The 112699-nt window shown below is 64.1% G+C and carries 111 protein-coding genes and 2 tRNA genes (2 of these 113 cut by a window edge); 64 read left to right on the top strand and 49 right to left on the bottom strand.

The genetic code is table 11. From position 1 onward, the window contains the following. The 4 genes in view from IE101_RS01910 to IE101_RS01895 are tightly spaced (at most 41 nt apart) and all read left to right on the top strand, a layout consistent with a single transcriptional unit that may run on beyond the window. A protein-coding gene (locus tag IE101_RS01910) for a vWA domain-containing protein (protein WP_189632107.1) crosses the window boundary here: on the top strand, window positions 1-132 show its final stretch. It extends 1050 nt beyond the left edge of the window; the window shows 132 of its 1182 coding nt (coding positions 1051-1182); its start codon lies beyond the left edge, outside the window; its stop codon occupies window positions 130-132. Window positions 133-159: 27 nt separating this feature from the next. Continuing rightward, on the top strand, window positions 160-852 hold the full coding sequence (locus tag IE101_RS01905) for a M48 family metallopeptidase (RefSeq protein ID WP_189632106.1): 693 nt from the start codon (window positions 160-162) through the stop codon (window positions 850-852). A 41-nt stretch (window positions 853-893) separates the two neighbouring features. Beyond that, window positions 894-3689, top strand: coding sequence for a [protein-PII] uridylyltransferase family protein (locus IE101_RS01900; RefSeq protein ID WP_189632105.1), 2796 nt, complete (start codon window positions 894-896; stop codon window positions 3687-3689). Further along, window positions 3679-3948 carry a hypothetical protein gene (locus IE101_RS01895; RefSeq protein WP_189632104.1) on the top strand — a complete coding sequence of 90 codons (270 nt, stop codon included), beginning with the start codon at window positions 3679-3681 and terminating at the stop codon, window positions 3946-3948. The genes IE101_RS01900 and IE101_RS01895 overlap by 11 nt, the downstream gene beginning before the upstream one ends. Window positions 3949-4142: 194 nt before the next feature. Here the strand turns inward: IE101_RS01895 and eda are convergent, their stop codons facing one another. Continuing rightward, window positions 4143-4784, bottom strand: a complete 642-nt coding sequence (gene eda / locus IE101_RS01890; protein ID WP_189632103.1) for a bifunctional 4-hydroxy-2-oxoglutarate aldolase/2-dehydro-3-deoxy-phosphogluconate aldolase — start codon at window positions 4782-4784, stop codon at window positions 4143-4145. 48 nt (window positions 4785-4832) lie between these two features. Further along, window positions 4833-6638: a phosphogluconate dehydratase gene (edd, locus tag IE101_RS01885; RefSeq protein WP_189632102.1), complete on the bottom strand. Its 1806-nt coding sequence runs from the start codon at window positions 6636-6638 to the stop codon at window positions 4833-4835. A gap of 247 nt (window positions 6639-6885) precedes the next feature. Between edd and IE101_RS01880 the strand changes: the two genes are divergently transcribed. The 9 genes from IE101_RS01880 (at window position 6886) to IE101_RS01840 (ending at window position 13021) form a co-directional block, all read left to right on the top strand. After that, entirely contained in the window at window positions 6886-7563 is a 678-nt protein-coding gene (locus IE101_RS01880; RefSeq protein WP_189632101.1) for a DUF6778 family protein, read from the top strand. Between the two features lie 70 nt (window positions 7564-7633). Then, window positions 7634-8827 carry an RSP_2647 family RNA methyltransferase gene (locus IE101_RS01875; protein WP_189632100.1) on the top strand — a complete coding sequence of 398 codons (1194 nt, stop codon included), beginning with the start codon at window positions 7634-7636 and terminating at the stop codon, window positions 8825-8827. Next, on the top strand, window positions 8827-9384 hold the full coding sequence (locus IE101_RS01870; protein WP_189632099.1) for an RSP_2648 family PIN domain-containing protein: 558 nt from the start codon (window positions 8827-8829) through the stop codon (window positions 9382-9384). The genes IE101_RS01875 and IE101_RS01870 overlap by 1 nt, the downstream gene beginning before the upstream one ends. Before the next feature lie 96 nt (window positions 9385-9480). Then, window positions 9481-9948: a YbaK/EbsC family protein gene (locus tag IE101_RS01865; protein WP_189632098.1), complete on the top strand. Its 468-nt coding sequence runs from the start codon at window positions 9481-9483 to the stop codon at window positions 9946-9948. A gap of 76 nt (window positions 9949-10024) precedes the next feature. After that, a complete protein-coding gene (locus IE101_RS01860; RefSeq protein ID WP_189632097.1) occupies window positions 10025-10579 on the top strand; it encodes a TetR/AcrR family transcriptional regulator in 555 nt (184 codons plus the stop codon). Further along, on the top strand, window positions 10579-10932 hold the full coding sequence (locus IE101_RS01855; protein WP_189632715.1) for a DMT family transporter: 354 nt from the start codon (window positions 10579-10581) through the stop codon (window positions 10930-10932). Before IE101_RS01860 ends, IE101_RS01855 begins: the two co-directional genes overlap by 1 nt. A 115-nt stretch (window positions 10933-11047) precedes the next feature. Beyond that, window positions 11048-11509, top strand: coding sequence for a DUF2852 domain-containing protein (locus tag IE101_RS01850; RefSeq protein WP_189632096.1), 462 nt, complete (start codon window positions 11048-11050; stop codon window positions 11507-11509). 80 nt (window positions 11510-11589) lie between these two features. Continuing rightward, window positions 11590-12051, top strand: coding sequence for an RDD family protein (locus IE101_RS01845; protein WP_189632095.1), 462 nt, complete (start codon window positions 11590-11592; stop codon window positions 12049-12051). A 133-nt stretch (window positions 12052-12184) separates the two neighbouring features. Continuing rightward, window positions 12185-13021 (top strand): arginyltransferase, encoded by an 837-nt coding sequence (locus IE101_RS01840; protein ID WP_189632094.1) that lies wholly within the window; start codon window positions 12185-12187, stop codon window positions 13019-13021. 60 nt (window positions 13022-13081) lie between these two features. Here IE101_RS01840 and IE101_RS01835 read toward each other — a convergent pair whose 3' ends face one another. Then, a complete protein-coding gene (locus IE101_RS01835) occupies window positions 13082-13375 on the bottom strand; it encodes a hypothetical protein (protein WP_189632093.1) in 294 nt (97 codons plus the stop codon). A gap of 78 nt (window positions 13376-13453) precedes the next feature. Here IE101_RS01835 and IE101_RS01830 point away from each other — a divergent pair, with 78 nt between their 5' ends. Together IE101_RS01830 and ilvN are read left to right on the top strand one after the other, a co-directional pair. Continuing rightward, entirely contained in the window at window positions 13454-15220 is a 1767-nt protein-coding gene (locus IE101_RS01830) for an acetolactate synthase 3 large subunit (RefSeq protein ID WP_189632092.1), read from the top strand. A gap of 75 nt (window positions 15221-15295) precedes the next feature. Further along, complete coding sequence (ilvN, locus tag IE101_RS01825; protein WP_189632091.1) at window positions 15296-15856, top strand: acetolactate synthase small subunit; 561 nt, start codon at window positions 15296-15298, stop codon at window positions 15854-15856. Window positions 15857-15896: 40 nt separating this feature from the next. On the opposite strand, the gene IE101_RS01820 is transcribed toward ilvN, so the two are convergent. The 4 genes from IE101_RS01820 to IE101_RS01805 form a co-directional block, all read right to left on the bottom strand. Then, complete coding sequence (locus IE101_RS01820) at window positions 15897-16670, bottom strand: enoyl-CoA hydratase-related protein (protein WP_189632090.1); 774 nt, start codon at window positions 16668-16670, stop codon at window positions 15897-15899. Between the two features lie 65 nt (window positions 16671-16735). Then, a complete protein-coding gene (locus IE101_RS01815) occupies window positions 16736-17188 on the bottom strand; it encodes a cytochrome c-type biogenesis protein (protein ID WP_189632089.1) in 453 nt (150 codons plus the stop codon). Between the two features lie 4 nt (window positions 17189-17192). Then, window positions 17193-19163: a heme lyase CcmF/NrfE family subunit gene (locus tag IE101_RS01810; RefSeq protein ID WP_189632088.1), complete on the bottom strand. Its 1971-nt coding sequence runs from the start codon at window positions 19161-19163 to the stop codon at window positions 17193-17195. 205 nt (window positions 19164-19368) lie between these two features. Further along, a complete protein-coding gene (locus IE101_RS01805) occupies window positions 19369-19800 on the bottom strand; it encodes an Lrp/AsnC family transcriptional regulator (RefSeq protein WP_189632087.1) in 432 nt (143 codons plus the stop codon). A 109-nt stretch (window positions 19801-19909) separates the two neighbouring features. Here IE101_RS01805 and rocF point away from each other — a divergent pair, with 109 nt between their 5' ends. Then, complete coding sequence (gene rocF, locus IE101_RS01800; protein ID WP_189632086.1) at window positions 19910-20836, top strand: arginase; 927 nt, start codon at window positions 19910-19912, stop codon at window positions 20834-20836. A gap of 9 nt (window positions 20837-20845) precedes the next feature. Beyond that, complete coding sequence (gene ocd / locus IE101_RS01795) at window positions 20846-21904, top strand: ornithine cyclodeaminase (RefSeq protein ID WP_189632085.1); 1059 nt, start codon at window positions 20846-20848, stop codon at window positions 21902-21904. 46 nt (window positions 21905-21950) lie between these two features. On the opposite strand, the gene IE101_RS01790 is transcribed toward ocd, so the two are convergent. Further along, the gene (locus tag IE101_RS01790; RefSeq protein WP_189632084.1) at window positions 21951-22220 is read right to left on the bottom strand and encodes an usg protein; all 270 of its coding nucleotides are present in this window, start codon (window positions 22218-22220) and stop codon (window positions 21951-21953) included. Window positions 22221-22466: 246 nt separating this feature from the next. Here IE101_RS01790 and gyrA point away from each other — a divergent pair, with 246 nt between their 5' ends. The 12 genes from gyrA (at window position 22467) to IE101_RS01730 (ending at window position 40381) form a co-directional block, all read left to right on the top strand. Next, window positions 22467-25166: a DNA gyrase subunit A gene (gyrA, locus tag IE101_RS01785; protein ID WP_373296039.1), complete on the top strand. Its 2700-nt coding sequence runs from the start codon at window positions 22467-22469 to the stop codon at window positions 25164-25166. 102 nt (window positions 25167-25268) lie between these two features. Beyond that, window positions 25269-26606, top strand: a complete 1338-nt coding sequence (gene trmFO / locus IE101_RS01780; protein WP_189632082.1) for a methylenetetrahydrofolate--tRNA-(uracil(54)-C(5))-methyltransferase (FADH(2)-oxidizing) TrmFO — start codon at window positions 25269-25271, stop codon at window positions 26604-26606. Beyond that, window positions 26588-27427, top strand: a complete 840-nt coding sequence (gene gluQRS, locus IE101_RS01775) for a tRNA glutamyl-Q(34) synthetase GluQRS (RefSeq protein ID WP_189632081.1) — start codon at window positions 26588-26590, stop codon at window positions 27425-27427. The genes trmFO and gluQRS overlap by 19 nt, the downstream gene beginning before the upstream one ends. 117 nt (window positions 27428-27544) lie before the next feature. After that, the gene (locus tag IE101_RS01770; protein WP_189632080.1) at window positions 27545-28726 is read left to right on the top strand and encodes an efflux RND transporter periplasmic adaptor subunit; all 1182 of its coding nucleotides are present in this window, start codon (window positions 27545-27547) and stop codon (window positions 28724-28726) included. A 3-nt stretch (window positions 28727-28729) separates the two neighbouring features. After that, complete coding sequence (locus IE101_RS01765) at window positions 28730-31819, top strand: efflux RND transporter permease subunit (protein WP_189632079.1); 3090 nt, start codon at window positions 28730-28732, stop codon at window positions 31817-31819. 1180 nt (window positions 31820-32999) lie between these two features. Beyond that, window positions 33000-33755 carry a hypothetical protein gene (locus tag IE101_RS01760; RefSeq protein ID WP_189632078.1) on the top strand — a complete coding sequence of 252 codons (756 nt, stop codon included), beginning with the start codon at window positions 33000-33002 and terminating at the stop codon, window positions 33753-33755. A gap of 10 nt (window positions 33756-33765) precedes the next feature. After that, the gene (locus IE101_RS01755) at window positions 33766-34041 is read left to right on the top strand and encodes an acyl carrier protein (protein WP_189632077.1); all 276 of its coding nucleotides are present in this window, start codon (window positions 33766-33768) and stop codon (window positions 34039-34041) included. Continuing rightward, entirely contained in the window at window positions 34038-35696 is a 1659-nt protein-coding gene (locus IE101_RS01750) for a fatty acyl-AMP ligase (RefSeq protein WP_189632076.1), read from the top strand. The genes IE101_RS01755 and IE101_RS01750 overlap by 4 nt, the downstream gene beginning before the upstream one ends. Further along, entirely contained in the window at window positions 35677-36918 is a 1242-nt protein-coding gene (locus tag IE101_RS01745; protein WP_189632075.1) for a cytochrome P450, read from the top strand. Before IE101_RS01750 ends, IE101_RS01745 begins: the two co-directional genes overlap by 20 nt. Then, window positions 36915-37169 (top strand): acyl carrier protein, encoded by a 255-nt coding sequence (locus IE101_RS01740; RefSeq protein ID WP_189632074.1) that lies wholly within the window; start codon window positions 36915-36917, stop codon window positions 37167-37169. Before IE101_RS01745 ends, IE101_RS01740 begins: the two co-directional genes overlap by 4 nt. After that, a complete protein-coding gene (locus IE101_RS01735) occupies window positions 37166-38905 on the top strand; it encodes a TylF/MycF/NovP-related O-methyltransferase (protein WP_189632073.1) in 1740 nt (579 codons plus the stop codon). The genes IE101_RS01740 and IE101_RS01735 overlap by 4 nt, the downstream gene beginning before the upstream one ends. A gap of 18 nt (window positions 38906-38923) precedes the next feature. Further along, a complete protein-coding gene (locus tag IE101_RS01730; protein WP_189632072.1) occupies window positions 38924-40381 on the top strand; it encodes a class I SAM-dependent methyltransferase in 1458 nt (485 codons plus the stop codon). Window positions 40382-40405: 24 nt separating this feature from the next. Here IE101_RS01730 and IE101_RS01725 read toward each other — a convergent pair whose 3' ends face one another. Beyond that, entirely contained in the window at window positions 40406-41533 is a 1128-nt protein-coding gene (locus IE101_RS01725; protein ID WP_189632071.1) for a cytochrome P450, read from the bottom strand. Between the two features lie 5 nt (window positions 41534-41538). Between IE101_RS01725 and IE101_RS01720 the strand changes: the two genes are divergently transcribed. Next, window positions 41539-42585: a hypothetical protein gene (locus IE101_RS01720; RefSeq protein WP_189632070.1), complete on the top strand. Its 1047-nt coding sequence runs from the start codon at window positions 41539-41541 to the stop codon at window positions 42583-42585. 504 nt (window positions 42586-43089) lie between these two features. On the opposite strand, the gene IE101_RS01715 is transcribed toward IE101_RS01720, so the two are convergent. Next, window positions 43090-43179, bottom strand: a tRNA-Ser gene (locus IE101_RS01715). Between the two features lie 96 nt (window positions 43180-43275). Further along, window positions 43276-43539 (bottom strand): hypothetical protein, encoded by a 264-nt coding sequence (locus tag IE101_RS01710; RefSeq protein WP_189632069.1) that lies wholly within the window; start codon window positions 43537-43539, stop codon window positions 43276-43278. Between the two features lie 202 nt (window positions 43540-43741). Here IE101_RS01710 and IE101_RS01705 point away from each other — a divergent pair, with 202 nt between their 5' ends. Next, entirely contained in the window at window positions 43742-44542 is an 801-nt protein-coding gene (locus IE101_RS01705; protein ID WP_189632068.1) for a helix-turn-helix domain-containing protein, read from the top strand. Window positions 44543-44544: 2 nt separating this feature from the next. Here the strand turns inward: IE101_RS01705 and IE101_RS01700 are convergent, their stop codons facing one another. From IE101_RS01700 to epmA, 5 genes are all read right to left on the bottom strand, one after another. Further along, window positions 44545-45273, bottom strand: a complete 729-nt coding sequence (locus IE101_RS01700; protein WP_189632067.1) for an alanyl-tRNA editing protein — start codon at window positions 45271-45273, stop codon at window positions 44545-44547. Then, complete coding sequence (locus IE101_RS01695; protein WP_189632066.1) at window positions 45270-47858, bottom strand: DUF3772 domain-containing protein; 2589 nt, start codon at window positions 47856-47858, stop codon at window positions 45270-45272. Before IE101_RS01695 ends, IE101_RS01700 begins: the two co-directional genes overlap by 4 nt. Then, a complete protein-coding gene (locus IE101_RS01690; protein WP_189632065.1) occupies window positions 47858-48892 on the bottom strand; it encodes a cysteine synthase A in 1035 nt (344 codons plus the stop codon). Before IE101_RS01690 ends, IE101_RS01695 begins: the two co-directional genes overlap by 1 nt. A 204-nt stretch (window positions 48893-49096) precedes the next feature. Next, window positions 49097-50374, bottom strand: a complete 1278-nt coding sequence (locus tag IE101_RS01685) for a hemolysin family protein (protein WP_189632064.1) — start codon at window positions 50372-50374, stop codon at window positions 49097-49099. 108 nt (window positions 50375-50482) lie between these two features. Then, entirely contained in the window at window positions 50483-51544 is a 1062-nt protein-coding gene (epmA, locus tag IE101_RS01680) for an EF-P lysine aminoacylase EpmA (protein ID WP_189632063.1), read from the bottom strand. 111 nt (window positions 51545-51655) lie between these two features. Between epmA and efp the strand changes: the two genes are divergently transcribed. Next, a complete protein-coding gene (gene efp / locus IE101_RS01675) occupies window positions 51656-52225 on the top strand; it encodes an elongation factor P (protein ID WP_189632062.1) in 570 nt (189 codons plus the stop codon). 165 nt (window positions 52226-52390) lie between these two features. Continuing rightward, the gene (locus IE101_RS01670; protein ID WP_189632061.1) at window positions 52391-53338 is read left to right on the top strand and encodes a DMT family transporter; all 948 of its coding nucleotides are present in this window, start codon (window positions 52391-52393) and stop codon (window positions 53336-53338) included. Between the two features lie 87 nt (window positions 53339-53425). On the opposite strand, the gene tig is transcribed toward IE101_RS01670, so the two are convergent. Both tig and IE101_RS01660 read right to left on the bottom strand, forming a co-directional pair. Further along, window positions 53426-54760 carry a trigger factor gene (tig, locus tag IE101_RS01665; protein WP_189632060.1) on the bottom strand — a complete coding sequence of 445 codons (1335 nt, stop codon included), beginning with the start codon at window positions 54758-54760 and terminating at the stop codon, window positions 53426-53428. Between the two features lie 26 nt (window positions 54761-54786). Then, window positions 54787-54871, bottom strand: a tRNA-Leu gene (locus IE101_RS01660). Window positions 54872-55115: 244 nt separating this feature from the next. On the opposite strand from IE101_RS01660, the gene IE101_RS01655 reads away from it, so the two are divergent. Continuing rightward, complete coding sequence (locus IE101_RS01655; RefSeq protein ID WP_189632059.1) at window positions 55116-55595, top strand: Hint domain-containing protein; 480 nt, start codon at window positions 55116-55118, stop codon at window positions 55593-55595. Here the strand turns inward: IE101_RS01655 and IE101_RS01650 are convergent. Continuing rightward, window positions 55544-57097: an NAD(P)H-hydrate dehydratase gene (locus IE101_RS01650; RefSeq protein ID WP_189632058.1), complete on the bottom strand. Its 1554-nt coding sequence runs from the start codon at window positions 57095-57097 to the stop codon at window positions 55544-55546. The genes IE101_RS01655 and IE101_RS01650 overlap by 52 nt on opposite strands. A gap of 176 nt (window positions 57098-57273) precedes the next feature. Between IE101_RS01650 and IE101_RS01645 the strand changes: the two genes are divergently transcribed. The 3 genes from IE101_RS01645 (at window position 57274) to IE101_RS01635 (ending at window position 60206) form a co-directional block, all read left to right on the top strand. Continuing rightward, the gene (locus IE101_RS01645; RefSeq protein WP_189632057.1) at window positions 57274-57612 is read left to right on the top strand and encodes a P-II family nitrogen regulator; all 339 of its coding nucleotides are present in this window, start codon (window positions 57274-57276) and stop codon (window positions 57610-57612) included. A gap of 72 nt (window positions 57613-57684) precedes the next feature. Further along, complete coding sequence (glnA, locus tag IE101_RS01640; protein WP_308429861.1) at window positions 57685-59094, top strand: type I glutamate--ammonia ligase; 1410 nt, start codon at window positions 57685-57687, stop codon at window positions 59092-59094. Window positions 59095-59303: 209 nt separating this feature from the next. Further along, complete coding sequence (locus IE101_RS01635) at window positions 59304-60206, top strand: hypothetical protein (protein ID WP_189632055.1); 903 nt, start codon at window positions 59304-59306, stop codon at window positions 60204-60206. Here IE101_RS01635 and IE101_RS01630 read toward each other — a convergent pair whose 3' ends face one another. Continuing rightward, window positions 60207-60989, bottom strand: a complete 783-nt coding sequence (locus IE101_RS01630; RefSeq protein ID WP_229803992.1) for a heme-dependent oxidative N-demethylase family protein — start codon at window positions 60987-60989, stop codon at window positions 60207-60209. It abuts the gene before it with no gap. Between the two features lie 126 nt (window positions 60990-61115). Between IE101_RS01630 and IE101_RS01625 the strand changes: the two genes are divergently transcribed. The 6 genes from IE101_RS01625 (at window position 61116) to IE101_RS01600 (ending at window position 66029) form a co-directional block, all read left to right on the top strand. Continuing rightward, window positions 61116-61376 carry a putative hemolysin gene (locus IE101_RS01625; RefSeq protein WP_229803991.1) on the top strand — a complete coding sequence of 87 codons (261 nt, stop codon included), beginning with the start codon at window positions 61116-61118 and terminating at the stop codon, window positions 61374-61376. Between the two features lie 112 nt (window positions 61377-61488). Next, window positions 61489-62793, top strand: coding sequence for an adenylosuccinate lyase (gene purB / locus IE101_RS01620; protein ID WP_189632054.1), 1305 nt, complete (start codon window positions 61489-61491; stop codon window positions 62791-62793). Window positions 62794-62881: 88 nt separating this feature from the next. Next, window positions 62882-63046 carry a hypothetical protein gene (locus tag IE101_RS01615; protein WP_189632053.1) on the top strand — a complete coding sequence of 55 codons (165 nt, stop codon included), beginning with the start codon at window positions 62882-62884 and terminating at the stop codon, window positions 63044-63046. Between the two features lie 58 nt (window positions 63047-63104). Further along, complete coding sequence (locus IE101_RS01610) at window positions 63105-64187, top strand: flagellar motor switch protein FliG (protein WP_189632052.1); 1083 nt, start codon at window positions 63105-63107, stop codon at window positions 64185-64187. A 98-nt stretch (window positions 64188-64285) separates the two neighbouring features. Further along, on the top strand, window positions 64286-65146 hold the full coding sequence (locus IE101_RS01605) for a DMT family transporter (protein WP_229803990.1): 861 nt from the start codon (window positions 64286-64288) through the stop codon (window positions 65144-65146). A gap of 4 nt (window positions 65147-65150) precedes the next feature. Further along, window positions 65151-66029 (top strand): lysophospholipid acyltransferase family protein, encoded by an 879-nt coding sequence (locus IE101_RS01600; RefSeq protein WP_189632050.1) that lies wholly within the window; start codon window positions 65151-65153, stop codon window positions 66027-66029. Between the two features lie 7 nt (window positions 66030-66036). Here the strand turns inward: IE101_RS01600 and IE101_RS01595 are convergent, their stop codons facing one another. After that, window positions 66037-66732 carry a DUF1223 domain-containing protein gene (locus tag IE101_RS01595; protein ID WP_189632712.1) on the bottom strand — a complete coding sequence of 232 codons (696 nt, stop codon included), beginning with the start codon at window positions 66730-66732 and terminating at the stop codon, window positions 66037-66039. A gap of 285 nt (window positions 66733-67017) precedes the next feature. Between IE101_RS01595 and acnA the strand changes: the two genes are divergently transcribed. Beyond that, window positions 67018-69705, top strand: a complete 2688-nt coding sequence (acnA, locus tag IE101_RS01590) for an aconitate hydratase AcnA (protein ID WP_189632049.1) — start codon at window positions 67018-67020, stop codon at window positions 69703-69705. Window positions 69706-69910: 205 nt separating this feature from the next. After that, a complete protein-coding gene (locus IE101_RS01585; RefSeq protein WP_189632048.1) occupies window positions 69911-71497 on the top strand; it encodes a calcium-binding protein in 1587 nt (528 codons plus the stop codon). A gap of 202 nt (window positions 71498-71699) precedes the next feature. Here the strand turns inward: IE101_RS01585 and IE101_RS01580 are convergent, their stop codons facing one another. The 9 genes from IE101_RS01580 to yajC form a co-directional block, all read right to left on the bottom strand. Then, window positions 71700-72254 (bottom strand): DsbE family thiol:disulfide interchange protein, encoded by a 555-nt coding sequence (locus IE101_RS01580; RefSeq protein ID WP_189632047.1) that lies wholly within the window; start codon window positions 72252-72254, stop codon window positions 71700-71702. A 1-nt stretch (window position 72255) separates the two neighbouring features. Next, window positions 72256-72414, bottom strand: a complete 159-nt coding sequence (gene ccmD / locus IE101_RS01575; protein WP_189632046.1) for a heme exporter protein CcmD — start codon at window positions 72412-72414, stop codon at window positions 72256-72258. After that, entirely contained in the window at window positions 72411-73145 is a 735-nt protein-coding gene (locus tag IE101_RS01570; RefSeq protein ID WP_189632045.1) for a heme ABC transporter permease, read from the bottom strand. Before IE101_RS01570 ends, ccmD begins: the two co-directional genes overlap by 4 nt. Window positions 73146-73196: 51 nt before the next feature. After that, entirely contained in the window at window positions 73197-73853 is a 657-nt protein-coding gene (gene ccmB / locus IE101_RS01565) for a heme exporter protein CcmB (RefSeq protein ID WP_189632044.1), read from the bottom strand. Continuing rightward, the gene (ccmA, locus tag IE101_RS01560) at window positions 73850-74473 is read right to left on the bottom strand and encodes a heme ABC exporter ATP-binding protein CcmA (RefSeq protein ID WP_189632043.1); all 624 of its coding nucleotides are present in this window, start codon (window positions 74471-74473) and stop codon (window positions 73850-73852) included. Before ccmA ends, ccmB begins: the two co-directional genes overlap by 4 nt. A gap of 102 nt (window positions 74474-74575) precedes the next feature. Further along, window positions 74576-74929 carry an Mth938-like domain-containing protein gene (locus IE101_RS01555; RefSeq protein ID WP_189632042.1) on the bottom strand — a complete coding sequence of 118 codons (354 nt, stop codon included), beginning with the start codon at window positions 74927-74929 and terminating at the stop codon, window positions 74576-74578. A gap of 18 nt (window positions 74930-74947) precedes the next feature. After that, window positions 74948-75928, bottom strand: a complete 981-nt coding sequence (secF, locus tag IE101_RS01550; RefSeq protein WP_189632041.1) for a protein translocase subunit SecF — start codon at window positions 75926-75928, stop codon at window positions 74948-74950. 12 nt (window positions 75929-75940) lie between these two features. Then, window positions 75941-77608, bottom strand: a complete 1668-nt coding sequence (gene secD / locus IE101_RS01545; protein ID WP_189632040.1) for a protein translocase subunit SecD — start codon at window positions 77606-77608, stop codon at window positions 75941-75943. A 71-nt stretch (window positions 77609-77679) separates the two neighbouring features. Beyond that, window positions 77680-78012: a preprotein translocase subunit YajC gene (yajC, locus tag IE101_RS01540; RefSeq protein WP_189632039.1), complete on the bottom strand. Its 333-nt coding sequence runs from the start codon at window positions 78010-78012 to the stop codon at window positions 77680-77682. Between the two features lie 315 nt (window positions 78013-78327). Between yajC and serS the strand changes: the two genes are divergently transcribed. Next, window positions 78328-79620 carry a serine--tRNA ligase gene (gene serS, locus IE101_RS01535; RefSeq protein ID WP_189632038.1) on the top strand — a complete coding sequence of 431 codons (1293 nt, stop codon included), beginning with the start codon at window positions 78328-78330 and terminating at the stop codon, window positions 79618-79620. Between the two features lie 79 nt (window positions 79621-79699). Here serS and IE101_RS01530 read toward each other — a convergent pair whose 3' ends face one another. Beyond that, window positions 79700-80302: a lytic transglycosylase domain-containing protein gene (locus IE101_RS01530; protein WP_189632037.1), complete on the bottom strand. Its 603-nt coding sequence runs from the start codon at window positions 80300-80302 to the stop codon at window positions 79700-79702. A gap of 213 nt (window positions 80303-80515) precedes the next feature. Between IE101_RS01530 and ssb the strand changes: the two genes are divergently transcribed. The 7 genes from ssb (at window position 80516) to IE101_RS01495 (ending at window position 85936) form a co-directional block, all read left to right on the top strand. After that, a complete protein-coding gene (ssb, locus tag IE101_RS01525; RefSeq protein ID WP_189632036.1) occupies window positions 80516-81088 on the top strand; it encodes a single-stranded DNA-binding protein in 573 nt (190 codons plus the stop codon). A 22-nt stretch (window positions 81089-81110) separates the two neighbouring features. Beyond that, on the top strand, window positions 81111-82046 hold the full coding sequence (locus IE101_RS01520; RefSeq protein ID WP_189632035.1) for an acyltransferase family protein: 936 nt from the start codon (window positions 81111-81113) through the stop codon (window positions 82044-82046). A gap of 63 nt (window positions 82047-82109) precedes the next feature. Continuing rightward, a complete protein-coding gene (locus IE101_RS01515; protein WP_189632034.1) occupies window positions 82110-82472 on the top strand; it encodes an SUF system Fe-S cluster assembly protein in 363 nt (120 codons plus the stop codon). A gap of 101 nt (window positions 82473-82573) precedes the next feature. Continuing rightward, a complete protein-coding gene (locus tag IE101_RS01510; RefSeq protein WP_189632033.1) occupies window positions 82574-82933 on the top strand; it encodes a HesB/IscA family protein in 360 nt (119 codons plus the stop codon). A gap of 81 nt (window positions 82934-83014) precedes the next feature. Next, window positions 83015-83758: a triose-phosphate isomerase gene (gene tpiA, locus IE101_RS01505; protein ID WP_189632032.1), complete on the top strand. Its 744-nt coding sequence runs from the start codon at window positions 83015-83017 to the stop codon at window positions 83756-83758. A 79-nt stretch (window positions 83759-83837) separates the two neighbouring features. After that, complete coding sequence (locus IE101_RS01500; RefSeq protein WP_189632031.1) at window positions 83838-84749, top strand: DMT family transporter; 912 nt, start codon at window positions 83838-83840, stop codon at window positions 84747-84749. 2 nt (window positions 84750-84751) lie between these two features. Next, the gene (locus IE101_RS01495) at window positions 84752-85936 is read left to right on the top strand and encodes a cytochrome P450 (RefSeq protein WP_189632711.1); all 1185 of its coding nucleotides are present in this window, start codon (window positions 84752-84754) and stop codon (window positions 85934-85936) included. A gap of 148 nt (window positions 85937-86084) precedes the next feature. Here the strand turns inward: IE101_RS01495 and IE101_RS01490 are convergent, their stop codons facing one another. Beyond that, on the bottom strand, window positions 86085-86546 hold the full coding sequence (locus tag IE101_RS01490) for an Lrp/AsnC family transcriptional regulator (protein ID WP_189632030.1): 462 nt from the start codon (window positions 86544-86546) through the stop codon (window positions 86085-86087). A gap of 162 nt (window positions 86547-86708) precedes the next feature. On the opposite strand from IE101_RS01490, the gene IE101_RS01485 reads away from it, so the two are divergent. The 5 genes from IE101_RS01485 to IE101_RS01465 are packed head-to-tail and all read left to right on the top strand — an operon-like array spanning window position 86709 to window position 90742. Continuing rightward, window positions 86709-87008 (top strand): DUF2849 domain-containing protein, encoded by a 300-nt coding sequence (locus IE101_RS01485; RefSeq protein ID WP_189632029.1) that lies wholly within the window; start codon window positions 86709-86711, stop codon window positions 87006-87008. 20 nt (window positions 87009-87028) lie between these two features. Further along, complete coding sequence (locus IE101_RS01480; protein ID WP_189632028.1) at window positions 87029-88699, top strand: nitrite/sulfite reductase; 1671 nt, start codon at window positions 87029-87031, stop codon at window positions 88697-88699. After that, window positions 88689-89468, top strand: a complete 780-nt coding sequence (locus IE101_RS01475) for a phosphoadenylyl-sulfate reductase (protein WP_189632027.1) — start codon at window positions 88689-88691, stop codon at window positions 89466-89468. The genes IE101_RS01480 and IE101_RS01475 overlap by 11 nt, the downstream gene beginning before the upstream one ends. Further along, window positions 89465-89866, top strand: coding sequence for a DUF934 domain-containing protein (locus IE101_RS01470; protein ID WP_189632026.1), 402 nt, complete (start codon window positions 89465-89467; stop codon window positions 89864-89866). Before IE101_RS01475 ends, IE101_RS01470 begins: the two co-directional genes overlap by 4 nt. A gap of 51 nt (window positions 89867-89917) precedes the next feature. Beyond that, on the top strand, window positions 89918-90742 hold the full coding sequence (locus tag IE101_RS01465) for a ferredoxin--NADP reductase (protein WP_189632025.1): 825 nt from the start codon (window positions 89918-89920) through the stop codon (window positions 90740-90742). Between the two features lie 102 nt (window positions 90743-90844). Here the strand turns inward: IE101_RS01465 and IE101_RS01460 are convergent, their stop codons facing one another. After that, window positions 90845-91588 carry a hypothetical protein gene (locus IE101_RS01460; RefSeq protein WP_189632024.1) on the bottom strand — a complete coding sequence of 248 codons (744 nt, stop codon included), beginning with the start codon at window positions 91586-91588 and terminating at the stop codon, window positions 90845-90847. Between IE101_RS01460 and infC the strand changes: the two genes are divergently transcribed. Beyond that, entirely contained in the window at window positions 91554-92369 is an 816-nt protein-coding gene (gene infC, locus IE101_RS01455) for a translation initiation factor IF-3 (protein WP_444542712.1), read from the top strand. The genes IE101_RS01460 and infC overlap by 35 nt on opposite strands. A gap of 43 nt (window positions 92370-92412) precedes the next feature. On the opposite strand, the gene IE101_RS01450 is transcribed toward infC, so the two are convergent. From IE101_RS01450 to IE101_RS20025, 3 genes are all read right to left on the bottom strand, one after another. Beyond that, window positions 92413-93405 carry a molybdopterin-binding protein gene (locus IE101_RS01450; protein WP_189632023.1) on the bottom strand — a complete coding sequence of 331 codons (993 nt, stop codon included), beginning with the start codon at window positions 93403-93405 and terminating at the stop codon, window positions 92413-92415. Next, the gene (locus IE101_RS01445) at window positions 93402-94412 is read right to left on the bottom strand and encodes an XdhC family protein (RefSeq protein WP_189632022.1); all 1011 of its coding nucleotides are present in this window, start codon (window positions 94410-94412) and stop codon (window positions 93402-93404) included. The genes IE101_RS01450 and IE101_RS01445 overlap by 4 nt, the downstream gene beginning before the upstream one ends. A 277-nt stretch (window positions 94413-94689) precedes the next feature. Then, window positions 94690-96702, bottom strand: coding sequence for an OmpA family protein (locus IE101_RS20025; protein WP_308429859.1), 2013 nt, complete (start codon window positions 96700-96702; stop codon window positions 94690-94692). Between the two features lie 325 nt (window positions 96703-97027). Between IE101_RS20025 and rpsF the strand changes: the two genes are divergently transcribed. The 3 genes from rpsF to rplI are packed head-to-tail and all read left to right on the top strand — an operon-like array spanning window position 97028 to window position 98262. Then, on the top strand, window positions 97028-97429 hold the full coding sequence (gene rpsF, locus IE101_RS01435) for a 30S ribosomal protein S6 (protein ID WP_189632021.1): 402 nt from the start codon (window positions 97028-97030) through the stop codon (window positions 97427-97429). A 23-nt stretch (window positions 97430-97452) separates the two neighbouring features. Continuing rightward, a complete protein-coding gene (rpsR, locus tag IE101_RS01430) occupies window positions 97453-97680 on the top strand; it encodes a 30S ribosomal protein S18 (protein ID WP_023666208.1) in 228 nt (75 codons plus the stop codon). A 12-nt stretch (window positions 97681-97692) separates the two neighbouring features. Then, complete coding sequence (rplI, locus tag IE101_RS01425) at window positions 97693-98262, top strand: 50S ribosomal protein L9 (protein WP_189632020.1); 570 nt, start codon at window positions 97693-97695, stop codon at window positions 98260-98262. 59 nt (window positions 98263-98321) lie between these two features. On the opposite strand, the gene hisI is transcribed toward rplI, so the two are convergent. After that, window positions 98322-98681 (bottom strand): phosphoribosyl-AMP cyclohydrolase, encoded by a 360-nt coding sequence (hisI, locus tag IE101_RS01420; protein WP_189632019.1) that lies wholly within the window; start codon window positions 98679-98681, stop codon window positions 98322-98324. A gap of 66 nt (window positions 98682-98747) precedes the next feature. Between hisI and IE101_RS01415 the strand changes: the two genes are divergently transcribed. After that, window positions 98748-99188: an iron-sulfur cluster assembly scaffold protein gene (locus IE101_RS01415; RefSeq protein ID WP_189632018.1), complete on the top strand. Its 441-nt coding sequence runs from the start codon at window positions 98748-98750 to the stop codon at window positions 99186-99188. Between the two features lie 125 nt (window positions 99189-99313). On the opposite strand, the gene IE101_RS19965 is transcribed toward IE101_RS01415, so the two are convergent. The 5 genes from IE101_RS19965 to sciP all read right to left on the bottom strand — a co-directional run bounded on the left by IE101_RS19965 (window position 99314) and on the right by sciP (window position 104928). Further along, window positions 99314-99439: a hypothetical protein gene (locus IE101_RS19965; protein WP_268247265.1), complete on the bottom strand. Its 126-nt coding sequence runs from the start codon at window positions 99437-99439 to the stop codon at window positions 99314-99316. A gap of 137 nt (window positions 99440-99576) precedes the next feature. Further along, entirely contained in the window at window positions 99577-101664 is a 2088-nt protein-coding gene (gene recG, locus IE101_RS01410; RefSeq protein WP_189632017.1) for an ATP-dependent DNA helicase RecG, read from the bottom strand. Continuing rightward, window positions 101664-103784 carry an NAD-dependent DNA ligase LigA gene (gene ligA, locus IE101_RS01405; RefSeq protein ID WP_189632016.1) on the bottom strand — a complete coding sequence of 707 codons (2121 nt, stop codon included), beginning with the start codon at window positions 103782-103784 and terminating at the stop codon, window positions 101664-101666. The genes recG and ligA overlap by 1 nt, the downstream gene beginning before the upstream one ends. 56 nt (window positions 103785-103840) lie before the next feature. Next, window positions 103841-104554 (bottom strand): response regulator transcription factor CtrA, encoded by a 714-nt coding sequence (gene ctrA, locus IE101_RS01400; protein WP_189632015.1) that lies wholly within the window; start codon window positions 104552-104554, stop codon window positions 103841-103843. 95 nt (window positions 104555-104649) lie between these two features. Continuing rightward, window positions 104650-104928: a CtrA inhibitor SciP gene (gene sciP, locus IE101_RS01395; RefSeq protein WP_189632014.1), complete on the bottom strand. Its 279-nt coding sequence runs from the start codon at window positions 104926-104928 to the stop codon at window positions 104650-104652. A gap of 138 nt (window positions 104929-105066) precedes the next feature. On the opposite strand from sciP, the gene mnmA reads away from it, so the two are divergent. Continuing rightward, window positions 105067-106203: a tRNA 2-thiouridine(34) synthase MnmA gene (gene mnmA / locus IE101_RS01390; protein ID WP_189632013.1), complete on the top strand. Its 1137-nt coding sequence runs from the start codon at window positions 105067-105069 to the stop codon at window positions 106201-106203. Here mnmA and lpxB read toward each other — a convergent pair. The 7 genes from lpxB to IE101_RS01355 all read right to left on the bottom strand — a co-directional run. Beyond that, on the bottom strand, window positions 106200-107327 hold the full coding sequence (gene lpxB / locus IE101_RS01385; RefSeq protein ID WP_189632012.1) for a lipid-A-disaccharide synthase: 1128 nt from the start codon (window positions 107325-107327) through the stop codon (window positions 106200-106202). The genes mnmA and lpxB overlap by 4 nt on opposite strands. Then, complete coding sequence (locus IE101_RS01380; protein ID WP_189632011.1) at window positions 107324-108139, bottom strand: LpxI family protein; 816 nt, start codon at window positions 108137-108139, stop codon at window positions 107324-107326. The genes lpxB and IE101_RS01380 overlap by 4 nt, the downstream gene beginning before the upstream one ends. An 11-nt stretch (window positions 108140-108150) precedes the next feature. Next, window positions 108151-108939 carry an acyl-ACP--UDP-N-acetylglucosamine O-acyltransferase gene (lpxA, locus tag IE101_RS01375; RefSeq protein ID WP_189632010.1) on the bottom strand — a complete coding sequence of 263 codons (789 nt, stop codon included), beginning with the start codon at window positions 108937-108939 and terminating at the stop codon, window positions 108151-108153. Between the two features lie 3 nt (window positions 108940-108942). Then, window positions 108943-109410, bottom strand: a complete 468-nt coding sequence (gene fabZ, locus IE101_RS01370; protein WP_189632009.1) for a 3-hydroxyacyl-ACP dehydratase FabZ — start codon at window positions 109408-109410, stop codon at window positions 108943-108945. Window positions 109411-109450: 40 nt separating this feature from the next. Beyond that, entirely contained in the window at window positions 109451-110014 is a 564-nt protein-coding gene (locus tag IE101_RS01365) for an OmpH/Skp family outer membrane protein (RefSeq protein ID WP_189632008.1), read from the bottom strand. A 37-nt stretch (window positions 110015-110051) separates the two neighbouring features. Beyond that, on the bottom strand, window positions 110052-112448 hold the full coding sequence (gene bamA / locus IE101_RS01360; protein ID WP_189632007.1) for an outer membrane protein assembly factor BamA: 2397 nt from the start codon (window positions 112446-112448) through the stop codon (window positions 110052-110054). Between the two features lie 149 nt (window positions 112449-112597). Beyond that, window positions 112598-112699: the 3' portion of a hypothetical protein gene (locus IE101_RS01355; RefSeq protein ID WP_189632745.1), read on the bottom strand. Its footprint extends 48 nt past the window's final position; 102 of the gene's 150 nt are visible here — the last part of the coding sequence; its start codon lies off the right edge, out of view; its stop codon occupies window positions 112598-112600.

The following is a 112699-nucleotide window of genomic DNA, read 5'->3' as shown; positions in this document are numbered from 1 at the left end:
TGGATCAACCCCGCGCCCGAGGCCTATTGGCCCCATACCCAGTCCACCCGTCTGATCCGCGACATTTTCGGTGGGCAGATGGTGCCCATGACGCTGGAAGGCATCACCCGCGGCATCAAGGCATTGCGCTAGGGACCACCCTGCCCCCATATATCGGGCATGAGCAGCCTCTTCCCCATCCTCCTTGCCGTGGCCTATGCGCTGGTGATGTATCGCTTCTCCGCCTGGCAGACCGCCCGGACGCTGGACCAGAAGTCGCACCCTATGCGCGACCCCGATCTCTTGCGCGCCGTGGACCGGATTGCCGTGGCGCTCGATCTGCCGAAGATCGAGGTCCATGTATTCGAGGTCGATCCGGTGAACGGGCTTGCCGCCCCCGATGGCCGCATCTTCCTGACCGAAGGTTTCCTGCGCCAATATCGGCGGGGCGAGGTCACGGCGGATGAAATGGCGGCCGTCATCGCGCATGAGCTGGGCCATGTGGCGCTTGGCCACACACGACGGCGGATGATCGATTTCACCGGGGCCAATGCGGTTTTCGTGATGCTGACGGCGCTGCTGTCGCGCTTTTTGCCCTTCATCGGCATCTGGATCGCCAATCTGATTTCCTCGGCGGTCATGGCGGGCATTTCGCGCAAGGATGAATTTGAGGCCGACGCCTATGCCTCGGCCCTATTGATCAAGGCCGGGATCGGGACGGCCGCGCAGAAATCGCTTTTCCGCAAACTGGACCGGCTGACCGGCAATCGCGGCACGACGCCCGCCTGGTTGCTCTCGCATCCGTCCTGCGCCGACCGCATCGCCGCGATCGAGGCGAATGAGGCCCGCTGGCAGGCAGCCGTCAGCGCCTGAGGGGCGTTGACGCGGCGCCCGCACGCGGCGAATGTCGGGCCATGACATATGCGCCTTTCGCCTCCCGCCTCACCCGATCCCCCATCGCCTTTGACAAGGCGGCCGGACAGGATGCCGCCCAGCGGTTTGCCGATCTTGCCCCCGAACTGGTGGGCGTCATCTCAGGCACGGCGGGCTGTTCGCCCTATCTGAAAGGGTTGATGGAGCGGGAAGAGGCCTGGCTTCGCGCGGCCCTGGCCCTCGCCCCCGAAGCGGCGATGGCTGAGGTGCTGGACGATCTGGCGGCCGTGCCGCTGGACGGGCTGGGGGCTGCGCTGCGGCAGGCCAAGCGGCGCGTCGCGTTGCTGACGGGGCTTGCCGATGTATCGGGCGTCTGGACGCTGGAATCGGTCACGGGGGCGCTGTCGGATCTGGCGGACCGGGCGGTCGATCTGGCGCTGAAACGGCTGGTCGCCGACGAAATCCGCCGCGGCAAGCTGCCCGGCGCCACGCCGGACGATGCCGAAACCGCGGGCGGCATGTTCGCCCTGTCGATGGGCAAGGGCGGCGCGCGCGAGCTGAACTATTCCTCGGATATCGACCTGATCTGTCTTTTTGATCAGGACCGCTATGTCGATGACTGGCAAGAGGCCCGCGCGGCCTTCATCCGCGTCACCCGCAAGATGGCGGCGCTGCTGTCGGACATCACCGGCGAGGGCTATGTCTTCCGCACCGACCTGCGCCTGCGCCCCGATGCCAGCGTGACACCGGTCTGCATCTCGATGGCGGCGGCCGAAGCCTATTACGAGGCGCAGGGCCGCACCTGGGAACGCGCGGCCTATATCAAGGCGCGCACAGCGGCGGGCGATCTGGCGGCGGGCGCGCGGTTCCTGCAGGCGCTGACGCCTTTCGTCTGGCGCAAGCATCTGGACTTCGCCGCCATTCAGGACGCGCATGACATGCGCCTTCGCATCCGTGACCACCGCGGCCTGCATGGTCCGATCACGCTGGAAGGCCACAATATGAAGCTGGGGGTCGGCGGCATCCGCGAAATCGAATTCTTCACCCAGACCCGCCAACTGATTGCCGGGGGGCGCGATCCGGGTCTGCGCGACCGCACCACCGTGGGGGGCCTTGCGGCGCTGGCCGAAAAGGGCTGGGTGCCACCCGATGTCGCGGCCGAACTGACCGATCTCTACCGTCACCACCGCGAAATCGAACATCGCCTCCAGATGGTCGCCGATGCCCAGACCCACGACCTGCCCGGCAGCGCCGAGGGCATCGCCCGTATCGCGCATTTCTGCGGTGAAGGCGATGTGGACCGCTTCCGCGCCGATCTGCTCGACCGGCTGAAGCACACCGATGCGCTGACCGAGGGATTCTTTGCCCCCGGCGCCGCCGAGGACGGGCCGGAACTTTCCGAAAGCGCCCGCGCGATTGTCGAGGGCTGGCGTGCCTATCCGGCGCTGCGGTCGGAACGCGCAATGCAGATCTTCAAGCGGCTACGGCCTACGCTGCTGAAGGCGCTGCAAAAGGCCGCCAACCCCGATGAGGCGCTGCTGGCGCTGGACGGGTTCCTGTCGGGGCTTCCGGCGGGGGTGCAGCTTTTTTCGCTGTTCGAGGCGAACCCGGTGCTGATCGATCTGATCATTGACATCGCGGGCACGACCCCTGCCCTTGCCCGCTACCTCAGCCGCAATGCAAGCGTGCTGGATGCGGTGATCGGCGGCAGCTTCTGGGCCGCCTGGCCCGGAACGGCGCAGCTGCGCGCCGACCTGACGGCGGTCATGGTCGAAATCCCCGATTATGAGCGCAAGCTGGATATGGCGCGGCGCTGGATGAAGGAATGGCACTTCCGCGTCGGTGTGCATCACCTGCGCGGCCTGATCGATGCCTTCGAGGCCGGGAAAAGCTATGCCGATCTGGCCGAGGCGGTGATCTCGGCGCTTTGGCCCGTGGTCAGTGCAGAGTTTGAACGCAAGCACGGCCCCGCGCCGGGGCGTGGCGCGGTGGTGCTGGGGATGGGCAGCCTCGGGGCCGGGCGGCTCAATGCCGGGTCGGATCTGGATCTGATCGTGATCTATGATGCCGCGGGGGTGGAGCAGAGCGAAGGCGCCAAACCCTTGGCCACGCGCCCCTATTTCGCGCGGCTGACGCAGGCCATGGTGACGGCTGTCACCGCGCAGATGCCCGAAGGGCGGCTTTACGAGGTGGACATGCGGCTGCGCCCGTCCGGGCGGCAGGGGCCGGTTGCGACCTCGATCGACAGTTTCCGCGCCTATCAGATGGATGAGGCCTGGACCTGGGAACATCTGGCGCTGACGCGGGCGCGCGTTCTGGCGGGCGGCGCCGATCTGGCAGCGGATGTCGAGGCGGTGCGGCGTGCGGTGCTGGCCACTAAGGGGCCGGGCGCCAAGGTGATTTCCGACGTGGCCGAGATGCGGACAAGGCTGCAGGCGGCCAAGCCCCCGGCTGGGTCCTGGGAGGCCAAGAATGGCGCGGGCCGTCTGATGGATATCGAGCTTCTGGCCCAGACCGCCTGTCTACGCCAGGCCGATCCCGCGCGGCGCGTGGAACAGCAATTGCGGGCGGGCGTGAAAGGCGGGTTTCTGTCGGTTTCCGACGAGCAGACCCTGCTGGAAGCCTACAGGTTGCTCTGGCGTTTGCAGGCGGGAAGCCGCCTTCTGACCGACCGGACGCTGGATCTGGCGACGGTGGGCGAAGGCGGGCGGGCTTTTCTGGTGCGGGAAACCGGCGCCGAGGATGGTGAGGCCCTGTCGGCGCGGCTCGAGGCGGCGGTGGCCGCGGCGGCATCGGTTATCGATGCCCATCTGGGAGGGGTTGCGGATGCGGCTTGAAGAGGCGGACCCCAAGGGTCTGGTGCGCGAAAGCTATAACATCGAGGGGATCACCGATGGTGAATGCCGCTCGATCTTCATCGACTGGGCGCTGAGCCTGCCGGTCGGGGCCGAGAGCGGCCCGGCGCTGGCGGCGTTGATCGGCCATTACGCGCCGGGGCGGGAGGATCATCCGATGACGGCCGTGCTGCGCGCGGCCCTAGACGCCCCCCCGGTTGCCAAACGGCGCGGCGGGCGCATGGGGCGCGTCGGCGCCTGAACCTGTGCGGGATGGCGGATGTGGACGGGGGCTGTCTGCCCCCGCGCGCCTGCGGCGCCCCCCGAGGATATTTTCAGACAGAAAATAGGGGCGGTCTGGGACCCATTGCGGCGGCTTCGAGAGCGGGGCCGCGGAGTTAGATCACGCTCTCCTTTCGGGGGAGCCTGCTAGGGCTGGGGTCGTTCGGGCCAGGGTCAGCGCGGAAGCGCCGCGGCCTCGGCGGCGAGGCGTTCGATCCCGGCCCAGTCGCCCGCCTGCATCAGCCCTTTGGGGGCGACCCAGGAGCCGCCGCAGCAGGCGACATTGGCGAGTTTCAGGTAGTCAGGAGCCTTGGCAAGTGTGATGCCGCCGGTCGGGCAGAAGGTGACCTGCGGCAGCGGCGCACCGATGGCGGCAAGGGCGGCAGCGCCACCATTCGCCTCGGCCGGGAAGAATTTCTGCACGGTATAGCCGCGTTCCAGCAGGGCCATGATTTCCGAGCAGGTGGCGGCGCCGGCCAGCAGCGGCAGGTCATGGTCTTCGCAGGCGTCGAGCAGCCGGTCGGTAGCGCCGGGCGAGACGCCGAAGGTGGCGCCTGCGGCCTTGGCGGCCTTCACATCGGCCGGGGTCAGCAGCGTACCGGCGCCCACGACGCCGCCCTCGACCTCGGCCATGGCGCGGATCACGTCGAGCGCGACCGGGGTGCGGAGCGTGACCTCGAGGACTGGCAGGCCCCCTTTCACCAAAGCGCGGGCAAGCGGCGCGGCGAAGGCGAGGTCGTCGAGCACGAGGACCGGGATCACCGGGGCAAGACGGCAGATTTCAAGCGATTTGGCAGAGGCTTCGGCGGGGGTCATGGGGGCTCCTATAGGCGGGGGCGGCCGGTGCCGCGCCCCGAAGCGGGATCAGAGGATGACGGCGGCGCCTTCGGTGGCATTGCCGACGTTCTGGCGGAAGGCCTCGAACATTTCGCGCCCGATGCCGTGACGGTTCGCCGACAGATCGGCGACGACGGGGGTGCGGGTTTCAAAATCCACGGCCAGCACGGTCAGCGTGCCAGCCACCGCATCAAGGCGCACCATATCGCCATCCTGCAGGCGGGCCAGCGGGCCGCCCATCGCCGCTTCGGGCGAGACATGGATGGCGGCTGGTACCTTGCCTGAGGCCCCGGACATGCGGCCGTCGGTCACCAGCGCCACTTTCAGCCCGCGTTCCTGCAAGACCGAGAGCGTCGGCGTCAGCGAGTGAAGTTCGGGCATGCCATTGGCGCGCGGGCCCTGGAAGCGCACGACCACCACCACATCCGAGGTGAAGTCCCCCGCCTTGAACGCGGCCTTGACCGAGTCCTGATCATGGAAAATGCGCGCCGGAGCTTCGATCACATGGCGTTCGGGCGCCACGGCCGAAACCTTGATCACCCCGCGGCCAAGATTGCCCGTAAGTTGTTTCAAGCCACCCGTGCGGGCAAAAGGATCGCTTGCCGGGCGCAGGATACGGTCATTCAGCGTGGTTTCGGCGCCAGGCGTCCAGCCCAGCTTGCCGTCGATCAGCTTGGGTTCCTGCCGGTAAAGCGCGAGACCGTCGCCCGCCACGGTCTTGGCATCAGGGTGCAGAAGACCCGCGTCCAGCAGTTGGCCGATCATATAGCCCAGCCCGCCCGCGGCATGGAAATGATTCACATCGGCCAAGCCATTCGGATAGACCTTGGCCATCAGCGGCACGACATCGGAAATTTCCGAAAAATCCTGCAGATCGAGGATCACCCCTGCCGCGCGTGCCATGGCGGGCAGGTGCAGCACAAGGTTCGTGGACCCGCCGGTCGCCATCAGCCCCACAAGGCCGTTCACGAAGGCCCGTTCATCCAGCACCTCGCCCGCGGGGCGGAAGTCATTGCCGAGGGCAGTGATCGCCGCAGCACGTTCGACGGCCGCCAGCGTCAGCGCCTCGCGCAGGGGGGTATTGGGGTTGACGAAGCTTGCGCCCGGCAGGTGCAGGCCCATGAACTCCATCAGCATCTGGTTGGTATTGGCGGTGCCATAGAAGGTGCAGGTGCCGGGGCCGTGGTAGCTGGCCATTTCGGCTTCCATCAGCTTGTCGCGCCCGATTTCCCCGGTCGCATATTGCTGACGCACCTTGGCCTTTTCATCATTGGGCAGGCCGCTGGTCATGGGGCCCGCAGGCACGAAAACTGCCGGGATATGGCCAAAGGTGGCCGCCGCCATGATCAGGCCCGGCACGATCTTGTCGCAAACGCCCAGATAGAGTGCCGCATCAAAGGTATTGTGGCTGAGTGCAACGCCCGCCGCCAGCGCGATCACATCGCGCGAGAACAGCGACAGTTCCATCCCCGGCTGGCCCTGCGTCACGCCATCACACATGGCGGGCACGCCGCCTGCAACTTGTGCGGTGGCCCCGGCACGGCGCGCAGCCTCACGGATCAGGCGGGGGTAATCCTCATAGGGCTGGTGCGCCGACAGCATGTCGTTATAGGCGGTGACGATGCCGATGTTCGGGGCGCGCCCCTCCGCAAGTGCGGCCTTGTCGGCGCCCATGGCGGCATAGGCATGGGCCTGATTTCCGCAGGCCAGATGGCCCCGTGCCGGACCTGCCAGCGCTGCGGCGCGGATCCGGGCGAGGTATTCGCCCCGCGGCCCTTCGGACCGGGCACGAATGCGGTCTGTCACGCGGGCGATGGTGGCGTTGAGCGTCATGGCGGGCTCCGTTTACTGCGGCTTGTCGCTAAGAATAGCAGGAACCGTTAGCGCTAACAACCCTTCCTGCCCCGATGGGCGAAACATGGCACCACCACAGGGGGGAACGGGGCGCCAAGGGCGATGCCAAGGCGGGTCCGCCATACTTATATCATGAAATGCCCAGACCTTTGACGCATATCATCCAATTTGCGTCAAGATTGACGGGCATCCAAGGGGCAGACAACCGGATCCCCCGGAGGATGACATGAAACAGACGATTCGTGCTTTTGCCCTTCTGACGGCAACCCTTGCTGTGGCAGGCTGTGTCAGCCCCACCAGCCGGAACCTGCCGCTTGAAGGCACCTTGTCGGTTGCAACGAAAGGTGCCCCTGGCGTGATTCAGCCGAATTACGATGTGACGGCGGTGAAGGTCAGCGTGCCGGAAACGCTCCGCGTCTCCGAGGCGAACATGTTCTACCCGCTGGCCGATATCGTCTGGCGCGGCGATGCCCCCGGCAATCGCCATGAACAGGTCAAGTCGATCATGGAAGAGGGGCTGAACCGTGGTGTGGCCAGCCTGCACAGCGGGCGCCCCGTGACAGTCGAGGTCGAAATGACGCGCTTCCATTCGCTGACCGAAAAGACCCGCTACACCATTGGCGGCACGCATTCGGTGCATTTCATCCTGACAGTGCGCGACACGGCCACCGGCGCCGTGGTGGATGGACCGCGGCCCGTGGTGGCCGATGTGAAGGGCGCGGGCGGGTCTCGCGCCGTGGCCGAGGAACAGGCCGGCCGCACCATGCGGGTGGTTATCACCGAACATGTGGCGCAGGTCATCCGCCAGGAACTGGCACAACCCGTTCGCATGAAGATGCCCGAAGCCCCGGCCGTGTCGCAGAATGCGGCGCCTGCGACCACCACGGTGGCCCGCGTCAACTGACTGGGGTTTCCGGCGCGACCGGAACAGGCTAGAGGGGGGCATCGCGCGCCCCTTTTCAATAAGTGATCCGATGACCGAAGACCGCCGCACCGTTCGCCTGAAACCCAAGGCCGAAGCCCGCGCCATCCGCCATGGCTTTCCCTGGGTCTATGCAGATGAGCTGGTCACCGATCGGCGCACCCAGGGCCTCGCCCCCGGCGCGCTCGCCGTGCTGGAAGATGGGGAGCGCCGCCCGCTGGGCCTTGTCACCGTCAATGTGAAATCGAAGATCATCGCGCGGATGCTGGACCGCGACCCCGAGGCGGTGATCGATCAGGCCTGGTTCGCTGCCCGCCTGCAGCGCGCGCTGGACCTGCGCGCCCGCCTCTTCGACACCCCCTTCTACCGTCTGGTCCATGCCGAGGCCGATGGCCTGCCGGGCGTGGTGATCGACCGCTTCGGCGATGCGGCGGTGGTGCAACCCAATGCCGCCTGGGCCGAAGATCACATCGACGCCCTTGCCGCTGCCCTGCGTCAGGTGACGGGTGTCAGCACGGTGATCAAGAACGGCACCGGCCGGTCGCGCAGCCTGGAAGGCCTGGCCGAGGAAACCGTGGTCCTCTCGGGCGGTGTGTCCGCCCCGATCCCGGTGCCGATGAATGGCGCGACCTATATGGCCGATCTGATGGGCGGGCAGAAAACTGGCCTCTTCTATGACCAGCGCCCGAACCATGCCTTTGCCGCACGCCTTGCGCGCGGCGCCCGGGTGCTTGACGTCTTTACCCATGTCGGCGGCTTTGCTCTTGCCGCGCTGGCAGGCGGAGCCGATCAGGCGCTGGCCGTCGATGCCTCGGCCGCAGCCCTGACGCTCGCCACCGAAGGCGCACGCGCCTCGGGGATGGGGGATCGCTTCAGCACCCGTCAGGGCGATGCCTTCGATGTGCTGGAAACGCTAGGCCAGGAGGGCGCGCAGTTTGATCTTGTGATCTGCGATCCGCCCGCCTTCGCCCCCGCCAAACCCGCGCTTGAGGCCGGCCTGCGTGCCTATGAACGCATTGCTCGGCTGGCTGCCCCCCTTGTCGCGCCCGGCGGCTATCTCGTGCTCTGCTCCTGCTCGCATGCGGCCGATCTGTCCAGCTTCCGCAATGCCAGCGCGCGCGGCATCGGGCGCGGCGGGCGGCGGGGTCAGCTGATCCACACTGGCTTTGCCGGGCCGGACCACCCGCTGCTGCCGCAGCTTGCCGAAAGCGGCTATCTGAAATCGCTGTTCTTCCGGCTGGATTGATGCGCGTCACCCTCGACGCCTGTGTCCTCTTTCCCAGCGTGCTGCGGGCGATCCTCCTCCGGCTCGCCCGGACGGGGCTTTATGAACCCGTCTGGTCTGATCGCATCTTGGGCGAATGGCAGCGCGCGGTCGTCCGCCTCGGCCCCGAAGCGGTGGATGAGGCCGCCGCGGACGCCGCCCGCATGGCCGAGGTCTTTCCCCGCGCCCGCACCCCGGCCCGCCCTGATATCGAAGCGCGCCATATCCTGCCCGATCCGAACGACCTGCATGTCCTGGCCACCGCCATCGCCTCGGGCTCCGACGCGATCCTGACTTACAATGCCGCAGACTTCCCCGGCCATATCCTGCGCGCCGAAGGCATCGACCGGCGCGAACCCGACGGCTTCCTGTGGGAACTCTGGTCCCGCGCCCCCGAAACCGTCGAAACCGCCCTTCGCGCCACCCATGCCGATGCCGAACGCCTGGCGGGCCATCCGGTCTCGATGAATGCGCTCTTGAAGCGCAACCGGCTGAACCGGCTTGCCAAGGTTATCGACGCCCCGGGCCTTGCCCCCTGATCCCGATCCGGGTTTCATCTTGGCACAAATATCCTCGGGGGGTCCGGGGGGCAGACAGCCCCCCCGGCCGTTCCCGCCCCAAGCCAAGGCCCGATCATGTCCAAATCTCTTGCCCGCGTGATATCCGCCCTCGCCGATGCGGGCTTGCAGATCACACCCTTTGAAATGGGCGATTGCCGCACCGCCGAGGCCGCCGCCACCGCCGCAGGCTGCGCGCTGGACCAGATCGTGAAGTCGATCCTCTTTGCCGGGCAGGACAGCGGGCGGCTTTACCTCTTCCTCACGGCAGGCGGCAATCAGGTGGATACCGCCAAAGCCTCGGCTCTGGCGGGCGAACCCCTTGGCCGTGCCGAGGCGCGGCTGGTGCGCGAGGAGACAGGCTTTGCCATTGGTGGCGTCAGCCCGGTGGGCCATCTCACCCCAAGTCCCGAATTCTTCGACCCGCGCCTGCTGGAGTTTCCGGTGATCTGGGGGGCCGCGGGCACGCCGCGCCATATCTTCCCCATCGCTCCGCAAGATCTGCTGCGGATCACCGGGGCACAGCTTGCGGATTTCACCGCCTGAACATACCCTGCGGTATTTTTCTTGACAGATGCCCCGACAGGGCTTAGCGAAAAAACATACCGCAAGGAATGTTCCCATGTCCGAGGCCCATCGCCGCCCCAAAACCCCCGACCAAACCCGCCTCGCCCTGCTGGATGCGGCGGCCCGTCTGGCTATGGATCATGGCTTTTCAGCCCTGTCGCTGCCCGCCGTCTGTGACAGCGCGGGCGTCACCAAAGGCGCCCTTTTCCATCATTTCGGATCGAAACAGGGGCTGATCGAGGCGCTCTGCGCCGATCTGATCGACCGGATCGACGAGGGCATCGACCACGCCCTTGCCGAAGATGACGGTGGCTTTGGCACCTTCACCCGCGCCTATGTGCGCTGCACCTTCACCCCGGAAGGTGGACTTTCGCCTTGGACCTCACTTTCGATTTCGGCCGTGACCGATCCGGGCATGGCCCGCATCTGGGCGCAATGGATGGCCGGACGGCTGGAACGTCATTGCGAGACCGATGTTCACCCGATGCTGGAAATCGTGCGTCTGGCCACCGACGGGCATTGGCTTGCCACCCTGCAGGGGCAGGTCCGCCCCGAACCCCCGGCGGCGCTCTGCACCCGCCTGATCGCCCTGACCCGGAGCGCTGCGTGATGTTTACCCCCACCACCTCGACCGCCACCTATTCCATCCTCGCCATCGCCATCGCCTTTGAGGTCGCGGGCACCACCCTGCTGGCCCAGACCGCGCAATTCACCCGGTTGCTGCCCACGCTGGGCATGGCCGCCTGCTATGGCGTGGCCTTCTATTGCCTTGCGATCATCACCTCGGTCCTGCCGGTGGGCATCGTCTATGCGCTCTGGAGCGGGCTGGGCATCGTCTTCATCGCCGCGCTGAATTTCGCGGTCTTCCGCCAGACGCTCGACTTCTGGGCCATTGCGGGGCTTGCGCTGATCATCGCGGGGGTCGTGGTCATCAACACGCTGTCGAAAAGCGTGCCGCACTAGGTGCGGCGCTGAATGTAAAAATGTTTTACATCGACCCTTGAAGGCCCCTGCGGGCCATCCCATCTTGCATCATGTGAAAGACATTCACATACGCAACCCCAACGGGAGACCCGCAATGCAGACCGCTTTCCCCGCAGCCGCGACAGGCGGCCCCCTGAACCTCTTGCGCCGGGCCGAGGCTTGGCTGGACGATCGCGGCCGCATGGCCTGGATCGCCACGATGGTCCTGAGCTTTGTGGTGTTCTGGCCCGTCGGGCTGGCGCTTCTGGGCTTCATGATCGTGACCCGCCGGTTCAAGGGGTCAACCTTCCGCAAAGATGGAGATTTCCGCATGTTTTGCCGTCACCGCAACGCCGGCCACCCGTCCTTCAACCGGGCTGCCTTCCGCTCTTCGGGCAACAGCGCCTTTGACGCCTACAAGGCCGAAACGCTGAAACGTCTGGAAGATGAACAGCAGGCCTTTGAGGGCTTCCTGCAGCGTCTGCGCGATGCAAAGGACAAGCAGGAATTCGACAGCTTCATGGATGACCGCGCCCGCCGCGCCGCGCAAGCCCCCGAGGGCGAGCCGCAGGCCTGAGCCGTGCCTTCCGGCGGGGGCCGATCCGGCCCCTGCCCCGCCCAATTCCGCGTCCCCCACCCCAGCATGAGTGCGCCCCGATGTTCGCCCAGACCGACCTGCCCCGCCTGCCCGACCCCTACAGCCAGCCCGAATTCTATGCCGGCGTGACCTTCAAGCGCGGCATGGCCTGGATCTTCGACACCATCCTGATTGCGCTGATCACGGCCGTGATCGTCGTGCTGACCTTGGGGGTGAGCCTTTTTATCCTGCCGGTGGTCTATCTGGGGGTAAGCTTTCTCTACCGTGTCTTCACGCTTGCAGGGCGGTCGGCCACGCCCGGGATGCGGCTGATGAACATCCAGTTCCTGACCCGCTACGGCGAGACTTTTGATCTGGGCCATGCCCTGCTGCATACGCTGGGCTATACGCTCTCGGTGGGAACGCTTCTGGTACAGCTCGGATCGGTCTTTCTGATGATGCTTTCGCCCCGTGGGCAGGGCCTGACCGACCATGTTCTGGGCACTGTGGCCATCAACCGCCCGCGCGCCGGGGCGTTCTAACCGCACCCTCGCCGCGAAAAGGCAGGAAATTGTACCAATTCCCGCCCATCCCCCCCGAATTTCCCCTTCAGGGCGCTTGGCGACAGGCGCCCTGCTTGCTAACCTTCCGGCCAAACAGGCCTGCTGCTCGGACATGAGACACACCCTTCCCATTGCGCCGCAATTCTATGTGACGGCCCCGCAGCCTTGCCCGTATCTGGACGGGCGGATGGAGCGGAAGCTGTTCACGGCCTTGCAGGGCGACCATGCACAGCGGTTGAATGACGCGCTGTCCAAGCAGGGATTCCGGCGCAGCCAGAATGTGCTTTACCGCCCCTCTTGCGCGGAATGTTCGGCCTGTCTTTCGGCACGCATCCGGGTTGCGGATTTTGAACCGAACCGGACCCAGCGCCGCGTCCTGCGCCGCAATGCCGACCTGCGCCGCAACGCCACCAGCCCCTGGGCCACGGAAGATCAATATGCGCTCTTCCGGCGTTACTTGGACCATCGCCATGCCGATGGCGGCATGGCCGATATGGATATCTTCGAATTCGCGGCCATGATCGAGGAAACGCCGATCCGGTCGCGGGTGATCGAATATTCGCGCCCCGCACAAGGCGATGAACAGGGCCGCCCGCTGGCCGCGGTCAGCCTGACCGATGTCTTTGATGACGGGCTGTCGATGGTCTACAGCTTTTATGACCCGGCCCTGCTGGAGCACAGCCTTGGCACCTTCCTGATCCTCGATCATGTGCAGATCGCGCGCGAGGCCGGTCTGCCTTATGTGTATCTCGGCTATTGGGTGCCGGGTAGCCGCAAGATGGGCTACAAGGCCCGGTTCAACGCTTTGGAGATCTACAAGGGCGGCCAGTGGCAGGATCTCGGCAGCCCCGAGGATCACACGGCCGAGCTGCATCCCCTCTCGGTCGATCCGATCGCCGAACAGGTGGCGCGGATCGCCCTTCCCGAAGCGCGCCCCATGACGGACTGATCCCTGTTTTTCCCTGCCGACCCGCCGCGCGAAACCCGCGCGGCGTTTTGCTGTCTGGGGTCATCGCCTGCGGCCCTGATGGGGCAAATAGGGCCGAATCGGCCATTGCATCGCAGAGAAGCGGAGCAGATTTTCCGCTTGTTGCGGGAACGACCCCGCCAGAAGAAATAAAAGTTCAAGTTTTCGGCCAGCTGCGACACTTTTGGCGCCGATTTGCCATTGACCACCCCGACGCGCGCCCATAATGTCCGGCGCACTGGATAAAGCCCAAGGAGACGCGAAATGCCTTCGCTTCTTGTCATCGTAGGGAACAGGCGCATGGGCCGGTAACGGCAGACCATCCGGTTCAACCATGCGCCCCCCGAGTGAAAGCTCCGGGGGCTTTTTCATGACCCGAACGGGCCGCGGCGAGGCGGCGAAAAGGAAGAAATGATGACCAAGGCGAATGCGAGCGCCATGACCGGCGCAAAGATGATCGTGAAGGCGCTGAAGGATCAGGGGGTTGAGGTGGTCTTCGGCTACCCCGGCGGAGCCGTCCTTCCGATCTATGACGAGATCTTCCTTCAGAACGACATCCGCCACGTCCTTGTCCGCCACGAACAGGGCGCCATCCACATGGCCGAGGGCTATGCCCGCTCGACCGGGAAACCCGGGGTGGCGCTGGTGACCTCTGGCCCCGGTGCCACCAATGCGGTGACCGGGCTGACGGATGCGCTGCTCGATTCGATCCCGCTGGTGGTGCTGTCGGGCCAGGTGCCGACCTTCATGATCGGGACCGACGGTTTCCAGGAAGCTGACACCGTGGGCATCACCCGCCCCTGCACCAAGATGAACTGGCTGGTGCGCGATACGGCGCAGCTGGCCGAAACCATCCATACCGCCTTCCATGTGGCGACCTCGGGCCGTCCGGGGCCGGTGCTGATCGACATTCCGAAAGATGTGCAATTCGCCACCTCGGAATATGTGACGAAGGAAAAGATCAAGGTTCCGCATTACCAGCCCAAGGTGAAGGGCGATGTGGAGGCGATCACCCGTCTGGTCGAGCTGTTGGAAACCGCAGAACGTCCGGTGTTCTATACCGGCGGCGGCGTCATCAACTCGGGCCCTGCGGCAAGCCAGCTTCTGCGCGAGCTGGTCGAGGCCACGGGCTTCCCGATCACCTCGACCCTGATGGGGCTGGGTGCCTATCCGGCCAGCGGCAAGAGCTGGCTCGGCATGCTGGGGATGCACGGCCTTTATGAGGCCAACCTCGCCATGCATGGCTGCGACCTGATGATCAACATCGGCGCGCGGTTCGATGACCGCATCACAGGCCGCGTGGCGGATTTCAGCCCCCATTCGGTGAAGGCGCATATCGACATCGACCCGTCCTCGATCAACAAGGTCATTCGCGTCGACGTGCCGATCGTGGGCGATGTGGGCCATGTGCTGGAAGACCTGCTGCGGATCTGGAAATCGCGCGGGCGGAAGGTCAACAAAGAGGGCCTTGCCAAGTGGTGGAAGCAGATCGCCGAATGGAAGGCGGTCAATTGCCTCGACTACAAGCCGAGCGAGAAGACCATCAAGCCGCAATATGCGCTGCAGCGCCTGGAAGCCCTGACCAAGGGCATGGACCGTTACATCACCACCGAGGTGGGCCAGCACCAGATGTGGGCCGCACAATTCCTGGGCTTCGAGGCGCCGAACCGCTGGATGACGAGCGGCGGTCTGGGCACGATGGGCTATGGCCTGCCCGCCTCGATCGGTGTGCAGATCGCCCATCCGGAAGCGCTGGTCATCAATGTTGCCGGGGAAGCCAGCTGGCTGATGAACATGCAGGAAATGGGCACCGCCATGCAGTTCCGCGCGCCCGTGAAGCAGTTCATCCTGAACAACGAACGTCTGGGCATGGTGCGCCAGTGGCAGGAGTTGCTGCATGGCGAGCGCTACAGCCACAGCTGGAGCGAGAGCCTGCCCGATTTCGTGAAGCTTGCCGAGGCCTTTGGCTGCAAGGGCATCAAATGCGAGGATCCGAAGGATCTGGATGACGCGATCATGGAGATGATCCGCTACGACGGCCCGGTGATCTTTGATTGCCTTGTCGAGAAGCATGAGAACTGCTTCCCAATGATCCCCTCGGGCAAGCCGCATAACGAGATGCTGCTGGGCGAGGCGGAGACGCAGGGCGTGATCAAGGCCGGTGGTGCCGTTCTGGTGTAAGTCGTCGCACCGGGGGTTTCACACCCCCGGACCCCCGTGGGATATTTTCAGACAGAAAATGGAAGGGAGGGCCGGATGTCGGCGCTCAACATCAAAAAAGGCTCGACGAGCCATTCTGCCTATGACCTCCGCGATCCTTATGCCGAGGTGATCGAAAGCCATACGCTAGCGGTGATCGTGGCCAATGAAAGCGGCGTTCTGGCGCGGGTGATCGGGCTGTTTTCGGGCCGCGGTTACAACATCGACAGCCTGACCGTGGCGGAGGTGGATCATGCGGGGCATCGGTCGCGCATCACCATCGTGACGCGCGGCACGCCGCAGGTGATCGAGCAGATCAAGGCGCAGCTGGGCCGTCTGGTGCCGGTGCATGAGGTGCATGACCTGACGGTGGAGGGGCCGGCGGTGCAGCGGGAGCTGGCGCTGATCAAGGTCGCGGGCAAGGGCGAGTCGCGCATCGAGGCGCTGCGTCTGGCCGAGATCTTCCGCGCCAATGTGGTGGATTCGACGCTGGAAAGCTTTGTCTTTGAGATGACCGGGACGCCGGACAAGATCGACGCCTTTGCCGATCTGATGCGGCCCCTGGGGCTGCGCGAGGTGGCGCGGACCGGGGTTGCAGCGCTGGCGCGCGGCCTGTGAGACGCGAAAGGCCCCCGGTGCGTCCGGGGGCCTTTTTGATTCAGCGCCCCGTGAATTTGGCAGGCCGCTTTTCGAGGAACGCCGCGACGCCTTCGCGGAAGTCCTGCCTGCGGCCGACCTGGCCCTGAAGCTGGGCTTCGAGGGCGAGTTGGGTGGGCAGATCGTTCGAGAGCGATTGCCGAAGCGCCTGTTTCACCGCGCGATAGGCCGCAGTCGGGCCTTGCGCCAGATGGGCGGCGCGAGCGGCGATATGGGATGCGAATGCGGCATCCGGGACCGTTTCATAGATCATGCCCCAGCTTTCGGCCTGCCGGGCGGTGATCCGGTCGGCGAAGAGGCAGGCGCCCATGGCGCGGGCGGCGCCAATCTGGCGGGGCAGCCACCAGCTGCCCCCGGCATCGGGGATCAGGCCGATGCGGGTGAATGCCTGAACAAAGCTGGCGCTTTCGGCGGCGATCACCACATCGGCGGCGAGCGCGAGATTGGCCCCCGCCCCGGCCGCCGCGCCATTGACGGCGGCGATGGTGGGCAGCGGGCAATCATAGATCGCATTCAGAAGCGGGACATATTCCTCATTCAGCAGCTGCTCGAAGGGCACTTCGGCACCGAAGCCCTGGGCGTCGGCCAGATCCTGACCGGAACAGAAGGCACGTCCGGCACCGGTCAGGACGATCACCCGCGCCTCGGATTCCGCGCGGCGGATCGCCTCCAGAAGCGCGCGCCGCAGAGCGCCCGAGAGGGCGTTCATCACCTCGGGGCGGTTGAGGGTGATCGTCGCCACCCCGGCGGTCAGATCATAGAGGATCGGGTTCATCGCTGTCTCCCATGTGCTGCTGCGACCTTAGCTTTGCCTTCGGTCGCAGCAAGCGGGACGGCACGTCATTCCTTGAGGATTTCGCGCAGGCGGGCCTCTTCCTCGGGCGTCAGGGCAGCAGGGGCGCCGGCGTTGCGGCGGCTGCGAACCCAGAGGAAGGCGATACCGCCGCCGAGGATCAGCATCCCCGGCCCGGCCAGCCAGAGGAGCAGGTTCGCCCCGGTTGCGCGGGGTTCAAAGAGCACGAATTCGCCGTAGCGATCCACGACATAATCCACCACCGCGTCGTTGGAATCGCCTGCAAGCAGCCGTTCGCGCACCATCAGCCGCAGGTCACGGCTGATGTCGGCGTTGGAATCGTCGATGTTTTCGCCCTGGCAGACCGGGCAGCGCAGCAGCTTGGAAATCTCGCGCGCCCTCGCCTCGAGCGCGGGGTCGGGCAAGATTTCATCGGGCTGCACCGCCAGAACCGGCGTGGTCAGAAGCGATAGGCAAAGGGCAATGGTCAAACGGTTCATCGCGTCACTCCGCCGGGGCCATGGACGGGACGCGCCGCGCGCCTGCCGCCACGCGATAGCGGCGGTCAGACAGCGACAGAAGACCGCCCAGTGCCATCAGCCCGGCCCCGAACCAGATCCAGTTGGCAAACGGCTTCCAGTAGCCGCGGATGGCATATCCGCCCGCGGCCTGGGCATCGCCGATGACCAGATAGATGTCACGCAGCAGGCCATAATCCAGCGCGGCCTCGGTCGTCGGCATGGCCTGCACCGGATAGACCCGCTTTTCCGGATAAAGCACCGAGACAAGATCCCCGTTCCGGCGGACCTCCATTGTGGCGGTGGTCGAGAGGTAGTTCGGCCCCTCGACCTCTTCGACCTTGGCAAGGGTCACCTGGTAGCCGTGAAGGTCAAAACTCTCGCCAATCTGGACAACCTTGATGACCTCGGTCGCCCAAGCGGTCATCGCGGCCACGGCAAAGATCGTGACCCCCAGCCCCGCATGGGCCGTGGCCTTGCCCCAATCGGCCCGCGGCAGGCGCCAGAGGCGGGCGAAACGGGTGCCGAAGCCATCACGCCCGGTGCGCCCCCAGAGATCGACCAATGCCCCCAGTACAACCCAGACTGACAGCGCCGCACCCACCGGCCCCAGCGCCGAGCGCCCGGTCTGAACCGACCAGACCAGCGCCGCCACGGCAAAGGCCAGCACAGCCACCGGCATCAGCCGACGCAGGATGCGGCCCGTCTGCGCGCGTTTCCAGGGCAGCATCGCCCCGATCGGCAACAGAAGGGCAAGTGCAATCATGAAGGGCGAAAAGGCCGCGTCAAAGAAGGGGGCCCCGACGCTGAGCTTGCGATCCCAGAGCATTTCGGCCACCAGCGGCCAGATCGTGCCGACAAACACCACGAAAGAGGCCACCGCCAGCAGCAGGTTGTTCGCCACCAACGCGCTTTCACGGCTGACCATGGCGAAGATGCCCTTCGCCTCCATCGTGCCGGCCCGCAGCGCGAAAAGCATGAGCGCCCCGCCCATGAACAGCGCAAGCAGGATCAGGATGAAGACGCCCCGCTCGGGGTCATTGGCAAAGGCATGGACCGAGGTGATCACGCCCGACCGCACAATGAACGTGCCGATCAGCGAAAAGCCGAAGCCGAGGATGGCGAGCAGGATGGTCCAGGCCTTCAGGCTTTCGCGTTTTTCCACCACGATGGCCGAATGCAGCAGCGCCGCCGAGAAAAGCCAGGGCATGAACGAGGCATTTTCGACCGGGTCCCAGAACCAGAAGCCGCCCCAGCCAAGCTCGTAATAGGCCCACCAGGACCCGAGCGCGATGCCGATGGTAAGAAAGACCCAGGCTGCCAGCGTCCAGGGCCGCACCCAGCGCCCCCAGGCCGCATCCACCCGCCCCTCGATCAGCGCGGCAATGGCAAAGCTGAAGGCCATGCTCAGGCCGACATAGCCGAGATAGAGGAACGGCGGATGGAAGGCGAGGCCCGGGTCCTGCAGCAGCGGGTTCAGGTCATCACCGTTGAAGGGCGGCTCGGCCAGACGCAGGAAGGGGTTCGAGGTAAAAAGAAGGAAGGCCAGAAAGGCAAAGCCCACCAACCCCTGTACCCCCAGCACCCGCGCCCGCAGCGTAGCGGGCAACCGCCCCCCGAAGATTGCGGCGCAGGCACCATACAGAGCGAGGATCCAGACCCAGAGCAGAAGCGACCCCTCATGGTTCCCCCAGACCCCCGAAATCTTGTAGAGCATGGGCTTGTCGGTATGGCTGTTCAGCACCACCAGACGCAACGAAAAGTCCGATGTGACAAAGGCATAAGTCAAGGCCCCGAAGGCCACCGTGATCAGCATCAGCTGCACGATCGCCGCCGGTTCCCCGACCGCCATCCAGCCCCCCCAGCGCTTCCAGGCCCCCACCATCGGCAGGCTGGATTGCACAAAGGCCACCGCCAGTGCCAGCACCAGCGCAAAATGCCCCAGTTCCACGATCATGCGCGCATCTCCTGTTTCCGGGCGTGATCATAGGGCAGTTTCGCCCCCGCCGCCATGACCCAAAGGCACCGCCCGCCCCCCTGCGACAATCAGACAGACGACGGACAGCCGGGCGCGCCGGCCTCCCTTTCATCTTGGCAAAAATATCCTGCGGGGGTGAACCGGCCGCAGGCCGGGAGGGGGCGCAAAGCCCCCTTCTTTGCCCCTATCGCCGCCCCGCCTTGCGCGTGGAGAGCAGAAGGTTCGTCTCCGAGGTCATCACCCCCTCGATGTTGCGGATGCGGTGAATCACCTCGTCCAGCTCCAGCAAGGTCTGCGTCGCCAGTTCCACGATCAGATCCCATTTCCCGTTGGTGGAATGCACCGCCATCACCGCAGGCAGGCCCGTCAGCCGGGCCATGATCTTCTCGCCGCCCCGCCCCTCGATCCCGATCATCATCAGCCCCCGCACCGGGGCCGAGGTCACATCCGCCCGCGTGACCACGGTAAATCCCGCGATCTCGCCCTTGGCGGTCAGCCGCTCCAGCCGGGCGCGCACGGTTGCGCGGCTCAGGTCCAGCCGCTCGGCCAATTCCGAAAGCGAGGCCCGCCCATCGCGCCGCAATTCGGCGATCATCCGCTGGTCGATATCATCCATTCCGACAACTCTCTCCGCCGTTTCGGAAAAACCCTGTTACATTCCGATCATAATGCCGCTGGAACCTGCCGCAACCCGGCAAGATGCTTTTCCGGAACAGGAGAGACGAATGACCCAGACCATCCTCATTGGCGCCCCGATCGATTCCGGCCAACGGCGGCCCGGCTGTCTCATGGGGCCTGCGGCCTATCGCGTGGCGGGGCTGGCACAGGCGATTGGCGATCTCGGCCATGGCGTGACCGACTGGGGGGATCTGTCGCTGGGTGATCTGCCCGCGGCGGCCTGCCCGAACCCGGCGGTGGACCAACTGCCCGCCACGCTCGGCTGGACAGAACGGCTGCGCGAAACGGTAGAGGACGCGCTGGCCCAGGGCGGCATGCCGATCATTCTGGGCGGTGACCATTCGCTGGCGCTGGGGTCGGTTGCGGGGGCTGCGGCCCATGCCCGACGCCTTGGTCGGCCGCTGTTCCTGCTCTGGCTTGACGCGCATTCCGATTTCCACACGCCGCTCACCACCACCAGCGGCAATCTTCACGGGACGCCGGTTGCCTATATCGCCGGCCGTGAGGGGTTTGACGCCTTCCCACCCTTCCCGGCGCCGCTGCCCGCAAGCCACATCTGCCTTTACGGCATCCGCTCGGTCGATCCGGCGGAACATGAGGCGCTGCTGCGCCACGACATCGCCATCAATGACATGCGCGTGCTGGATGAACAGGGGATCGTCGCGCCGCTGCGCGCCTTCCTTGCCAAGGTGCGCGAAGCCGGGGGGCTGCTGCATGTCAGCCTCGATGTCGATTTCCTCGACCCCTCCATCGCCCCGGCTGTCGGCACCACCGTTCCCGGCGGCACCACCTTCCGCGAGGCGCATCTGGTGATGGAGCTGCTGCATGAAAGCGGCCTCGTCACCTCGCTCGACCTGGTGGAGCTGAACCCCTTTCTCGACGAACGCGGCCGCACCGCCCGCCTGATGGTCGATCTGGTCGGATCGCTCATGGGCAAGAAGGTGTTCGACCGCCCGACCCGCAGCTTTACCTGAGGATTTGAAATGACCGCCCCCTCCCGCAACGCGCTTGTCCCTTTTGTCAGCGTTGACAATATGATGCGCCTCGTTCTTCACATCGGGGTCGAACGCATGATGGTGGAGCTTGCCGCCGAGATCGAGGCCGATTTCCGCCGCTGGCCGCTGTTCGACAAGACCCCGCGCGTGGCGAGCCACTCCGATATCGGCGTGATCGAGCTTATGCCCACCTCGGATGGGGAAACCTACGGGTTCAAATATGTGAACGGCCATCCGTCGAACATGAAAAAGGGGCTTCAGACCGTTACCGCATTCGGGCTTTTGGCTGACGTGGCAACGGGTTATCCGCTGATGTTGTCAGAGATGACGATCCTGACCGCCCTTCGGACGGCCGCGACCAGCGCGCTGGCGGCAAAATGGCTGGCGCCCAAGGGCGCCACCACCATGGCGATGATCGGCAATGGCGCACAGGCCGAATTCCAGGCGCTGGCCTTCAAGGCCGTCTGCGGCGTCACAGAAGTGCGGCTTTACGACATTGACCCCGCCGCCACCGCGAAATGCGCGCGCAATCTGGCAGGCCGCGGGCTGACCGTGGTGTCCTGCCGCAGCGCCGAAGAGGCCATCCTTGGCGCCCAGATCATCACCACCTGCACCGCTGACAAGCAGTTGGCCACCATCCTGACCGACAACATGGTTGGCAGTGGCGTGCATATCAACGCGGTCGGGGGCGATTGCCCGGGCAAGACCGAACTGCACCGCGACATCCTGCTGCGGTCGGAAATCTTTGTCGAATACCCGCCGCAAACCCGCATCGAGGGCGAGATCCAGCAGCTGACCGCCGATCACCCGGTAACCGAACTTTGGCAGGTGATGACCGGCGCCGCACCGGGCCGCAGCACTGCCAAGGCCATCACGCTGTTTGACAGCGTGGGCTTCGCCATCGAGGACTTCAGCGCCCTGCGCTATGTCCATTCGCGGCTGCGGGCCTCGGGGTTGTTCCAGGACCTCGACATGATCGCCGATCCGGATGATCCGCGCGACCTGTTCGGGATGATCCTGCGCGCCCAGGCGGAACTCGCGGCGTGACGCAACCGGGCGGGGCACCCCCCGCCTGTCCCTGGCAAAGGCCGCGTCAGTGCAGATGGAATTCCCCCTGCACATTGCGCCATTCACCAGGGCTGATCAGCTTGCGATGGGTAAAGCGCACCGAATGCAGCGGGCCTTCGATCTGGGCCTGCCAGAATTCGATGAAGCCGAACAGCCGCGGATAATCGGGCGCCAGATCGTAGTCCTGCCAGATGAAGCTGTTCAGAACATTGCGGAAATCCGGCATACGGTAATAGAACTCGGCCGTGGTGAGACCGTAGCCCTTCAGCATCATCTCCGTCTCGTTGCGCTCCATGGGATACCTCCTGCGTTTCTTCTGTCAGGCTGCCTGTTCCAAAATCGTGCCAAATTCTGATTTTCTGTCAATAAAAACAGTGTGTTGTCAGCCACGTTGCCCGGCTGACAATCCCGCGGACAGAGGCCGGTTGCACCCCCTCTCCGCGATGGTCTATACTGCCGCCAACTAAATCTTGGGGCCACCACGGCCCTGCAAACAAGAAGGCGGCCTTGCGTGTCCGACCAGCCGGAAGATACTGAAAACATGGAAGAAACCCCGCGTTCGTCCTATACGGGCCCGCAGGTCTCCATCGAAAAGGAAATGAAGACGGCCTATCTCGATTACGCCATGAGCGTAATCGTGAGCCGCGCAATCCCCGATCTGCGCGACGGGCTGAAACCGGTGCATCGGCGCATTCTTTATGCGATGTCGGAAACCGGCAACACGCATGACAAATCCTATCGCAAATCGGCGCGCCCGGTGGGCGATGTCATGGGGAAATACCACCCCCACGGCGATGCCGCGATCTATGACGCGCTGGTCCGCATGGCCCAGCCCTTTTCCATGAGCCTGAAGCTGTTGGATGGTCAGGGCAACTTCGGGTCGATGGATGGCGATGGCGCTGCGGCGATGCGCTATACCGAGGTGCGGCTCGACAAGCCCTCGGCCTTCCTGCTGGCGGATATCGACAAGGACACCGTCGATTTCCAGGACAACTATGACGGCAAAGACAAGGAGCCGACGGTCCTTCCGGCGCGCTTCCCGAATATGCTGGTCAATGGCGCGGGCGGGATTGCCGTCGGCATGGCGACCAATATTCCGCCCCACAACCTTTCTGAGGTGATCGACGGCTGTCTGGCCATGATCGAGAACCCCGATGTCTCGACCGAGCGGCTGATGGAGATCATCCCCGCCCCGGATTTCCCGACCGGCGGGCAGATCATGGGGCGCAGCGGCGCGCGCAAGGCCTATCTCGAAGGGCGCGGCTCGGTCATCATCCGCGCCAAGACCCGGGTCGAGGAGATCCGCAAGGATCGCTGGGCCATTGTCGTGGACGAGATCCCCTATCAGGTGAACAAGGCGGCGATGATCGAAAAGATCGCCGATCTGGTGCGCGAGAAGAAGCTGGAAGGCATCGCAAATATCGCTGACGAATCCGACCGCGTCGGCGTGCGCGTGGTGATCGAGCTGAAGCGGGACGCGACGCCGGATGTGGTGCTGAACCAGCTTTACCGGTTCTCGCCCATGCAAACGACCTTCGGCTGCAACATGCTGGCGCTGAACGGCGGGCGGCCCGAACAGCTGACGCTGCGCGATTTCATCAGCCATTTCATCACCTTCCGCGAGGAAGTTGTGGCACGTCGTACCGCCTACGAACTGCGTAAGGCACGCGAGCGCAGCCATATCCTGTGCGGTCTGGCGGTGGCCGTGTCGAATGTGGATGAAGTCGTGGCGACGATCCGGTCTTCGGCCGACCCGGCCGAGGCGCGCGAACGTCTGATGACCCGCCGCTGGCCCGCGCATGACATTGCGGCCTATATCCGGCTGATCGACGATCCGACCCACAAGATGAACGACGACGGCACCTATAACCTGTCGGAAACGCAGGCGCGCGCCATTCTCGACCTGCGTCTGCAGCGTCTGACGGCGATGGGTGTCAAAGAGATCACGGACGAGCTGGAAGAACTGGCCGCCAAGATCAAGGATTACCTCGACATCCTGTCCTCGCGTGAACGGATCATGGCAATCATCTCCTCGGAACTGTCCGAGGTGAAGCAGCAATTCGGCATCCCGCGCCGGACCGAGATTGTCGATTGGGCGGGCGATCTGGATGACGAAGACCTGATCGAACGCGAAGACATGGTCGTGACCATCACCAGCGGCGGCTACATCAAGCGCACGCCGCTGATGGAATTCCGCGCCCAGAACCGTGGTGGCAAGGGGCTCGCCTCGATGGCGACCAAGGAAGATGACGTGGTGACGACGCTCTTTGTCGCCAATACCCATACGCATCTTCTGTTCTTCACCACCGACGGGATGGTCTACAAGCTCAAGTGCTGGCGCCTGCCGCTGGCGGGACGCACCTCGAAGGGCAAGGCCATCGTCAATATCCTGCCAATCGAAACCGGCGTGTCCATCGCGGCGCTGATGCCCGTCGATGTGCCCGAAGAAGAATGGGATAATCTGCAGATCGTCTTTGCCACTTCGGACGGGGACGTGCGCCAAAATGATCTGTCGGATTTCACCAATGTGAAGCGCAACGGCAAGATCGCGATGAACCTGCCCGAAGGCGTGACGCTGGTGAATGCCGCGATTGCCGATGAGAATGACGATGTGATGCTTGTCACCTCGGGCGGCCGCGCGATCCGCTTTGCCACCACGGAAATCCGCGTCTTCAAATCGCGCGGATCGACCGGCGTGCGCGGCATCCGTCTGGCCGAGGGCGACAAGGTCGTGTCGATGTCGATCATCCGCCATTTCGAGGCTGACCCGGCCGAGCGGGCCGCCTATCTCAAGCAGCGCCGTCTGATGGCGGGCAACCTTGAGGATGAAGGGGAGAGCGACGAGGAAGAGGCCGTGGCCGAAGGTCAGCTGAGCCCCGAACGCTATGCCGAAATGTCGGCGGCCGAAGATCTAATCCTGACCGTCACGGCCAAGGGTCTGGGCAAGCTGTCCTCCAGCCATGATTACCCGGTGCGCGGGCGTGGCGGCATGGGCGTGACCGCGTTCGAGAAAACCATGCGCGGCGGGCAGCTTGTCGCCTCGTTCCCGGTGGAGCTGTCGGATCAGATCATGCTGGCCACCTCGACCGGGCAATCGATCCGCGTGCCGGTCGATCAGATCAGCTTCCGCTCGCGCAGCGCAGGCGGGGTCAAGGTCTTCAACACCGGCGGCGATGAAGAGGTCGTCTCGGTCGCCCGCGTGGCCGAACAGACGGATGAGGCCGAGGGCAGCGAAGGCTGACCCCACGGACCGCAGTCGAAACCGAAGGCCGGGGGTCACGCCCCGGCCTTTGCCATTGCGGGTGCCTTGATCTGCCCGGCACATGGGGCTATCTGCGAGGGCATGCGCGATACACTCCACATCCTCGGCGGCGGAATGGCCGGATCGGAAGCAGCCTGGCAGGCGGCCCAGATGGGCGTTCCTGTGGTGCTGCATGAAATGCGGCCCAAGGTCGGCACCTTTGCCCATCGCACCGGCAGTTTTGCCGAGATGGTCTGTTCCAATTCCTTCCGGTCGGATGATGACGAACGCAATGCCGTGGGGCTTTTGCATTGGGAAATGGGCGCGGCCAATGGCCTGATCATGGAAATGGCGCGCAGCCATCGCCTGCCCGCAGGCGGCGCGCTGGCCGTGGACCGTGATCCCTTTGCCGAGGCGGTGACGGCGCGGCTGATGAACCATCCGCTGATTTCGGTGGAATATGGCGAGATCACCGAACTGCCGCAGGACGGCCACTGGATCATCGCGACCGGCCCGCTGACCAGCCCTGCGCTGGCCAATAGCATCCGCGCGGAAACTGGGGCCGAGAGCCTTGCGTTTTTCGACGCCATCGCCCCCATCGTCTATGCCGAAAGCATCGACATGTCGGTCGCCTGGCTGCAAAGCCGCTATGACAAGGGCGAGACCGAGGAAGAGCGCACCGCCTATATCAACTGCCCGATGGACAAGGCCCAGTATGAGGCCTTCATCGATGCGCTGCTTGCGGCCGACAAGACCGAATTCCACGAAGGCGAAACCGCGGGCTATTTCGACGGCTGCCTGCCGATCGAGGTCATGGCCGAACGCGGGCGCGAAACGCTGCGGCACGGGCCGATGAAACCCGTGGGCCTGACCAACGCGCACAAGCCGCAGGAAAAGGCCTATGCCGTGGTGCAGCTCCGCCGCGACAACAAGCTGGGGACGCTCTATAATATCGTGGGCTTCCAGACCAAGATGAAGTACGGCGCACAAACCGCTGTTTTCAAAATGATTCCGGGGCTGGAAAATGCCTCGTTCGCGCGTCTTGGCGGCATTCATCGCAACACCTTCATCAACTCGCCCACGCTGCTGGATGATCAGATGCGCCTGAAAACGCGGCCGAACATCCGCTTTGCCGGTCAGGTGACCGGGGTTGAGGGCTATGTCGAAAGCGCCGCCATGGGCCTTTTGGCGGGCCGCATGGCCGCGGCGGAAATCAAGGGGCAGACCCTGCCGCCGCCGCCGCCCGACACCGCCATGGGGGCGCTGATCACCCATATCACCGGCGGGGCCGAGGCCAGGACCTTCCAGCCGATGAACGTGAACTTCGGGCTTTTCCCGCCGATTGATGCGAAGGGCGGCCGTCGCGGGCGCAAAGACCGCTACAAGGCCTATACCGACCGCGCCAAGGACCGCTTCACGCAATGGCTGGCGGCGCAGTAACGCGCTTTGCGCCATCCCCCACCGGGCCGCTGCATCTGGGCCATGCCTTTTCGGCGCTGACGGCCTGGACCCGGGCAAAGGGCGGCACGTTCCTGCTGCGGATCGAAGATATTGATACCGCCCGCTGCCGCCCCGCCTATGAGGCCGCGATTTATGAGGATCTGCGCTGGCTTGGGCTTTCCTGGCCGCAGCCGGTGATGCGCCAGTCTGACCGCCTGCCCGCCTATGCGGCGGCGCTGGATCGGCTGGCAGCCCTCGGCGTGACCTATGCATGCACCTGCACGCGCGGCGACATCCGCGCCGCCCTGTCGGCCCCGCAGGAAGGCGCCCCGGTGATCGGGCCGGATGGGCCGGTCTATCCCGGCACCTGTCGCGGCAAGGGACATGGCGCGGAAAATGCGGCGATCCGGCTGGATATGCGGACGGCCATGGCGAAGGTCGGCGCGATTGCATTTCACGAGACAGGGCCGGACCGCGCGGGCCACCACAGCCGCAGCGCATCCGAGATGATCGAAACCGTGGGCGATGTGGTGCTGGCCCGGCGCGATATCGGCACCTCATACCACCTTTCGGTTGTGGTCGACGATGCGGCCCAAGGCGTGACCGAGGTCGTGCGCGGCCTTGATCTGTTCGACGCCACGGCCATCCATATCGTGTTGCAGCGCCTGCTGGATCTGCCGACCCCCACCTATCACCACCACCGACTGATCCGCGATGATCAGGGCAAACGGCTGGCCAAGCGGGATGATGCCCGTGCGCTCTCGCTCTTTCGCGCTGAAGGCGCCACCCCCGAGGATATTCGCAAAATCATCGGCTTGTGACGACGGAATTGCCCCGGCCCGGCGTATGACCCCGGCGCAACCGCGGTTGCCGAGGGCCGTTGCCCGCCCTAGCTTGGCGGAGACGGCTGCTTTGGCCCGCAGGAACAGGACGAACCCATGATCGCATCCCTCGCCCCGGCCCGGATGGCCCTTGCCCTGCCGCTGCTTCTTTGCCTTGCCCTGCCGGTGGCGGGTCAGGCCCCGCCGGGGGCCGGGGCGCCGCAGGGCCCCGTCAAGGTGGGGGTCATTGCCCTGCAACCGCAAGAGGTGAAGCGCCGGTCGATCCTGCCGGGGCGTGCGGTGGCCTATCAGGATGCGGCGATCCGGCCACGGGTCACAGGGCTTGTGACGGAAATCCTCTATACCCCCGGCCAGCAGATCGAGGCGGGCAGCCCCATGTTCCGCATCGACAGCGCCACCTATGAGGCCGCGGTGGTGACGGCCCGCGCGACACTGGCGCAGGCGCAGGCGGCGTTGCCGGTGGCCGAATCCGCCGCCGCCCGCGCCAAGACGCTGGAGGGATCGGGTTCCACCCGCGCCACGGTCGAAAGCACCGAGGCCGAGGCCGCCTCGGCCCGCGCGCAGGTGCAAAGCGCCGAGGCCGCGCTGAAGCTTGCGGAACAGGATCTAGCATGGACCACGATCACCAGCCCCATCAGCGGCATCGCGGGCTTTCCGACGGTTTCGGTGGGGGATCTGGTGACGCAAAGCCAGGCTGATGCGCTGGCCACGGTCACCCGGCTCGACCCGATTTATGTCGATCTCTACGAACCCGCGGCGCGGCTTTTGTCGATTCAGGATCAGATCGAAAAGGGCCAGCTCAGACCCGATGAAAAACTGGATGTGACGCTGACGCTGGAAAACGGCACCACGCACAACGGCGGCGGCACGCTGGTCGCGCCTTCGGTCACGGTGTCCACCACCACGGGGACGCAGGACATCCGCTTCCGCTTTGACAACCCCGACCGCCGCCTGCTGCCCGGCATGTTCCTGCGCGGCGAGGTGGTGGTGGGCCGTATCACCGCCTACCGCCTGCCCCAGCGCGCCGCCACCATCGGCCGCAACGGCGAGCTGACCGTCTGGGTGGTCACCCCCGAAGGCAAGGCCGCGAAAAAGACCCTGACCGCCATCGGCAGCGAGGAAAACGACTGGCTGATTGCCGAAGGCCTGACCCCCGGTGAGGCGGTCATCATCGACGGTCTGACCGGCCTGCGCGAAGGGGCCGAACTTACCCCCGTGCCTGTCACCATCGACGCGGCAGGCGTGGTGCGCGATACGGCCCCGGCGGCGGGGAACTGACCCATGGCCGAGTTTTTCATTCACCGCCCGGTCTTTGCCTGGGTGCTGGCGATCATCACCATGCTGGCGGGGGCCTGGGGGCTGACCACCCTGCCCATTTCACAATATCCCGACATCGCGCCGACGACGATCCGCATCTCGGCCACCTACCCCGGCGCCTCTGCGGAAACGGCGGAAAACTCGGTGACGTCGGTCATCGAAGATGGGCTGACCGGGCTTGATGGGCTGCTTTACATGACCTCGTCATCCTCGGCGACGGGGCGGGCCTCGGTCACGCTGGTCTTTGATGACAGCGTCGACGCCGACATGGCGCAGATCCAGGTGCAGAACAAGATCCAGCTGATCCAGAGCGGCCTGCCCCAGACCGTGCAGGACCGAGGCATCAGCGTGACGCGCTCCAGTTCCTCCATCCTCATGGTGGCGGCGCTGGTGTCACAGGATGGCAGTTACACCTCGCTGCAGCTGGGCGACCTGATGGGGCAAATCGTCGAAGGGCCGATCCTGCGCACCCCGGGCGTGGGGTCGATCAACAGCTTCGGGTCGGGCTATGCCATGCGCATCTGGCTCGATCCGCTGAAGATGGCGCAGTATCAAGTGACGACGGCCGATGTCACCTCGGCGGTGGCGGAACAGAACAGCACCGTCACCGTGGGCAGCCTGGGCAGCCAGCCGGTGATCGCGGGCCAGCAGCTGACCGTCGCGCTTTCGGCGCAGGCGCAGCTGGCCTCGGTCGAAGAATTTGAACGCATCATCCTGCGCACCACGGGCGACGGCTCCACCGTTTTTCTGGGCGATGTGGCACGGATCGAGATCGGGCAGGAAAGCTATGGCTCGGCCTCGCGCTTCAATGGCAAACCTGCGGCGGGGTTCGGCATCAACCTTGCGACCGGCGCCAATGCCGTGGAAACCGCCGAGGGCGTGCGCGAGACGCTGACCCGCGTCAGCGCAGCCCTGCCCGCAGGCGTTGAGATCGCCTATCCCTATGACACCTCGCCCTTCGTCGAATCCTCGATCGAGCGGGTCTATCACACGCTGGCCGAGGCGGTGGTGCTGGTCTTTCTGGTGATCCTTGTCTTCCTGCAAAGCTGGCGGGCCACCATCATCCCCACCATCGCGGTGCCGGTGGTGCTGCTGGGCACTTTCGGCGTGCTGGCGGCGGCGGGGCTGACGATCAACACGCTGACCATGTTCGCGCTGGTGCTGGCCATTGGCCTTCTGGTCGATGATGCCATTGTGGTGGTGGAAAACGTCGAACGGGTGATGGAGGAAGAAGGTCTGGATGCCCCCGCCGCCACCTCGAAATCCATGCGTCAGATCACGCCCGCGCTGGTCGGGATCGCGCTGGTCCTGTCTGCGGTGTTTCTGCCGATGGCCTTCATGTCCGGCTCAACCGGAGTGATCTACCGGCAGTTCAGCGTGACGATCATCTCGGCCATGATGCTGTCCTTGGCGGTCGCGCTGATCCTGACGCCCGCGATGTGTGCCAGCCTTCTGCGCCCGCGCTCGCATGAGGGCGGCATGGCGCCTGCGCGCTGGTTCAACCGCGGGCTGGACGCCACGACCCGCGGCTATGCCCGCAGCGCCGGCTGGACCGCGCGGCGGCCGCTGCGCATGGCCCTGCTGCTGCTGGCGATCGGCGGGGCGACGGGCTGGTTCTATCAGCACCTGCCCTCCTCTTTCCTGCCGCAGGAAGATCAGGGCGTGCTGATGGCGCAGGTGCGCCTTTCGGAAGGATCAACCACCGCCCAGACCGAGGCCGTGGTGCAAGAGGTGGAACAATGGCTGCTGCAGGAGCGCGGCGATACGGTCGCCTCGGTCTATGGCGCGCTCGGCTTTTCTTTCGGGTCCAGCGGTCAGAACACCGCCATGCTCTTCGTCAAGCTGCGCGATTTCGCTGACCGCCCCGACACGGCCGCCGCCACCTTCGCGCAAGAGGCCAACCGCCGGTTCGGCGGCCATCGCGCGGGCCGCATCGTCTTTACCCAGCCGCCTGCGATTCAGGGGCTGGGCAATGCCTCGGGCTTCACCATGTATCTGCTCGATCAGGCCGGGAATGGGGCCGAGGCGCTGCAGCAGGCCGCCGTCGATCTGGTCGCCAAGGCCGAGGCCGATGGTCGGACCGGGTCTTTCCGCGGGCATGAGACCACCTTCCGCCCCTCGCTCCGGCTCGACATCGACCAGCAGAAGGCCCGCGCCATGGGCCTCAGCCTTTCCGAGGTGAACGGGATGCTCTCGGTCATCTTCTCGGGGCGCGAGGTCAATGACTTCCCCCTGGGCGCCGAGCTGAAACCCGTGATCGTGCAGGGCGAGGCCGAATGGCGCATGCAGCCCGAAGACATCGACGGCTGGTTCGCCCGCAATTCCAACGGAGAGATGGTGCCCTTCGCCGCCTTCATCACCCAGGTCTGGGATGAAGCCTCGCCCTCGCTCGACCGGTTCGGGGGGGCGCGTGCGCTCGAACTTTCCGGCGCACCGGTCGAGGGGGTCTCGACCGGCGACGCCATGACCGCGATGGAGGAACTGGTGGCCGAACTGCCGGGGGGCTATGGCCTGTCCTGGACGGGGATTTCCTATCAGGAACGCCTTTCGGGCAATCAGGCACCGCTGCTTTATGCACTCTCGGCGCTGGTGGTGTTTCTCTGTCTTGCGGCGCTTTACGAAAGCTGGACCGTGCCCTTCGCCGTCATGCTCTCGGTCCCCGTGGGGGTGCTGGGCGCGCTGCTGGCCGCGCTGGTTTTCGGGCAGTCGAATGACGTCTATTTCAAGGTGGGCCTGCTGACGACCATCGGCCTTGCGGCACGGAACGCAATCCTGATCGTGGAATTCGCGCAAAGCCTGAATGCCGCCGGAACCCCGCTGGTCGAGGCAGCCGTCGAAGCCGCCCGCCAGCGTCTGCGCCCGATCCTGATGACGAGCTTCGCCTTCCTGCTTGGGGTCTTGCCGCTGGCCACCGCAACCGGCGCCGGGGCACTGGCACAGCGCGCCATCGGCACGGGCGTCAGCGGCGGCATGCTCGCGTCAGTCGCCTTCGGCATCTTCCTGGTGCCGGCCTTCTTCGTGGGGGTCCGCAAACTCTTCGCCCGCCAAGCCTGAACCAAGGATGCGGCACCCCGGAGGTGCCGCACCCCAACCCGAGCGTTACCAAATCGGCGTGCATCTTCTTCAGTGTCTGCCGCTCTTTGCGTGGCTTGCTGGCGTTGGTCTTCAACCAGACCGCCAACTTCTCGGCAAAGGGGTCAAGCTTGCTCTGCCGCTCTGGCGTCGCAAACTTCGGCTCCACAGTGTTAGCAGCAAGATGCTTGGTCAAGGTATTGCGCGACAAACCAGTGCGCCTAGCAATCTCGCGGATCTACAGCTTCTGTCGCAAGTGCATACGTGGAATGATGTTCAAAAGTCCCATGTGGATCAATCCGTTACCCCCGCCGCTCGCCGCTCCGGGGGGAAGGTTCACATGGCTCAATTCTCAGTGGAAATTATGCGCCTACCCGGCTCAGGTCCGGGTGGAAATCAACAGACACCAGCCTCTGGGACGCTAACCGAGAACGCCAAACACCAAGACCAACGGCACAATACTCATGGCGCATCGGTCGCGGCCAGCCAGCCAAGAGCTTTTCGTCGGGAAAGGCGGCCGTCAGCTGCGTCAAATCCGTCTCAATCACCTGTTCAGTCAGCTTGCACGCTCGGGCGCGGATTACCTCGTGCAAGCGCATTCGGGGGCAAATCCCGATGGGCCAGGCAGTCGGGTGACGGGCTCGTCAGGCAGGTGGCATATCCCTTACTCGGAGAAGAATTGATGGCGTCTCGACAACACCATAACGTTACCTGCTTCCGAGCATCATAAACTTTTGCGCGCATCTGTCTTTCGCAGCCCAAATCACAGCAATGGCTGATCTGCGCAGCGGTGCAGAGGCATGAAGCCGATTACCCATTGCTCTGTCGGCGCAACCGCGGCAAGCTCTATAAAGAATCCCGGGTTCAACCGGATGAGCATCGGAGATCACGGCAATTTTGGTGCGTTTTGGAAGCTGAACGACTGCTCGCCACACAAGCCCATTTGATGAGCAAGTGGGCTGGGGATCCTTTGGACGAACGTGGTCTTGTCCGCATTCTGAACCCGAACGGACAGCGGCCCCCTTTGATTTGGTGCTTCAACGCAGAACATGAATTTCCCCGCCTCGCCAGCCTCTTGGGAGATGACCAGCCGCTCATAGGAATTCGCTCCTTGCACCTTATCGCAAGACTGGAGCCAGGAAGAAGCGCGCTGGATGTCCGAATGGGTGACCATTACGCTGACATTTTATTGGACTGCCTCGACGGCGGCTTATCCTTCATCGGAGGCAACTGTCAGGGCGTTGGCGTCGCAGCGCAGCTCACGGCGCGCTGGTCGCTGGCAGGACGGACCTGCAAAAGTTTCATCGCACTGGAAGTGGAGCCCTCCTTCCCCCTTCCTTGCCCAGTGGCATTGTTGTTCGGAGCAGAGAGCGAGCTTTTCAATCCGTATCTGCGGGGCGAGGAACACAGCGCCAAACTGCGTTGGGAGCGAATGTTTCCGCGTCCCGCCGCGCACATCGTTCCCGGGGGGCATGGAACCTATTTTACACCCGGCCGTCTGGAAACACTGGTCAGCACTATCAAAAGCATTCGTGCTGCAGCTGAGAACGGCGCACCGCTTGACGCGCCCCGCATCCGCTTGACTGCAAGACCTTCTGAAGCGACCGTCCTCCCGGGTGAGGAGGTCAGCGTCGACCTTCAGATTGACGTACTCTCGGGTCATATGCCAGAGGTATTGCAGGTTGCCTATTTCTGGCGCAGTTCCGAAACGCGAGACCCGTTCCAAGTGTCGGGCCAACCGGTAATGAGGGGCGCGAGCGGTATAATGGTACGAGCCCCTTCCTTTCCCGGGGATTGGGACTTAATCCTCTACCCCGTGGTCTTTCCCTTCGGGCCGCTGTGCTGGAGCGATCACCTTGCGCCTGTCGGCCGCGTGCGTGTATCGGACGCAACGATGCTGACGCCTGAACTTGCTTGAAGAGACCGCAATGCTGCCCGGACCAGAAGCCGAAAATCACTTGCGCGCCTCTGTCGTGCGTCACGTTGCGCAGTTCATTGGGCTTCCAGAGACAGAAATACGGCTGGATCATAGCTTCATCGATCTCGGTGTAACCTCGGCCGAGGCCGTCTACCTTTGCGGCGCGATGGAAGAACAATTCGGTATGCCTGTCGATCCGGTGCTTATCTTCGAGGCAGAGTCCCTCGAAGCCTTCGCCAAACTCCTGCTCGCCTCCTTCACCCTTGGCCCGGACCAAAGATCGTGACTGTAACCGGCATCCACGACCTGCGTGAGGCGCTTGGCTACTGGGCACGTAACACCCCCGACAAGATCGCGTTCGGCTTCATGCCGAGAGGCGAGGATGTGACGGAAAGCTTGACGTTTTCCGAACTCCATGCCCAGGCTGTCGGCCTTGCGTCGGTTATTGCCCAGCGTATTGGCCCGAGGGAGCCAGCGCTGCTGATCTATCCTACGGGTCTGCCGTTCATCGTGACGATATTCGCCTGCTTCCTGGCGGGTGTGATCGCGGTCCCAGCACCGCAACCGCAAACAGATCGAGCGCGCGAGCGGACCGCGAACATCAGGGCAGCCGCCGGGGCTCAGGTCATCCTAACAACCGAGGCCATCGCCCAAGACAAGGCGCTGAGAGAGCGTCTTGGTTCGGATTGCGACTGGATCACGACCGACCTTGCAGTTCCCACGGCGGACTTTCCCGCGCGAGAATGGCGGCCGGAGGATACTGCCCTGATCCAGTTCACTTCTGGGTCCACGGCAATCCCCCGGGGCGTCACCATTTCGTTCGGAAACCTGATGGCAAATCATGCAATGATCGCCCAGATCTTCGGTGCCGATCCGTCCGAGCCGTCGGTGACATGGCTACCGGTATTTCATGACATGGGGCTGATCGGAACAATCCTCTATCCGCTGCAGGCCGGGCGAAGCACATACATCATGCCAACTTTCGCTTTTTTACAAAAGCCGGTTCGGTGGGTGCGGGCCATCAGCAGATTCAGAGCAACAGGCAGCGGCGCACCCAGTTTTGCCTATGACCTTTGCGCCAGAATGGTCAGCGACAAAGACCGTGAGGGTTTGGATCTTTCTTCATGGACCACAGCATTCTGCGGGGCAGAGCCTGTGCGTGTCGCCGCACTGCGGCGCTTTGCCGATGCTTTCGCGGGTGCAGGCTTTTGCGAAGATGCCTTCCTGCCCTGCTATGGGCTAGCCGAAGCAACATTGTTCGTCTCCGGCGGACCTCCTCGATCAGGGCTTAGGACTGTTGCTTTTAACGGAAAGCGAGTTGTTTCTTGTGGAAAGGTTCTCAGCCCGCAAATTGTGCGCATCATTGGACCTGAGGGCGACGTGCTGCCAGACGGAGAGCAAGGGGAAATCTGCGTCTCTGGTCCACATGTGAGCGAGGGATATTGGCGGGACGAAGTTGCGACAGCGGCAACCTTCCATGCGCGGCTTGCCGACGGGACAGACGGTGAGTTCCTGAAAACAGGCGATCTGGGATTTCTCCAATCCGGCGAATTGTTCGTGACAGGCCGCACGAAGGACATCTTTATCATCCGAGGGGTCAAACATCATGGCAATGACCTTGACGACACGATCAGCTCCGTTTCTTCCGACCTCGTCCATGGGGCAGGTGCCGTCTTTGTTGAGGAGGCAGAGACAGATGGTGGTGACCGGATAGTTGCGGTTCACGAAGTCTCGCGCCGCAGCTTTGCAAACTTTGACCCGGATGCCTTGGCGCGCTCAGTCCGGGAGGCCGTGACCCGCGTGCATGGCTTTACCCTGGACCAAGTCTTTTTCGTGCGGGAGGGAAGGTTGCCGCGAACCACAAGCGGGAAAATACAACGTCACTTGTGCCGCGCCTTTGCGCGTTCGGATGCCGCGGCAGATGAACAAACATATCCCTGAACTTCGCGACTTTTCCACACTGAGGCAGAAGGGCCCGGAATTATGCGACCAGCCATGGCCGATGCTGCTGGATGCACCACCTGTTTTTTGGGCCATGCAGGACCGATGCTGGATCGTTCATCGTCATGCCGAGGTGACGTCTGTACTGACTGACCGCAGTTTTCTGGTGGCAGATCTCTCGTCGATCGTCCAGGATCTTTGCACGCGCAGCGGGAAACCCACACCGACCCTGACGGGTCTGCTGTCGGCTTTCTTGCCCTTCATCAATCCGCCTCAACACGAGGATGCAAGGCGCTTTCTCAGGGCGGTCTTGCCCCAAGGCTGCTTGGCCGATCATGCCGCCGTCTTGAACAGGCTTTCCGAAGATCTTCTGGCGGATGTGGCAAAAGATCGCACCTTTGATGCAGCCCTTCGTTACGCAGATGTCCTGCCCTCGCTGTTCATCGCGCATGTCCTAGGCCTGCCGGGTCCGTTGGTTGTGGATTTCGTGCGTGAGACCGCCGAAATCGGCCGGACCTTTGACCGTGGATGCTCGCCACGGTATTATGCGCGGATGGAGACGTTGATCATAGACCAACGCCTTCCGTTTCTGTCGATCGTCTCAGAGCGGCGCAAAAAGCCGGACGACAGTGCTATAAGCCGCATGATCCTGCTGGCCGATGCATCATACCCGTTGTCTGATGTTGATATTGCAAACCATGTGATGTTCCTGATCATGGCTGCATCGGAAAATACGGCCGCCCTGATCGGCAATACCATCGCCGCAGTTGTTGAGGCCGGGCTTGTCGACGCCCTGGTCGATGCCGAGCCGCCCATCCTACGCGCTGCTGTTGAGGAAACGCTCAGATATGCGCCCCCGGTGCGGCAAATGTGGCGTATCGCTCAGACCGATCTGACTCTCGGCGGGGCAAGAATTTCCCGTGGGGAAAGGCTTCTGCTGCTTACAGATGCTGCCTCCCGCGATCCTGCGGTCTATCCGGATCCTGATCGGTTCGACCCATGGCGCAGCAACCGCCGCGGATTTGGCTTTGGCCTTGGGCGGCATTATTGCCTTGGCGCCGAGCTTGCGTTGCTGGAAGCTGAAACAGCCCTGCGCGTGATCCTCCAACGCCTGCCGCGCCGCGTTTCTGATCTGCCGTTCGAATGGCATGACCGTCAGACACTGCGCAGGGCTCTCCACCTTCCCCTCATTCTCTCTCCGCAGAAAGGCCTTGCCCCATGACCAAACTGGATGCCGATCAGGTGATCGCCTGGACAACAAAGTATCTGACAGACTTTCTTGATCTGCCGCCAGAGGCGTTCGATCTCGACGCCGAGTTCGCGGCTCTCGGCCTCGACTCGGTGGACAGTGTGATCATCGGTGGCGCCTTTGAAGAGACGTTCAACTGCGAGATTGATGCCACGCTTTTCCTCCGAAATGCAAATCTCCGTAGCCTGATCGATGATCTGCGGCAGTCCGGGCTCGTCGCATGACCGGAACAGCGGATATCGCTCCCCACCTCAGCGTCGTCGTCGCGTGCTATGAAATGGCGCGTGAATTGCCCCGAACATTGCTGGCACTCTCCCCCAGTTACCAACGGGGCATGGAGGCAATCCCCTATGAAGTCATTGTGGTCGACAACGGCTCTGCATTCCCGCCGCAGGTGGAAGATTTTGCCGGCCTCGGGCTGGACCTGAAAATCCTCTATTGCAACTCCGGCCTGCCGTCTCCGGTTCAGGCGATGAACATGGGACTTGCCGCTGCCCGCGGGAAGCTGATCTGCACAATCATCGATGGCGCCCGGATGCCGTCGCCCGGGCTTCTCGCGGCAAGCGTCGCAGCTACCCGCTGCCATGATCGGGCGATCATATATACCTCGACGCTAGTCCTAGGCTTCTACCCACAATCCGCGGCTGAATTCACCGGCTATTCAGCCGAGGTTGAAGACAGGTTGCTTCAGTCGATCGATTGGCCGAAGGATGGTTATCGACTGTTCGAAATCTCCAGCGGGCTGATCGAACAGCCGAGCATTCTGCAATGGTATGCGCCCGGGTTTGAAAGCAATGCCCTGACCATGTCACGTGACCTTTGGAACGAGGTCGGCGGCTATGACGAGGCGTTCCAGACCGACGGCGGCGGCTACGCAAGCTCCGATGTCTTCTATCGGGCGGCGGAGTTGCCTGGAACGCAGATCATTGCACTTGGAGGCGAAGCGACGTTCCATCAGACGCACACCAAGAGCGCAGCGGCCTCTCACAAAGATTTCCCCGAACAAGCGCGCATCATGACGCGAGAGTTCCAGCGGCTTCGGACGCGCCCGCCGAAAGGCGTGCGCAAGCCCTATTGGGTGTTCCAGACCAACACGCCGCCGCTGCAGGGCAAAATGTTCAAGGCTTCGACGTCAAAGGAGCCGTCCCCGGAAAACCTCTATCTTGATCTTCTGGAGCAGCGGCTTCTCAACACCGGCGCGCGCGAGGCCGAGGCACGGCTTCGCGCCCTGCTTGTCACGCTCAAGTCGGCAGGACGCGAGGATCTGATCGAGGCTTCGAAATCTGCCTATCCGCGCCAGTTGCGGCGCGTCATCGGGGCAGAGACCGAAGGCCTGCTCGTTGGCAACGAGGTTCTGCCAACGGCCCTGACGATGACGGGGAAGAAGCGTCTGAGCTATCTGCGTCGGGCGGTCGAAACCGTGCTGGAGCAAGCCATTCCTGGCGATTTGATCGAATGTGGCGTGTGGCGCGGCGGATCAGCCATGATGATGGCGGGTATTCTAGCGGCAAGGCGCATCAATGACCGCTCGGTCTGGCTCGCGGATTCGTTCGAAGGGCTTCCCGTGATGGATGGTGACCTTGACTGTTCCGGGTTCGTTGAACCTCTCAACAACGCCGGGCTTGCCGTTTCGGAAAACACCGTGCGGGCCAGTTTTGAGGAAATTGGCCTGATGTCGGACCGGATCAGGTTCCTTCCGGGGTGGTTCTGCGACACGCTGCCCCATGCGCCGATCGACCGCATCGCCCTGCTGCGGCTTGACGGGGATCACTACAGTTCCACCATGGACGCTTTGACCGCGCTTTATGACAAGGTTTCGCCCGGTGGGGTCATCATCATCGACGACTACGCGCTGCCCCGGTGTGCCGAGGCTGTCGATGAGTTCCGCGCGACCCGAGGTATCTTTGAACCCGTAGAGCGCATTGATCACACAGGCATCGCCTGGCGCAAACAGGCCTGACAGAGAGGCAGTCAAAAGATGAACATCTTCTGGATACCGATATTGCGCCCGTTGCTGAAGGCGGCAAACGCCAAACGCGTGGCAGAGATCGGGGCCGAGGCTGGCCGAAACAGCACGCGCCTCGCGCAGTGGTGCAAAGCGAACGCTGCCTTTGCCGATATCATCGACCCCGCACCCAAGTTCGATACGGTTGCCTTCGAACAGACCTTTGCTGGCGCTGCGAAGGTGCACATTACGCCAAGCCTCGAGGTCCTGGCCGATTTGCCGCCCGCCGATGTCGTGCTTATTGATGGTGACCACAATTGGTACACCGTCTTCCATGAGATCAATCTGCTTTTGGGGCCTCCGGAGGCTCCTCAACAAAATCCGCCGATCCTTGTGCTTGACGATACGGGCTGGCCTTGGGGGCGGCGGGATTCCTATTACGACCCTGACCGTATCCCCGAGGCGTTCAGGCAAACTTACGCGAAAGGGCAGATCGCGCCAGGCTCATCGGGTTGGGATCCGCGTGGAATAATCTTCGACATACCCTGCGCCACAACCCAAGGAGGCGCGCGCAATGGCGTACTGACGGCCCTGGAAGATGCCCTCGTAGGTCGCGAAGATGATTTCGAGATCGTTTCAGTCGGCGTCTACTCGGGCCTGACGATCGTCGTTCCGAAAACGAAGCTGGGGTCGTCACCAGAGTTGCAGGCTTTTCTGGCTGAGTTTCGCCCGTCCGCAGCCTTGCGGCCCTTGCTTGATCTGCTGGAAAATGCACGAATTGGCGGTGCACTCGCCATCGAGCAGTTCCGCTCCGTCTTTCAGTTTGGCACAAAGGCCTCCCCCCAAGCGCAAGAGGGTGCACGTCCACTCCAGACAGAGCTGCCGACACAAGTCTGGCAAAGTGTACAACGCGGCATGAACGGGCAAAAATACAAGGGGCGGACCATGCTGCTCAGCCCGTTTGACCAGTTCAACTATATGTCGCTGATCGAAACGCTTCGCCCCGGCACCATCTTCGAAATCGGCACCTATGAAGGCGGGCGCGCCCTTTGGATGGCGGATCAGTTGCGCGCGTTTGATATCGAGGGCCGCATTGTTTCGGTGGATATCGCGCCTCCGAAGGGGATCGCGGATCCCAAGGTTGACGTGATCTATGGCAATGCGCTGGATCTCGGAGAAGTTCTGACTGCGGATTTTCTTTCTGCCCTGCCTCGGCCGTGGCTGGTGATTGAAGATGCGGCGCATACGGAACCAATGTGTCTTGCGGTGCTTGAATTCTTTGATGCGCATCTGCAACCGGGCGACCGGATCGTGGTCGAGGATGGTAATACCGGCAGTCTGATCGGTCAGCCCGAAACTTCCGCCCCCCACATGGCCATTCAAACCTTCCTGTCGCGCCGAGGGTCCGATTATCGATTGGATACCGACACATGCGACCGATATGGCCATAATCTTACCGCCTGTCCCAATGGCTGGCTTATTCGGGCGTGATCCTCCCCAATGTCTGGCGGCGTTTCAGCGAGGCGCCAGACGCAAGGGCAGTTTCTTGAACCCAAGAGAGGCAATGTCGGGGAAGGAAACAGGATTCCGTTCATCGAATATGAGCGTGTAACGCTCGACCAGCGCTGAAATGAGGGCAGCCATCTGCAACCGTGCCAACAGTCGCCCGACACACAGATGGCTGCCGCCACCAAAAGACAGGATCGGCGCTGGTCTTGTGGTGTCCAGATACCGTTCCGGCGCAAACCGATTCGGATCAGGATAAACGTCCGGGTCGCGGCCGGCGCTTTCAAAATACAGCCTGATCCGTTCTCCTGGTAGAATGGCATAATCTTCAAGACCGTCTGGCCCCGCGATGCGATCCCGAAACCGCACGGCCCCATACATACGCAACACCTCTTCGACGAACGCGGAGATCCGTGAAGGGTCGCGGCGCAGGCGGTCCTGTTCCGGTTGATCTGCCGCAAGGGTGTAAAGCATGTTTGTGATCGTATGCTTCACCGTCGCGTTCGCAAGACCAAGGATGAACAGCATCACCGGGGCATCGATGTCTAAAAAACCCTCAGTCGACCAAGGACAAGGCTGGAGACGAATCTTGGCCAGAACGCGGTCCATGAGCGCGGCTGTTTTGGCATTGCGCTCCTGATACTTGTTCAGGGCGACAATTTGGCTCCATTCGGTCAGACAGCCTTCAGAACCGTCGATGATATGCCGTGCGTCTTCCAACGACAGCAAAAGGAGGTCACTCCACGGCCCGTCGATATAGTCAGCGGCAAGCCGGGTGCCGTCGATCTTGCCTGCCGCGCCCTGATCATCAAGCAAACGCTCGGCGCGCGCCTTCAGTTTGGCAGCGCTCAAGCTATCCCATGCGTGGCGCACCATGCCTTTGGCACGATCCCGCCCGGCGACGTGTTTGGGGCCATCAAGATGGATCAGGATGCCTTCTGCCCATTTTGACAATGCAGAAAAGCGATCTGGAAAACGTGCATTCAACCGAACCGCAACATCAAGTTCGATGCGTGGCACGGTTACCTTGGGCGAAGCCACGATCGCGGCCACATCCGTGTAACGCGTGATGATGTGCGCCTTCAGACCGGCATCGAAAAATGGGGCGCGGGGCGCGAATGCGATGTCAAGGAACATGCCGGATGGATACGCTCTGGATTTTTTATCTGCTCCGGATCATAGCCCAATCTAGAGAATGGGAAACTGCAATGTCCAAGAGCCTTTTGACTTTCGAGGAACATTTCGCTCTGGCCTTTGACACCGGCGCGGAACCAACTGCGCGGATAGACTCGGCCGTCTTTCTGGCAGGCGAAGGTTTATTTCATGAGGTCAAGCCGGTGGCAGAGGCGCTAAAGGACCACGCAGATACCGCATTGACCGCTGGCAGACTTTTGCTGACCATTCGCCAGTTTGAACGCTGGGGATTGCACGACAGATTGACGCCGTGGGTCGACGAAGGCGTTGATCAGCCTGACCCTGCGATGCTGACCAGAAGCGCGATGTTCTTGCGCAGGTCGGATGCGCAAGATGCCATCATCGTATTTATCGGTACCGCAGATCTTTACTGGGTGACCCTATATCTGCTTGAACGCTTTCTGCCCAAGGATCGTCATATCCTATTCCTGAAAGATCCCTCGAAGCTGCGCTATGCCTTTGGCACGCCGGCTTTCGGCCCCAACCATGGGGACATCACCTCCGGACTCCGCCGTTTTCTTGAAAAACAAAAGGTTCGACGCTTCCACGTGTTGGGCACGTCTTCGGGCGGCTTTGCGGCTTTGCATTTTGCAATCACGGCAAGGGCGCAAGGTGCGCTTGCCCTCTCTCCGGAAACTACGCTTGTTCCATTTGCTGAGCGTAGCCTCACGCAGTTCACAGAAGAGGTGAAGGCTTTGCTGAAGCCACGGATGCCGCTTCCTCTCGATTTGCAGGAACTATTCAAGACGTACCCAGTCCCGGAAGGGGTTCCAATCCTTCTCATGTACGCCGAACTGCATGCTGAAGATGCGGCTATGTGTAAACGAATGGCCGGTTTGGTGGGAGTGCAACTAGAGGCGGTGCCCGACTGTGACCTGCATGATCTCTTGTCCGTTCTTATTGCACAGCGAAGGATTGCCCCTCTTTTTTCAAGAGTTTTCGGAGCGGCTGATCAGATCCCCGGTGCTTTCCCTCCTGAACCGCATTCTTTTTGAGTTTATCGGCAAGACTACACGTAAACCCGGGCGTGTGTGGGTGTCCCATGGTCGTTCCATAAGGCTGCACGATCTATCCGCATCCGGCCGGGCCGGTGCGCTGGGTCGATCGGTGAGGTTCTGGGGTTTGTTGATCCGCGCCTTGCGGATCGGGTCAGGCAGCCAACAGGCGGTCGCGCTGTTCGTGCCAAAGCTGCACATCATCGGGGGTGCAGCCATGGATGGAGCCGACACGGCGGTAGAGGCCCGCCATATCTTAGTTGTTCAGAACGCCGCCCTGGGTGCGGAGTTTCTCGGTCTGGATCATCGAATCCAGCGTTCGAGGATGGGTCCGAGAATGCGTGCCGTCATGCTGCGCCTCGACAAATTTCCCGGCGCTTGGCCGGGCCAGTTTCAGGGAGGAGCCTTGACTATTGTTCCGCCAATGCGATGCACACGACGCAACACATTTAAGCGCACATCAACAAGATTTTTGCCAATGAACAGACGGATAATGTGGGATTTTGGCGGACAGAGAGGGATTCGAACCCTCGAGACGGTTCCCCGCCTACACACTTTCCAGGCGTGCGCCTTCGACCACTCGGCCACCTGTCCGTGGGCCGGGGTTTAACCCGAACCCCGGGGCGATTGCAAGGGGTTAGGCGGAGGATTTGCGCCAAATGGCACGGGCCCCACCCATCCTTTGCAGCGTCAGGCCGCAGCGATGGCCCGGGGGCGTGTGCGGAGGTGATCGGCGATTTCGGGCATATACCCGGCCTCGACCAGCTCCAGCCGGGCGCATCGACGCACGGCACTGCTGCGCATCAGCGTCACATCGACAAGATCGCCCGCCGACACCATGACGGCGCCGGTCATGCTGCCTGCGCCATCGAAATGCGCAAGATCACCATGATCGGCGCACCAGATGATGGCCTTTCCTGTGGTCTGACAGCTCCAGATCACTACGCCCAGCATGATCAACCCCTGCCTGTGTCACGGCTACCGGCCGGAAGCGCCGCTTGTGCAGCAGTTCCGACGCATCCCGTCACTATGATGATTTAAACACAAGCCCAAGTGACGCTGCATATGGTTTTCCGCACCAAGACCGTAGACAAGCCATGAATTTTGTACCAAGTCTGACGCTGATCAGCGTCACCCTGTGCAAGAGGCCCTGGCCATGTCCCGGCCCCCCATGTCCCCGACAGAAATCCGCTCAATCTTTGGGCGAAATCTGCGCGCGCTGTGCGAGGGCGGGCCGCCGATCACCACGCTCTGCCAGGCCATCGGGATCAACCGGACGCAGTTCAACCGCTACCTATCGGGCGATGCCTTCCCGCGGCCCGACGTGCTGGCCCGCATCTGCGCGCATTTCGACGTCGATGCCCGCATCCTGCTGGAACCGCTGGAGGATTTGCGCCGCAAGGTGCCAGACCGCTATATGGAGGAACTGCGCGACAAGATGCTGATCGGCGCCTCGCGGCCCGTCGATCCGCAGGCGGTGCCCGATGCCATGTACCGCTTCTGGCGCAATTCCTTCATGTATCCTGGCAAGATCGTGACCAATCTTGCGATGATCCGCACCAAGGATGAGCTGACGCTGCTCAAGGGTTTTGAGGAAAACCTGCTGGCGCGACAGGAAAATGCCCATGCCCGGCGATTTCCGCGGCTCGCCTATTACGGGCTGGTGCGGCAACATGTCGACGGGATCTCGATCTATTGCCAAGATCGGCAGAACCAGTCGAACATCAACTTCTTCGAATTCGGGCTGGAGGGGAACATGCGCTTCTACCCCGGCTTTTCCCTGCTGATCCGGCGGCGGATCGACGGCATGAACCGCATGTCGGCGGCGGTGCTGGAACGTATCCCGAATACCCCCGCGCTCTGGCGGCAGATCGTGCGGCAAGAGGCGCTGCACGACCTGTCCTATGCGCCGCCGATCGTGCAGCGCGCGCTGGGACGTATCCCAGACGGGCTCTGACCCTAGTCCACGAGGGTGAGGATCACCCGGCGGTTCTGGCGGCCCTTCTTTTCGATCTTGGTGATCTCGACCCGCCCGATTTCCCCGGTGCGGGCGACATGGGTGCCACCGCAGGGTTGCAGATCGATCTGTGCGGCGCCCTGCCCGATCCGCACCAGCCGCACCCGGCCCTGCCCGCTGGGCGGTTTGACAGACATGGTCTTGACCAGACCGGGGTTGGCGGCCAGTTCGGCATCGCTGATCCAGTCATCGGTCACCGGCAGATCGCGGTCGATCAGCGCATTGAGCGCGGTGGTCAGGCCTTCAATATCGGTGGGCGGTTCGGGCATGTCGAAATCAAGCCGCCCGCGTTCCGCCCCGATCTGACCGCCCGTCACCGGCAGCGGAATCACGACCGAGAGCAGATGCAGCGCCGTATGCACGCGCATGTGCCGATGCCGCCGTTCCCAATCGAGGATCTGTGTCACCTCGGCGCCAACCGGCGGCAAGGGCAGCGGTTCGGCGGCAACCAGCGCAACCTGCCCATGATCGGCCTTGACCGCGGTGGCAATGGCAAGCTCTCCGCCCGGCCAGACCAGACGACCACTGTCACCCGGCTGCCCGCCCCCTGTCGGGTAAAAGATCGTCGCATCCAGCAGGATGCCACCTTCGGGCGTGTGGCCGGTCACGCGGGCCGGTGCATCCCGCAGATAGGCGTCGTCACGAAAGGTCAGGCGGGTTGCAGGGGTCATCGTTCAGTCTCATCCTCAGGGCCATCGAAAAGGCCTGGCCTCGGTTCTGACGCGGGCGCGACCGGATCGGCGGCGGGCTCGGCCGTGGCCTCAACAAGCGGAAAGGGCTTGGCGTCGGCCCCGGCATGGGCGAGGAAAATCCCCTCGGCCCGGAAGCGGCGCAGAATTTCAAGATTGACCGCGGTCTTGACCGAAAGCTGGAAGTTCACATCCCGCAGGATCATGCGCAGTTCATATTGCTGGCCATCCATGGTGAAGCCAGTCAGGGCCACGACCGGCGGCGGGTTCAGCACCACCAGCGGCTGCGCCTCGGCAATCTCTTGCAGGATCTGCATGACACGATCCGGGTCCGACCCGTGGACCACCATCAGCGGCACGATCAGACGGCCGTTCAGGTTGAAGCGCGTCCAGTTCGTCACGCGCTGCGTCACCAGATCGGCATTGGGGACGATCACGTCCGAACGGTCAAAGGTCTGGATGCGGGTTGAGCGGACCGAGATATTGCGGACCGTCCCCGAGACCGTGCCCACCTCGATCCAGTCGCCCTCGCTTACCGGACGTTCGATCAGCAGGATCACGCCAGAGACAAAGTTCGACACGATGTTCTGCAGACCAAAACCGATCCCGAGCGAGAGCGCCGAAGCGACGATGGCTAGACCCGACAGATCAATCCCCGCCGAGGAAAAGGCGATCACGCCCGCGATGAAAATGCCGATATAGCCGGTGCCCGACACGATGGCATTGCGCCCGCCCTGATCGAGCTTGGTCTTGGGCAGGATCGAGCTGCGCAGCACCCCCTGGAACATCCGCGTGACAGTAAAGCCGATGCCGAAAAGGATCAGGAAATAGAGGAAGTTCGACGGCGAAATCCGCGTCTCGCCAATCAGGAAGCCCTCGGTAAAGCGGTTCCACAGCTCGCCCAGATCCTCGACCCGCGCACCCCAGATCAGCGCGAAAAGCGGCAATGAGGCCAGCGTCAGCAGAAAGCCCGCCAGCACCGGCAGCAGGCCCTGCCCCTGTTCCTCGGTCTCGGCGCGGATGATGGCGCGATAGATGTCGGAAATAAGCTGCACCAGCACCAAGAGCAGCCCCGCCAGACCCAGGCTGGACGCCGCCGGGAAGATCAGCGCCTGGGCCGCCGTGGTATAGCCGATCACCGCCAGGGAGGGTCCGACCACCGCAAGCGCGATCAGCACCTTGCCGATGATCTGGATCACCCGGTCACGGAAGCTCGGTCCTTCTTCTTCGTCGCCGGCCGCGACATGACGATTGAGCAGATGCCCAACGCGCCACAGCAGCAGGCTCATCACCAGAAGGAAGGGCAGGCCCAGCACGGACACCGCAGCCTCGGGCACATTCGCGGCGGGCAAAAGCGCCATCCGGATCAGTTCAAGCCCCTGCACCAGACCGATCATCGTGGTGTGGAAACGCCCTTCGGCACAATGCTCGGGCTGCAGGCCCAGCGGGCCTGCGGCGCAGTCGGACCTGGGGAAGATGCGCCCGGCCAGCCAATAGGAAAAGAACAGCGTCAGACCCGCGGCCGGAAGGGCAGCCAGAACCGCCTGCCCCACAAAACCCGGCATCTGCGTAAGCGTCAGCGCCACCGAAACCAAAAGAGTGCCCGCGGTAGGCACGATGACCTGCCCCAGCGAGGCCACGAAAGACAGCACGCGGCTCCAGCGCAACGCGCTGGCCGACTGGTTCACCCAATTCGCAAAACGTTCGATCCAGTGCCGCCCCCGAAAGATCAGCACCAGCGAGACAATGAGCAGCAGCGCCGAAACCGGCAGCGTATCGACCATCTCGGCGCGGCGGGTTTCGCGCGCCCAGTTGTTGCGGACTTCGTTCCAGAGCCCGACGAGGCTGTCACGCACCGCCAGCGCCGCATCGGGCCAGTTCGCCGGATTGGCCGGTGAAGGCCAAAGCTTGAGCAGCTGTTCCGTTTGCCGTTCGCGAATTTCCCGGTCGATTTCCGCGATCAGGCCATTGGCGCGGCGATAGGCCTCTTCTGCGGCGCGGCGCGGCGCCTCGACCTTGGTCAGCTGCTCGGTCAGCGTCTTGCGGCGCTCGGCAATCTCGGGCGCCTCAGTTGCACCATCGGCGGGTGCAGCGCCAAGCGCGGCGATCTGTTCGCGCAAACTGGTGATGCGGCTGGCATTGGTATTTTGCGCCGCCTGCAGCTTGCCGCGCCAATCGACCAGCTGGCCGCGCAACAGTTCAAGCCCGTTGGTCGAGGTCTGCGTTTCCGCCGTGGCGCGTTCGGCGCGGGTGGCGATGGCCTCCCATGCGGCATAATCGACGGTCTGCTGATCCGACGGCGTCAGCGAGATGGATTTGGTGCCGCTGCGGGTTCCGGCCGTCTGGGTCTTGGTCAGGCCCGGCGCCGTCGTAACGGCGGAAGACGGGGCTGGCACAACGCCGGTGATCGTTCCGGTCTGGGGCGCGACAGGTGCCGCCCCGTCCGGCGCAGGGGTGGTTGCGGCAGGGGCAGGATCGGCCCCCGCATCCTGGGCGGTCAGGGGGGCGGGCAGCCCTGCCAGCAGCGCCAGCAGGACCAGCGACCGCCATAGGGCTGCGCGGGCCATCATGCGTCTTCGTAGACCTCGGGGATGACACCCGGCGCGCGGTCAAGCCATTCCGGAACCGGAAGGCCTTTTTCCTTCAGGAACATCGGGTTGAACAACTTTGATTGATAGCGCGTGCCATAGTCGCACAGGATGGTCACGATGGTATGGCCCGGCCCCATCTCGCGCGCCATGCGGATCGCGCCCGCAATATTCACGCCCGACGACCCGCCAAGGCACAAGCCTTCCTCCGAGAGCAGGTCAAAGACGATCGGCAGCGCCTCGGCATCGGGGATGCGATAGCTGAAATCGGGGCGGAAGCCTTCGAGGTTCGCGGTGATGCGGCCCTGCCCGATGCCTTCGGTGATCGAGCTGCCCGGCGCATCCAGCGTGCCCTGCGTGTAGTAGGAATGGAGCGAGGCCCCTTCCGGATCGGCCAGACCGATCTTCACGCCCTTGGATTGCAGCGCCATGCCAACCCCCGCCAGCGTGCCACCCGACCCGACGGCGCAGATGAACCCATCCACCTTGCCGCCGGTCTGATCCCAGATCTCCGGCCCTGTGGTTTCGATATGGGCCTGACGGTTGGCGACATTGTCGAACTGGTTGGCCCAGATCGCGCCATTGGGTTCGGTCTTGGCCAGCGCCTCGGCCAGACGGCCGGAATAGCGGACATAGTTGTTGGGGTTCTTGTAGGGCGCGGCCGGAACCTGCACCAGCTCGGCCCCGGCAAGGCGCAGCATGTCCTTCTTTTCTTGGCTCTGCGTCTCGGGGATGACGATGACGGTCTTGAAGCCCATCGAGGCCCCCACCAGCGCAAGCCCGATGCCGGTATTCCCGGCGGTGCCTTCGACAATGGTGCCGCCGGGCTTGAGCAGCCCCTTCGCCACCGCATCCTTGATGATGTACAGCGCCGCGCGGTCCTTGACCGACTGGCCGGGGTTCATGAACTCGGCCTTGCCGAGGATCTCGCAGCCCGTCATCTCGCTGGCTTTTTTCAGGCGGATGAGAGGGGTGTTGCCGATCGAGCTGGCAAGATCGCTATAAACGGGCATGGACGTGATCCTGTTGTTGTCCCGACTAGGTTTAGGGTCAGCGCGGGCGGAACTCAAGAACCCCGTCCGCGTGAAGCGCTATGTTGGCGGAAACAAGTCTGCTTTCCCCAAGGTTCCCGCGGCTTTCGGGGAAAAAATCTTGGAAACCCCGCCGCGATGGGACGAAATCCGATCCAGACCCCGGATTTTCCGACCAATTCCCGATCAGCCCGCCGGGCGGCTGACCAGAAGCTTGTCGATGCGCCGCCCGTCAAGGTCGATCACTTCGATACGCCAGCCGCTGGCGCGGACGACCTCGCCCACCTCGGGCAGCGCCCCCATCAGGTCGATCACGAAGCCCGCCACGGTTTCGAAATCGCGGTCCGGGCGCAGCTCAAGGCCCAGACGGTCAGCGAATTCGTCAACCGGCATCCAGCCCGCCACCAGAAGTGAGCCATCCTCACGTTCCACGATCTTGGGTTCATCCTCGGTCGTGTCGGCGAAACTGCCGGTGATGGCCTCCAGCACATCCATCGGCGTGATCACGCCTTCGAAATGGCCGTATTCATCATAGACCAGCACCATGTGCGAGGGAGAGACGCGCAGCGCCTCGATCACATCCAGCGCCCCCATCCCGTCGCGCACCACTGGCGCCTCGATCACCAGCGCACGCACGTCGACCCCGCGCTGCGCGGTCGAGCCCAGAAAATCGCGCGCATGAAGCACACCGATCACCGTATCGGGTTCGCCCTCGGTCACGGCCAGGCGGGAATGGCGGCCTTCGCGGAAGCGGCGGATGATGGTCTGGGGCGAGTCGGTCACATCGACGGCCTCAACTTCATGCCGCGGGGTCATCAGGCCACGGGCCGACCGGTCGGCGATCCGCATGACCCCGGCAATCATCTCGGTTTCGGCCTTGTCGATCACGCCGGCACTTTCCGCTTCGGAAATCACCATCTTGATTTCCTCATCGCTCATGGTGCTGTCGGAGCTGCCCGATTGCCCCAGAAGCCGCAGGATGAGCTTGCCGGACACATCCAGCAGCCAGACCAGCGGCGCGCCGATCCGCGCAATCCAGAGCATGACAGGCGCCACCCTGACGGCCACCGTTTCCGGCGCGCGCAGAGCGATCTGTTTCGGCACCAGCTCGCCCACGATCAGCGACAGATAGGTGATGGCCACAACGACCGAACCAACACCCAGCGGCTGCGCCAACGCGGGGGCAAGGCCGTAATCCAGCAGCGCCGCCGAAAGCCGCGTGCCCAGCGTCGCGCCCGAAAAGGCGCCCGACAGCACACCAACCAGCGTGATCCCGATCTGCACCGAAGACAGGAACCGCCCCGGATCATCGGCAAGCCGCATGGCGACCGTGGCCCCGCGCGATCCGCGATCCGCCAGCACCTTGAGCCGCGCCGTCCGGGCCGAGACAATGGCGAGCTCGGACATCGCCAGACCTCCGTTCACGAGCGTGAGCAGGAAGACGATCGCGATTTCAAGATACATCGGGCCAACTGGGGGAGACACCGGGCCAAGCCGGCAGGTCGGGCCAAGATAGGCCCAACCCGCGCCCGATACCAGTGCCCTGCGAAAAGAAACGCTGCCCCGCGCGGATCAGCGCGCAACCGGCGTCCAGATCACATCATCGATGCGGGGCGCATGGGTTGCCAGCATCACCAGCCGGTCAAATCCGAGCGCGATTCCGCTGGCGGCGGGCATGTGATGAAGGGCTTCAAGGAAATCCTCATCAATCGGATAGCGTTCGCCGTAGACGCGTTCCTTTTCGTCCATCTCGGCCTGGAACCGGCGGCGTTGTTCTTCGGGATTGGTGAGTTCTCCAAACCCATTGGCCAGCTCTACGCCGCAGGCGTAGACCTCGAACCGCTCGGCCACGCGGGGGTCATCGGGGGTGCGGCGGGCCAGCGCCGCCTCGGCCGCGGGGTAACGGTCCAGGATGGTGATGCGCCCCAACCCCAGATGCGGTTCGACCTTTTCCACCAGAACCCGGCTCAGCATATCGGACCAGGTGTCATCCGCCGCACGCCGCAGGCCCAGCGAATCCATCGCCGCCCCCAGAACAGGGGCGCGGGGCGTGCCATCGGGGTCAAGCGTCGCCAGCAGATCAATCCCCGCATAGCGCTGAAAGGCCTCGGCCACCGACAGCCGTTCCGGCGGGGCGAAGGGGTCGCAGAACCGGTCGCGGAAGCGCAGCTCGGCGCTGCCTGCAGTTTCGGCGGCAAGGCGCAGGAACTCGACGGTATCCTGCATCAGTACGCTGTATTCTTCGCCCGCGCGATACCATTCCAGCATGGTGAATTCGGGGCTGTGCAGCGGCCCTCTTTCGCGGTTGCGCCAGACATGCGCGAAGGAGGCGATGCGCCGCTCCCCCGCCGCCAGCAGCTTTTTCATCGCAAATTCCGGCGAGGTATGCAGATACATCCGCCGGCCCTGCCCCTCATTCCCGATGGCCTCGGTGGCAAAGCCGTGCAGATGCGCCTCATTGCCGGGGCTAACCTGCAGCGCCACGGGATCAACCTCAAGGAAATCGCGCGCAGCGAACCAGCCACGCAAGCCCGCCTGAATGCGGTTGCGCGCCAGAAGCGCCGCCCGGCGCCCTTCATGCACCTCGGGTTTCCACCAGGGCGTATCGGTCGTGGCATGGGGCATCGGGGACATTTTCGGCCTCTTTAGGCTGGAAATCGGGCGCGCAAGGCGATAAGAGCGGCGCGATTGCGCCCGCCATCCCTTTGTGGTCCGGCGGACACACACATAGACAAGGATAGACCCGTGGTCAAAGTCATCGCCTCCAGCCTCCGCAAGGGGAATGTCGTCGAACTCGACGGCCGTCTCTATGCCGTTCTCAAAGCGGAAAACTTCCACCCCGGCAAGGGCACGCCCACGACCTCGGTCGACATGCGCCGCATCTCGGACGGGGTGAAGGTGTCGGAGCGCTGGCGCACCACCGAGATGGTGGAAAAGGCCACCGTCGATGAACGCGAATACGACTTCCTTTATGAGGATGGCGAAGGCTTCCACTTCATGGAGCCGAACACCTATGAACAGCTCGTCGCAAGCAGCGACGTGGTGGGTGAAGACAGCGTCTTCCTGACCGACGGCATCAAGGTGTATCTGCGCACCTTCGAAGGCGTGCCGATCGCCATCGAACTGCCGCAAAAGGTTGTGGTCGAGATCACCGAGACCGAGCCGGTCGTGAAGGGGCAGACCGCCTCCTCCTCGTACAAGCCCGCGATCTGCTCGAACGGGATCCGCGTCATGGTGCCGCCGCATATCGGCGCTGGCACCCGGATCGTGATCAACACCGAAGACCGTTCCTACGTGGAACGTTCCAAAGAGTGATCAGACCCTAAGGTATGACCCGCAAAGGCCCGGCCCTGTGCCGGGCCTTTTGCTTTGCGCGCAGGGGTTGGTTCGTTTGCGGCAATCAATGTCGCGCAGGTGCAAGAATGGCGGCAGGCCGGGCCTAGGCTGCGACAAACGCCCTGATTGTGCCGGAATCCCCTCATGTCCACCACCCGCCCCGCCACCCTGACCGGGATCGTCTGTCTGAGCGGGGGGCTTGCGCTCTTCGGGGTGCAGGATCTGATCCTCAAGCTCTTGTCCGGGGACTATCCGCTGCATCAGGCCATGGTGCTGCGCGGGCTGACGGCGCTGCCGCTGCTCTATCTGATGGTGCGGATGAACTGCGATGGCGCAAGGCTTTTCGCTCCCGGCTGGACGGCGGCGGCGGCGCGCGGGGTGGTCAGCTTCGTGGCCTATACCTCTTACTACCTCGCGCTGGTGGCACTGCCGCTGGCCGATACCATCGCGCTTTATTTCTCGGCCCCGCTGATGATCGTGGCACTTTCCGTCGTGATGCTGGGCGAGCGGGTCAGCCTGCCGCGCTGGATTGCGGTGCTGGTGGGCTTTGGCGGCGTGGTGATCATGGTGCGCCCCGGATCGTCGATGTTCGACGGGGCGGCGCTGCTCGCTGTCGGTTCGGGGCTTGCCTATGCGCTGTCGATGATCCTGGCGCGCATCCAGGGCGGCAGCCGGTCGGCAGCGGTGCTGGCCTTTCACGGCAATGCCGTGTTCCTGATCGGGGCCCTGCTGCTGGCGGCGGTCTTCGGCGGCGGGCAATTCGCGGGCGACGGCCACCCGAGCCTGCAATTCATGACCCGGGCCTGGGTGATGCCCAGCCCGACGGATGCCTTGCTGATGGCCAGCTGCGGTGTCATTGCGGCGCTGGGGCTGACGCTGATCACACAGGCCTATCGCATCGCCCCCTCTGCGGCCGTGGCGCCCTTCGAATATACGCTCATGATCTGGGGCGTAGCCTATGGCTGGATCTTCCTCGGCGACTGGCCCGATCGCACCGGCTGGACCGGGATTGCCGTGATCACCGGCGCGGGGCTTTTTGTGCTGCTGCGCGAGGGGCAGGAACGCCGCAGCGCACAGATTCCCGCTGAATAACAAAGGGTTATCGGCCGGCCTTCACCCAAAACGCGAAGGGCCGCACCTTTCGGTGCGGCCCCATCCTCATCCCCGAAGGGCCAAGGATCAGATCTCGTCCAGAGCTTCGATGGCCTTCTGCAGGTCGTCCTTCGAGACTTCCTTGTCGGTCACTTTGGCACCGGCCACGATGAAATCGACAACCTTGTCTTCGAAGATCGGCGCGCGCAGCTGCTGTTGCATCTGGGCGTTTTTCTGCACGAATTCAAAGAAGGCGCGCTCTTGACCAGGGTATTGACGGGCGGCGTTCAGCACGGCCTGGGTCATCTCGGCGTCGGTGACCTGCACGTCAGCCTTGCGGCCGACCTCGGCCAGCAGCAGACCCAGACGCACGCGGCGCTCGGCCAGCTTCTTGTGCTCATCGGTCGGCTCGACATGGCCGTGGTTGTGGTCGTGGACTTCCGGGTTTTCCTCGTGCCACAGCTGGTGGGCAATCTGGGCGGCCTCGGCGTCAACCAGCTTCGAGGGCAGGTCGAATTTCACCAGGGCATCCAGCTGGTCCAGCAGGGCGCGCTTCAGAACGGCGCGCGAGGCACCTTTGTATTCGGCTTCCAGACGCTCGGCGATCTGGCCCTTCAGCGCAGCGAGATCCTCGGCGCCGAACTTCTTGGCCAGCTCGTCATCCAGCTCGGCCGCTTTCGGGGCCTTCACCGCATGGACCTTGCACTTGAAGGTGGCTTCCTTGCCGGCCAGATGCTCGGCACCATAGGCTTCCGGGAAGGTCACTTTGACTTCAACTTCGTCATCGGCCTTGGCGCCGACCAGCTGGTCTTCAAAGCCCGGGATGAAGGAGTTCGAGCCGAGCACGAGCGGGTATTCCTCGCCCTTGCCGCCTTCGAACGCTTCGTCACCGATGAAGCCTTCAAAGTCGATCACGACCTGATCGCCTTCCTTGGCTTTCGAACCCTTGCGGCGGTCTTCGAACGACTTGGCGGTTTCGGCCAGGTTGTTCAGCGCCTCTTCAATGGCCGAATCCTCGGCCTTGACGATCAGACGTTCCAGCGTGACGACGGAAGCATCGACATCCGGGATCGGCGGCAGGGCTTCGTAGGTCATTTCGACCACAACGTCCTGACCTTCTTTCCAGTCTTCGCCGCCGACCATCTTCACTTCGGGCTGCAGAGCCGGACGGTCACCCGATTTTTCGAAGTGGTCCTTCATGGCGCCATCGATGGCGTCCTGCATGGCTTCGCCCAGAATGCGCGGGCCGAACTGCTTTTTCAGCATCGCCAGCGGCACCTTGCCCTTGCGGAAGCCCTTCATCTCGATCTCGGGCTGCGCCTCGACCAGCTTTTCCTGGACTTTCGCGTCCAGCTCGGCCGCGGTCACCGTGATGGTGTAGCCGCGCTTCAGACCTTCGTTCAGGGTCTCGGTGACCTGCATATGAGTTCCGTCCTTCTCATCATCTCTGGTGCGGGTGGAGGGACTTGAACCCCCACGCCTTGCGGCGCCAGAACCTAAATCTGGTGCGTCTACCAATTTCGCCACACCCGCATTTTTTCAAACCGAAACCCGCCCGGCCCTATCAGGCCAGGGCAGACCGCGCCCTGAAAATCCGCGCCCTTCTAACAAAGCCCCGCGCAGGATGCGAGGGAAAAATCAACGCCCCCGGGCTGCGGCAATTCGGGCACGGCGGGCGCAATCCGCGAGCGACCTTCGTGGAATGGCCTCGCCTTGGGCACATTCCTGCCATAATCTCGGAAAAAAAGAGCAGAAGCAGACAATCACAGGTATAGCCATGTCCCTTGCGACCTTGGCGTCAACCGCGGACCTCTCCGCGGCGGCGCATGACGTGCGCTCCGGCCTTGCGGCCGGAACTCCGGTTCTGACCCTGGCAGGCCCCGTCGTGGTGGAGCGGCTGGCCGCGGGCGACCGCATCGTGACCCGTGATGGCGTGCGGCGGCTGGCTGGTGTGCAGCGCGTGGATGCGGCGGTGCGGTTGGTGCGGGTTTCGGAATCGGCCATTGGCGTCGATCAGCCCGAGGCTGACATGCTGATGACGGCCGATATGCAGATCCTGATCCGCGACTGGCGCGCCAAGGCGCTGCGCGGCTGCGATCAGGCGGTGATTGCCGCCGACCGCCTGATTGACGGCGAATATATCCGCCGTGAACCCGAGGCCCGCGCCGTATTGTTCCAGTTGGAATTTGATGCCCCGGTGGTGATTTACGCGGGCGGGTTGGAGCTTGCGCTGACCCCCGCCCCGGCTTCGGCCTGAAACAGTCCCCGCAGCACGGCGGGCAAGGCTTCGGTCAGATCCTCGGCGATCAGGCCGGGGCCAAAGTTTCGTGCCGCAGATACATGCAGCCAGGCGCCCATGGCCGCTGCCCGGTCGGGCCTAAAGCCCCGCGCCAGAAGCCCCGCGATGATCCCGGCCAGCACATCACCTGCCCCGGCGGTCGCAAGCCAGGGCGCGGCCCGATCCCCCAGCGCGGCATGAACCTGCACCTGCCCCCCCGGCGTTGCGATCACCGTGTCCGGCCCCTTGAGCAGCACCACTACCCCAAGCCGGGCTGCCGCCGCGCGCACGGCATCCACCTTGGAAAACGCAGGCCCGCGGCCCGGCGGATTGGCCATCTGCGCCGCCAGATCCGGCACCAGCCGCGCAAACTCGCCGCCATGGGGCGTCAGCACCAGCTGGTCATGCAACAGTGCCCGCACCTCCGGATCGCGGGACAGGAGTGTCAGCGCATCGGCATCCAGCACCGCAGGTTTGCGCGCGCGCAGCGTCGCCGCCAGCTTGGCGGCCTGCCCCGCGCCCAGTCCGAACCCCGGCCCAAGGCACAGGGCCGTCAGGCGTGCATCCGCCAGCAGCGACACCATATCCCCGGCATGGGCCAGCGGCGTCAGCATCACCGCATCCATCCGCGTGGCATTTTCCGCCATCGCCGCAGGCGGACACCCCAGCGTCACCAGCCCTGCCCCGATCCGCAAGCCCGCCCGCGCCGCAAGCCGCGCCGCGCCGCCCTTGCCCGGCCCGCCCGACAGGACCAGCAGGTGCCCATGGCTGAACTTGTGGCCCTGCGCCTTGTCCAGCTCCGCGCCCGGTGCAGTTACCAGCCGAACCACCCCGTCAGGATGCGGCTCCTCGCTCAGGCCGATGGGCACCACGCGGAAGGCCCCCCGGCGCTGTCCGCCTTCGGCCAGAACATGACCCAGCTTGGCCCATTCGAAGCTGACCGTCAGATCGGCCGGACCGTCCAGATATCCGCCCAGGCTACGCACCTGCCCACTGTCGGCGCAAAGACCAGAGAGGATGTCCACCGCAACAATCCGCGCCCCGGCCCGACGGGCAAGCGCCAGCGGTTGCCAGACCTCGGGGCCGATGGGGCGCTGCAATCCGGTGCCAAAAAGCGCATCGATGCATAATGCTGCGCCCTGCAGATCGGCCGCCGCCAGATCGGCCAGCGGGCGCGACGGCCCCTCCCATGCGGCAGCCATGGCAATGGCATCGGGGGTTGCGGGCGGGGCCAGCGCGAAAATCGCTACCTGCCACCCCTGCGCCTGCAACAGCCGCGCAATGACATAGCCGTCGCCGCCATTGTTGCCCGGCCCGCAAAAGACGACCGCGCGCCCGCACAGCCCCGGCCAGGTCGTCTGGATCGCGTCAACCACGCCTTGTCCTGCACGCTCCATCAGCGCCAGACCCGTCACCCTGCCCGCCGAAATCGCTGCGGTTTCGATGGCGCGCATTTGGGCAGAAGTCAGCAGTTCGGTCATGTTTTCGGCCTTTTGCGATTCAAAAACCGCACAGGATAAGTGCAATTTGCACAATTTTTGTGCATAAACCCGATTTTCCTAGGGTCAATCGTGATGCGGAAAGCCTAGCCGATTGTTCGCGCCGCGGGGAAGTGGTGATTGACCTTCGACAGTCAATCCAGCGGGGGAGTCGGCAGGTGAAGAAGATCGAAGCGATCATCAAACCCTTCAAACTCGATGAAGTGAAAGAGGCCCTGCAAGAAGCAGGAATACAGGGCCTTTCCGTCACCGAGGTCAAGGGCTTCGGGCGTCAGAAGGGCCATACGGAGCTCTATCGCGGCGCCGAATATGTCGTCGATTTCCTGCCCAAGGTGAAGATCGAGGTCGTCCTTGCCGATGACATGGTCGACGCCGCCGTCGAGGCGATCATCTCGGCCGCGCGCACCGACAAGATCGGCGATGGCAAGATCTTCATTTCGCCCGTTGAACAGGCGATCCGCATCCGCACCGGTGAAACCGGCGACGACGCCGTCTGATCCGCACAAGGAACACCGGGCCGCTTCGCCAGAAACGGCCTGTCCCGAAACACCCTAACGAAAGGCAGCATGATGAGCGCGATTGCGAAAGCTCTGAAACTGATCAAGGACGAGGAGATCGAATACGTCGATGTCCGGTTCACCGACCCCAAGGGCAAGCTCCAGCACGTCACGCTGGTGTCGGACCTTGTGGATGAAGACTTCTTCGAAGAAGGCTTCATGTTCGACGGATCTTCGATTGCCGGCTGGAAGTCGATCGACCAGTCCGACATGAAGCTGATCCCGGACGCGACCTCGGTCTATATCGACCCCTTCTACGCCGAGAAAACCCTCTGCGTGCATTGCGACGTGGTCGAGCCCGACACCGGCGAAGCCTATGATCGCTGCCCGCGTCAGATCGCCAAAAAGGCCGAGGCTTACATGAAGTCCTCGGGCATCGGCGATGCCGCCTACTTCGGCCCCGAAGCCGAATTCTTCATCTTCGACGACGTGCGCTACTCGATCGCGCCGAACAAGGTGTCGTTCCAGCTGGACGCGGAAGCCGCGGCTTGGAACACCGATGCCACCATCGAAGGCGGCAACCTGGCGCACCGCGCTGGCTACAAGGGCGGCTACTTCCCGGTCAACCCGATCGACGAAGCGCAAGACCTGCGTGGCGAGATGCTGTCCACCATGAAGCGCATGGGCATCAAGGTCGACAAGCACCACCACGAAGTGGCGACCTGCCAGCACGAGCTGGGCATGATCTTCGGCGGTCTGGTCGAACAGGCCGACAACATGCAGAAGTACAAATACGTCATCCACAACGTTGCGGCCGCCTATGGCAAGACCGTGACCTTCATGCCGAAGCCCATGAAGGGCGACAACGGCTCGGGGATGCACGTGAACATGTCGATCTGGAAGGACGGCAAGCCGCTCTTCGCAGGTGACAAATATGCGGACCTGTCGCAGGAAGCCCTGTGGTTCATCGGCGGCATCCTGAAGCATGCCAAGGCCCTGAACGCGCTGACCAACCCCTCGACCAACAGCTACAAGCGCCTGATCCCGGGCTTTGAAGCGCCGGTTCTGCGCGCCTATTCGGCCCGCAACCGCTCGGGTTGCGTCCGTATTCCGTGGACCGAATCGCCGAAAGCCAAGCGCGTGGAAGCCCGCTTCCCCGATCCGGCCGCGAACCCCTACATGGCGTTTGCCGCCCTGCTGATGGCCGGTCTCGACGGCATCCGCAACAAGATCGATCCGGGCCCGGCTTCGGACAAGGACCTCTACGATCTGCCGCCGGAAGAACTGGCCGAAATCCCGACCGTCTGCGGCTCGCTGCGCGAAGCGCTCGAAGAGCTGGAGAAGGACATGGACTTCCTGCTGGCCGGTGACGTGTTCACCAAGTCGCAGCTGGAAGCCTATATCGCCCTGAAATGGGAAGAGGTGTACGCCTACGAGCATACCCCCCACCCGATCGAATACGCGATGTACTACTCCTGCTGATCCGGTTCCGGATCAGATGCAAAGGCCGCCCTTCGGGGCGGCCTTTCGCATTTCGGCGCAACCCTGAGGTGTTGCCCCAGACCCGCCGCAATTCCCGCGCTTGTGACCAGATTGGCCACAATCCACCGCCAATTAACCTTGATTGATGCAAAGTCGCGGCACAATTCACGGTCAGCTTGCCCCCATCACTGACTGCTGGAGGCTTCGCCATGCGCACTTCGACGGACAGTACGATTGCCCTGCTTGTGTATCCGACCGAACCCGACCTGAACTTTGCCCGCCTCGTCCGCGAGATTGATCGCCATATCGCGCGGCATTGCCCCGGCGGGCATCGGCTCAGCTGGGATTGCAATGATGTCGCAAGCTTTGACGTGGGCAGCCATCGCCTGCTGCTGGGCCGCAGCGATACGCCGCCGGGGGGGCATGCCTCCTGCATTGCCCTGGCAGCCGGGCCGCATCCGGATTCGTTGGCGCTCGGTCTGGAGGGCACCTGCGACGAACCGGATTCGCGCCGGATTTGTGCGCGGCTGGTCGAAGGGGTGCTGAAACTCTGTCCCACGCAGACGGTGCTTTGGCAGCAAAGCAACGCTCCGCTGGATGCGACCTTGATCGATGATCTGATCGAGGCCCTGCCCAGCCGCAGTGTGCTGGAAGATGCCACCGCAAAGGTCGCCGCTGCGGCCGAAGAGCAAGCCGCCCGGGCCGAGCGCGAAGCCCGGATCCGGGCCGCCGTGGCCGCGAAAATGGCCGAGGCAGACAGTCAGCGCCCGGCGGCACAGCCCGATCCGGCATCCGGCATGGCTGCTGATGCCGCCGCCGCCGTGAACGACCGTCCGGACCTGCCTGCCCCGGATCTGGTGGCACTGCGCCGGGTGCGTGCGGCCCTGTATGAAACGCCGGACGCGCCGCGCCCCACAGTTCAGGCGCGCCTGACGGCCCATGCGTTCAACTGCACCTTGATGGCCGTGTCCCTGCCCATCGGGGCGGCATTGTTCACCTACAGCCTGCTGCGGGGCGAGGATCTAAAGCTTTCGTCCCGCGCGATGGCGGTGACGGGCATTGCCGTCGCGGCCCTCAAGGCAAAAGGGATGGCCGCAGGGCTACTGAGCTGATCAGAGCCCGGCGGCGGCCATCCCTGCCCGCGCCGCCGGGTCAAGGTCTTCCAGCCGCACCAGATAGGTGTGGATCGTGAAGACCACCGCCCCTGTCCGGGGCAGCCGCAGCAGGCATTGGCGTTCGCAGCGCATGTAGCGGCGTTCGACCGGCGGCGGGCGCTGCGCCCCTTCCGGGCGCGGCTGGAACAGCGCCGGGTCGTCATAGACCAGCGCATTCATCCGCCAGAGCGCCTGTTCCGGCCGGATCGCATCGAACAGCCGCTGGACCCGGCGTGCGATATCCTCGGTATAGTGATGCACCGGGCGATGGATCACCGTCATCGGCCGCCCGATCTTTTCCGCCAGCGTCCAGCTGGCCGGAAAGCAGAGAACCGCCCCGGTCAGCCGATGCTCGCCCCCGTCGGGCTGCAGAAGGCACAGATCCTCTTGCACCAGCCGCCCGGCGGTTTTCAGCGGATTGTCCACCCCCAGCGCCACCTGCACCCCGTCGGGGCGCAGCACGGCATCCGCCCCCACGGCAAACCCCGGCGTCCGGGTAAGCTTTTGCAGGATCAGGTCGAGGAGCTCTGCCGCAGGTTCCGCCGCCTCGGGCAGCAGGGCGTGGACCGCGTCCTCTTGCGCGGCAAGGCGGGCATCGCGTTCGGCCATCTGCCCGGCATAGGCATCATCCTGAAGGATCCAGTCATCGCCCTCAACCGGCAGGATGCCGGGCAGGCGCGCGGTGCGCGGGTCCATCCAGGGAGCAAATGGCAGGCGGGCTTGCAAAACAGGCTGTTTCATGGCGGGCAGCCTAGACGAAGGGCGGTTGCCGGAAAAGCCCGCGCACAGCCCATCGACATGCTTGCAACCGCGCCCGCGATGGCGGAAAAGTCGCGCCATGTTCTTGCACTGCCAGTGGACCCGGCCATGCACCAAGCTCTCTATACCCTGCTGCTGCTTTGCATCCTGACCACCCTTTCGGCCTGCGGCGGGGGCACGCGCGCCGCCGCACCCGAGATGGGCAGCCGTTGGCAACAGTCCGGCAGCGCCGCCGCGCGCTATTGCGCCGAGGCGGGCGGGCGGCTGGAAATCCGGCAGGAACCGGCGGGGGATGCGGGCTATTGCCATCTGCCCGACGGATCGGTGCTTGAGGAATGGCAACTTCACCGCGGGCGCAACGCGCTCTGACCCGACAGGGGCCGGTTTTCGGCCCCGTTTCCCGATCTGCGGGTTGAAAGCCGGGGGCGTTGCGTCTAAGGGGGCCATGCCTGTTTCCTGCCGCAACGAAAGGCCGCATTGCATGATCCCGCGCTATTCCCGTCCTGAAATGGTTGCCATCTGGTCGCCTGAGGCCCGCTTCAAGATCTGGTATGAGATCGAGGCCCATGCCTGCGACGCGCAAGCCGCGCTGGGGGTGATCCCGAAGGAAAACGCCGCCGCCGTGTGGCGCGCCAAGGATGTGCAGTTCGATGTCGCGCGGATCGATGAAATCGAGGCCGTGACCAAGCATGACGTGATCGCCTTCCTGACCCATCTGGCCGAACATATCGGGTCGGAAGATGCGCGCTTCGTGCATCAGGGCATGACCTCGTCCGACGTGCTGGACACCACGCTGAACGTGCAGCTGACCCGCGCCGCCGATCTGCTGCTGGTGGCGATGGACCGCGTGCTGGCCGCGCTGAAAACCCGCGCCTATGAACACAAGGACACCGTCCGCATCGGCCGCAGCCACGGCATCCATGCCGAACCGACCACGATGGGCCTGACCTTCGCCCGTTTCTACGCCGAGATGCACCGCAACCGCGCCCGTCTGGTCGCCGCGCGTGAGGAAGTGGCCACGGGCGCGATTTCGGGCGCGGTCGGCACCTTCGCCAATATCGACCCGGCCGTCGAAGAGCATGTCTGCAAGATGATGGGCCTCCAGCCCGAGCCGATCAGCACGCAGGTCATTCCGCGCGACCGTCACGCCATGTTCTTTGCCACGCTGGGTGTCATCGCCTCGTCGATCGAGAACATCGCCATCGAAATCCGCCACATGCAGCGCACCGAGGTGCTCGAGGCCGAAGAATTCTTCAGCCCCGGCCAGAAGGGCTCGTCGGCCATGCCGCACAAGCGGAACCCGGTTCTGACCGAAAACCTCACTGGCCTTGCGCGTCTGGTGCGGATGTCGGTGATCCCGGCGCTGGAAAACGTGGCGCTCTGGCATGAGCGGGACATCAGCCATTCCTCGGTGGAGCGCGCGATTGGCCCCGATACCACCATCACGCTCGATTTCGCGCTGCACCGTCTGGCGGGCGTGGTCGAAAAGCTGGTGATCTATCCGGAGAACATGCTGAAGAACATGAACAAGTTCAAAGGGCTTGTCATGTCGCAGCGCGTGCTTCTGGCCCTGACGCAGGCGGGTGTGTCGCGCGAAGACAGCTATCGTCTGGTGCAGCGCAACGCCATGAAGGTCTGGGAACAGGGCGCTGATTTCAAGACCGAGCTTCTGGCCGACCCGGAAGTGACCGCCGCCCTTTCGCCCGCCGAGATCGAGGAGAAGTTCGATCTGGGCTATCACACCAAACATGTGGACACGATCTTCGCCCGCGTTTTCGGCGCCTGATCGCAGCTCACGCATCCGTGATCGGCCCCCTGCCTCGCAGGGGGCCTTTTTCATGGCACCATCGGGCTTTCATGACAGGAGAGTCCGCATGCCACAGCGTCTTGTTCTTGCCCTGTTTCTGGGGCTGCTGCCGCCCTCGGCCGTGCCTTCCGCCGTGATGGCCCAGACGCAATCCTGCGAAGATCGACACGGTTGCCCGGAAGGCACCGTCTGGGACGACCAGGCGGGAAAATGTCTGGCGGTGTCCAGCTAAGCCGCTGTTAACCCGCAGGATGCCAACCTGACCCCGGGACGGGAATCAGGAGAATGGCATGGCACAATCGCAATCAGTGGCCCTGGCACGGATCACGCCCCGGCGCATGCCGGTGGCTGCGGGGGAAGCGCCGCGGATGCCGCTTTCGCGTCGGCAAAAGGCGGCGGTGATCGTGCGGCTGCTGCTGGCGGAAGGGGCGCCTCTGCCGCTCTCGGCGCTGCCAGAGGCCCTTCAGGCCGAACTTGCCGAACAGATGGGGGAAATGCGGCTGGTCGACCGGTCCACCGTGGAACAGGTCGCAAGCGAATTCCTTTCAGAGCTGGAAGAGGTTGGTCTCACCTTCCCGGCGGGGCTCGACGGGGCGCTTTCACTCATGGATGGACATATCTCGCAGGCGACGGCATCCCGCCTGCGGCGACAGGTAGGCATTCGCCCCGATGCTGATCCCTGGGACCGGATCGCCGCGCTCGCGCCGGAACAGGTGGCCCCCTTGCTTGACGCCGAAAGTCCCGAGGTCGCGGCCATTCTGCTGTCGAAACTGCCGGTGGCAAAATCTGCACGCCTGCTGTCGCAGCTGCCGGGCGAACGGGCGCGACGCGTGGCCTTTGCCATGTCGCGGACCGGGAATGTCGATCCAAGGACGGTGCGCCGCATCGGCCTGTCGCTCCTGATGCAGCTTGACAGCCAGCCCCCCCGCGCCTTCGACACCCCGCCACAGGCCCGCGTCGGCGCCATTCTGAACGTGGCGCCCGAAATCACGCGCGAGGATGTGTTGCGCGGGCTTGCGGAAGAGGATGCAGGTTTCGCCGAAGAGGTGCGCAAGGCGATCTTCACCTATGCCCATCTGCCGCAGCGCCTGTCTGCCCGCGATGTGCCGAAACTGCTGCGCGTGGTGGATCAGCCGACACTGATCACCGCGCTCTCCGCCGCGCAGGGCAACCCCGAGCGTGAGGCCGCCACCGCCTTCATCCTTGAAAACATCTCACCGCGCATGGCCCAGCAGCTTCGTGAGGAAATGGCCAAACGTGGCAAGATCCCCGCCAAGGAAGGCGAGGCCGCCAGGACCCTGCTGATCGAGGAATTGCGTGGTCTTGAGGCCGCGGGGGAGCTGCGCCTGCGACAGCCCGAGGAGGAGGAATGACGCCCCGCGCCTCGCTTGGTCCAATGGCAGCAAGATCGCGGCGCTTGCCCTTCGGGCCTGCGCCCCCTAGGGTCCGCCGCAGCTGCCCCGGAGAGATGATGACCCAGACCGACACCCGCCGTGGGATCCTGCTGATGCTTGCGGCCATCGCCACCTTCACCAGCATGGATGCCATGGCAAAGCATCTGGTGCAAAGCTACCCTGCACTGCAGGTGATCTGGGCGCGCTACGCTGGCCAGACGGTCATTGTGACGTTGATCTTCCTGCCGCGCCTGACCGAGGTGCTGCGCACCAGCCGACCCGGTCTTCAGGGGTTGCGGTCGCTCTTTCAATTCGGGGCAACGGCTTTCTTCTTTCTCAGCCTCGGTCATGTCGGTCTGGCCGAGGCGACGGCCATTGCCGATATCAACCCGGTGCTCATCACACTGGGCGCGGCGCTGTTTCTGAACGAGAAGCTGGGGCCGCGGCGTCTCTTCGGTGTGGGGGCAGCCATGATCGGGGCGCTGATCATCATCCGGCCCGGTGCGGGTGTGTTTCAGCCGGCGGCGCTGCTGCCGCTGGCCTGCGCGCTCTGCTATGCAGGCTTTGCCATCGCAACCCGCTGGGCGGGGGCCACGGAACGGCCCTCGACCTCGCTCATGTATTCGGCCTTGTTCGGAACGGTTCTCACCTCGCTGGCGCTGCCGACCTTCTTTGTCCAGATCGCGCCGGGTGATCTGTGGAAATTTGCCCTGATCGGCGCGCAAGGGGCCTTGGCGCAGATGTTCCTGATCCGGGCTTTCACCGTGGCAGAGGCCGCGGCCATCGCCCCCTTCGGCTATGTCGGCATCATTTTTGCGACCGGCTGGGGCATCCTGCTGTTTGACGAATGGCCCGATGTCTGGACGCTGGTCGGCGCCCTTGTGATCGCGGGGGCGGGTCTTTATGTCTGGCACCGCGAAACCCGCGTTGCACGCTGAGGCCATGGCAAGACCCGACCCGACCTTCCTGCAAAAGGCCAGTCTCTGGCTGCAGAACCTTGTGCTGCAGGGCCTGATCCGGTCCCTGCTGCTGCTGCCCTACGCTTGGCGCGTGCCGCTCTGCGGGTGGATCTTCGCGCGCGTCATCGCCCCGCTGGCAGGATATCAGCGCCGCATCCGCGACAACCTGGCCTTGATCTTCCCCGAGATGCCTGAAGCCGAGCGCAGGCGCCTTTTGCGGGCGGTGCCCGACAATGTGGGCCGCACGGTGATCGAGCTTTATTCGGGCGCAGAGTTTGTGGCCCGCGTGGCGAAGGCCCCGATCGAGGGCCCAGGCCTTGCCGTGCTGGAGGAGGCGCGCGCCAGCGGTCGTCCCGTGGTGCTGGTGACCGGGCATTTCGGCAATTATGATGCAAGCCGCGCCGCGCTGATTGCTCGGGGATTTCCGGTGGGCGGGCTTTACCGCCCCATGACGAACCCTTGGTTCAATGCCCATTACGTCGCCGCGATCTCGCGTATCGGCACGCCACTTTTCGCGCGCGGCCGGCAGGGCATGGCCGAGATGATCCGCTTTCTGCGCAAGGGCGGTATGCTGGGCATCGTGCAGGACCAGCACATGAAACACGCCCCCGTGCTGGAATTTTTCGGCAAGCCCGCAAAGACGGCGCTTTCGGCGGCGGAACTGGCGCTGAAATATGACGCGCTGCTGGTTCCGACCTATGCCACCCGCCGCCCCGACGGGCTGAGTTTCGAAATCCTTGTCGATGCGCCGATCCCGCGCGGCACGGCCGAGGAAATGACCCAAGCGCTGAATGATCATCTTGAGGCGCATGTGCGCCAGCATGTGGCGCAGTGGTTCTGGATTCACAAACGCTGGAAATAGCGTCCGGTCAGGGCAGGCTTGCCGCCGCAACGATGACGCCCGGCCCTTCGCGCTGTAACAAGACGGCCGCCGGATCGTCGCCTTCGAGCGGAGCCAGAAGGTCCAGCGCCGGTTCCCCGGTCCAGTCGGCCAGAGCCTGCCATTCGGTGACAATATTATGGTAGGTCACCGTCCGACCCGCATTTTCGCCATGTTCGATGGTCACGGTTTCCGATGGGTTGTAACGGACAAGCTGCACCCGGACCGGGGCCATACCCTCCGGGCCGGTTGCCCGGATCCGCAGCCCGCCCGGTTCGCGTGTCAGCGTCAGCGCCACGTCAGACCCCTGCCCGCGCTGCACCGTCATGGCGCCCGCCACGGCCTCGGGGTCGTTGCCCTCAACGCGGACCATGCCATTCACGATCATCTGCGGGGTGTAGATGGTGCGGCTCCCGGCGGCGCGGGCGTAGGCCTTTTGCCGCTCGGTATTGCGCGGGCTGCCGAAACTGTCGGTCCAGCCGATGTAATCCCAATAGTCGACATGCAGTGCAAGGGCGAGCACATCCGGCTGTTTCGCCAGATCCGCAAAGATCACATCCGCACCGGGACAGGACGAACACCCCTGCGAGGTGAACAGTTCCACCACCACAGGATGCTCTTCTGCCGCCAGGGTCGTGGCAAAACAGAGCCAGAGGCCGCAGGCGGCACCAAATGCGCGTTGCATCATGCTGGAATTTCCCCTCGTCTATGCCTGCTTTCTAGCCAAGCGCCCGTGCTGGCGCCAATCAAGGTTTTGCGAGAGATCGGCCTCCGTGGCATGTCGGCCACGGCGCGCGTTGCTTGCCGTTCGGCCAATCACCGCCGCCAGCCGAAATCTGGGCTGGATTTTCGGCATACAATTGCATACAACACCAGCAGATTCCCTTGCGCCACGCGCCGCGATGCGGCATGACGATGGGGAACGCAGACCCCGAGCCCGAATTTCCGAGCCACAGCCAGGAGGCGACAGATGACCGTCACCGTCGGACACGACAGCAGCAAAACGAGAAAGACCCTGAGCGCCGGCGGCGCAAAGGTTGCCTATTACTCGATCCCCGCCGCCGAAGCCGCCGGTCTGGGGGAATTCTCGAAACTTCCCGCCGCGCTGAAGGTGGTGCTGGAAAACATGCTGCGCTTCGAGGACGGCAAGACCGTCACCGTTGACGACATCAAGGCCTTCTCGGACTGGGGCAAGATGGGCGGCAAGAACCCGCGCGAAATCGCCTACCGTCCGGCCCGCGTGCTGATGCAGGATTTCACCGGCGTTCCTGCCGTGGTGGACCTCGCCGCGATGCGCGACGGCATTCTGGGTCTGGGCGGCAATGCCCAGAAGATCAACCCGCTGAACCCCGTCGATCTGGTGATCGACCATTCGGTGATGATCGACGAATTCGGCCATCCCCGCGCCTTCCAGATGAACGTCGACCGCGAATATGAGCGGAACATGGAACGCTACACCTTCCTGAAATGGGGTCAGAAGGCGTTCAACAACTTCCGCGTGGTGCCGCCCGGCACTGGCATCTGCCACCAGGTGAACCTCGAATACCTCGCGCAGACCGTCTGGACCGACACCGACCAGAACGGTGAGGAAGTGGCCTACCCGGATACGCTGGTCGGCACCGACAGCCACACCACCATGGTCAACGGTTTGGCCGTGCTGGGCTGGGGCGTGGGCGGGATCGAGGCCGAGGCCGCGATGCTGGGCCAACCCGTCTCGATGCTGATCCCCGAGGTTGTCGGCTTCAAGCTGACCGGCCAGATGATGGAAGGCACCACGGCGACCGACCTCGTGCTGAAGGTCGTGCAGATGCTGCGCAAGCATGGCGTGGTCAACAAGTTCGTGGAATTCTACGGCGAAGGCCTGGATCACCTGCCGCTCGCCGACCGCGCGACCATCGCCAACATGGCGCCGGAATATGGCGCGACCTGTGGCTTCTTCCCGATCGATGACGAAACGCTGCGCTACCTGCGCCAGACCGGCCGCGACGAGGCCCGAATTGCGCTGGTCGAAGCCTATGCCAAGGAAAACGGCATGTGGCGCGGCAAGGATTACGATCCGGTCTATACCTCGACGCTGCATCTCGACATGGGGACCATCGTTCCGGCAATCTCGGGTCCGAAGCGCCCGCAGGACTATCTGCCGCTGACCGATGCCAAGGCCTCGTTCGCGAAAGAAATGGAAGCCTCGTTCAAGCGCCCGATGGGCACCGAAGTGGCGGTCGACGGTCAGGACTACACCCTGTCGTCGGGCAAGGTCGTGATCGCCTCGATCACCTCCTGCACCAATACCTCGAACCCCTATGTGCTGATCGGCGCAGGTCTGGTGGCCCGCAAGGCGCGCGCGCTCGGCCTGACGCGCAAGCCCTGGGTGAAGACCTCGCTCGCGCCCGGGTCGCAGGTGGTGTCGGAATATCTGAACGCCGCTGGCCTGCAGGAAGATCTGGACGCCGTGGGCTTCAACCTGGTGGGCTATGGCTGCACCACCTGCATCGGCAACTCGGGTCCGCTGCAGCCGGAAATCTCGAAGGCGATTGCCGAGGGTGATCTGGTCGCAACCGCCGTGCTGTCGGGCAACCGCAACTTCGAAGGCCGGATCTCGCCGGACGTGCGGGCGAACTATCTCGCCTCGCCACCGCTCGTCGTGGCCTATGCGCTGGCCGGCGACATGAACATCGACCTGACGACCGAGCCGCTGGGCACCGGGTCGAACGGGCAGCCGGTTTACCTGAAAGACATCTGGCCGACCAACAAGGAAATCGCCGATCTGGTGCATGAAGTTGTCACCCGTGAGGCCTTCCTCAAGAAATACGCCGATGTCTTCAAGGGCGACGAAAAGTGGCAGGCGGTGGAAACCACCGACAGCGAAACCTACGACTGGCCGGCAAGCTCGACCTACATCCAGAACCCGCCCTACTTCAAAGGCATGTCCAAGACGCCGGGCGTGATCAGCAATATCACCGGCGCGCGCGTTCTGGCGCTGCTGGGCGACATGATCACCACCGACCACATCAGCCCGGCAGGGTCGTTCAAGGCGACCACCCCGGCGGGCAAATACCTGACCGACCGTCAGGTGCCGGTGTCGGAGTTCAACTCCTACGGCGCGCGTCGCGGCAACCACGAAGTGATGATGCGCGGCACCTTCGCCAATATCCGCATCAAGAACGAGATGCTGGACGGCGTCGAGGGCGGCTATACCAAAGGCCCCGATGGCGTGCAGACCTCGATCTTTGACGCCTCGATGGCCTATCAGGCCGCTGGCACCCCGCTGGTGATCTTCGGCGGCATCGAATACGGTGCCGGTTCGTCGCGGGACTGGGCGGCCAAGGGCACGGCGCTTCTGGGCGTCAAGGCCGTGATCGCCGAGTCGTTCGAGCGTATCCACCGTTCGAACCTGGTCGGCATGGGCGTGATCCCGTTCGAGTTCACCGGCGGCGACACCCGCAAGACCCTGGGTCTGAAGGGCGATGAGGTCGTGTCGATCGAAGGTCTTGATGGCGATCTGAAGCCGCTCTCGCTGGTGCCGTGCCACATCACCTATGCGGATGGGTCCACCAAGACGATCCAGATCAAGTGCCGCATCGATACGGAAATCGAGATCGAATACGTCGAACATGGCGGCGTGCTGCATTACGTGCTGCGTGATCTCGCCTCGGCCTGATCCGGGATCGCAAAAACGACAAAGGGCACCCTCCGGGGTGCCCTTTTTGTTGTGCGCGGCAGTGGAATGCGCTTGTTTTCAAGGCAGGGTTGCGGCAGGAATTTGCCGCTCAAAAGTCAAATCTTACCTATCCTTTCGGTCATTATATTGACATTCGTGCATCTGTGGCGCATTTCTTCTGACAGTAATGAGGGAAGTATTTGCCATGGGAGTCCCAGAAGTGGCGCATCTCAGTCTGTCTCGCGACTTTGGTCGTGTCTTTGACAGCATCTGGATGCTGCCGTTCGGATTTGCCCCGCGCGTGACGGCAACGGACAACGGCGACGGGCGCACGGCAACCATCAGCATCCGCCTGCTGCAGGAATCGTCCTCTTTCTCGATGAATACAACCTGCGACTTGGTGGGGACCGGGCTGCGGATGACTGAGGCAGGTCGCCTTGAAGGACGCCTCACTGAAATTACCCTGCGCGATCAAGAGGGTCGCGCCTTTCACCTGACCGGACTGGACGTCTCGGCGCAAAGCTTCCTGCGCGTCGCACAGGCGCTGTCGCGGGGCGACGGGATTTCGAACACCACCTTCGTGGAATGGTTCTGGCATCAGGTAGAGGTGCTTGAGGGGGGGAATGATGACGATGTCACCACGCTCAACCTCTTCCGGATGCACGAGCTCAAGTCCGTCAACATGGGCGGCGGCGCTGACTTTCTGCACGTCGATTCGTCCACCGTGGCCCTGACGGTTGACGGTGGCGTCGGCAATGACACGCTGCAGATGCATGATGAAGGCTCATACACGCTTGACTGGTCGGGCGTCACCGGCACCGGGCCGCGGCAGGTAGGCGGCATGACGGTGCGCGGTTTTGAAACCGTCAGCGTGATTTCGGACGAGTTTCATTTCATCGGCAGTCGCGGCGCAGACGTGATCAACACCGGTGCCTATCAGGCAACGCTGGAAGGCGGTCTTGGGAATGATACCCTTTCGGTGACCTCGGGCGATGCCACGCTTTATGGCGGTGACGGCAATGATGTGCTGATCATCGAGAATGACTGTGGCGCCTGCTACGGTGGTGCCGGCAATGATCTGGTCGACCTCAGCCTCTATATGTCGGGTCGCGTTGTTGATCTGGCCGCGCAGCGCATGTGGGCGATCGGGCACGAAGCTCAGACTGATCACCCGATCATGGGGATTGAGAATGTTCTGGGCAGCCATCGGGCCGACAGCATCACGGGCGACGGGGTGGCGAACCGCCTTTATGGCAACGCCGGGGATGATCGCATCGAAGGCGGGCTGGGGAATGACAATCTGGGCGGCGGTATCGGCAACGATGCCCTGTTCGGGGGTGGCGGGAATGACTCGATCACCGGTGGCGTCGGCAATGATCGCCTCTCCGGTGGCTTTGGCAGCGACCTTCTGCAGGGCAATGCCGGGAATGATGCGCTGAATGCACGGCATGGCCACGACACGCTTCAGGGCGGCGCGGGCGATGACCGTCTGGTGGCGACATCCGGTCGTGCGTCCCTGACGGGTGGTACCGGCGCCGACACGTTCGAAATTCATCCCGTCACCGCAGATGATGATTGGGGCCGCGCCGATATTAACGATTTCTCGGTGGCTGAAGGGGATCGTCTTGTGTTCGCCGGGATTGACGGGCTCTCGTCGCGTGCGGATGTGCTGGCGCATAGCCTGTTCATCGGCAATGGCATGCTGACCGTTATGACGGATTCTGGGGCAACGCTGACGCTTCAGGGGCTGACAGCGGCCGAGTTCGACCGGGCCGAGATCGCGTTCATCTGATCCTTCGGACGGACAAACTGTTTCGTCCACGAGCCAGCCGCTTCAGAAGTTCTTCATCTGTTCCACGCAATCTGTCCACCAATCCCCCTTGGCGGAGCGTTGCATGACACCGATCACCACCTTCATTCGTGCCGGGCTGGCCAGCTTGCCGCTGCCCGAGCTGCCTTGGTTGTTTTTGTCGGCCCTGCTGCTGACAGGCTGATCAGTCGCCTTGGGCCAGCGCCTGCGCGATGGCAGGGCGGATCACACGCTCCAGCTCTTGCTTGGTGATCGGGCCTGCGAAACGGGTGACAACCTGGCCCTTCCCGTCGATGACATAGGTTTCGGGCACGCCGTAGACGCCCCAATCCAGGGCGTTGCGCCCGGCATCGGTGCCCAGCGTCGCGTAGGGATTGCCAAGCTCGGTCAGGAAGGCCTCGGCGTTCTCGGGCTTGTCCTTGTAATTGATGCCGTGGATCACGATGCCCTCGCTTTGCAGCTGCTTCAGCATCGGATGTTCGGCCCGGCACGGAGCGCACCAGCTTGCCCAGAAATTCACCAGCTTCACCCCCGGCGCGCGCAGCGCGGCATCGGTCAGCGCAGGGTGGCTGCCCAGCGGCTCTACCTGCAAGACCGGCGCAGGACGCCCGACCAGCGTCGAGGGCAGCGCCTCGGCCGAGGCCGGATCTTCGGCGTTCTGCACCAGTTTCGGCAGGGCAATGGCGCCCAGAAAGCCCAGCACCACCACCAGCGGCAGGAACATCAGAATGCGGTTCATCTTACCCCTCCCGCCCGGTGCGGGCTTCGGCCTGTTGCAACGCGCGGCGCACGCGCTGATGGCGCGCCCAAGACAGGGCCACCAGCCCTGCCAGCAGAACCAGCGTCACCCCGTAGGACGACAACACCGTAACGGCATATTTCCCCAGATCGGGCATCATGATCCCAGTCTCTCTCGTGCTTCGATGACCGCAAGGCGGCGCAGGCGGATTTCCGTGATCGTCCGCAGCAGCACCAGCGCCACGAACAACAGGATGAACCCTGCAATGCAGACCGCCAGCGGCCAATAATAGGCGGGGTCGAGCGGATCTTTTTCCCCCACTTTCAGAATGGTCGAATCTTGATGAAGGCCCTGGTTCCAGAACTTCACTGCGTAGCGCGACAGCACCGCAAAGACAGACCCGACCATGCAAAGGACGGCGGTCAGATCAGCGGCGGTATCGGGATTTTCGACCGCCTCCCACAAGGCGACATAGCCCAGATAGAACAGGAACAGGATCAGGAACGAGGTCAGCCGCGGGTCCCATTCCCACCAGGTGCCCCACATCGGCTGGCCCCAGAAGGCGCCGGTCGCCAGCGCGATCAGCGTGAAGGTCATGCCCACGGGGGCTGCGGCACGGGCGGCCAGCGCGCTGACATGGTGGCGGCGTACCAGCCAGACCAGACTGGTCACCAGCATCATCACCCAGGCATTGATCGCCATCATCGCGGCGGGCACATGCAGGAAGATGATCTTGACGGTCGATCCCTGCTTGTAGTCATCCGGGGTGAAGAAAAAGCCCCAGATCAGCCCCATGATCAGCGCGACAGCCGCACCGGTGGCGACCCAGGGCAGCACCCTCTGCGCCGTGGCGATGAACTTTTTCGGATTGGCATATTCCCAGATCGACATGGGCTCTCGCTAGATCGTTGAGGGGAGTGCGACAAGGGGCATCCGCGCCCCTCACCTGAGATTGATACGCAGCGCCAGCGCCGAAGCAAAGGGCAAGGCCGCCGCCGCCCCCAGCGTGATACCGGCAAGCAGCAGGAGCGGCACCTCGACCGCCATGCCTGCCGCCCCGCGCTTGATGATTTCGGCGCCAAAGATCAGCGTCGGCACATAGAGAGGCAGCACCAGCAGGCTGAGAAGCAGCCCGCCGCGCTTGAGCCCCACGGTCAGCGCCGCGCCAAAGGCCCCGATGGAGGAGAGCGCGGGCGTCCCGACGGCGAGCGAGGCCACCAGCCAGACCTGCCCGCTGTCCGGCAGGTGCAGCAGCACCCCCAAAAGCGGCGCGGCCAGCGTCAGCGGCAGGCCCGTCACCAGCCAATGTGCCAGCGCCTTGATGGCCACCACGCCCTCCAGCGGGATGGGCGCGGTGGCCAGCAAGTCAAGCGACCCATCCTCATGATCCAGCGCAAAGAGCCGGTCGAGGCTGAGGAGGCAGGCCAGCAGCGCCCCGACCCACAGGATGCCCGGCGCGATCCGGGCCAGAACCCCGCCCTCGGGTCCAACCCCCAGCGGCACCAGCACCGCCACCAGCAGGAAGAAGGCGAGGCCCAGGCCGAAGCCCCCCCCGGCCCGCATGGCCAACCGCAGATCGCGCAGCAAAAGGGCGATCATGCGAAAGCCTCATCAAACCCATGGGCCGCCTGCACCCGGCCCTGCGCGCGGAAGGCCGCAAGGTCCAGCACCGCGGCCTCGGACAGGCCCAGGTCGATATGGGTGGCCATAAGGGCGGAGCCGCCCTGCCCCAGATGGTCACGCACCACCCCGGCAAAGAGCGCGACCGAGGCGACATCGAGGCTCACGGTCGGTTCATCCAGCATCCAGATCGGGCGGCCGCTGACCAGAAGCCGCGCCAGCCCCAGACGGCGCTTTTGCCCGGCCGAAAGGTTCGCCGCGCGGCGGTCGCGCAAGTCGCGCAGGTTCATACGGTCAAGCGCGTGATCAATGCCCCGCGTGCCATGCACCGCCGCCCAGAATTCGAGGTTTTCGGTCACGCTGAGCGTGCCCTTCAGGCCATCGGCATGGGCGGCATAGGCAATCGCCTCGGGCGGGGCAGAGATCTGCCCTTCCAGCGGTGGCTGCAGGCCCGCAAGGGTCCGCAGAAGCGTGGTCTTGCCCACCCCGTTCGGCCCGCGCAAGACCAGCGCAGCACCGGGGCGCAGGGTGAAGTTCACCCCTTCGAGGACGCAGATCCCTCCACGCGCAACCGCAAGATCAGACACGACAAAATCCATGCCCCCATGCCTAGCCGATTGTGCGCCCGCAGGCAAAGCGAAAGGCCCCGCCTGCGACAAACCGGCAGACGGGGCCTTGCAAGGCGTCAACAGGAAGGCGGGTCAGACCGGCAGCAGCGCCAGCGCGACGCGCCGCCCCTCTGACAGCAGCACGTTATAGGTGCGGCAGGCCGCGGGAGAGGACATGACCTCAAGCCCCAGACCCAGCGCCTCGACCCTGGTCCGCAGATCGGCGGGGGCATGGGCGATATCCGCACCCATGCCAAGGAACAAGACGTCGATCCGGTCGGCCAGCGCCAGCAGCGGATCCAGATCTGCAAGCCCGCCCCAGGACCCGGCATCCCAGGGCGTGATGATGACCGGGCCTTGCAGCACCTTGCCACCGATGCGGAAGAAACCGGGGCCATAGCCCTCGACCGGCTGCGCCTCGCTATAGGTGATTTCGGTCAGTCGCATGGCCCTGCCCCCTTTGCCTCAGGCGTCGATATTGGCGAATTCATGATCGCCCTTTGCCCGTTCCTTCTTTTGCTTCTCGCTGCGGTCCACGCCCAGCATCAGCACGATGTTCTTGGCCACATAGAGCGTCGAATAGGTGCCGATCACCACGCCGAACAGCATGGCAAAGACGAAGCCGCGGATCACGTCGCCGCCAAAGATGAACAGCGCGAGCAACGCGAGGAAGGTCGTCGTCGCCGTCATGATCGTGCGCGAGAGCGTCTCGTTCGTGGTGAGGTTCATCATGTCGCGCAGCGGCATGGTCTTGTATTTGGCAAGGTTTTCGCGAAGCCGGTCAAAGATCACGACGGTATCGTTGACCGAATAGCCAAGGATGGTAAGCAGCGCCGCCACGATGGTCAGGTCGAACTTCAACTGGAAGATCGAGAAGACCCCCACCGTGACGATCACGTCATGGATCAGGGCCGCCACGCAGCCCACGGCGAATTGCCATTCGAACCGCAGCCAGACGTAGATCCAGATCCCCGCCGACCCGGCCGCGACCGAAAGAAGCGCCTTCCAGATCAGTTCGCTCGATACCTTGGGGCCCACGGATTCGACCGAGGGGAAGGTGATCGCCGGATCGACGGCCTTCAGCGCCTCTTCGACCTCGGTGATGACCTCGGGGGTGACGGCCTCATAGCCATCTTGCGGGGCGACGCGCAGCATCTTGACGAATTGGTCGGCCCGGAACGAGGGGTCGAAAACCTCGGTGATCGAGACTTCCCCGAGGCCCAGCTTGTCCAGCGCCTCGCGGTAGACGGCGATTTCGACATTCTGGTTGCTTTCGGTGCGGATGGTGGTGCCGCCCTTGAAGTCGACACCGAAGTTCAGCCCGATCACTGCAACCGAGATCAGCGAAACGACCACCGCCAACACCGAAATGCCGAAGGTGATCCACTGCCAGCGGAAGAAATCGATGTTGGTTGTCGTGGGAACCAGTTTCAGACGGAAAGCCATGGGTTCCGCTCCTTAAACGATGATCGTTTTCGGGCGACGCCACCCGAGATAGATGGCGATGATCGCCCGCGTCACATAGACGGCGGTGAACATGGCGGTGAAGATGCCGATGACCGAGGTCACGGCAAAGCCCCGCACCGGACCCGAGCCGATGAAGAACATGATCAACGCGGTGATCAGGCCCGTTACGTTCGAATCCATGATCGCCGACAGTGCCTTGCTAAAGCCGATGTCCATGGCGGCGGCGGGGGATTTGCCTTCGCGCAGTTCCTCGCGCACGCGTTCATAGATCAGCACGTTGGCATCGACCGACATGCCCATGGTCAGCACGATCCCCGCGATGCCCGGCAGGGTCAGCGTGGCCCCGATCAGGGAGAGAACCGCGAAGATGATGGCGATGTTGATCGCCAGCGCCATGATGGTCATGGTGCCGAAGATGCCGTAGGAGGCAATCATATAGGCCGCCACAAGCGAGGCGCCGACCAGCGCGGCCGTCTGACCGGCTGCGATGCTGTCCGCGCCGAGTTCCGGGCCGATGGTCCGTTCTTCAAGGAAGGTCATCTCGGCCGGCAGGGCGCCGGCGCGCAGCAGCACTGCAAGTTCGGTGCTTTCCTCCACGGTGAAGCTGCCCGTGATGATGCCGCGCCCGCCGGGGATATGGCTCTGGATCACCGGGGCCGAAATCACCTCATCGTCGAGGACGATGGCGAAAGGCTTGCCGATATTGTTGGCGGTATAGTCGCCAAATTTGCGCGCGCCGGTCGGGTCGAACTGGAATTCGACGGCGGGCTTGCCGTTCTGGTCAAAGGCGGGCTGGGCATTGGTCAGCTCTTCGCCGGTGACGACGGGGGTCTTTTCCACCACGTAATAGGTGCCGGGCTGGTCCATCGCGGGCAGCAGCGCCTCGCGCGGGCCGGGGTTGGTGGCGGCGTCCTGGGTGATGCGCACGACCGGCTGGAAGGTCAGCTTGGCGGTGGTGCCGATCAGCGATTTCAGCTCGGCCGCCGATCCGATGCCAGGCACCTGGATCAGGATGCGGTCTTCACCCTGACGCTGGATCGTGGGTTCGCGGGTGCCAACCTCATCGACGCGGCGACGGATGATTTCAAGGCTTTGCTGGATGGTGCGCTGATCCGTGGCGATACGCTCGGCCTCGGAAAGCTGCACGATGATCTCGGTGCCCTCGGCGCTGACCTCGATGTCGTTCTGGCCGATGCCGGTGAGGCTGACGACCGGCGTGGCAAGCGCCTTCACCTTCTCCAGCGCGACGGCCATGCCCTCGGGGTTCGAGATGGCGACCCGCAGCACGCCTTCGACCGAAGGCTGCCTGCGCACATTGCCGACCTGATCACGCACGTCGCGCAGCGCATCGCGCACGTCGGGCCACATGGCATCAATGCGGGCGGCATAGACATCCGCGACCTGCACCTCGGCCAGCAGATGCGCCCCGCCCCGCAGATCAAGCCCAAGCGGCACGATGGCCGAAGGCGCCCAATCCGGCCACAGCGCGCGCGCGGCCTCTTGGTCAGGGGTTGCGATCCCGTTGGCAGCCTCGATGGCGGCGACGGCGTCATTATGCTTTTCAACCCGGTCATAGAACAGGTTGGGGGCTGCAAAGGCGAGGCCAAGGAGCACGAGCCCCCAGACCAATGCACTTTTCCAGAAGGGGGTCTCGCTCATCTCGGACTTCCGTTAGGCGGATATGCGGCGGCGCGGGGACACCCGCGCCACGGAGGGTTCAGGGCCGGGGCTTACTTGGCCACGGCCGGTTCGGTCTTGTTCATCACCTGGGCGATGGTCTGGCGCGGGGTGCGCACGATCACGCCCTGGGCGATCTCGACTTCCAGAATGCCGTCGTCATGCACCTTCACGACCTTGGCGATCAGGCCGCCCTGGGTCAGCACCTGATCCCCGCGGCGCAGCGCATCGACCATGGTCTTGTGGTCTTTCATCTTCTTCTGCTGCGGACGGATCAGCAGGAAATACATGATCCCGAAGATCAGGATCAGCGGCACGAAGCTGGTGAAAGCGGCGGCACCGCCAGAGGCACCGGCGGCCTGGGCGAAAGCGGGGGTCACGAACATGAAGCGTCCTCGTCTTGTCTTTGTGTCACGCCGGGGCCCCCGGCATTTTGGTGGCGCACCCTAGCCCTGCCCTTGTTACTTGGCAAGGCAGGGGGCCCGTCGATCAAATGGGGGTGATCGGCACCGGGGCCAAGCCCCCCAGCCCCGCCTGTCGATACCTTCGGCCGGATGGGCGGGCCCGGCCAAAGGTCCAGAAGGTGCCAAGCATCCGCGCCCCCACCGCGCGGGCCGGGGTCGTGACGGGGTCCGGTTTCCCCTTCACCCGGCCGCGCCGATGTTGCATATGAAGATCACCTGCAAGGAAAGGTGACAGATATGCATGACATCCGCGCGATCCGCGAAAACCCCGCTGCCTTTGACGCCGCCCTGGCGCGCCGGGGGCTGTCGCCGATGTCATCCGAGGTGCTGGCCATCGACGAGGCCCGCCGCAGTAAGATCCTGGCCGCCGAGACCGCGCAGGCCGCGCAGAACGCCGCCTCGAAAGAGGTGGGGGCCGCCAAAGGCCGCGGCGATGATGCGGAATTCGAACGTCTGCGCGCATTGGTGGCCGAGAAGAAGGCCGAGGTTGCCCGCATGAGCGCCGAGGCCGAGGCCGAGGACCAGCGCCTGCGCGACCTGCTGCTGCGCATCCCAAACAGCCCGCTTGCGGAAGTGCCCGAGGGCGCGGATGAAACCGGGAATGTGGAAATCCGTCGCTGGGGCACCCCCCGCGCCTTCGATTTCGCACCGAAAGAGCATTTCGACATTGAAGGCGTGAAGCCGGGCATGGACTTCGCCACGGCGGCCAAGCTTTCCGGTTCGCGCTTCGTGGTGCTGCGCGGCGCCGTGATCCGTGTGCATCGCGCGCTCGCGCAGTTCATGCTGGATACCCATGTGTCGGACCATGGCCTGACCGAAACCTGGACCCCGGTCCTGGTGAAGGAAGAGGCGATGTATGGCACCAACCAGCTGCCGAAATTCGCCGAGGACAGCTATCAGACCACCAATGGCTGGTGGCTCGTCCCGACCTCGGAAGTCACGCTGACCAATACGGTCGCGGGTGACATTCTGGAGGAAGGCAGCCTGCCGATCCGCATGACCGCCCATACCCAATGCTTCCGGTCGGAAGCGGGTTCGGCGGGCAAGGACACCACCGGGATGCTGCGCCAGCACCAGTTCGAGAAGGTCGAGATGGTGTCGATCACCACGCCCGAGACGAGCCTTGCGGAACATGACCGCATGACGCGCTGCGCCGAAAACATTCTGGAAAAGTTGGGCCTGCCCTATCGCACCATCGTGCTCTGCACCGGGGACATGGGCTTTGGCGCGCAGAAGACCCATGACCTCGAGGTCTGGCTGCCGGGGCAGAACACCTATCGCGAGATCAGCTCGGTCTCGGTCTGCGGTGATTTCCAGGCGCGTCGGATGAATGCCCGCTTCCGCCCGGCGGCGGGGGGCAAGCCCGAATTCGTGCATACGCTCAATGGCTCGGGTCTGGCGGTCGGGCGCTGCCTAATTGCGGTGCTGGAGAACGGTCAGCAGGCGGATGGTTCGGTTGAGCTGCCCGCGGCGCTGCATCCCTATCTGGGGGGCAAGACCCGGATTTCGGCTGCCGGCGCGCTGGAGTGAAGCGGAAAGGGGGCGCTCGCGCCCCCTCTTGCCTGCGGCAATTCACCCCCTGAGGATATTTTGGGACAGAAAATGGGGGTCAGCTGCCGAGGATGACCTTCACGTAGTTTTGCGTTTCGGCATAGGGCGGGATGCCGCCGTGCTGTTCAACGGCCTTGGGACCTGCGTTATAGGCAGCAAGGGCGAGGCGCCAGCTGCCGAATTTGGAATACATCATCGACAGATAGCGCGCGCCGCCTTCGAGGTTTTCATGCGGGTCGTTGATGTCGACGCGCAGGAGGCGGGCGGTATCGGGCATGAGTTGGGCCAAGCCTGTCGCGCCCTTGGGGGAGACAGCACCGGCGTTCCAGCCGCTTTCCTGCTGCACGAGACGGAGGAAGATATCTTCCGGCACGCCATGGCGGCGGGCCATGTTCTTGGCAACTTCGAGATATTCCCCCTTGTAGCGGCCCGAGAAGCGGGGAACCGAAACGGCGCTGGCCTGTTCCAGAAGCGGGGGTTTCGGGGTGAGACGGACGGAGCCTTCGTATTGTTTGGCGAGGCGACCATCCAGCAGCGCGGTCTGCGACTGAAAGAGGGTTGCGCGAGATTTGGTCGATCCGGAGAGGCGGAGACCTTCGGCACTTGCGGGAACGGCCGCAAGGGCGGCCACGACCACGATCAACGCGGAAACACGACGCATCCAACACCTTCTCAAAAGCTCTGCGCGGCAAACTATAGCGATTCCCTGCCGTGCTGCCAGATGGAATGGCGGGGTGTCGGCGGGAAGGTGCCTGCGGGTGCTGCGGCGTTGCCCTTGGGCCCGCCCCCTGCTAGACGATCTGCAACCGTCGAAAGACATTGGTAACCAGAAGCAGGCCAGACTTGGCAGGCGCAGCGATTCGAGGAAGCGGACATGGCAGGTTCGGTCAACAAGGTCATCATCGTGGGCAATCTCGGGCGCGATCCCGAGGTGCGGAGCTTCCAGAACGGCGGCAAGGTGGTGAACCTGCGGATCGCGACCTCGGAGACCTGGCGCGACCGCAACAGCGGTGAGCGCAAGGAGCGCACCGAATGGCATTCGGTCGCGATTTTCAGTGAACCGCTGGCCAAGATTGCCGAGCAGTATCTGCGCAAGGGCAGCAAGGTCTACATCGAAGGCGCGCTGGAAACCCGCAAATGGCAGGACCAGTCGGGCCAGGACCGCTACACCACCGAGATCGTGCTGCGCCCCTATCGCGGGGAGCTGACGCTGCTGGATGGCCGGGATGGGGGCGGCAGCGGCGGTGGCGCAGCTTCGGGCGGCTATGACGACCAGGGCGGCGGCTATGGTGGCGGCGATTACGAAGGCGGCTCGGGCGGCGGCTATGGTGGCGGGCGGTCCGGCGGAAGCAGCTTTGGCGGCGGATCGCGCGGCGGCGCGGGCGGCCAGAGCGGCGGTGGCTTCGGCGGCGGCCGCAGCGACATGGACGACGAAATTCCGTTCTGAGCCCGGATGACGGCAGGGCCGGATGAGCATGGTTGCGCGCAGCCGCGCCCTTGACCTGTTGAAGATCGCGATGGCGGTCATGGTGGTGGGGATCCATTCCAATCCCTTCCACCCCTTTGGTCGCACGGCCATTCTGTTGACCGGGGAGGGCATCTATCGCCTGGCCGTGCCGGTTTTCTTTGTCATCAATGGCTATTTCTTCTATTCGACGGCCCAGTCAGGTCGTGTCATCGGCTATCTGCGGCGCACGGCCACGCTGTTTGCGCTGTGGATGGTGATCTACCTGCCGATTTCCTGGGTGTATTATGCCGCGCAAACGCCCCTTGGATTCTGGCGCGAGCTGCTCCTCGGCTATTGGCACCTGTGGTATCTGTCCGGGCTGACGCTTGCTGCGGCTTTGGCGGGGCTGACGCGATATTGGTCAACCGCGGCTCTGCTGACCTTGGGCGGCATCTGCTATCTGATCGGGGCGGCGATTACCTGGGGCGTCGCCTGGGACCAGATCGACCCTTGGGTCAGCCCGCATTTCCACCGCAATGGTCTGACGCTGGGCCTGCCGTTCCTGTTGCTGGGCTATATGATCCGGCGCCATGACCTTGTCGGCCGGTGTGACCTGCGGGCATTGGCGATTGCGGCAACGGGTGCCGTGGCGCTGGTTCTGGCCGAGTCGCTGGGGCTTGCCCGGATCGCGCCGCTGGGGGTGGGGCATGACAATCTTCTGTCGCTTCTGCTGGCCGCGCCGTTGCTGGTCATGCTGGCGCTGAAGCTGCCGGGCAGTTCGGGGCCGTCGCTGGGCCTCTGGTCCTCGGGGCTCTATTTCACCCATATCATCCCCTGCGCCCTGCTGTTCCGGCTGACAGATCTGTCTCATCCGGTGATCTTCGGTCTGACCCTTGTCACGGCGCTGGCCATGACCGGGCTGCTAATCCGCACAGGGCTTGCGCGACGGTTGTTCTGACGGGCACTGGACCTTCGCCGGGGGAAATCCTATATATTCCCTCAAGAAATCCATGAGACTGATATGACCGATCAAACGCCCCCCCTCGAAGGCGCCCCGCTGATCAAGCCTTCGACCACGGATCACCCGCTCTACGAGAGCGTGGTTGATGCCTGCCGCACCGTTTTTGACCCTGAAATTCCGGTCAATATCTATGACCTGGGATTGGTCTATACCGTTGAAATCAACGGCGAAGGTGATGTGAACATCGTGATGACGCTGACCGCCCCCGGCTGCCCCGTCGCAGGCGAAATGCCGGGCTGGGTCACCGATGCAGTCGAGGCGCTGCCCGGTGTGAAATCGGTGCAGGTGCAGATGACCTTTGATCCGCCCTGGGGGATGAACATGATGTCGGACGAGGCGCGGCTCGAACTCGGTTTCATGTAAGATCAAAGCCCCCTCGGGGGCTTTTTTCGCAGCCGCCGTCCGCGGTCTTGAGAACGGCCGCGAGAAAACCTATGTTCAGGACATAGCGAAAGGATCTTCCGATGTTCGGCATTCCCGGCAAACAGGCCGTGACCTTGACCCCGATGGCTGCAAAGCAGATTGCGCGTCTGATGGAAAAGCAGGCGGCGCAGGGGCTTCGCATCGGTGTGAAGAAGGGCGGCTGCGCGGGGATGGAATATACCATGGACTATGTGTCCGAGGTGAACCCCCATGATGAAATCGTCGAACAGGATGGGGCGCGCGTCTTCATCGCGCCCATGGCGCAGATGTTCCTGATCGGGACCGAGATCGACTATCAGATCTCGGCGCTTGAGGCCGGGTTCCGCTTCAACAATCCCAATGTGGCCGAGGCCTGCGGTTGCGGTGAATCCATCAAATTCAAGGATCAACCGGCAGCCTGATCCTTTGGCTGTTACCGCAAACTCTTTCCCCCCGTGTCAGAGAGTGGCATAAGGCCGCTGGTGATTTGACGGGAGGATCTCATGCAGAAACTTGCAGCCGGTAACTGGAAGATGAATGGCACTGCCGCCGCCTTGGCCGAGGTCAAGGCGCTTATCGCAGCCCACCCTGCCCCCGGATGCGAGATGCTGCTTTGCCCGCCGGCAACGCTCTTGGGCCAGATGGCCGATCTGGCTGCAGGCACTGCGCTGCGGGTGGGTGGCCAGGATTGCCACACCAAGACCGCGGGCGCGCATACCGGCGACATTTCGGCCGCCATGCTGGCCGATGCCGGGGCAAGCCATGTGATCCTCGGCCATTCCGAACGCCGCGCCGATCATGGTGAAACTGATGCGCTGGTGCGTGCCAAGACCGAGGCCGCCTGGGCCGCCGGTCTTATTGCCGTAGTCTGCGTGGGCGAAACCGAGGCCGAACGGGATGCCGGTCGTACGCTCGACGTGGTCGGCACCCAACTCGCCGGGTCCGTTCCCGAAGGCGCGTCCGCCGAAAACACCGTCATCGCCTATGAACCGGTCTGGGCCATCGGCACGGGCCGCACGCCCACGCTGGACGAGATCGCCGACGTGCATGCCTTCATGCGCCGCGAACTGACCGCGCGCTTTGGCGAAACCGCCCGCGGGATGCGCCTTCTCTATGGCGGCTCGGTCAAACCTTCGAATGCGACCGAGATTTTCGCTGTCGGCGATGTCGACGGGGCTCTGGTCGGAGGGGCGAGCCTGAAGGCCGCCGATTTCGGCGCAATCGTAACGGCGCTTTCCGCAGCGTGAATTCACCGTTTGCGGCGGGAAACGTCGCTTTGAGGACAGCCGCAAGCCAAGGACCGGGGCAATCTGCCCCGGTCTTTTCATGACCGAGGCCATTGTGACCCCTTTACAAGCCAATGCGCTCTGCCTGCTGTCGATGCTTGTCTGGGCCATGGGCCTGCCTGCCGCCGATATGCTGATCGGGTCAGTGCCGCCCTTGCTGCTGACGGCGGCACGCATGGCGGTGGCGGCTACGGTCATGTTGCCGGTTTGGTTCCTCTTGGACGGGCGGGCCGCCGTTCGCGGGGCGGCCTGGGGCCGCGGGATCCTGATCGGCGGTGGCACTTTGGGCTTGGGCGCCTTTCTGCTGGTGCTGGCGCAGCGCGAAACCGACGCCGTGACCGTGGCGGTCGTTTCAGCGGCCATGCCCCTGGTCGGCATCGGCATCGAATGCGTTGCGGATGGCCGTCGGCTCAGCCTTGCGATGGTTCTGGGGCTCGCGCTCTCGATCGTCGGCGGGCTGATGGCCTATGGCGCAGCAGTCGGCAGCCTCGATATGGGCCTTGGGGCCTTTTGCGCCCTGGCCTCGATCATCGCTTATACCCTGGGCTCTCGCATGACCGTGACGTCTTTCCCGGCGCTGACCCCTCTCGGGCGGACAGCGCTGACCCTTGCCGGGGCGGCCATCGCGACCGCGATCGCGGCGGCGGTCTCGTTGGTCCTGGGGGCGCCGGGGCCTGACTGGGCCGCCCTTGGTCTGCCCGAACTTGGCGCACTGCTGGTTTACGGCCTGCTGGCAATGGCCTTTTCGCAAATTCTCTGGATCGCCTCGATCGGCCATATCGGCATTGGCCTTGGATCGATGCACATCAACGCCGCCCCCTTCTATGTGATGTTCTTCCTGTTCCTGCTTGGCGATCCCTGGAACTGGACCCAGGCGCTTGGCGCCGCCGTTGTTGGCGCCGGTGTGCTGCTGGCGCAATCCGGCCCCGCCCGGCAAGTGACCACAGGATAATGATGCAAAGCCTCTCGCAATCCCCGCTCGACCCCGCTTTCGTGCAAAACCCCTACCCGTTTTACGAACGCGCGCGCGCGGCGGGCCCGTTCTTCCTGTGGGAGGACTATGGCTGCATCTCGACCGGCAATTACGCAGTGGTGAATGCGCTTTTCCGCGACCGCCGTCTGGGGCGCGAAGTGCCACCGGAAAAGCGCATGTCCATCCCCGAACACCTCGCCCCCTTCTATGCGGTCGAGGCACATTCGATGCTTGAGCTGGAGCCGCCCCGCCATACCCGGCTCAGAAGCCTCGTGCTGCGCGCCTTCACCTCACGCCGGATCACGGCGCTCGCGCCAGAGATCGAGACCCTGACCCATCAACTGATCGACGCTCTCCCAGAGGGCGAGTTCGACCTGCTCACACATTTCGGCCAGCGCCTGCCCGTAATCATCATCGCCCGCCTGCTGGGTGTCCCCGAAGAGATGGGGGACGACCTGCTCCGCTGGTCCAACGCAATGGTCGGCATGTATCAAGCCGGACGCGACCGCGCGCGTGAAGACGCCGCTGTCGCCGCGACAGAGGCCTTTGTGGGCTTCATGCGCGCCTATGTGGACGTGCGCCGCAAATCCCCCGGCGACGACCTGATCACTGCCCTGATCGCGGCGGAACAGGCGGGCGAAAAGCTCAACACGGAGGAGCTGATCACCACCTGCATCTTGCTCTTGAACGCTGGCCATGAAGCCACGGTCCACAGCTTCGGCAATGGCGTGAAAACCCTGCTCGAAACCCGCACCCCGCCCACGGCCCTCACCCCCGAGAGCATCGAAGGTACGGTGGAAGAGATCCTGCGCTACGACCCACCCCTCCATATCTTCACACGGCAAGTCTATGAAGAGGTGGAGGTCATGGGCACAACACTGCCGAAAGGCAGTGAAATCCAACTCTTGCTCGCTGCCGCGAACCGCGACCCGGCCGCCTTCGACACCCCGTCAAAGTTCCAGCCGAACCGCCCGCAAAAACCCAATACCAGCTTCGGCGCCGGCATCCATTTCTGCGTCGGTGCCCCTCTGGCCCGGCTTGAACTGCAGATCGCCCTGCCCTTGCTGTTCCAGCGCCTGCCCGGCTTGCGCCTCGCAGCCCCGCCGCGCTACGGAAATGTCTACCACTTCCATGGTCTTGAACAGCTGATGGTCCGCCGCGACTGAACAGAAAGGGGGCGCTCGCGCCCCCTCTGGCCTAACGGCCATTCACCCCCTGAGGATATTTTGAGACAGAAAATGAAGGCAGAGCCCGCGCCCTCATTTTCTGTCTGAAAATATCCTGGGGGTCCGGGGGCAAAGCCCCCGGCCTTGGTCAGAGTGGCAAGGCTGTGGTAGCCTTGATCTCTTCCATGCTCAGAAGTGCTGTCACGTTATGGATCTTCACCTGGCTGATCAGCGCCTGATAGAAGGTGTCATAGGCGCGGGCGTTTTTCACGCGGACTTTCAGGATATAGTCGATGTCGCCCGCAAGGCGGTGGGCTTCCAGAACCTCAGGGCGTTCGCGCAAGGTTTGCAGGAATTTCCTCTGCCAGTCGGCTTCATGTTCGCTGGTGCGGATGAGGACGAAGAAGCAGGCCTCGAGCCCCAAGGCCTCGGGGTCGAGAAGTGCAGTCTGGCGGGTGATGACGCCGGTCTCGCGCATGCGCTTGATCCGATTCCAGACCGGGGTCTTGCTGGAGCCGACCTTGCGGGCAATTTCGTCCAGCGACTGGCTGGAATCCTCCTGCAGGAGGCCAAGGATTTTCCGATCCATCTCGTCCAGCCGGGCCGACATTCTGCAAATCTCCCCTTGGGCGGAACCACGTTCCAGTTGCCCCGCATTTTGATGCAGATTTCCTTATCTGCAAGGGCATCTGGCGCAAAAGCAGGAAAATCTTCTATATACAGAACAGAATTTTCGCCCTTCCTGCCCGCCCATGTTGCCCGGAGTCTTACCATGGCCCGCTTCACCCCCAAAGTCGTGACCGCCAATGCACTGCTGGAGGGCGATGTGGTCTATCTGACCGCAGACAACCGCTGGTCGCGGGTGCATGAGGAGGCCGAGCTGATCACCGAGGCTGAATACGGCGATCAGCGCCTGGCTTTTGCTGCCGCGCAGAAGAATGTCATCGTCGGCGCCTATCTCGCCGATGCCAAGGCCGGGCAGAACGGCCCTGAGCCCACCCATTTCCGCGAGGTGTTCCGCACCCGTGGCCCGTCCAACTACTTCCACGGCAAACAGGCCGAGCTGAACTGACCGCAGGCAGGACCATACGCATGTACAGCTACAACGAATTCGACGAAGCCTTCGTCCGCGCCCGCGTCGCGCAGTTCACCCATCAGGTCGAGCGTCGTATCGACGGCAGCCTGACCGAGGAGGAATTCCGTCCGCTCCGTCTGATGAACGGTCTCTACCTTCAGCTGCATGCCTATATGCTGCGCGTGGCCATCCCCTATGGCACGCTGAACCCGCATCAGATGCGCCAGCTGGCCTTCATCGCCGACAGCTGGGACAAGGGCTATGGCCACTTCACCACGCGGCAGAACATCCAGTTCAACTGGCCCAAGCTTCCTGATGTGCCGAAGATGCTGTCGGCGCTGGCGGATGTGGGGATGCATGCGATCCAGACCTCGGGCAATTGCGTCCGCAACGTGACCTCGGATCACTTTGCCGGGGCCGCGGTGGACGAGATCGAGGATCCGCGCCCCTATGCCGAGCTGCTGCGCCAGTGGTCGACCGATCATCCGGAGTTTCAGTTCCTGCCGCGCAAGTTCAAGATCGCCATCACCGGCGCGCCGAATGACCGCGCCGTGACCAAGGCCCATGACATCGGGCTGCGCATGGTGAAGAACGCGGCCGGCGAAACCGGCTTCGAGGTCATCGTGGGCGGCGGTCTGGGCCGCACGCCGATGGTGGGCATGGTCGTGCGGGAGTTCCTGCCGATCGAAGATCTGCTGCCCTATGTCGAGGCGGTGCTGAGCGTCTACAACACGCTGGGTCGGCGCGACAACAAATACAAGGCGCGCATCAAGATCACCTTGCACGAGACCGGCAAGGAAGAAATCAGCCGCATGGTGGAAGAGCGCTTTGCCGAGCTGCGCCCGCTCTTTGGCGGCAATGACCAGAAGCTGCTGGCCGATATTCGCGAAGCCTTTGCAACGCCGGCCTTCCGCAATGCGCCGACCGATGCCTATGACGCCTTTTACAAGGCCGATCCGGTGTTCCGCGCCTGGGCCGATACCAACCTTACCCAGCATCGCAATGATCAATACGCGATCGTCACCATCAGCCTGAAGGCCCATGGCCAGACGCCGGGTGATGCAACCTCGGATCAGATGCGCGTCATGGCGGATCTGGCAGAGACCTATGGCCATAACGAGCTGCGCATCAGCCATGAGCAGAACGTGATCCTGCCCCATGTCCACAAGGGCGATCTGCCCGCGGTGCATGCGGCGCTGGTGAAGGCGGGTCTGGGGACGGCCAATGTGGGGCTGATCTCGGATATCATCGCCTGCCCCGGCATGGATTACTGTGCGCTGGCGACAGCCCGGTCGATCCCGGTGGCGCAAGAGATTGCGACCCGCTTTGACGCGCTGAAGCTGGAACATGACATCGGTCCGCTGAAGATCAAGATTTCGGGCTGCATCAACGCCTGCGGTCACCACCATGTCGGCCATATCGGCATTCTGGGTCTGGACCGTGCCGGGGTGGAAAACTACCAGATCACGCTGGGCGGTGACGGCACCGAAACGGCTGTCATCGGCGAACGTGCCGGTCCGGGTTTTGCCTATGACGAGATCGTTCCCGCGATCGAGCGTCTGGTGCAGGCCTATCTGGAACATCGCGAAGGCCCCGAGGAAACCTTCCTCGAAGCCTATCGCCGCCTCGGCCTGCAGCCGTTCAAGGCGGCGCTCTATCCGGCGGAAGGAAACAAGGATGCCGCGTGACACCAGCACCGGCCCGGTTGGCACCGTTGCCGAACGGGTCGTCGCGCTGAATGCCCGCTATCGCCACCACGGGGCGACGGCGGTGCTGGAGCGTGCCCTGACGGACCCGGATCTGGGCAAGGTGGCGCTGGTTTCGTCCTTCGGGGCGGAATCGGTGGTGCTGTTGCATCTGGTGTCGGTCATCGCGCCCGAGACCCCGGTCCTGTTCGTCGATACGCGGATGCTGTTCCAGGAAACGCTCGATTATCAGCGCGAACTGGCCGAGAAACTCGCGCTCTGCGACATCCGCACCATTCGCGCGCACCCCAAGCGCGTGGAATTCGAGGATCCGGACGGGACCCTGAACGAATTCAACACCGATGCCTGCTGCAACATCCGCAAGGTGGAGCCGCTGGAACGGGCGCTGAAGGAGTTCGACGGCTGGATCACCGGGCGCAAACGCTATCAGGGCTCGACCCGGCAGGATGTCGATTTCTTCGAGGCCGAGGGCGAGACGCGCATCAAGGTGAACCCGCTGGCCCATTGGGGCCGCGAGGATCTGGAAGACTATATCGTCAACAACCGCCTGCCCCGGCATCCGCTGGTGGCCAAGGGCTATCCCTCCATCGGCTGCGCCCCCTGCACCAGCCCGGTGAAGCCGGGCGAAGACCCGCGGGCGGGCCGCTGGCGCGGTCAGTCCAAGACCGAATGCGGTATCCATTTCATCAATGGCAAGGCCGTGCGCGGCCCTGTGGGCGATGCATCGAACAACGAGGAGAACGCGGCATGAGCGTGATCGTCACCGATACCGGCTTTACCCCGGTTGCCGATACCACCAACCCGGCGCTGGCCGATCTGGGCGCCGGCGCGCAAGTGGATCTGGCGCATACCGATGATCCGGCGGCGCTGAAGGATGTGCTCGGGCAGCTCACGCTGATCCGCGTGGCCTTCCCGGCCTTCAGCGACGGCCGCGCCTTCACCATCGCCCGCCGCCTGCGGATGATGGGCTACACGGGCGAGCTGCGCGCCTTTGGCCATGTCATCGCCGATCAGTACGGCATGGCCCGTCGCGTCGGCTTTGACGCGGTCGAGATCAGCGATGATCTGGCCGCCCGCCAGCCCGAAGACCAGTGGAAATTCCGCGCGGACTGGAAGGCCCATGACTATCAGTCGCGGCTGCGCGCCTGACTTCGGGCTTTTCCTGACCTTCCGCCTGACCTATTCAGGACCAGATATCCCATGACCGAGCAAAAACCCGTGTCCGAAACCGCTGCATCCAAAGTCACCCTGCCCGATGCCCAGACCGTGATCTCGGTCAAGCACTGGACGGACCGTCTGTTCTCGTTCCGGGTGGCGCGGCCCAAGTCGCTGCGCTTCCGGTCGGGCGAATTCGTGATGATCGGCCTGCTGGGCGACAACGGCAAACCGCTGCTGCGCGCCTATTCCATCGCCTCGCCCGCCTGGGACGAAGAGCTGGAGTTCTATTCGATCAAGGTGCCGGACGGGCCGCTGACGTCGAAGCTGCAGCACATCCAGCCGGGCGACGACATCATCCTGCGTCCCAAACCCGTGGGGACGCTGGTGCATGATGCACTGCTGCCGGGCAAGACGTTGTGGTTCCTGGCCACCGGCACCGGCATCGCGCCCTTCGCCAGCCTGATGCGCGAGCCCGAAACCTATGAGAAATACGACCGCGTCGTGATGATGCACACCTGCCGCGAACAGGCAGAGCTGGAATACGGGCGTCAGCTGGTCGAAGGCCTCAAGGATGATCCGCTGATCGGCGAGCTGGTCGAGGGCAAGCTCCTTTACTATCCGACCACCACGCGCGAACCGTCCGAGCGGATGGGCCGCATCACCGACAACCTCGCCTCGGGCAAGGTGTTCGAGGATCTGGGCCTGCCGAAGATGAACCAGGAAACCGACCGGGCCATGGTCTGTGGCAGCTTGGCCTTCAACAAGGATGTGATGGCCGTTCTGGAAAGCTACGGCCTGCGGGAAGGTGCCAATTCCGAGCCACGTGAATATGTGGTGGAAAAGGCCTTTGTCGGCGATGGCATCTGAGATTCGCCACACAAGACCCTCATTATAAATAAAAACGCCGCAAGTTCGCTTGCGGCGTTTTTCATGGGCGCGATGGGGGCGGTCCTGCCGCCCCCCATATGCTCACATCCCAAGCGCAGTCTTGACCTGCTGAACGGTGGCCTCCACCAGAGCCGGGTTCTTGGCGGCGCCATCCACGGCGGCCTTCAGCGTGCCCTTGGTCGCATCATCCAGCGTCGAGGCATCGATCAGACCGCTGATCTTGGCGGCGTCGAAATTCGCCGGGTCCAGAACGGCGGCCACATCGGCCACAGCCCCCGCAGCGGCGGTGGTGGCGGCGGTCGCAGCCTCGGTCGCGGCGGTGGCCGCATCGGTGGCGGTGTCGGTCGCGGCGGTGGCAGCGGCACCGGCGGCGGTGGTCGCAGCCTGGGCAGCCTCGGTTGCAGCGGTTGCAGCGGCGCCGGCGGCCTGGGTCGCGGCGGCGGCAGCATCATTGGCGGCGTCGGCAGCAACGGCGGCCCCCGTGCTCGCGGCGCCTGCGGCCTCGGTCACGGCTTCGGTGGCCGCTTCGGTTGCGGCGGCAGCAGCCTCGCCCGCAGCTTCGGTCGCGCTGGCGGCAGCATTGGCAGCATCCGTCGCCGCCTGGGTCGCATCGGTCGCAGCCCCAGCGGCGGCATCCGCAGCGGCCTCGGTCGCGGCAGAGGCCTGATTGGCGGCCTCAGTCGCGGCAGTGGAGGCAGTGCTGGCGGCCTCGGTCGCGGTCTGCGCGGCATCGGTTGCCACCTCTTCGGCGGGCTGACCGAAGTAGTAGTAACCTGCGGCGGCAGCGGCGATGACGACCCCGCCGATAATGACCTTGCTGTTCATGATTTTGCTCCTTCCAGCCGTGATCTGGTCACGGTCGGCAGACAGATGGCATCGCCCCGGCACGATTGAAAGGGGCGTGTTCCGCAATCTTGGGGGGAAAAATTTTCCCCGGGCCGCATGGGCGAAGGATTGCCGATGGCGGCATTTGCGCCCACGGCCAAAGGCCCCAGCGAATCTGGTTGAACTGGCGCCCAAGGACCAGTATTTTGCGCTCGGTTCCAAGGACAGAAGGATCAAGGCCATAGCCCGCAGACCCCACAATGCCCCTCCGCAGCGCGAGACGGGCCCCCGTGTCAACGAACGCATCCGCGCCCCGGAAATCCGCCTGATCGGCGCCGACGGCGAAAACGTGGGGATCGTGACCCCCTCTCGTGCCATGGCGATGGCGGAAGAGGCCGGTCTTGATCTGGTCGAGATCTCGCCCAACGCCGAGCCGCCGGTCTGCAAGATCATGGACTTCGGCAAGTTCAAATATGAACAGCAGAAGCGTGAGGCCGAGGCCCGCAAGAAGCAGAAGATCATCGAGATCAAGGAAATTAAGTTCCGGCCCGGCACCGATGATCACGACTATGACGTGAAGATGCGCGCCGTGCATAAATTCCTGGGCGAAGGCGACAAGGTGAAGGTCACCCTGCGCTTCCGCGGCCGTGAAATGGCCCACCAGGAGCTTGGCCTTGAGCTTCTGAACCGTGTGGCGGCCGATGTGGCCGAAGCCGGCAAGATTGAATCGATGCCCAAGCTCGAAGGGCGTCAGATGGTGATGATGATCGCGCCGAAATAAGCGATCGCGTCTTGTGCGGGGGCCGGTTGGCCCCCGTTTTCATTCAGGCCTCGCGCAGACGGCCGCGCTGGGGGATCTCTTTCAACAGGCCGCCCACGCCCATGGCCGCAATCTCGGCCGCACCGATGGGCAGGCCGCAGATCACCCGCTCCAGCACCCAATCGGCCCCGTTCAGCGCAGGCGAGCGGGCGCAGCCCGGCAGGCCAATGACCGGCCTGCCCTGCAGATCCCCCAGAAACAGCAGATTGCCCGGATCGACCGGCATTCCAAAGCGGATCAGCCGCCCCCCCGCCTGTTCCAGCGCAGCCGGGCCGACATCCGCCGCATCCGAGGTGGCCGAGGCGGTCAGGATGAAGATCACCTCACCCGGCGCGTCGCGCAGGGCCGCGGCCAGCGCCGCGGTGCGATGGGGCACAAGGCGGCGCGTGGGATCGAGCGCGGCCTCCAGCCGGTCCAGCCGGGCAGCCAGCGCCTCGCGCCCCTTGATCGACGGCGCTTCGCCAGACAGGCCGGTTTCGATCAGCGTGGCATGCCGCAGCTTTGGCGCAGCAAGGGCCACAGCCCCTGTCGCCGCTGCACAGGCACGGGCCAGCGCCGCCTCTGCCACGCCATAAGCGATGATCTTCACCGTCCCCACCATGGCCCCCGCCGCAACACGGGAAAAGCTGGGAAGCGTGGCCAGTGTGATCATCGGGTCCACGGCGTTCAACGCGGCAATCCGCGCGGGATCGGGCAGAAAGACCCCCGGCCCGGTGGCGTAAAGATTGACCCGCCCGGTCGCGGCCGTCGAAAGCCGCAGGCCCGGTGTGCCCTCCGGCACCAGCGCCGCGCCAAGGTGTGATGCCGCCGTATCCTCGGCCACATCGCCGGGATCAAGACGCGCGACTGTCACGTCGCGCAGACCCGCCGCCTGAAGTCGGACAATGTCGGCGGGCGTCAGCCAATGCCCCTTGGCAAGGCTGCCCTCCGGCAGATCGAGCCGATGGGCGAGGATCGCCCCCTCGGCATCGCCTAGCGGAACCGCGCCGAACCTCATGCGCCCTGCCTCAGAACCTGGGTGATCTGCGCCAGCACCGAGACCGCAATCTCGGCCGGGGTTTTCGCACCGATATCGAGCCCGACGGGCGCATGGATGCGCGCAAGCTGTGCGTCCGGCACCCCGGCCGCGCGCAGCCGATCCAATCGCTTGGCATGGGTGCGCGTGGACCCGAGGCATCCCAGGTAAAAGACATCCGACGCCAGCGCCGCGCGGATCGCCGGATCATCGAGCTTGGTGTCATGGGTCAGCGTGACGACCGCGGTCCGCGCATCGGGGCCCAGGGATGCCAATGCGGCATCGGGCCATTCGTCCAAGATCCGTTCCCCCGGAAAGCGCGCCGCGGCCCCAAAGGTTTCGCGCGGGTCGATCAGCGTCACCTCATAGCCGCAGGCCCGCGCCATGGGCGCCAGCGCCTGCGCGATATGCACGGCGCCCACGATGACCATCCGCAAGCCGGGGTTATGAACGGCGAGAAACCAGTCGCCCTCCTCCAATCCCGATCGGTCAGACCGCAGCCGCACTGCAGCCGCCTCGGTCAGCGGATCATATGCAAGGCCAACAAGGCGCCGTTCCCACCGGCCCAGATGCACGGCATAGACCCGGGGCTGTCGCGCAGCACGGGCGGCGACAAGTTCGGCCAAGAGGTCTTCGGTCAGGCCAATGCCCACCGGCTCCACCAACACCCGGATCGTGCCGCCGCAGGCCAGCCCCACGGCAAAAGCCGTTTCATCGCTGACCCCGAAGGTCAGAACGCGCGAGCGCCCGTCTTCCAACGCCTCCAGCGCCTCGGTAATGACCGCCCCTTCGACACAGCCACCCGAAACCGACCCCATGATGGCGCCCGAGGCATCAATCACAAGTTGGCTGCCCGGTTGGCGCGGGGCCGACCCCCAGGTTTCGACGACGGTGGCCAGCACCGCCCCGCGCCCGGCGCGATGCCAGGCCAGCGCAATTTCGGGGATCTGGTCATGGCGCAAGGCGCCGCTGTCGGTTCCGTCCTGCATCTGCTGCCTCCCGCGCTTCAGCATGGCAAGGCACCGCCCGGTGCGCCACGCGACCAAAGTGGCATGTCGGCGGAAAAACTCAAGAATTCCCGCGAGGAGATGGAAAAAGATGACGCCGCCGGAGGGAGGTCCGGCGGCGCGGAGGGAGCCGTCGCGCATGCGACGGGATGACACGGAACAGGGAGAACGTGTCACCCCCAAAGAATGCCCGCCCCGGCGCCCCTCGGCCTTGATTTGCGTCAAGTCCGAGCGGCATCTGCCGCGGCAGGCCGCCGCATCAGCGCCCCGCCAGCTGCTGCATCAGGGGCGAGATCATGCGGACCACCGCGCGGCGGTTGCGCGGCTCATCGCCCGCGGTCGGCACGCGCAGCTCGGTTTCGCCATAGCCTTGCACCACCATGTTTTCCGGCGGCACGTCGAAATATTCCGTCAGCGCCAGCGCCACGCTTTCGGCCCTGCGGTCCGACAGCGCAAGGTTATAGGCCCCGCTGCCCACGGCATCGGTATGGCCTTCGATCAGGAACATCTCATCGGGGTTGCGGCGGATCATCTGCGCCATGAAGCGGCCAAGCTCGGACAGTTTCGCCGCCTCGGTCGAACGGATCGCGGCCGAGCCTGTGGCGAAGGTGATGCTGTCTACATCCACCGTGGGTGCCAATGCGCGCACCTGCGGATAGTCGCGGATCTGCGACAGGCTGAAGGCGCGACCCGCTTCTTCGGCCTGGGCGCGCAACAGCCCGGCGCGCAGTTCGGCATCCTCGGCGCGCGGCGAGATGGTCAGGTTTTCTCGCGGCGGCGGCAGGGTGGTCACATCGACCTCCTGAATCTGGTCCGACAGGTCGTCGATCAGAACCGTCTGCCGACCATCGGGGCCCACGCGCAGGCGTTGCAAGACACGGCCGGCCGCATCGCGGATGGTGACGATCTGGCTGCCGTCCGGGCGGCTCACGATTGTGCGGACCGAACCATCAGCAAAGGTTTCTGTCCGGACGGTATTACCGGGCTGGCGCAGCAGCGTGTCATCATCCTTGAGCACGACATATTGGCCATTGTCCTGCTGCACGACCACGCGGTCCCCGGTGTTGGATACGACACGGTCGCCGTTCTTGAGCAGCGAGCCGACAACAAGCGCCCCAAGCACCACAAGACCCGCCTTTTCGAGATCCGACAGACCGTCCTTCTTCTTGGCTTCGGTGGCAGACTTGGCATCTGCCGTCGCAGCGGATTTGGCGGCCGGGGTCAGGGCTTCGGTCTTGAATTCCTCAGATGAGGCGCGGGTATCTGCCTCGGTCACCGTGGTTTCGGTAACGCGCGTGCCCGGTGCCGGGTCCTCATGCGGTGCAGCAGCAGCGGCGGGTTTGGTGCGCGGTTTGCGCGGCTTCGGGGCGGGCTCTTCGGCCTGCGCGGCGGTTTCAGGGGCAGCCTCGGTGCCCGGGACGGGTTTGCCTTCAGGGCGCGTGCCCAAGGTGGCCTTTTTCTTGGGCGAGGCTTCCTCGGTCAGGATATTGGTCAGCGCATCCACCGCCTCGGCCGCGGGCATGTCCTCACCCTCAGCCGGGGCCAGCACCACCTCGCCCAGCTCCGGAACAACGAGCGGGTCCCCCACGTCGGGCGCCTGTTCGGTTGCAGCCGGGTCTTTAGCGGCCTGTTCGGCAGCGGCAGCTTCAGCGGCGCGGGCGGCTTCCCTCGCAGCCTTTGCTTCTGCCTTTGCCGCATCGCGGGCGGCTTTCTCTTCGGCTTTGGCGGCCTTTTCGGCGGCTTTGGCCTCGGCTTTGGCGGCCTCTTCTGCGGCTTGCGCCGCTGCGGCATCTGCGGCCGCCTTGGCTTTGGCCGCCTCTTCGGCCGCTTGGGCATCGGCCGCAGCTTTCGCCTCGGCTTCAGCCTGCTCCGCCTCTTCGGCAGCCTTCGCCGCAGCCTCAGCCTTGGCTGCGTCTTCCGCAGCTTTCGCCTCTGCCTCAGCCTTGGCCTTCGCCTCAGCCTCCTCAGCGGCTTTCAGCTCGGCCTCGGCCTGTGCAGGGTCGTCTGCCGGCACAGCCACCCCGTCTTCCACAGGTGCGGCCTCTTCCACGGGGGCAGCCGCGCCCAGATCGCGTCGGGCATTGCGTTCGCAGTTCTTGGGGTTCACGGCAACGGTGCAGACAGAGCCCTCGGGGCAAGTTGCCTTCCGATCCTGCAGACAGATCACCGTCTGCCCGTCCACATCGATCACCGTCTCGGCGCGCAGCATCGCCGCATTCATCGGCGAGAGCGCGACCGCCAGCGCAGTGGTTGAGGTGAGAAGTCGCTTCATTCCGCATCCTTTCGCGAATCGTGCAGGCCCAACGCCGAGGGCCCGGTCCGGGTTCCAGCCAAGCCCCCAGCGCCGCCGATATGCGATAACAGCTGCCCGTCATCGGCTGACATCGGCTGGAAACCGGCCCCGGTCTGTGCCATCTTGCGCCCAAGCCGGATCAAAGCGCCGGGTCGCCGTTCTGCGCGCTTGCCACAGCGGCCGCTTCCGTGTATGCGACCCCATCCTTCCGCAAGACCCATGAACCGGCGCAGCCTCTCGTGGACGGGCCGCGGAAGGTGTTCAGGCCCGACCTATGAAATGCGCCCAGTGATACGGAGCTTACATGCCGCTTTACGAGCATGTCATGATTGCGCGTCAGGACCTGTCCAACGCGCAAGCCGAAGGTCTCATCGAACATTTCTCCACGGTTCTCGCGGACAACGGCGGCAAAGTCGTTGAACACGAATACTGGGGCGTCAAAACGATGGCCTATAAGATCAACAAGAACCGCAAGGGCCACTATGCCTTCCTGAAATCGGACGCGCCTGCCGCTGCCGTTCAGGAGATGGAACGCCTGATGCGCCTGCATGACGACGTGATGCGCGTTCTGACCATCAAGGTCGAAAAGCACGCGGAAGGCCCGTCGGTCCAGATGCAGAAGCGTGACGAGCGCGGCGAGCGTGGCGAACGCCCCGAAGGTGGCGAACGTCGTGAGCGCAGCTTCGGCGGCGACCGTCGTCGTTGATCTGATCAGGAAAGGACCAGAACATGGCGAACAAACCCTTCTTCCGCCGCCGCAAGGTTTGCCCCTTCTCGGGCGACAATGCTCCTGCGATCGATTACAAAGACGTGCGTCTGCTGCAGCGCTACATCAGCGAGCGCGGCAAGATCGTCCCGTCGCGCATCACCGCCGTCTCGGCCAAAAAGCAGCGTGAACTGGCGCAAGCCATCAAGCGCGCCCGCTTCCTGGCCCTGCTGCCCTACGCCGTGAAATAAGGAGAGACCTCAATGCAAGTCATCCTTCTTGAGCGCGTGGCCAAACTTGGCCAGATGGGCGATGTGGTGAAGGTGAAGGACGGCTACGGCCGGAACTTCCTGCTGCCGCAAGGCAAGGCGCTGCGCGCCACCGAAGCCAATATCAAAGGCTTCGAAGCCCGCAAGGCCCAGCTGGAAGCCCAGAACCTGGAAACCAAGAAAGAAGCCGAAGCCGTGGGCGCCAAGCTCGACGGTCAGGCCTTCGTGGTCATCCGTTCCGCTTCGGATTCGGGCGCTCTCTACGGTTCGGTCACCACCCGTGACGTGGCTGATGCCGCGACCGCCGGCGGTTTCACCGTGTCGCGCGCACAGGTCGTTCTCGACCGTCCGATCAAGGACCTGGGCCTGCACCCGGTGACCGTGGTCCTGCACCCGGAAGTCGCGGTGAAGGTCTCGATCAACGTGGCACGTTCGGTCGAAGAAGCCGCTCTGCAGGCTTCGGGCAAGTCGATCCAGGAACTCGCAGCCGAGGCAGAAGCCGCGGCCGAGTTCGAGATCGCCGAGCTGTTCGACGAAATGGGTTCGGCTGCTTCGGACGAGTGATCGTTTCGACAGACGTCTCGAAAACCGCGCAGGGGCAACCCTGCGCGGTTTTTTCATGCTCAGAGCATCGGATCGGCGATCACGACCTCATCCCCGGCGCGGACGGCCGTGTAAAAGCAGGACCGGCGGTTCGTGTGGCAGGCCGGGCCTTCCTGCGTCACCAAAAGCAGCAGGCAGTCGCGGTCACAATCGACACGCAGCTCGACCAGCCGCTGCACATGGCCCGAGGTTTCACCCTTGGCCCAAAAGCTCGCACGCGAGCGCGACCAATAGGTGACATTGCCGGTCTGCAAGGTGCGGGCGATGCTTTCGGCATTCATCCAGGCCATCATCAGCACCTCGCCCGAAGCATGATCCTGGGCGATGGCGGGGATCAGGCCATTGGCATCAAATTTCAGGCTTGCCGGATCGAAGGGCACTCTGGCCTCCTTTGCAAAGGGTGCGGGACGGGTCTATCTATGCGGGACAGGACGCGGAGGAAAGCGATGAGCGACACGGATCTGGTCAAACTCTATTCGGGCCGCATTCTGGCGCTGGCGGCCGATATCCCGCATCTGGGCCGCCTGCCCCATCCGCAGGGCAGCGCGCGGCGGCGCTCGCCGCTGTGTGGGTCCACGGTGACGGCGGATGTGGTGCTGCAGGATGGGCGCGTGGCCGAATTCGCGCAGGATGTGAAGGCCTGTGCGCTGGGTCAGGCGGCGGCGGCCATTGTGGGGGCAGCCGCACCCGGGCGTGACCTGGCCGAAATTCAGACCGCACGCGATGCACTGAAGGCCATGCTGCGTGAAGGTGCCGCCCCGCCCGCGGGTCCGTTTGCCGGGTTCGAGGTGCTGATTCCCGCGCGGGAGTACAAGAACCGCCATGCCTCGATCCTCTTGTCGATCGAGGCGCTGGCCGAGGCCATGGAACAGGCGCAAAGCATCTGAGGCGCATAAAAAAAACCGCCGCGGCACGCCGCGGCGGAAGTCGCGTGTCTGGCAGGCAAGCGTCGGGACAGTGACGCGGCATCGCTTGGGGACGATGCGCCCTGAGGCAGACCGCAGGCAGAAACTCAGACGAAATTGGGCAGCACGTGTAGCCCGACGAAAAGCAGGGCGAAGATGGCGACTGTGCCGATCGCATCCTCCAGCATGGTGGCGGACGAATGGGCGAAGACGGCTTTCACTTCCTTCAGCATCGAGACCTCCTCTGCTTTGTTGCCTAATTGTTCTCACAGGATTCACCACCTGTAAAGAACTTTTAGAGAACATTTGAGAACATAGAGGGGGAACGCCTATGCCGCGCCGCCGGTTCCGAAACGGATTCAACGGCTTGTCAGCCGACCGAGATCAGCTTGATCGCGCGGTCCTGATCCAGCAGCCACAGAAGATTGCGGGTCGCACGGCCGCGCGGGCTCTCCAACCGGGGGTCATCGGCCAGCAAACGGCGGGCATCGGACTGGGCGATTTCCATCAGGGCCGACTGTCGTTCCAGATCGGCGATTCGGAACCGCGGCAGTCCCGATTGCGCCGTGCCGATCAGATCACCCGCCCCGCGCATGGCGAGATCCTCTTCCGCGATGCGGAACCCGTCTTCGGTATCGCGCAGCGTCTGCAACCGGCGCTGCCCGCCTTCGGTCAGCGGCGCCTGATACATCAGAAGACAGGTCGATTGCGCGGCCCCGCGGCCAACCCGCCCCCGCAGCTGGTGCAGCTGCGCCAGACCAAAGACCTCGGCCCGCTCGATCACCATGATCGAGGCATTGGGCACGTTCACCCCGACCTCAATCACCGTGGTCGCAACCAGAACACTGGTTTCCCCGGCCACGAACCGCGCCATGGCGGCGTCCTTTTCGGCGGGCGGCATCTGCCCATGGACCAGCCCGACGCAGCCCTCGCCCAGATGGGCGCGCAGATCCTGAAACCGTTCCTCGGCACTGGCGTAATCGACGACTTCGCTTTCCTCGACCAGCGGGCAGACCCAATAGGCCTGCCGCCCCTCGGCCACGGCGCGGCGCAGATGTTCGACCACCTCGCCAATCCGGCTGTCGGAGACCATCACCGTCTTCACCGGCTTGCGCCCCGGCGGCTTTTCATCCAGCACCGAGACATCCATATCGCCATAGCTCGCCAGAGCGAGGCTGCGGGGAATGGGGGTCGCAGTCATCACCAGCACATCAACCGCGGCGCCCTTGGCCCCCAGCTCCATCCGCTGGGCCACACCAAACCGATGCTGTTCATCAATCACAGCAAGGCGCAGATCGTGAAAGGCCACGTCCTTCTGGAACACGGCATGGGTGCCCACAAGGATGCCGATCTCGCCCGCCGCAAGGGCCGCGAGCTTCGCGGCCCGGTCCGCGCCCTTGTCGCGGCCCGTCAACAGTTCCAGCCGGACCCCGGCGGCAGCGGCCAGCGGCGCGAGCCCCTCGTGATGCTGGCGGGCAAGGATCTCCGTCGGCGCCATCATCACGCCCTGACCGCCCGCCTCAACCGCGACCAGCAAAGCCATCAGCGCGACCAGCGTCTTGCCCGCGCCCACATCCCCCTGCAACAACCTGTTCATCCGCAGGGGCGAGGCCATGTCGGCGGCAATTTCGGCCACCGCGCGGGCCTGCGCCCCCGTTGGAACATAAGGCAATGAATCCAAAACCTTGCGCTGCAAAGTTCCAGTCGATCGCGAAGGGATTCCCTTGCCCTTCCGCGCCTGAGCCCGCGCCAGGGCCAACGTGACCTGATGGGCGAAAAGCTCATCATAGGCCAGCCGCTGGCGGTTTGGTGCAGAAGGCCCGATATCCCCGGACGACCGCGGCGCATGCACGGCGCGCAGCGCCTCATGCCAGTCAGGCCACCCCTCGCGCAGCTTCAAGGGTCCGTCGATCCATTCCGGCAGTGCAGGCGCCCGGGCCAGCGCCGCAAGCGCAGCCTTAGCGACCCCCTTTTGCGTGACCCCGGCAACCAGCGGATAGACCGGCTCATACTCCGGCAGCTCCCCGGCGTCTTCTGGGCGCAAGATGTGGTCGGGATGGACCATCTGCGGGATGCCGTCAAACGCTTCCACCCGGCCCGAAACCAGGCGCACCTCCCCCTCGGGGAGCAGTTTTTTTAGATAGTCGCCCCGTGCGTGGAAGAACACGAGCTGAAACTCGACGCCCGAATCCCGCACCATGATGCGATAGGGCCGCCCCTTGCTGCGCGGGGGGAGATGCGCGCCAACGGTGACCTCGACCGTCACGGTCGCAGGCACCTGCACATCGCGGACCGACGCGCGACGGCTGCGATCCACCCCCGAATAGGGCAGGAGGAACAGCAGGTCCTTGGGGCGCTGGATGCCCAGCCCCTCCATCGCCTTGGCCGTTTTCGGCCCGACACCGTCGAGCGTTTCCAACCCGGCAAAGAGCGGAAACAGGACCTCAGGGCGGCTCATCAGGCCTGCCCTGCCAGCGCGATCCAGGCGTCCTCATCAATGATCTGGATGCCAAGCGCCTCGGCCTGTTTGGCCTTGGACCCGGCGCCGGGACCGGCGATCACCAGATCGGTCTTGGCACTGACCGAGCCAGCGACCTTGGCCCCCAGGGCCTCGGCCCTCGCCTTGGCCTCAGCCCGTGACATCTTTTCCAGCGTCCCGGTAAAGACCAGCGTCTTGCCCGCAACGGCACTGTCCACCGGCGCGCGCGCCTGCACATCCTGCACCGTCAGCTGCGCGACCAGCCGGTCGATCTCGGCCCGCTCAGCCTCTTGTTGGAAGGCTGTGACGAGCGAGGTTGCCAGCACCGCGCCCACCCCGTCAATCGCCGTCAGCTCGGCCCATGCCTGCCCCTCACCGATGCGGGCGGCGGTCATTGCCGCCTCGAACGCCTGCCAGCTGCCATAATGCGTGGCAAGCAGGCTGGCCGAGGTTTCGCCCACATGGCGGATTCCGAGCGCGAAGATCAGTCGGTTGAGCGGGATGGACCGCTTCGCCTCAATCGCGGCAAACAGCTTGCGGACCGAGGTGTCGCCAAAGCCGTCGCGGTTCTTCAGCTTGGCGAGGTTGGCCGCATCGCGCGCGGCCAGCGTGAAAATATCGGCCGGGCTACGGACGGGAAGCAAGCTGTCGGCAAAGAACATCTCGATCTGTTTGGCCCCCAGACCTTCGATGTCAAAGGCGTTGCGGCTGACGAAATGCTTCAGCCGCTCCACCGCCTGGGCCGGGCAGATCATCCCCCCGGTGCAGCGACGCACGGCATCACCCGCCTCGCGGATGGCTTCGGACCCGCATTCGGGGCAATGCTGCGGAAATTCGAAGGGCACCGCCGTGTCGGGGCGTTGCGACAGGTCGACATCCGCAATCTTGGGGATCACATCGCCCGCGCGGTAGACCTGCACCCAGTCGCCGAGGCGGATATCCTTGCCCTCACGGATCACGGCGCCACGCGAATCGCGGCCCTGAATATAGTCCTCATTGTGCAGCGTCGCATTGGAGACGACCACGCCCCCCACCGTCACGGGCCGTAGCCGCGCGACAGGGCTGAGCGCGCCGGTGCGGCCGACCTGAATGTCGATGGCCTCAAGCCGGGTCCAGGCGAGTTCAGCCGGGAATTTATGTGCAATCGCCCAGCGGGGGGTCGCGGCGCGGAAGCCCAGCCGGCGCTGCAGCGCTAGGTCATTCACCTTGTAGACGACGCCGTCGATGTCATAGCCCAGCGTGGCGCGCTGCGCTTCGATACTGCGGTAATGCGCGAGGAGTTCCGACGTGGTCAGGCACAGCCGGGTCAGGGGGTTGGTCTGAAAGCCAAGTGCGGCTAGCCGTTCGATGGCCGCAAATTGCGTTTCGGCCAGGGGTTCCGACAGCGCCCCCCAAGAATAGGCAAAGAAGCGGAGCGGCCGGGCGGCGGTAATCCGTGCATCCAGCTGGCGGAGCGACCCGGCCGCCGCATTGCGCGGGTTGGCAAAGGTCTTGTCACCGCTCTCCTGCTGTCGGGCGTTCAGCGCGGCGAAATCAGCATGGGACATGTAGACCTCGCCCCGCACTTCAAGCACGGCGGGCGCCCCGACGAGGCGCTGGGGAATATCCGCGATGGTACGGGCATTTTCGGTGACATTTTCCCCCGTTTCGCCATCGCCGCGGGTGGCGGCCTGCACAAGCACCCCGTTTTCATAGCGCAACGACAGCGAAAGACCGTCAATCTTGGGTTCAGCCGTCAGGGCCAGCGGCCCCTCATGCCCCAGATAGCTGCGAACCCGGCCTTCGAAATCGGTCACGTCCGAATCCTCGAAAGCGTTTTCGAGGCTCAGCATCCGGATTTCGTGCCGCACCTTGCCAAAGCCTTCGGCCAGACCCGCGCCGACCTGCTCCAGCGGACTTTCCCCTGTCTTCAGGGCCGGGAAGCGGGCCTCAATCGCGCTATAGCGCCGTTTCAGCGCATCGAAGGCCGCATCGCTGATCTCGGGCGCATCGAGCCGGTGGTAGGCATCATTCGCCGCCGCGATCCGGGCGCCAAGATCGGCAAGTTCCGACCGGGCCTCGGCCTCGGACAGCTGATCGACGGGCTTTTCTTCGGCCATGCTTTCCTCCACGCTTGCGCCAGATGTAGGAGAGGCCAAGCCCAAGGTAAAGCCGATCAGGCGCCCATCGCAAACCGCCGGTCGAGATCGGCCGGCGTCGGATCGCGCAGCACATAGCCCCGGCCCCAGACGGTCTCGATATAGTTCTGCCCGCCCGTCGCCTCGGCCAGTTTCTTGCGCAGCTTACAGATGAAGACGTCGATGATCTTCAGCTCCGGCTCATCCATCCCGCCATACAGGTGGTTGAGGAACATCTCCTTCGTCAGCGTGGTTCCCTTGCGCAGGCTGAGAAGTTCGAGCATCTGGTATTCCTTGCCCGTCAGATGCACCGTGCGACCGTCGACATCCACGGTCTTTGCATCGAGATTGACGCAGACCTTGCCGGTGCGGATCACCGATTGCGAATGGCCCTTGGAGCGGCGGATGATCGCGTGGATGCGGGCGACCAGCTCTTCCCGGTGGAAGGGTTTGGTCATGTAGTCATCGGCGCCAAAGCCGAATCCCCGCAGCTTGCTTTCGGTGTCATCCTCACCCGACAGGATCAGGATCGGCGTTTCGATCCGCGCCAGACGCAATTGTCGCAAAACCTCATGCCCGCTCATGTCCGGCAGGTTCAGGTCGAGCAGGATCAGATCATAGTCATAAAGCTTGGCCAGATCGATCCCGTCTTCACCCAGATCGGTGCAGAATACATTAAGATTGGCATGGGTCAGCATCAGTTCGATGCTGCGTGAGGTCGTGGGGTCATCCTCCACCAGCAAGATACGCATCTGTTACTCTCCGCTCCAGCGCCTGTGACAGATCCGATACTGCGGCGCATTGGTTAACCACAGGTTACTGTGGCATGACCAATCCGGAAAACAATCTAAAGTTGTCTATATTTCTGCAAAGCTGTGATTTTCAGGGCCTTTACGCCATGCGCCTCAACCATGGCGCGCCATTGGGCAAACTCTTCCTCTGACAGGTCATAGCGCGCCAGCGCATCAGCCTCGGACAAAAGGCCATATCGCACCGCCTGCACCACCACGGCCTTGCGCGAGGCCACCCAGCGGCGTGTATCGGCGGGCGGCAGATCGGCGCGGGTCAAAATCGAACCATCGGGCAGCGTCACCTGACGCGGACCATCGACACGTTTGAGATACATCACATCCCCTCCTGACTGCGGCAAGTCTGGAGGGGCGTGTTTAATCCTTGGTGAAGCCGCACCTTGAGACTGCACCGCATTTTCCTATATTGCGAGGCAATTGCCGCCTCCGCGGCCTCCCGTTTCCGGACATCTGCCATGCTTGACCATCCGCTCAATTCGCTGGGCCTGCCGAAGCCCCCCTCGGAAACGCGGGTCGTGGTGGCCATGTCGGGGGGCGTCGACAGTTCCGTGGTGGCCGCGGTGCTGAAGGACGAAGGCTATGACGTGGTTGGCGTCACGCTGCAGCTTTATGATCATGGGGCCGCGCTCGCCAAGAAGGGCGCCTGCTGCGCCGGGCGCGACATCCACGATGCCCGCCGCGTGGCCGAGGCGATGGGGTTCCCGCATTACGTGCTGGATTACGAAAACACCTTCCGCGAGGCGGTGATCGAAGAGTTCGCCGATGCTTATCTGGCGGGGGCGACGCCGGTGCCTTGCATCCGCTGCAATGAACGCGTCAAGTTCAAGGATCTGCTGGCCACGGCCCGCGATCTGGATGCCGATTGCATGGCGACGGGCCATTACATCCAGCGCAAGATGGGCGCCGCCGGGGCCGAGCTGCATTGCGCGGCCGATGCGAACCGCGACCAAAGCTATTTCCTGTTTTCCACCACGCCCGAGCAGCTGGATTACCTGCGCTTCCCGCTGGGCCATCTGCAAAGCAAGGCGGAAACGCGGGCGCTGGCCGCGCGCTATGGGCTGCCGGTGGCCGACAAGCCCGACAGTCAGGACATCTGCTTTGTCCCGAACGGGAATTACGCGGCGGTGATCGAAAAGCTGCGCCCCGGCGCCGCCGAACCGGGCGAGATCGTCGATCTTGACGGCCGTGTCGTGGGGCAGCATCGTGGCGTGATCCATTACACCATCGGCCAGCGCAAAGGTCTGGGCATCGGCGGGCTGGGTGAGCCGGTCTATGTCGTGCGTCTCGACCCCGATCTGCGCCGCGTGGTGGTGGGGCCGAAGGCCGCGCTCTCAACCCGCGTGATCCCGGTGCGTGAAATCAACTGGCTGGGCGATGCGCCCTTTGACAGCCAGGCCAAGTGGCATGTGAACGTCAAGGTCCGCTCGACCCGGCCGCCGCGCCCGGCGGTGATCCGGCCAGTGTCGGCGACCGAGGCAGAAGTCGAACTGCTGGACCCGGAAGATGGCGTCTCCGCAGGTCAGGCTTGCGTCTTTTATGCGACAGAAGGGTCCCGCATCCTTGGCGGCGGCTGGATCTGGCGCGGGCGTTAAGCCAGCGCCGCCAGCACCGACCGCGCCGCGCGCAGCCCCGGCGCCTCGCCCCCGCGGCCCAGCCGATCCATCGTCACCGCCATCGCCTCGATCTGCGCCGCGCGCCGGGGGCCGGGCGTCAACAGGTCCAGCAGCGCCGGGGCGATCGTTCCCGCCTCGCAGGCGGGGCCGAGGAATTCGGGCACGGCGCGCGTGTCAGAGACCAGATTGACCAGCGTCACCGTATCGATCCGCGCGGCCCGCTTCATCAGCCAGAAGCTGACCGGATGCAGGCGGTAGGCGATGACCATGGGGCAGCCATTGGCGGCCAGTTCAAGACTGACCGTGCCAGAGGCCGCAATCGCCACATCCGCAGCGGCGAAAGCGCCGCGTTTGCGGGCCGGATCGGTGATGATCTCGGGCCGGATCGGCCAATCGGCAGAGAGCGCCTCAACCAGATCGCGCACGCCGCGCACCGTGGGCAGCACCACGCGCGCTTCCGGGTGGACGGCCTTTACCTGTTCCAGCACCGCGCCGATCACCGGGGCCAGACGGCTCACCTCGCCCCGGCGCGATCCGGGCAGCGCGAGGATGAGCGGCCCGGGCCCCATCAGTGCCGCGCGCTCGGCCTCGGTCGCCAGCGGTTCGGCCACCACCGGATGCCCCACGAAATCGCAGGTCATGCCCGCGGCGGTCATATAGGGCGGCTCAAAGGGCAGCAGGGCAAGGACATGGTCGATCACCTCGGCCATCTTCACGGCCCGGCCCGGACGCCAGGCCCAGACCGAGGGCGCGACGTAGTGGATGGTCCGCATCCCAGGCGCCGCCGCCTTGACCAGCCGCGCCGCGCGCAGGCAGAAATCGGGGCTGTCGATGGTCAGAAAGGCCACGGCGCCAGAGGCCACCGCCGCCGCCGCCGTTTCACGGATGCGCCGTTTGAGATGCAGGTATTTCGGCAGCACCTCGGCGATGCCCATGACGGACAGCTCTTCCATCGGGAAGCGGCTTTCCATCCCCTCGGCCTGCATGAGCGGGCCGCCCACGCCTTCGAATTCGACCTCGGGGCGCAGGGCGCGCAGCCCCGCCATCAGTGCCGCGCCCAGACGATCGCCCGAGGGCTCGCCCGCGACGAGGAAGATCTTCATGCCTGCCCCGCGGCGTCACGCGCCCAGAGGAAAAGGCCCAGCCGCTCCGCCTCGGCCAGCATCGCGGCGCGGTCAAGCAGAATAACGCCACCTGCCTCAAACGCGATACCCGCCAGCCCCGCCGCATGGGCGCGGCGCAGTGTTTCCACCCCCAGCGTGGGCAGATCGATCCGCCGGTCCTGCCCGGGCTTCGGTGCCTTGTAGAATACGCCGCGCGCGCCCTTCGGATCGGGGCGGCGTGCGGTTTGGGCCACCCAGTCCAGCATGGCATCCGTGCCGGGCAGCGCCTCGACCGCAAGGCAAAGACCCTGCGCCACCACGGCACCCTGCCCCACATCGACCGCCCCCAGCGCCGCCACAATGGCCGCGGCCCGGTCGGCATCGCGCGCGTCCCCCTCGGTCGGCGCACCGGCCAGAACACCGGCGCCCGGCACCAGACCGGGGGCCACATCGGCCACACCTGCAATTTCGAACCCCGCCTCGGCAAAGATCGCCAGCACCTCGCGCAGGGTGGCGTCATCGCCCGCCTGCATCGCCGCCAGCAGGCGCGGCACCATCTGCGCCGTCGCCGGGTCAAACAGCGCGGGGTCCAGCCGCGGCCGCTGTACGGCGCCGGCAAAGATCACCCGCTCCACCCCGGCATCCGCCAGACCGCGCAGGAAGGGCACCAGACGTTCGACCCGGAAAACCTGATCCACCGCCAGCCCGGCAGGCTGAAATCCGTCCAGCGCACAGACCAGCGGCTGATCCAGCTCCGCCGCGACGGCCGCAGGCAAAGCCCCCGCCCCGGCGATGATTGCGGTTCTGGTCATATCGGCGGGCCTTACTTGGGGGTCAGGAAGCTGCGATCCGAGGCGCCGAGGATGAAATCCGTCATCTCGCGCACATAATCGCTGTCATTTTCTTCGGCGAGCTTGCGCGCGCGGTCCAGGAACGACCCCTCGCCCTGCGCAAGCATCTGATAGGCGGCACGCAGGGCAGTAATCTCGCGCCGGTCAACACCGCGCCGCTTGAGGCCGACAAGGTTCAACCCGTCCAGCACCCCGCGCGGCCCCTGCACCAGACCGTAGGGCACCACGTCATTGGTGACCATGGTCACGGCGCCGATGATGGCACCCTTGCCCACGCGGACCCATTGATGCACGCCCGAAAGCCCGCCGATGATCACGTCATCCCCGATCTGGCAATGCCCGGCGATGGCGGCCTGATTGGCCAGGATCACCCGATCGCCCAGAATCGCGTCATGGCCGACATGGGCGCCGGTCATCATCAGTACATCATCGCCGATGCGGGTCACCCCGCCACCCCCTTCGGTGCCAGTGTTCAGCGTGGCACCTTCGCGGATCTTGCAGCGCTTGCCCACCACAAGCCGGGTGCGTTCGCCGCGGAACTTCAGATCCTGTGGCACCTCGCCCACGACGGCGCCGGGGAAGATCACGGTTTCATCGCCGATCTCGGTCCAGCCCGTGACAACACCATGCGGTTTGACCACAACCCCCGCACCCAGCGTGACCTCGGGACCGATGACGGCGAAGGGGCCGATTTCGCAGCCGGGGCCGATCTGGGCGCCCGGCTCGACTACGGCCATCGGGTGGATGCGGGTTCCGGTCATGGGTCAGGCCTTCGGCAGATCGAACATGGCGGTGAAGGTCGCCTCGCAGGCCAGTTCGCCATCAACCATGGCGCGACCCTCGAATTTCCAGACCTTGCCACCGCCGCGCAGCGCCTTGACATGCAATTCCAGCACATCGCCCGGCACCACTTTGCGACGGAATTTTACCCCGTCAACACCCATGAAGAAAACCTTGGCGTTCTTGTCCACCAGATCCATCGACAGGCCGACCAGAATGCCCGAGGTCTGGGCCATCGCCTCGATGATCATCACACCGGGGAAAACCGGCATGCCGGGGAAATGCCCGGTGAACTGCGGTTCGTTCATGGTGACGCATTTGATGCCGACGCAGCTTTCGTTCACCACGATGTCGCGGACCTTATCCACCAACAGGAAGGGGTAGCGATGCGGGATGATGCGCTGGATCAGGTCCAGATCGGCAGAAAGCGGGGCTGCGGGGGTTTCGGTCATCGGGGTCTCCTTGCGGCTGCCATCCATGGGGCAGCCTTCGTCATGGCTTGGGGGTGGGGGCTGCGGGCGTGGCACCATCGCCCAGCACGGCATCAATCTTGGCTATCGCACGATCCGTGATGTCAATGGCATCCAGCGACAGAACGACGGTCGATTTGTCGATAAGGACCACCGCACCCAGTTCGCGCAGAAGTTCGGCAAGCACGGGACCGGCCACTTCACGGAACCGGCCGCGATCTTCCTCCATCTGGGTCGTCAGCGAGCGGGCCTTGGTATCCTGCGCCGCGCGGATGCCTTTGACCTTTTCGTTGAAGTCCTCGGAAAGGGGACGAAACTCCTCGGGTGTCATGGCGGCACGGCGATTGGTGAGATCGCGTTCTTCCGCCTCAAGCGCAGCCTCGAGCTTCTGATTCTCTGCCTGCAGGGCCCTGCGCGCGGCGTCAGAACGGGCCTGCATCGCCTGGCCATAACGTGTGCGCATATAAAGCTGATCCTGCTCGATCACGGCAATCTGGCTATGTACACCGGCAAGCGCTGCCCCCGGCGCAGCCGCTGCGGCAGCGGGTTCCTGCGCCAAGGCGGGCAGTGTCGACAGGATCGACACCACCGCCCCCAAGGCAAATGCACGCCCTCGCGCCATCTCAGAACTGGGTCGAGATCGTCAGGTCGAAGACCTGCTCTTTGTCGTAGTCCTGCTTGTTCAGCGCCTTGGCAAAGTTGAAGCGCAGCGGGCCGATGGGCGTGGTCCAGAACACCGAAACCCCGATCGAAGAACGGAGGTGGAACCCGTCATCCACCGGGTTCTGATAGCCCGAGACGTCATCCAGGCTCCAGACCGAACCGATATCGGCAAACAGGCCCCCCGACATGCCATATTCCTCGGGCAGACCCAGCGGGAAATCGGCTTCAAAACGCGCGACGGCAAACATATTGCCCCCCAGCGCATCGCCATCGGTATTGGCGGGATCGCGCGGGCCGATGCCTGCAGGTTCAAACCCGCGGATCTTGCCATTCGCGAAGAAGCGGTCAGTCACGCGGCTGGGTTCATTGCCCAGCATATGCAGAGCCCCGGCCTCGAAAATCGCGCGGACGGTGACATCTTCGTTCCAGATTTTCTGTTCGGCCATGGCCAGCGTCGTCATGGCGACGCTTTCCACATCCCCGCCCAGGCCCGAATAATCCAGACCAAAGCGCAGAAGCACCCCACCGCGCGGGTTCAGGCCCGTCACGCGGTTGTCGAAGGTATAAGTCGCACCCAGCCCGGTCGACAGAAGCGAGCCCCGCGCCGCATCATCCCCGATGATCGACGAGGTGGGCAGCGTGTCGCCATCATCGGTGAAATCGCCATCCTCGTTGGCATCTTCGCCCGCATAGACATCGAAAATCGACGACTGTTTCGCGAAGGCGCGCAGTTCCAACCGCCCCGCCTCGCTCAGCGGGAATTCGATCGCCGGGATGATGCCGATGAGACGGCTGTCATAGGTGGCGTTTTCATTGTCCGTCTCACGGTAATAGGCGTTGAACTTGAACTTCAGATCGCGGCCCAGGAAGGCAGGTTCGATGAAGGTGATCGAACTGTCGGTCGAATCCGACGCGGTCGAGATGTTCAGACCGACCGTCTGCCCCCGCCCGAGGAAGTTGGTTTCCTGCAGCCCGATGTTGAAACCCGGCCCCGACGATACGCCATAGCTTGCCCCCAGCGACAGAGAGCCGGTCGGCTGTTCTTCGACATCGACGTTGACCACGACCTGATCCGCGCTCGAACCCGGTTCGGCATCCACCTTGGCATCGGCAAAATACCCAAGCGCGCGGATGCGTTCGGCCGATTGCCGAATCTCGCGCGGATTGAAGGGGTCGCCTTCCACAGTACGGAACTGACGGCGGACCACCTCGTCCAGCGTGGTGGTATTGCCTTCAATATCAATACGTTCCACGAAGGTCTTCTGACCGCGCTTCAGCGTGAAGGCCACATCCAGCGTGCGCGCAGCCTCATTCCGGGTTACGACCGGCTCAATCGCCACGAAGGTCAGCCCTTTTTTGAGCGCGAGCGTCTCAAGCCGGGCGATGTTCGTCTCAATATCGGCAGGCGAATAGATGGTGCCGGACCGCAGACGCAACGCCTGCTCGAATTCGGCCGCATCCAGACCCTCGATCTCGCTGACCGCGGTGATCTGACCGAATTTGAATTGCTGGCCTTCCTTCAGGGTGAAGGTCACGAAAACGCCGTCACGTTCGCGCGCGACTTCTGCCGCAGCATCCAGAACCTGCACATCGATATAGCCGCGCGACAGGTAGAAATCGCTCAAAAGCTGCTTGTCGATCTGCAGCTGTTCGGGGCGCAGCGTATCGCGCTTGATCAGGTTACGCAGGATGCCGGCCTGCTTGGTCTGCAGCACCTGACGCAGGCGGCGGTCGCTGAAGGCGCGGTTGCCGACGAAGGACAGGCGCTCAACCTCGACCGTCTTGCCTTCGGTGATCTCGAACACCAGATCGACGCGGTTGCCGTCGCGACGGATGACCTTAGGGGTCACGGTGGCGGCAAGCCGCCCCTGCTCGCGATAGCCTTCGGCGATCGATGCGGCATCAGCTTCGGCCTGAGCGGGCGAATAGACGCGGCGGGCCTTCGATTGCACGATCTCGGCCAATGCCTCGTCCTTGAGGCGCGAATTGCCTTCAAAGTTGATGGCATTGACGATCGGGTATTCCTTGACGCGGATCACCAGCCGGTTGCCCTGCGGCGCGACCGAGACCTCTTCGAAAAGGCCCGAATTCTGCAAGCCCTGATAGGCGTCATTCAGCGCCCCGGCCGACAGCGGCTTGCCCTTGGCGATTCCCGCCAGTTTCAGGATCGAGGCGACATCGACATTCTGATTGCCTTCAACCGTCACCTGCGCCGGATCAAAGGCTTGCGCCTGTGCAGGCAGCACAACCGGCATGGACAGGCTTGAAGCACCCATGAAAAGGCCGATCGCCACGCCGCGCATCAGTTGCGCCTTGCGGTTACCTTGCCGCGAAATCGCGCGATCTGCCTGAACCATGGCCTGCCCTATCTGAAGATCATTCCTGCCTCTGACTAGCGGCAAAGCCACCTGTTGTCAAAAGGCGCGGGGCAAGTTTTGCGGCTGTGGGCGGGGTTCGACACAACCGCTGCACCCCTGCATCGCTGCCAGGGGGCGACGCCGGCCTTTCAGGGGGTCGCGGTCAGCAGGGCGCCGACGAAGGCCCCTGAAAGCAGCCCGCCCAGAATCGCGGCCAGCATGACAAGCCAATCCCAATTCAGCCCCACAAG

This window comes from Gemmobacter lanyuensis (assembly GCF_014652355.1).
Taxonomy (GTDB): domain Bacteria; phylum Pseudomonadota; class Alphaproteobacteria; order Rhodobacterales; family Rhodobacteraceae; genus Gemmobacter; species Gemmobacter lanyuensis.
The sequence above is the reverse complement of the archived record's forward strand: the minus strand, read 5'-3'. Positions and strand labels throughout refer to the sequence as shown.

Bases quoted from the DNA above. Each gene is read 5' to 3' on its own strand.
- IE101_RS01465 (WP_189632025.1), top strand. From the start codon at position 89,918: ATGACCGAGCAAAAACCCGTGTCCGAAACCGCTGCATCCAAAGTCACC.
- IE101_RS01705 (WP_189632068.1), top strand. From the start codon at position 43,742: ATGTCCCGGCCCCCCATGTCCCCGACAGAAATCCGCTCAATCTTTGGG.
- IE101_RS01530 (WP_189632037.1), bottom strand. From the start codon at position 80,302: ATGCGTCGTGTTTCCGCGTTGATCGTGGTCGTGGCCGCCCTTGCGGCC.
- fabZ (WP_189632009.1), bottom strand. From the start codon at position 109,410: ATGACCGAAACCCCCGCAGCCCCGCTTTCTGCCGATCTGGACCTGATC.
- IE101_RS01710 (WP_189632069.1), bottom strand. From the start codon at position 43,539: ATGCTGGGCGTAGTGATCTGGAGCTGTCAGACCACAGGAAAGGCCATC.
- IE101_RS19965 (WP_268247265.1), bottom strand. From the start codon at position 99,439: ATGCTGAAGGAAGTGAAAGCCGTCTTCGCCCATTCGTCCGCCACCATG.
- IE101_RS01765 (WP_189632079.1), top strand. From the start codon at position 28,730: ATGGCCGAGTTTTTCATTCACCGCCCGGTCTTTGCCTGGGTGCTGGCG.
- rocF (WP_189632086.1), top strand. From the start codon at position 19,910: ATGACCCAGACCATCCTCATTGGCGCCCCGATCGATTCCGGCCAACGG.
- ctrA (WP_189632015.1), bottom strand. From the start codon at position 104,554: ATGCGTATCTTGCTGGTGGAGGATGACCCCACGACCTCACGCAGCATC.
- IE101_RS01415 (WP_189632018.1), top strand. From the start codon at position 98,748: ATGAGCGACACGGATCTGGTCAAACTCTATTCGGGCCGCATTCTGGCG.
- lpxB (WP_189632012.1), bottom strand. From the start codon at position 107,327: ATGAAGATCTTCCTCGTCGCGGGCGAGCCCTCGGGCGATCGTCTGGGC.
- IE101_RS01700 (WP_189632067.1), bottom strand. From the start codon at position 45,273: ATGACCCCTGCAACCCGCCTGACCTTTCGTGACGACGCCTATCTGCGG.
- IE101_RS01835 (WP_189632093.1), bottom strand. From the start codon at position 13,375: ATGGTTGAACCGGATGGTCTGCCGTTACCGGCCCATGCGCCTGTTCCC.
- trmFO (WP_189632082.1), top strand. From the start codon at position 25,269: ATGCGCGATACACTCCACATCCTCGGCGGCGGAATGGCCGGATCGGAA.
- IE101_RS01635 (WP_189632055.1), top strand. From the start codon at position 59,304: ATGCGCACTTCGACGGACAGTACGATTGCCCTGCTTGTGTATCCGACC.
- IE101_RS01805 (WP_189632087.1), bottom strand. From the start codon at position 19,800: ATGGATGATATCGACCAGCGGATGATCGCCGAATTGCGGCGCGATGGG.
- IE101_RS01470 (WP_189632026.1), top strand. From the start codon at position 89,465: ATGAGCGTGATCGTCACCGATACCGGCTTTACCCCGGTTGCCGATACC.
- gyrA (WP_373296039.1), top strand. From the start codon at position 22,467: ATGGAAGAAACCCCGCGTTCGTCCTATACGGGCCCGCAGGTCTCCATC.
- epmA (WP_189632063.1), bottom strand. From the start codon at position 51,544: ATGTCCCCGATGCCCCATGCCACGACCGATACGCCCTGGTGGAAACCC.
- IE101_RS01845 (WP_189632095.1), top strand. From the start codon at position 11,590: ATGTTCGCCCAGACCGACCTGCCCCGCCTGCCCGACCCCTACAGCCAG.
- ccmA (WP_189632043.1), bottom strand. From the start codon at position 74,473: ATGGATTTTGTCGTGTCTGATCTTGCGGTTGCGCGTGGAGGGATCTGC.
- edd (WP_189632102.1), bottom strand. From the start codon at position 6,638: ATGACGCTCAACGCCACCATCGCCCGCGTGACAGACCGCATTCGTGCC.
- acnA (WP_189632049.1), top strand. From the start codon at position 67,018: ATGACCGTCACCGTCGGACACGACAGCAGCAAAACGAGAAAGACCCTG.
- IE101_RS01875 (WP_189632100.1), top strand. From the start codon at position 7,634: ATGACCGAAGACCGCCGCACCGTTCGCCTGAAACCCAAGGCCGAAGCC.
- IE101_RS01735 (WP_189632073.1), top strand. From the start codon at position 37,166: ATGACCGGAACAGCGGATATCGCTCCCCACCTCAGCGTCGTCGTCGCG.
- sciP (WP_189632014.1), bottom strand. From the start codon at position 104,928: ATGTATCTCAAACGTGTCGATGGTCCGCGTCAGGTGACGCTGCCCGAT.
- IE101_RS01480 (WP_189632028.1), top strand. From the start codon at position 87,029: ATGTACAGCTACAACGAATTCGACGAAGCCTTCGTCCGCGCCCGCGTC.
- rpsR (WP_023666208.1), top strand. From the start codon at position 97,453: ATGGCGAACAAACCCTTCTTCCGCCGCCGCAAGGTTTGCCCCTTCTCG.
- IE101_RS01860 (WP_189632097.1), top strand. From the start codon at position 10,025: ATGTCCGAGGCCCATCGCCGCCCCAAAACCCCCGACCAAACCCGCCTC.
- IE101_RS01850 (WP_189632096.1), top strand. From the start codon at position 11,048: ATGCAGACCGCTTTCCCCGCAGCCGCGACAGGCGGCCCCCTGAACCTC.
- IE101_RS01900 (WP_189632105.1), top strand. From the start codon at position 894: ATGACATATGCGCCTTTCGCCTCCCGCCTCACCCGATCCCCCATCGCC.
- IE101_RS01755 (WP_189632077.1), top strand. From the start codon at position 33,766: ATGCTGCCCGGACCAGAAGCCGAAAATCACTTGCGCGCCTCTGTCGTG.
- secD (WP_189632040.1), bottom strand. From the start codon at position 77,608: ATGAGCGAGACCCCCTTCTGGAAAAGTGCATTGGTCTGGGGGCTCGTG.
- IE101_RS01730 (WP_189632072.1), top strand. From the start codon at position 38,924: ATGAACATCTTCTGGATACCGATATTGCGCCCGTTGCTGAAGGCGGCA.
- IE101_RS01670 (WP_189632061.1), top strand. From the start codon at position 52,391: ATGTCCACCACCCGCCCCGCCACCCTGACCGGGATCGTCTGTCTGAGC.
- ccmB (WP_189632044.1), bottom strand. From the start codon at position 73,853: ATGATCGCCCTTTTGCTGCGCGATCTGCGGTTGGCCATGCGGGCCGGG.
- IE101_RS01615 (WP_189632053.1), top strand. From the start codon at position 62,882: ATGCCACAGCGTCTTGTTCTTGCCCTGTTTCTGGGGCTGCTGCCGCCC.
- ccmD (WP_189632046.1), bottom strand. From the start codon at position 72,414: ATGATGCCCGATCTGGGGAAATATGCCGTTACGGTGTTGTCGTCCTAC.
- IE101_RS01840 (WP_189632094.1), top strand. From the start codon at position 12,185: ATGAGACACACCCTTCCCATTGCGCCGCAATTCTATGTGACGGCCCCG.
- IE101_RS01600 (WP_189632050.1), top strand. From the start codon at position 65,151: ATGGCAAGACCCGACCCGACCTTCCTGCAAAAGGCCAGTCTCTGGCTG.
- IE101_RS01655 (WP_189632059.1), top strand. From the start codon at position 55,116: ATGTCCCTTGCGACCTTGGCGTCAACCGCGGACCTCTCCGCGGCGGCG.
- glnA (WP_308429861.1), top strand. From the start codon at position 57,685: ATGAGCGCGATTGCGAAAGCTCTGAAACTGATCAAGGACGAGGAGATC.
- bamA (WP_189632007.1), bottom strand. From the start codon at position 112,448: ATGGTTCAGGCAGATCGCGCGATTTCGCGGCAAGGTAACCGCAAGGCG.
- tpiA (WP_189632032.1), top strand. From the start codon at position 83,015: ATGCAGAAACTTGCAGCCGGTAACTGGAAGATGAATGGCACTGCCGCC.
- IE101_RS01555 (WP_189632042.1), bottom strand. From the start codon at position 74,929: ATGCGACTGACCGAAATCACCTATAGCGAGGCGCAGCCGGTCGAGGGC.
- IE101_RS20025 (WP_308429859.1), bottom strand. From the start codon at position 96,702: ATGAAGCGACTTCTCACCTCAACCACTGCGCTGGCGGTCGCGCTCTCG.
- IE101_RS01625 (WP_229803991.1), top strand. From the start codon at position 61,116: ATGCACCAAGCTCTCTATACCCTGCTGCTGCTTTGCATCCTGACCACC.
- IE101_RS01865 (WP_189632098.1), top strand. From the start codon at position 9,481: ATGTCCAAATCTCTTGCCCGCGTGATATCCGCCCTCGCCGATGCGGGC.
- rpsF (WP_189632021.1), top strand. From the start codon at position 97,028: ATGCCGCTTTACGAGCATGTCATGATTGCGCGTCAGGACCTGTCCAAC.
- IE101_RS01695 (WP_189632066.1), bottom strand. From the start codon at position 47,858: ATGGCCCGCGCAGCCCTATGGCGGTCGCTGGTCCTGCTGGCGCTGCTG.
- IE101_RS01760 (WP_189632078.1), top strand. From the start codon at position 33,000: ATGGGTGACCATTACGCTGACATTTTATTGGACTGCCTCGACGGCGGC.
- IE101_RS01570 (WP_189632045.1), bottom strand. From the start codon at position 73,145: ATGTCGATCTGGGAATATGCCAATCCGAAAAAGTTCATCGCCACGGCG.
- IE101_RS01895 (WP_189632104.1), top strand. From the start codon at position 3,679: ATGCGGCTTGAAGAGGCGGACCCCAAGGGTCTGGTGCGCGAAAGCTAT.
- mnmA (WP_189632013.1), top strand. From the start codon at position 105,067: ATGCTTGACCATCCGCTCAATTCGCTGGGCCTGCCGAAGCCCCCCTCG.
- ligA (WP_189632016.1), bottom strand. From the start codon at position 103,784: ATGGCCGAAGAAAAGCCCGTCGATCAGCTGTCCGAGGCCGAGGCCCGG.
- ssb (WP_189632036.1), top strand. From the start codon at position 80,516: ATGGCAGGTTCGGTCAACAAGGTCATCATCGTGGGCAATCTCGGGCGC.
- secF (WP_189632041.1), bottom strand. From the start codon at position 75,928: ATGGCTTTCCGTCTGAAACTGGTTCCCACGACAACCAACATCGATTTC.
- IE101_RS01810 (WP_189632088.1), bottom strand. From the start codon at position 19,163: ATGATCGTGGAACTGGGGCATTTTGCGCTGGTGCTGGCACTGGCGGTG.
- IE101_RS01770 (WP_189632080.1), top strand. From the start codon at position 27,545: ATGATCGCATCCCTCGCCCCGGCCCGGATGGCCCTTGCCCTGCCGCTG.
- IE101_RS01820 (WP_189632090.1), bottom strand. From the start codon at position 16,670: ATGAACCCGATCCTCTATGATCTGACCGCCGGGGTGGCGACGATCACC.
- IE101_RS01450 (WP_189632023.1), bottom strand. From the start codon at position 93,405: ATGAGGTTCGGCGCGGTTCCGCTAGGCGATGCCGAGGGGGCGATCCTC.
- purB (WP_189632054.1), top strand. From the start codon at position 61,489: ATGATCCCGCGCTATTCCCGTCCTGAAATGGTTGCCATCTGGTCGCCT.
- IE101_RS01720 (WP_189632070.1), top strand. From the start codon at position 41,539: ATGGATACGCTCTGGATTTTTTATCTGCTCCGGATCATAGCCCAATCT.
- IE101_RS01490 (WP_189632030.1), bottom strand. From the start codon at position 86,546: ATGTCGGCCCGGCTGGACGAGATGGATCGGAAAATCCTTGGCCTCCTG.
- IE101_RS01495 (WP_189632711.1), top strand. From the start codon at position 84,752: ATGCAAAGCCTCTCGCAATCCCCGCTCGACCCCGCTTTCGTGCAAAAC.
- IE101_RS01690 (WP_189632065.1), bottom strand. From the start codon at position 48,892: ATGCCCGTTTATAGCGATCTTGCCAGCTCGATCGGCAACACCCCTCTC.
- eda (WP_189632103.1), bottom strand. From the start codon at position 4,784: ATGACCCCCGCCGAAGCCTCTGCCAAATCGCTTGAAATCTGCCGTCTT.
- IE101_RS01595 (WP_189632712.1), bottom strand. From the start codon at position 66,732: ATGCAACGCGCATTTGGTGCCGCCTGCGGCCTCTGGCTCTGTTTTGCC.
- IE101_RS01725 (WP_189632071.1), bottom strand. From the start codon at position 41,533: ATGTTCCTTGACATCGCATTCGCGCCCCGCGCCCCATTTTTCGATGCC.
- IE101_RS01380 (WP_189632011.1), bottom strand. From the start codon at position 108,139: ATGACCAGAACCGCAATCATCGCCGGGGCGGGGGCTTTGCCTGCGGCC.
- yajC (WP_189632039.1), bottom strand. From the start codon at position 78,012: ATGTTCGTGACCCCCGCTTTCGCCCAGGCCGCCGGTGCCTCTGGCGGT.
- IE101_RS01580 (WP_189632047.1), bottom strand. From the start codon at position 72,254: ATGAACCGCATTCTGATGTTCCTGCCGCTGGTGGTGGTGCTGGGCTTT.
- IE101_RS01610 (WP_189632052.1), top strand. From the start codon at position 63,105: ATGGCACAATCGCAATCAGTGGCCCTGGCACGGATCACGCCCCGGCGC.
- IE101_RS01485 (WP_189632029.1), top strand. From the start codon at position 86,709: ATGGCCCGCTTCACCCCCAAAGTCGTGACCGCCAATGCACTGCTGGAG.
- serS (WP_189632038.1), top strand. From the start codon at position 78,328: ATGCATGACATCCGCGCGATCCGCGAAAACCCCGCTGCCTTTGACGCC.
- IE101_RS01905 (WP_189632106.1), top strand. From the start codon at position 160: ATGAGCAGCCTCTTCCCCATCCTCCTTGCCGTGGCCTATGCGCTGGTG.
- IE101_RS01605 (WP_229803990.1), top strand. From the start codon at position 64,286: ATGACCCAGACCGACACCCGCCGTGGGATCCTGCTGATGCTTGCGGCC.
- gluQRS (WP_189632081.1), top strand. From the start codon at position 26,588: ATGGCTGGCGGCGCAGTAACGCGCTTTGCGCCATCCCCCACCGGGCCG.
- IE101_RS01515 (WP_189632034.1), top strand. From the start codon at position 82,110: ATGACCGATCAAACGCCCCCCCTCGAAGGCGCCCCGCTGATCAAGCCT.
- IE101_RS01460 (WP_189632024.1), bottom strand. From the start codon at position 91,588: ATGAACAGCAAGGTCATTATCGGCGGGGTCGTCATCGCCGCTGCCGCC.
- IE101_RS01880 (WP_189632101.1), top strand. From the start codon at position 6,886: ATGAAACAGACGATTCGTGCTTTTGCCCTTCTGACGGCAACCCTTGCT.
- IE101_RS01445 (WP_189632022.1), bottom strand. From the start codon at position 94,412: ATGCAGGACGGAACCGACAGCGGCGCCTTGCGCCATGACCAGATCCCC.
- IE101_RS01650 (WP_189632058.1), bottom strand. From the start codon at position 57,097: ATGACCGAACTGCTGACTTCTGCCCAAATGCGCGCCATCGAAACCGCA.
- lpxA (WP_189632010.1), bottom strand. From the start codon at position 108,939: ATGACCGGAACCCGCATCCACCCGATGGCCGTAGTCGAGCCGGGCGCC.
- tig (WP_189632060.1), bottom strand. From the start codon at position 54,760: ATGCAGGTCACCGAGACCCTGAACGAAGGTCTGAAGCGCGGCTACACC.
- IE101_RS01475 (WP_189632027.1), top strand. From the start codon at position 88,689: ATGCCGCGTGACACCAGCACCGGCCCGGTTGGCACCGTTGCCGAACGG.
- IE101_RS01585 (WP_189632048.1), top strand. From the start codon at position 69,911: ATGGGAGTCCCAGAAGTGGCGCATCTCAGTCTGTCTCGCGACTTTGGT.
- IE101_RS01520 (WP_189632035.1), top strand. From the start codon at position 81,111: ATGAGCATGGTTGCGCGCAGCCGCGCCCTTGACCTGTTGAAGATCGCG.
- IE101_RS01870 (WP_189632099.1), top strand. From the start codon at position 8,827: ATGCGCGTCACCCTCGACGCCTGTGTCCTCTTTCCCAGCGTGCTGCGG.
- IE101_RS01855 (WP_189632715.1), top strand. From the start codon at position 10,579: ATGTTTACCCCCACCACCTCGACCGCCACCTATTCCATCCTCGCCATC.
- IE101_RS01510 (WP_189632033.1), top strand. From the start codon at position 82,574: ATGTTCGGCATTCCCGGCAAACAGGCCGTGACCTTGACCCCGATGGCT.
- infC (WP_444542712.1), top strand. From the start codon at position 91,554: ATGACGACCCCGCCGATAATGACCTTGCTGTTCATGATTTTGCTCCTT.
- IE101_RS01740 (WP_189632074.1), top strand. From the start codon at position 36,915: ATGACCAAACTGGATGCCGATCAGGTGATCGCCTGGACAACAAAGTAT.
- IE101_RS01500 (WP_189632031.1), top strand. From the start codon at position 83,838: ATGACCGAGGCCATTGTGACCCCTTTACAAGCCAATGCGCTCTGCCTG.
- IE101_RS01745 (WP_189632075.1), top strand. From the start codon at position 35,677: ATGAACAAACATATCCCTGAACTTCGCGACTTTTCCACACTGAGGCAG.
- IE101_RS01630 (WP_229803992.1), bottom strand. From the start codon at position 60,989: ATGAAACAGCCTGTTTTGCAAGCCCGCCTGCCATTTGCTCCCTGGATG.
- IE101_RS01685 (WP_189632064.1), bottom strand. From the start codon at position 50,374: ATGTATCTTGAAATCGCGATCGTCTTCCTGCTCACGCTCGTGAACGGA.
- recG (WP_189632017.1), bottom strand. From the start codon at position 101,664: ATGAGCCGCCCTGAGGTCCTGTTTCCGCTCTTTGCCGGGTTGGAAACG.
- ocd (WP_189632085.1), top strand. From the start codon at position 20,846: ATGACCGCCCCCTCCCGCAACGCGCTTGTCCCTTTTGTCAGCGTTGAC.
- IE101_RS01815 (WP_189632089.1), bottom strand. From the start codon at position 17,188: ATGAACCGTTTGACCATTGCCCTTTGCCTATCGCTTCTGACCACGCCG.
- ilvN (WP_189632091.1), top strand. From the start codon at position 15,296: ATGTCGGCGCTCAACATCAAAAAAGGCTCGACGAGCCATTCTGCCTAT.
- IE101_RS01830 (WP_189632092.1), top strand. From the start codon at position 13,454: ATGACCAAGGCGAATGCGAGCGCCATGACCGGCGCAAAGATGATCGTG.
- rplI (WP_189632020.1), top strand. From the start codon at position 97,693: ATGCAAGTCATCCTTCTTGAGCGCGTGGCCAAACTTGGCCAGATGGGC.
- IE101_RS01790 (WP_189632084.1), bottom strand. From the start codon at position 22,220: ATGGAGCGCAACGAGACGGAGATGATGCTGAAGGGCTACGGTCTCACC.